This is a genomic window from Deinococcus aestuarii (genome assembly GCF_018863415.1).
In the GTDB taxonomy this organism is placed as follows: domain Bacteria; phylum Deinococcota; class Deinococci; order Deinococcales; family Deinococcaceae; genus Deinococcus; species Deinococcus aestuarii.
Genome location: NZ_JAHKSN010000019.1, coordinates 1 through 97,249, shown reverse-complemented (window position 1 = coordinate 97,249; position 97,249 = coordinate 1). Strand labels below are relative to the sequence as shown.

At 69.5% G+C, this 97,249-nt stretch carries 84 protein-coding genes; 53 read left to right on the top strand and 31 right to left on the bottom strand.

Features of this window, described 5'->3' with window-relative positions; all coding sequences use genetic code 11:
• Window positions 1–337: 337 nt before the first annotated feature.
• From IC605_RS18685 to IC605_RS18675, 3 genes are all read right to left on the bottom strand, one after another.
• On the bottom strand, window positions 338–775 hold the full coding sequence (locus IC605_RS18685) for a response regulator (protein WP_216327707.1): 438 nt from the start codon (window positions 773–775) through the stop codon (window positions 338–340).
• Between the two features lie 498 nt (window positions 776–1,273).
• A complete protein-coding gene (locus IC605_RS18680) occupies window positions 1,274–1,747 on the bottom strand; it encodes a MerR family transcriptional regulator (RefSeq protein ID WP_216327706.1) in 474 nt (157 codons plus the stop codon).
• On the bottom strand, window positions 1,747–2,721 hold the full coding sequence (locus tag IC605_RS18675; protein WP_216327705.1) for an NADPH:quinone oxidoreductase family protein: 975 nt from the start codon (window positions 2,719–2,721) through the stop codon (window positions 1,747–1,749). Before IC605_RS18675 ends, IC605_RS18680 begins: the two co-directional genes overlap by 1 nt.
• Window positions 2,722–2,878: 157 nt before the next feature.
• Here IC605_RS18675 and IC605_RS18670 point away from each other — a divergent pair, with 157 nt between their 5' ends.
• Entirely contained in the window at window positions 2,879–4,675 is a 1,797-nt protein-coding gene (locus IC605_RS18670) for an acyl-CoA dehydrogenase (protein WP_216327702.1), read from the top strand.
• The gene (locus IC605_RS18665; protein ID WP_343216671.1) at window positions 4,666–5,559 is read left to right on the top strand and encodes an alpha/beta fold hydrolase; all 894 of its coding nucleotides are present in this window, start codon (window positions 4,666–4,668) and stop codon (window positions 5,557–5,559) included. The genes IC605_RS18670 and IC605_RS18665 overlap by 10 nt, the downstream gene beginning before the upstream one ends.
• On the opposite strand, the gene IC605_RS18660 is transcribed toward IC605_RS18665, so the two are convergent.
• Window positions 5,528–6,745, bottom strand: coding sequence for a hypothetical protein (locus tag IC605_RS18660; protein ID WP_216327699.1), 1,218 nt, complete (start codon window positions 6,743–6,745; stop codon window positions 5,528–5,530). The genes IC605_RS18665 and IC605_RS18660 overlap by 32 nt on opposite strands.
• A 261-nt stretch (window positions 6,746–7,006) precedes the next feature.
• Between IC605_RS18660 and IC605_RS18655 the strand changes: the two genes are divergently transcribed.
• The 17 genes from IC605_RS18655 to IC605_RS18575 all read left to right on the top strand — a co-directional run bounded on the left by IC605_RS18655 (window position 7,007) and on the right by IC605_RS18575 (window position 18,915).
• Window positions 7,007–7,783, top strand: a complete 777-nt coding sequence (locus IC605_RS18655) for an SDR family oxidoreductase (protein WP_216327696.1) — start codon at window positions 7,007–7,009, stop codon at window positions 7,781–7,783.
• 79 nt (window positions 7,784–7,862) lie between these two features.
• A complete protein-coding gene (locus IC605_RS18650; protein WP_216327693.1) occupies window positions 7,863–8,321 on the top strand; it encodes a MaoC family dehydratase in 459 nt (152 codons plus the stop codon).
• Window positions 8,318–8,764, top strand: a complete 447-nt coding sequence (locus IC605_RS18645; RefSeq protein WP_216327690.1) for a PaaI family thioesterase — start codon at window positions 8,318–8,320, stop codon at window positions 8,762–8,764. Before IC605_RS18650 ends, IC605_RS18645 begins: the two co-directional genes overlap by 4 nt.
• A 4-nt stretch (window positions 8,765–8,768) precedes the next feature.
• Window positions 8,769–9,218 carry a PaaI family thioesterase gene (locus tag IC605_RS18640; protein WP_343216670.1) on the top strand — a complete coding sequence of 150 codons (450 nt, stop codon included), beginning with the start codon at window positions 8,769–8,771 and terminating at the stop codon, window positions 9,216–9,218.
• The gene (locus tag IC605_RS18635; protein ID WP_343216669.1) at window positions 9,215–9,550 is read left to right on the top strand and encodes a hypothetical protein; all 336 of its coding nucleotides are present in this window, start codon (window positions 9,215–9,217) and stop codon (window positions 9,548–9,550) included. The genes IC605_RS18640 and IC605_RS18635 overlap by 4 nt, the downstream gene beginning before the upstream one ends.
• Window positions 9,547–10,803: an acyl-CoA dehydrogenase family protein gene (locus tag IC605_RS18630; protein WP_216327687.1), complete on the top strand. Its 1,257-nt coding sequence runs from the start codon at window positions 9,547–9,549 to the stop codon at window positions 10,801–10,803. Before IC605_RS18635 ends, IC605_RS18630 begins: the two co-directional genes overlap by 4 nt.
• 26 nt (window positions 10,804–10,829) lie before the next feature.
• On the top strand, window positions 10,830–11,045 hold the full coding sequence (locus IC605_RS18625; protein WP_216327684.1) for an AbrB/MazE/SpoVT family DNA-binding domain-containing protein: 216 nt from the start codon (window positions 10,830–10,832) through the stop codon (window positions 11,043–11,045).
• Window positions 11,042–11,431, top strand: a complete 390-nt coding sequence (locus IC605_RS18620) for a type II toxin-antitoxin system death-on-curing family toxin (RefSeq protein WP_216327681.1) — start codon at window positions 11,042–11,044, stop codon at window positions 11,429–11,431. Before IC605_RS18625 ends, IC605_RS18620 begins: the two co-directional genes overlap by 4 nt.
• A gap of 51 nt (window positions 11,432–11,482) precedes the next feature.
• Window positions 11,483–11,812 carry an AbrB/MazE/SpoVT family DNA-binding domain-containing protein gene (locus tag IC605_RS18615; RefSeq protein WP_216327678.1) on the top strand — a complete coding sequence of 110 codons (330 nt, stop codon included), beginning with the start codon at window positions 11,483–11,485 and terminating at the stop codon, window positions 11,810–11,812.
• Window positions 11,813–11,882: 70 nt separating this feature from the next.
• Entirely contained in the window at window positions 11,883–12,299 is a 417-nt protein-coding gene (locus IC605_RS18610) for a type II toxin-antitoxin system VapC family toxin (protein ID WP_216327675.1), read from the top strand.
• 4 nt (window positions 12,300–12,303) lie between these two features.
• Window positions 12,304–13,107 (top strand): SDR family NAD(P)-dependent oxidoreductase, encoded by an 804-nt coding sequence (locus IC605_RS18605; RefSeq protein WP_216327673.1) that lies wholly within the window; start codon window positions 12,304–12,306, stop codon window positions 13,105–13,107.
• A complete protein-coding gene (locus IC605_RS18600) occupies window positions 13,104–14,180 on the top strand; it encodes a phosphotransferase family protein (RefSeq protein WP_216327671.1) in 1,077 nt (358 codons plus the stop codon). Before IC605_RS18605 ends, IC605_RS18600 begins: the two co-directional genes overlap by 4 nt.
• Window positions 14,181–14,240: 60 nt before the next feature.
• Window positions 14,241–15,779, top strand: coding sequence for an Ig-like domain-containing protein (locus tag IC605_RS18595; RefSeq protein ID WP_216327669.1), 1,539 nt, complete (start codon window positions 14,241–14,243; stop codon window positions 15,777–15,779).
• A gap of 184 nt (window positions 15,780–15,963) precedes the next feature.
• Window positions 15,964–16,668 carry a histidine phosphatase family protein gene (locus IC605_RS18590; RefSeq protein ID WP_216327668.1) on the top strand — a complete coding sequence of 235 codons (705 nt, stop codon included), beginning with the start codon at window positions 15,964–15,966 and terminating at the stop codon, window positions 16,666–16,668.
• A 23-nt stretch (window positions 16,669–16,691) separates the two neighbouring features.
• Complete coding sequence (locus tag IC605_RS18585; protein ID WP_216327666.1) at window positions 16,692–17,618, top strand: alpha/beta hydrolase; 927 nt, start codon at window positions 16,692–16,694, stop codon at window positions 17,616–17,618.
• A 4-nt stretch (window positions 17,619–17,622) separates the two neighbouring features.
• Window positions 17,623–18,153 (top strand): hypothetical protein, encoded by a 531-nt coding sequence (locus tag IC605_RS18580; RefSeq protein WP_216327664.1) that lies wholly within the window; start codon window positions 17,623–17,625, stop codon window positions 18,151–18,153.
• Between the two features lie 81 nt (window positions 18,154–18,234).
• Entirely contained in the window at window positions 18,235–18,915 is a 681-nt protein-coding gene (locus IC605_RS18575) for a helix-turn-helix domain-containing protein (protein ID WP_216327662.1), read from the top strand.
• Here the strand turns inward: IC605_RS18575 and IC605_RS18570 are convergent.
• The gene (locus tag IC605_RS18570) at window positions 18,912–19,502 is read right to left on the bottom strand and encodes a TetR/AcrR family transcriptional regulator (protein ID WP_216327659.1); all 591 of its coding nucleotides are present in this window, start codon (window positions 19,500–19,502) and stop codon (window positions 18,912–18,914) included. The two genes, IC605_RS18575 and IC605_RS18570, sit on opposite strands and share 4 nt — an antisense overlap.
• 69 nt (window positions 19,503–19,571) lie before the next feature.
• Between IC605_RS18570 and IC605_RS18565 the strand changes: the two genes are divergently transcribed.
• Window positions 19,572–22,106, top strand: coding sequence for a YhgE/Pip domain-containing protein (locus IC605_RS18565; RefSeq protein WP_216327657.1), 2,535 nt, complete (start codon window positions 19,572–19,574; stop codon window positions 22,104–22,106).
• A gap of 92 nt (window positions 22,107–22,198) precedes the next feature.
• On the opposite strand, the gene IC605_RS18560 is transcribed toward IC605_RS18565, so the two are convergent.
• Window positions 22,199–23,881 (bottom strand): long-chain-fatty-acid--CoA ligase, encoded by a 1,683-nt coding sequence (locus tag IC605_RS18560; protein ID WP_216327654.1) that lies wholly within the window; start codon window positions 23,879–23,881, stop codon window positions 22,199–22,201.
• A gap of 356 nt (window positions 23,882–24,237) precedes the next feature.
• Between IC605_RS18560 and IC605_RS18555 the strand changes: the two genes are divergently transcribed.
• Window positions 24,238–24,678, top strand: a complete 441-nt coding sequence (locus IC605_RS18555; RefSeq protein WP_425514232.1) for an HU family DNA-binding protein — start codon at window positions 24,238–24,240, stop codon at window positions 24,676–24,678.
• A gap of 59 nt (window positions 24,679–24,737) precedes the next feature.
• Here the strand turns inward: IC605_RS18555 and IC605_RS18550 are convergent, their stop codons facing one another.
• Genes IC605_RS18550 through IC605_RS18540 form a run of 3 tightly spaced genes read right to left on the bottom strand, consistent with a single transcriptional unit; the run spans window position 24,738 to window position 27,810 of the window.
• Complete coding sequence (locus IC605_RS18550) at window positions 24,738–25,739, bottom strand: serine hydrolase domain-containing protein (protein ID WP_216327649.1); 1,002 nt, start codon at window positions 25,737–25,739, stop codon at window positions 24,738–24,740.
• Window positions 25,736–26,632, bottom strand: a complete 897-nt coding sequence (gene murQ / locus IC605_RS18545; protein WP_216327644.1) for an N-acetylmuramic acid 6-phosphate etherase — start codon at window positions 26,630–26,632, stop codon at window positions 25,736–25,738. Before murQ ends, IC605_RS18550 begins: the two co-directional genes overlap by 4 nt.
• Window positions 26,629–27,810 carry an anhydro-N-acetylmuramic acid kinase gene (locus IC605_RS18540; protein ID WP_216327641.1) on the bottom strand — a complete coding sequence of 394 codons (1,182 nt, stop codon included), beginning with the start codon at window positions 27,808–27,810 and terminating at the stop codon, window positions 26,629–26,631. Before IC605_RS18540 ends, murQ begins: the two co-directional genes overlap by 4 nt.
• Window positions 27,811–27,987: 177 nt before the next feature.
• Between IC605_RS18540 and IC605_RS18535 the strand changes: the two genes are divergently transcribed.
• The 4 genes from IC605_RS18535 to IC605_RS18520 all read left to right on the top strand — a co-directional run bounded on the left by IC605_RS18535 (window position 27,988) and on the right by IC605_RS18520 (window position 33,492).
• The gene (locus tag IC605_RS18535) at window positions 27,988–29,757 is read left to right on the top strand and encodes an ABC transporter substrate-binding protein (RefSeq protein WP_216327638.1); all 1,770 of its coding nucleotides are present in this window, start codon (window positions 27,988–27,990) and stop codon (window positions 29,755–29,757) included.
• Between the two features lie 89 nt (window positions 29,758–29,846).
• On the top strand, window positions 29,847–30,818 hold the full coding sequence (locus IC605_RS18530; protein WP_216327635.1) for an ABC transporter permease: 972 nt from the start codon (window positions 29,847–29,849) through the stop codon (window positions 30,816–30,818).
• Window positions 30,815–31,915, top strand: a complete 1,101-nt coding sequence (locus IC605_RS18525; protein ID WP_216327632.1) for an ABC transporter permease — start codon at window positions 30,815–30,817, stop codon at window positions 31,913–31,915. The genes IC605_RS18530 and IC605_RS18525 overlap by 4 nt, the downstream gene beginning before the upstream one ends.
• A 62-nt stretch (window positions 31,916–31,977) precedes the next feature.
• Window positions 31,978–33,492, top strand: a complete 1,515-nt coding sequence (locus IC605_RS18520; RefSeq protein WP_216327630.1) for a family 10 glycosylhydrolase — start codon at window positions 31,978–31,980, stop codon at window positions 33,490–33,492.
• A gap of 99 nt (window positions 33,493–33,591) precedes the next feature.
• Here the strand turns inward: IC605_RS18520 and IC605_RS18515 are convergent, their stop codons facing one another.
• The 3 genes from IC605_RS18515 to IC605_RS18505 all read right to left on the bottom strand — a co-directional run bounded on the left by IC605_RS18515 (window position 33,592) and on the right by IC605_RS18505 (window position 37,091).
• Complete coding sequence (locus tag IC605_RS18515) at window positions 33,592–34,617, bottom strand: SIS domain-containing protein (protein ID WP_216327628.1); 1,026 nt, start codon at window positions 34,615–34,617, stop codon at window positions 33,592–33,594.
• Window positions 34,614–35,759 (bottom strand): N-acetylglucosamine-6-phosphate deacetylase, encoded by a 1,146-nt coding sequence (gene nagA / locus IC605_RS18510; protein ID WP_216327626.1) that lies wholly within the window; start codon window positions 35,757–35,759, stop codon window positions 34,614–34,616. The genes IC605_RS18515 and nagA overlap by 4 nt, the downstream gene beginning before the upstream one ends.
• Window positions 35,760–35,996: 237 nt before the next feature.
• Window positions 35,997–37,091 (bottom strand): HD-GYP domain-containing protein, encoded by a 1,095-nt coding sequence (locus tag IC605_RS18505; protein WP_343216668.1) that lies wholly within the window; start codon window positions 37,089–37,091, stop codon window positions 35,997–35,999.
• A gap of 144 nt (window positions 37,092–37,235) precedes the next feature.
• Here IC605_RS18505 and IC605_RS18500 point away from each other — a divergent pair, with 144 nt between their 5' ends.
• The 3 genes from IC605_RS18500 to IC605_RS18490 all read left to right on the top strand — a co-directional run bounded on the left by IC605_RS18500 (window position 37,236) and on the right by IC605_RS18490 (window position 39,856).
• A complete protein-coding gene (locus IC605_RS18500; protein ID WP_216327623.1) occupies window positions 37,236–38,093 on the top strand; it encodes a VOC family protein in 858 nt (285 codons plus the stop codon).
• Between the two features lie 175 nt (window positions 38,094–38,268).
• The gene (locus IC605_RS18495; RefSeq protein ID WP_216327622.1) at window positions 38,269–39,045 is read left to right on the top strand and encodes a transporter substrate-binding domain-containing protein; all 777 of its coding nucleotides are present in this window, start codon (window positions 38,269–38,271) and stop codon (window positions 39,043–39,045) included.
• A 121-nt stretch (window positions 39,046–39,166) separates the two neighbouring features.
• Window positions 39,167–39,856 carry an amino acid ABC transporter permease gene (locus tag IC605_RS18490; RefSeq protein WP_216327620.1) on the top strand — a complete coding sequence of 230 codons (690 nt, stop codon included), beginning with the start codon at window positions 39,167–39,169 and terminating at the stop codon, window positions 39,854–39,856.
• 289 nt (window positions 39,857–40,145) lie between these two features.
• On the opposite strand, the gene IC605_RS18485 is transcribed toward IC605_RS18490, so the two are convergent.
• The 8 genes from IC605_RS18485 to pcaDC all read right to left on the bottom strand — a co-directional run bounded on the left by IC605_RS18485 (window position 40,146) and on the right by pcaDC (window position 51,085).
• Complete coding sequence (locus IC605_RS18485; protein ID WP_216327618.1) at window positions 40,146–40,997, bottom strand: aldo/keto reductase; 852 nt, start codon at window positions 40,995–40,997, stop codon at window positions 40,146–40,148.
• 432 nt (window positions 40,998–41,429) lie between these two features.
• Window positions 41,430–44,060: a glycoside hydrolase family 9 protein gene (locus tag IC605_RS18480; protein ID WP_216327616.1), complete on the bottom strand. Its 2,631-nt coding sequence runs from the start codon at window positions 44,058–44,060 to the stop codon at window positions 41,430–41,432.
• Between the two features lie 412 nt (window positions 44,061–44,472).
• The gene (locus tag IC605_RS18475; RefSeq protein WP_216327614.1) at window positions 44,473–45,819 is read right to left on the bottom strand and encodes a 3-oxoacid CoA-transferase; all 1,347 of its coding nucleotides are present in this window, start codon (window positions 45,817–45,819) and stop codon (window positions 44,473–44,475) included.
• Window positions 45,816–47,102 (bottom strand): thiolase family protein, encoded by a 1,287-nt coding sequence (locus tag IC605_RS18470; RefSeq protein ID WP_343216667.1) that lies wholly within the window; start codon window positions 47,100–47,102, stop codon window positions 45,816–45,818. The genes IC605_RS18475 and IC605_RS18470 overlap by 4 nt, the downstream gene beginning before the upstream one ends.
• Window positions 47,099–48,448 carry a 3-carboxy-cis,cis-muconate cycloisomerase gene (pcaB, locus tag IC605_RS18465; RefSeq protein ID WP_216327612.1) on the bottom strand — a complete coding sequence of 450 codons (1,350 nt, stop codon included), beginning with the start codon at window positions 48,446–48,448 and terminating at the stop codon, window positions 47,099–47,101. The genes IC605_RS18470 and pcaB overlap by 4 nt, the downstream gene beginning before the upstream one ends.
• Before the next feature lie 140 nt (window positions 48,449–48,588).
• A complete protein-coding gene (gene pcaG, locus IC605_RS18460; RefSeq protein ID WP_216327611.1) occupies window positions 48,589–49,221 on the bottom strand; it encodes a protocatechuate 3,4-dioxygenase subunit alpha in 633 nt (210 codons plus the stop codon).
• Window positions 49,218–49,946 carry a protocatechuate 3,4-dioxygenase subunit beta gene (gene pcaH, locus IC605_RS18455; protein WP_216327609.1) on the bottom strand — a complete coding sequence of 243 codons (729 nt, stop codon included), beginning with the start codon at window positions 49,944–49,946 and terminating at the stop codon, window positions 49,218–49,220. The genes pcaG and pcaH overlap by 4 nt, the downstream gene beginning before the upstream one ends.
• Window positions 49,943–51,085 (bottom strand): bifunctional 3-oxoadipate enol-lactonase/4-carboxymuconolactone decarboxylase PcaDC, encoded by a 1,143-nt coding sequence (pcaDC, locus tag IC605_RS18450; RefSeq protein ID WP_343216666.1) that lies wholly within the window; start codon window positions 51,083–51,085, stop codon window positions 49,943–49,945. The genes pcaH and pcaDC overlap by 4 nt, the downstream gene beginning before the upstream one ends.
• Window positions 51,086–51,451: 366 nt before the next feature.
• On the opposite strand from pcaDC, the gene IC605_RS18445 reads away from it, so the two are divergent.
• Entirely contained in the window at window positions 51,452–52,375 is a 924-nt protein-coding gene (locus tag IC605_RS18445; protein ID WP_343216665.1) for a DMT family transporter, read from the top strand.
• Here IC605_RS18445 and IC605_RS18440 read toward each other — a convergent pair.
• Window positions 52,324–52,959, bottom strand: coding sequence for a TetR/AcrR family transcriptional regulator (locus IC605_RS18440; RefSeq protein WP_216327603.1), 636 nt, complete (start codon window positions 52,957–52,959; stop codon window positions 52,324–52,326). The two genes, IC605_RS18445 and IC605_RS18440, sit on opposite strands and share 52 nt — an antisense overlap.
• A gap of 187 nt (window positions 52,960–53,146) precedes the next feature.
• Here IC605_RS18440 and IC605_RS18435 point away from each other — a divergent pair, with 187 nt between their 5' ends.
• From IC605_RS18435 to IC605_RS18410, 6 genes are all read left to right on the top strand, one after another.
• Window positions 53,147–54,016, top strand: a complete 870-nt coding sequence (locus tag IC605_RS18435; protein WP_216327602.1) for an alpha/beta fold hydrolase — start codon at window positions 53,147–53,149, stop codon at window positions 54,014–54,016.
• Complete coding sequence (locus IC605_RS18430) at window positions 54,013–55,527, top strand: flavin-containing monooxygenase (RefSeq protein ID WP_343216664.1); 1,515 nt, start codon at window positions 54,013–54,015, stop codon at window positions 55,525–55,527. Before IC605_RS18435 ends, IC605_RS18430 begins: the two co-directional genes overlap by 4 nt.
• A 2-nt stretch (window positions 55,528–55,529) precedes the next feature.
• On the top strand, window positions 55,530–56,366 hold the full coding sequence (locus IC605_RS18425; protein WP_216327599.1) for an SDR family NAD(P)-dependent oxidoreductase: 837 nt from the start codon (window positions 55,530–55,532) through the stop codon (window positions 56,364–56,366).
• A gap of 67 nt (window positions 56,367–56,433) precedes the next feature.
• Complete coding sequence (locus IC605_RS18420) at window positions 56,434–57,294, top strand: helix-turn-helix domain-containing protein (protein ID WP_216327597.1); 861 nt, start codon at window positions 56,434–56,436, stop codon at window positions 57,292–57,294.
• Between the two features lie 329 nt (window positions 57,295–57,623).
• The gene (locus IC605_RS18415) at window positions 57,624–58,223 is read left to right on the top strand and encodes a YceI family protein (RefSeq protein ID WP_216327595.1); all 600 of its coding nucleotides are present in this window, start codon (window positions 57,624–57,626) and stop codon (window positions 58,221–58,223) included.
• 7 nt (window positions 58,224–58,230) lie between these two features.
• Window positions 58,231–58,653 (top strand): hypothetical protein, encoded by a 423-nt coding sequence (locus tag IC605_RS18410; RefSeq protein WP_216327593.1) that lies wholly within the window; start codon window positions 58,231–58,233, stop codon window positions 58,651–58,653.
• 75 nt (window positions 58,654–58,728) lie between these two features.
• On the opposite strand, the gene IC605_RS18405 is transcribed toward IC605_RS18410, so the two are convergent.
• The 3 genes from IC605_RS18405 to IC605_RS18395 form a co-directional block, all read right to left on the bottom strand.
• On the bottom strand, window positions 58,729–59,328 hold the full coding sequence (locus tag IC605_RS18405; protein WP_216327591.1) for a hypothetical protein: 600 nt from the start codon (window positions 59,326–59,328) through the stop codon (window positions 58,729–58,731).
• Window positions 59,329–59,463: 135 nt separating this feature from the next.
• Window positions 59,464–59,805 carry a hypothetical protein gene (locus tag IC605_RS18400; protein ID WP_216327589.1) on the bottom strand — a complete coding sequence of 114 codons (342 nt, stop codon included), beginning with the start codon at window positions 59,803–59,805 and terminating at the stop codon, window positions 59,464–59,466.
• Window positions 59,806–59,911: 106 nt separating this feature from the next.
• A complete protein-coding gene (locus IC605_RS18395) occupies window positions 59,912–60,937 on the bottom strand; it encodes a LacI family DNA-binding transcriptional regulator (protein WP_343216663.1) in 1,026 nt (341 codons plus the stop codon).
• Between the two features lie 239 nt (window positions 60,938–61,176).
• Between IC605_RS18395 and IC605_RS18390 the strand changes: the two genes are divergently transcribed.
• The 6 genes from IC605_RS18390 (at window position 61,177) to IC605_RS18365 (ending at window position 68,475) form a co-directional block, all read left to right on the top strand.
• Window positions 61,177–62,520 (top strand): ABC transporter substrate-binding protein, encoded by a 1,344-nt coding sequence (locus IC605_RS18390; RefSeq protein WP_216327582.1) that lies wholly within the window; start codon window positions 61,177–61,179, stop codon window positions 62,518–62,520.
• A 104-nt stretch (window positions 62,521–62,624) separates the two neighbouring features.
• The gene (locus IC605_RS18385) at window positions 62,625–63,557 is read left to right on the top strand and encodes a carbohydrate ABC transporter permease (protein WP_216327580.1); all 933 of its coding nucleotides are present in this window, start codon (window positions 62,625–62,627) and stop codon (window positions 63,555–63,557) included.
• A gap of 1 nt (window position 63,558) precedes the next feature.
• Window positions 63,559–64,413, top strand: a complete 855-nt coding sequence (locus IC605_RS18380; protein ID WP_216327579.1) for a carbohydrate ABC transporter permease — start codon at window positions 63,559–63,561, stop codon at window positions 64,411–64,413.
• Between the two features lie 51 nt (window positions 64,414–64,464).
• Window positions 64,465–66,000, top strand: a complete 1,536-nt coding sequence (locus tag IC605_RS18375) for a mannitol dehydrogenase family protein (protein ID WP_216327577.1) — start codon at window positions 64,465–64,467, stop codon at window positions 65,998–66,000.
• A 25-nt stretch (window positions 66,001–66,025) separates the two neighbouring features.
• Window positions 66,026–67,111, top strand: a complete 1,086-nt coding sequence (locus tag IC605_RS18370) for an NAD(P)-dependent alcohol dehydrogenase (protein ID WP_216327575.1) — start codon at window positions 66,026–66,028, stop codon at window positions 67,109–67,111.
• A gap of 302 nt (window positions 67,112–67,413) precedes the next feature.
• Window positions 67,414–68,475, top strand: a complete 1,062-nt coding sequence (locus IC605_RS18365) for a spore photoproduct lyase family protein (protein ID WP_216327573.1) — start codon at window positions 67,414–67,416, stop codon at window positions 68,473–68,475.
• Between the two features lie 308 nt (window positions 68,476–68,783).
• Here IC605_RS18365 and IC605_RS18360 read toward each other — a convergent pair whose 3' ends face one another.
• Window positions 68,784–70,580: a right-handed parallel beta-helix repeat-containing protein gene (locus tag IC605_RS18360; protein WP_216327571.1), complete on the bottom strand. Its 1,797-nt coding sequence runs from the start codon at window positions 70,578–70,580 to the stop codon at window positions 68,784–68,786.
• 708 nt (window positions 70,581–71,288) lie between these two features.
• Here IC605_RS18360 and IC605_RS25435 point away from each other — a divergent pair.
• The 3 genes from IC605_RS25435 (at window position 71,289) to IC605_RS18345 (ending at window position 76,777) form a co-directional block, all read left to right on the top strand.
• Window positions 71,289–72,716, top strand: coding sequence for a sugar transferase (locus tag IC605_RS25435; protein WP_216327568.1), 1,428 nt, complete (start codon window positions 71,289–71,291; stop codon window positions 72,714–72,716).
• Window positions 72,717–72,846: 130 nt separating this feature from the next.
• Window positions 72,847–74,718 carry an asparagine synthase (glutamine-hydrolyzing) gene (asnB, locus tag IC605_RS18350; RefSeq protein ID WP_246581023.1) on the top strand — a complete coding sequence of 624 codons (1,872 nt, stop codon included), beginning with the start codon at window positions 72,847–72,849 and terminating at the stop codon, window positions 74,716–74,718.
• 235 nt (window positions 74,719–74,953) lie between these two features.
• Complete coding sequence (locus IC605_RS18345) at window positions 74,954–76,777, top strand: heparinase II/III family protein (protein WP_216327562.1); 1,824 nt, start codon at window positions 74,954–74,956, stop codon at window positions 76,775–76,777.
• A gap of 893 nt (window positions 76,778–77,670) precedes the next feature.
• Here IC605_RS18345 and IC605_RS18340 read toward each other — a convergent pair.
• The 6 genes from IC605_RS18340 to rfbF form a co-directional block, all read right to left on the bottom strand.
• Window positions 77,671–78,924 (bottom strand): LacI family DNA-binding transcriptional regulator, encoded by a 1,254-nt coding sequence (locus IC605_RS18340; RefSeq protein WP_216327559.1) that lies wholly within the window; start codon window positions 78,922–78,924, stop codon window positions 77,671–77,673.
• A 305-nt stretch (window positions 78,925–79,229) separates the two neighbouring features.
• Complete coding sequence (locus IC605_RS18335; protein WP_216327556.1) at window positions 79,230–80,531, bottom strand: NAD(P)H-dependent oxidoreductase; 1,302 nt, start codon at window positions 80,529–80,531, stop codon at window positions 79,230–79,232.
• Entirely contained in the window at window positions 80,528–81,076 is a 549-nt protein-coding gene (gene rfbC / locus IC605_RS18330) for a dTDP-4-dehydrorhamnose 3,5-epimerase (protein WP_216327553.1), read from the bottom strand. Before rfbC ends, IC605_RS18335 begins: the two co-directional genes overlap by 4 nt.
• Complete coding sequence (locus IC605_RS18325; RefSeq protein ID WP_216327552.1) at window positions 81,073–82,137, bottom strand: NAD-dependent epimerase/dehydratase family protein; 1,065 nt, start codon at window positions 82,135–82,137, stop codon at window positions 81,073–81,075. Before IC605_RS18325 ends, rfbC begins: the two co-directional genes overlap by 4 nt.
• A complete protein-coding gene (gene lhgO, locus IC605_RS18320; protein WP_216327550.1) occupies window positions 82,134–83,378 on the bottom strand; it encodes an L-2-hydroxyglutarate oxidase in 1,245 nt (414 codons plus the stop codon). Before lhgO ends, IC605_RS18325 begins: the two co-directional genes overlap by 4 nt.
• 4 nt (window positions 83,379–83,382) lie before the next feature.
• The gene (rfbF, locus tag IC605_RS18315) at window positions 83,383–84,153 is read right to left on the bottom strand and encodes a glucose-1-phosphate cytidylyltransferase (protein ID WP_216327548.1); all 771 of its coding nucleotides are present in this window, start codon (window positions 84,151–84,153) and stop codon (window positions 83,383–83,385) included.
• A gap of 436 nt (window positions 84,154–84,589) precedes the next feature.
• On the opposite strand from rfbF, the gene IC605_RS18310 reads away from it, so the two are divergent.
• The 9 genes from IC605_RS18310 (at window position 84,590) to IC605_RS18270 (ending at window position 97,178) form a co-directional block, all read left to right on the top strand.
• Window positions 84,590–86,269, top strand: a complete 1,680-nt coding sequence (locus IC605_RS18310; RefSeq protein WP_216327546.1) for a nucleotide-binding protein — start codon at window positions 84,590–84,592, stop codon at window positions 86,267–86,269.
• A 73-nt stretch (window positions 86,270–86,342) separates the two neighbouring features.
• Window positions 86,343–87,641: an oligosaccharide flippase family protein gene (locus IC605_RS18305; protein ID WP_216327544.1), complete on the top strand. Its 1,299-nt coding sequence runs from the start codon at window positions 86,343–86,345 to the stop codon at window positions 87,639–87,641.
• Window positions 87,622–88,923, top strand: a complete 1,302-nt coding sequence (locus IC605_RS18300; protein WP_216327541.1) for a hypothetical protein — start codon at window positions 87,622–87,624, stop codon at window positions 88,921–88,923. The genes IC605_RS18305 and IC605_RS18300 overlap by 20 nt, the downstream gene beginning before the upstream one ends.
• A 31-nt stretch (window positions 88,924–88,954) precedes the next feature.
• A complete protein-coding gene (locus IC605_RS18295; protein ID WP_216327539.1) occupies window positions 88,955–89,914 on the top strand; it encodes a glycosyltransferase family 2 protein in 960 nt (319 codons plus the stop codon).
• A 441-nt stretch (window positions 89,915–90,355) separates the two neighbouring features.
• The gene (locus tag IC605_RS18290; RefSeq protein ID WP_216327536.1) at window positions 90,356–91,462 is read left to right on the top strand and encodes a hypothetical protein; all 1,107 of its coding nucleotides are present in this window, start codon (window positions 90,356–90,358) and stop codon (window positions 91,460–91,462) included.
• Window positions 91,452–92,822: an MBOAT family O-acyltransferase gene (locus tag IC605_RS18285; RefSeq protein ID WP_216327533.1), complete on the top strand. Its 1,371-nt coding sequence runs from the start codon at window positions 91,452–91,454 to the stop codon at window positions 92,820–92,822. The genes IC605_RS18290 and IC605_RS18285 overlap by 11 nt, the downstream gene beginning before the upstream one ends.
• Before the next feature lie 296 nt (window positions 92,823–93,118).
• Window positions 93,119–94,117 carry an Ig-like domain-containing protein gene (locus IC605_RS18280; protein WP_216327530.1) on the top strand — a complete coding sequence of 333 codons (999 nt, stop codon included), beginning with the start codon at window positions 93,119–93,121 and terminating at the stop codon, window positions 94,115–94,117.
• A gap of 668 nt (window positions 94,118–94,785) precedes the next feature.
• Window positions 94,786–96,411 carry a right-handed parallel beta-helix repeat-containing protein gene (locus IC605_RS18275; protein WP_216327527.1) on the top strand — a complete coding sequence of 542 codons (1,626 nt, stop codon included), beginning with the start codon at window positions 94,786–94,788 and terminating at the stop codon, window positions 96,409–96,411.
• 272 nt (window positions 96,412–96,683) lie between these two features.
• A complete protein-coding gene (locus tag IC605_RS18270; protein WP_216327523.1) occupies window positions 96,684–97,178 on the top strand; it encodes a hypothetical protein in 495 nt (164 codons plus the stop codon).
• Window positions 97,179–97,249: the final 71 nt, after the last annotated feature.

Below are 97,249 nucleotides of genomic sequence, written 5' to 3'. Positions count from 1 at the left end.
AGCAGGAAATGATACGTCTCGTCATCGACATCACTCGGGTACCCTTGTCGCACCATCCCCCATTCTGCTCACCACAGACCCTCTCCCCTCAACTTGGAACGCCTTTTACACAGCCTCTAGGACCTCGCCAGTGGGGGAGGCCAGGGCGACGTTCAATGCTCGCCCAATAGAGGGCGAGGCCTGACCCGGTAGGATGCCTCCACCGGGCACGCGTCCCTCTTCCTCACACCGTGGGGATGGCCCGAGGAGTTGTTCAAAATGAGGTTGCACATGACCTTTTCCCCACGCTTGTGGGGACGTTTCGCGGTGGGGCTTCCTGCGCCCGCCGCCCCAACCCCTACGGCTGGTGGTCGGGGGGGAGGGCCGCCGTGGCGAACCAGAAGGCACCGAAGGAGCGGATGACCTCGACGAATTCCTCCAGGGTGACGGGCTTGGGGATATAGGCGTTGGCGTGCAGGTTGTAGCTGCGCCAGATGTCCTGCTCGGCACGCGAGGTGGTCAGCACGATCACCGGGATGTTCCGCAGGTCGGCATCGACCTTGAGGACGTCGAGCACTTCCAGGCCGCCCATGCGGGGCATGTTCAGGTCGAGCAAAATCACGTCTGGACGGGGAGCGGCGGCGTGGTCGCCCTCGCGGCGCAGGAAGGCCAGGGCCTCGACCCCGTCGCGGGCGAGGTGCAGCGAGTGCGGAAAGTCGGCCTCGCTGAAGGCTTCCTCGGTCAGCAGGATGTCGGCGGCGTTGTCCTCGACGAGGAGGATGTCGAGGGACTTCATGGCCCCGGGACCTCGGCGAGCGCCAGGAGACGGGCCTGCGGAGGGCGACACGAACGTGGGCCGCTCCCGGAGGTGCCCGGCGCCACAGGGCCCGGACAGGCCAGCAGGAGAGAAAGCTTCATGGGACCACATTCTAAGGGCAACCTGTCACAGAACCCGGACAGGAGGGGGATGGACGGCAGGGACCCGGCCCTGCGCCCTCCCGTTCCGGTGTCCCGGTGGGGTCGTCCATGGGTGCCTACGCCCCCCCGGCACCAGCCTCCGTCCCTCCATGAGCGCCCTGAGAACGGTGGCGCTCGGGAGCACGCGGGATGAGGCCGCATCGTTCCGGGTGCCGGACCGCCTGCTCGACCCCGGCGGCACATTCCCCGGCTCACCGAATGTCGCGCTGGCCGCCCGGATGGGAGGGCCCTCCCCGGTCTCTTCCGTCCTCGACGCCGCTCCCGCGCGCTGTCCGGAGACGGAGGTCGAGTTTCGCCGCCGGTCCCGGCCCTCCTCCTACCCCTCCAGGTTTTCGGGCAGCGGAGGCTCGGGCAACGGGTCCACTTCGCCCCCCGTGAAGCGTTTGGTGAGCCAGCGGTCGAAGCGGGCCAGTCCCTCGGCCTGCCGGGCGTAGGCGGCGTTCAGCGCCCGCAACCGGGCGTGGACCGCCCGCAGCCGCTCGTCGCCGAGGGGGATGTCGGCCCGCGTCCAGTCGCGGCGGTAGGTGCCGCCCATGTCGTGGGTGGCGCGGCGCAAGACCACCATGTCGCGCACCTCGTCGAGCGGCACGCCCAGCACCCGCAGGTCCATCACGTCCCGCAGCAGCCGCAGCGCGTAGGGCCCGTACAGCGCCCGCCCCGAGGCCGTCACCTGATCGGGGGTCAGCAGGCCCAGCTCGGCGTAGTGCATGACTGTCCGCCGCGTCACCCCCGCCTCCCGGGCGAGTTCGGCGGTCGTGTAGAAGGTGAGGGTCTCGGGGCTTCGCGTCATCAGGGCGTGACCACCACCTTGCCCGTCACCCGGCGGTCCAGCAGAGCGCGCAGGGCCCCGGGCGTGCGGTCCAGGGAATAGCGTTCACTCACGAGGGGCCGGATCGTCCCGTCCCCCACCCACCCCGCCAGCCGCGCGAGGTTGCGGGCGTTACCGCGCGGGTCACGGCGGGCAAACTCCCCCCAGAACACGCCGACCAGCGACGCGCCCTTGAGCAGCGGGAGGTTGAGCGGCAGCCTCGGAATGTCACCCCCCGCGAAGCCCACCACCAGATAGCGCCCGCCCCAGCCGACCGAGCGGAAGGCGGGCTCGGCGAGGTCCCCGCCCACCGGGTCGAAGATCACGTCCGGCCCCTGGCCGCCCGTCAGCGTCTTGAGACCGCCCCGCAGGTCTTCCGAGACGTAGTTCAACGTCTCGTCCGCCCCGTGGTCGCGGGCCAGCGCCAACTTCTCGTCCGTGCTCGCCGCCGCGATCACCCGCGCCCCCAGCGCCTTCCCGATCATCACCGCCGCGAGGCCCACCCCGCCCGCCGCGCCGAGGACGAGCAGCGTTTCGCCCGCTTGGAGTTGGGCTCTATCAGCGAGCGCGTGCATCGACGTGCCGTAGGCGAGGGGGAGGCTGGCGGCGACGGCGGCGTCCATCCCCTCCGGCAGCGGCATCACGGCGTTCGCAGGCGCGAGCAGCTTCTCGGCGAAGGCTCCCGTGCCCGTGAAGGCCACCACGCGCTGACCGGGCTGGATGCCCTGCACGCCTTCTCCCACCGCCGAAACCACCCCGGCAGCCTCTGCCCCCGGCGTGAAGGGAAAGGGCGGCTTGACCTGATAGAGCCCCTGCACCATCAGCGCGTCGGGGTAGTTCACGCCCGCCGCCTCCACGTCGAGGACGATCTGGCCGGGGCCGGGGGTGGGGTCGGGAATCTCTCGGACGGTCAGGGCCTCGGGCTCGTCGAAATGGTCGCAGATCAGGGCACGCATGGGGAAACCTCCTGGGAAAGAGCTGGATGACGCCCAGTGTACGGGTCCCGCCACAGGGTGTGAACGCCCGCGTTCAAAATTGACGTGCGCGTACACGCGGCCTAAGCTGACGGGACCGCAGCAGGCACCACCCTCTTCCACGCAAAGGAGCGACCGCATGGCCCCCTTCCTGTCCCGCCGCGACCTGCAATTCCAGCTCTACGAGGTGCTGGATACCGCCTCCCTGCCCGGACGCCCCCGCTTCGCCGACCACTCCCGCGAGGTGTACGACGACGTGCTGGGCCTCGCCTACAACGTCGCCGACAGGTATTTCGCCAACCACGCCCGCGAGGCGGACCTCAACGAGCCGCACATCGAAGGCGGCAAGGTCAAACTCGTCCCCGCCGCCGCCCAGGCGATGAAGGCCTTCCGCGAGGCGGGCTTTTTCAGCGCCCACGCCGACGAGGAGCTGGGCGGGCTGGGGCTGCCCAACGTGGTCGCCCAGGCCATGCACGCCCACTTCAAGGCCGCGAACATCGGCACGAGCAGCTATCCCTTCCTGACCATCGGGAACGCCAACCTGCAACGCGCCTTCGCCTCGCCCGAGCAGCAGCAGAAATACATGCTCCCCCTCCTCGAAGGCCGCTGGTTCGGCACGATGGCCCTCTCCGAGCCGCACGCGGGCTCCGGGCTGGCCGACATCCGCACCACCGCCACGCCGAGGGAGGACGGCACGTACGCCATCACCGGCACGAAGATGTGGATTTCGGCGGGCGAGCACGAGCTGTCGGAGAACATCGTCCACCTCGTCCTGGCGCGTATCAGGGGCGGTCCCTCGGGGGTGAAGGGCATCTCCCTCTTCATCGTGCCCCGATACCGGGTGAACGAGGACGGCAGTCTCGGCGAGTCCAACAATGTCGTGCTGGCGGGCCTGAATCACAAGATGGGCTACCGGGGCACCACGAACACGCTGCTGAACTTCGGGGAGGGCGGCGAGACGGTCGGGGAGCTGATCGGCGAGCCCGGCCAGGGCCTGCGCTACATGTTCCACATGATGAACGGCGCCCGCATCGGCGTGGGGATGGGCGCCGTCATGCAGGGCTACGCGGGCTACCTCGCCAGCCTGGAATACGCCCGCGAGCGGCGGCAGGGGCGGCACGCGAGCAACAAGGACCCGGGGAGCGAACCCGTCGCCATCATCGAACATGCCGACGTGCGGCGCCTGTTGCTGCGGCAGAAGAGCTTCGTGGAGGGCGGCCTCGCGCTCGGCTTGTACGCCGCGCACCTGGAGGACGAGATCGAGACCGGGCCGGAGGAGGCCAGGCGGGACACCGAACTCCTCCTCGACCTCCTGACGCCCATCGTCAAGAGTTGGCCGAGCAAATACAGCCAGGAGGCGCTGAGCGACGCGATTCAGGTGATGGGCGGCGCCGGGTATACCCGCGACTACCCGGTCGAGATGTACTACCGCGACAACCGCCTCAACCCCATCCACGAGGGCACGGAGGGCATCCAGGGCAACGACCTCCTGGGGCGCAAGGTGTCGCAGGCGGGCGGGCGCGGGCTACACGTCCTGTTGGAACGGATGCGGGGAGACCTGGAGGACTCTCACGGGTTTGAAGGACTGGACGAGATTCGCTATGCCCTCGTGGAGGCGATGACCCAAAGCAGCGCGGCCCTCCAGACCATCCTCGAACGGGCGCCTGAACTCGGCCCCGACCTCTTCCTGGCGAACGCGAACAGCGCCCTGGAGATGTTCGGGCATACCGTGATCGGCTGGATGTGGCTGCGGCAGGCCATCGCCGCCGCCCGCCGACTTCCCGAGGCGCGCGGCGACGACGCCGACTTCTACCGGGGCAAGCTCCAGGCCGCCCGCTTCTTCGCCACCCACGAGCTGCCGAAGGTGCAGGCGCACGCGGACCTGCTGGCGAGCGCGGACCGGACGACGTTCGAGATGCAGGGGGCGTGGTTCTAGTGGAGCGGTCAGCCGTCAGCTCTCAGCCGTCAGCGGAACAGGATTTTCACCGGGTCGCGGTCGGTGGCAGGAACCTCGCATACCTGGAGGTTTCTCCGCCTCAGCCGCGCGCTAACGTCCTCTTCCTCGCCTGGCTAGGTGGCTCGCGGCTCGGGTGGGAGGGGATGGTGGGGGAGGTCGGGAAGGAGTACCGCGCCCTCGCCCCCGACCACCGGGACACGGGCGACTCCGACCCCTTCGAGGACGCCTTCACGCTCGCCGACCTCGCCGATGACGCCGCCGAGTTCCTGCGGTCGGTGGACGCCGCGCCCGCCTTTGTCGTCGGGCTGAGCATGGGCGGCATGGTCGCGCAGCACCTCGCGCTGCGGCACCCGGACCTCGTGCGCGGGCTGGTACTCGTCTCGACCACGCCGGGCGGGGCGGACTCGACCCCGGCCACCGAGCGGGGCCGCGCGGCCCTCTTCCTGCCCGCCGACATGGAGGCGCGGGAACGGGCGCGGGAGGCATTGACGCTGATGACGCACGACGGCTTCACGTCGGCCAATCCGGCGATGCTCGACCTCGCCGCCCGTCACGCCGAGCGCCACCCCATGAGCGAAGCGAGCTTCAAGCGGCAATTCCGGGCGATCCGCGCGCACGACACGACCCCGGACCTCGCCCGCCTCACCGTTCCTACTCTCGTGCTGCACGGCGAGCGCGACGACCTCATTCCCCTGCCGAACGCCGAGCGGCTGGCGTCGGGAATTCCCGGAGCACAGTTGCACGTCTACCCGGGCACAGGGCACATGCCGCACCTAGAGCGCCCACGGGAATTTCTGGCGGACCTGCGAGGGTTTCTGGGTGGCGAGGCCATTACTTCAGGGCCGGAAAACGGTCGCGGCTGAACGGGAGGCTTTCCACCCCCTTGCCCATGTTGACGAGCAGCCGGGCGGAGGTGGCCTGGCTGATCATGGCCCGCTCGGTGGTGGAGAGGCGGTCGGGGACGAAGGGATAGGTGCAGACGGTGGGGGTGCCATAGTTGGAGCTACAGGCCCTGTTCTTGTCCGCGAGTCTGCCGTCCACATACATGCTGATTCGTCCCAACTCGGCATGATTGGCGTCGTAAAAGGCAAGGGCCGCTGCCAGACCAGACGTGTTCCCGATGTACGTGTTGTGCTTGACGCTCACGATGAAATCCAGTTGCGGCACCGAGTCCGGCTTGACCCGTAATTTGGCCCCGGCCTCCTGACATGCGAGGAAGATGGAGTTGTACGAGGTATCCACGGTGATGGTGCCCTCGGTCGAGTTGAACTCGGCCCGGCCGGGCGGGCTGGCCGACACCCCCTTCGAGGCCGAGGCGTACCCTTCCGCGCACGCCTGCTGCCGCGTCGCCTCATCCGGGAAGAAGAAGGAGTAAACCCAGCCGGACGACGTGGTGGGAACCGCCGGGGCAGGCACGGCCGCGAGGCTCGCCCCGGGTGCGACGGTGGCCGTTCCGGCCGCCTGGACCGCTGGCGCCGCCCGCAGCCGGGCGACGTAGGTGTCGAAGGCGGGGCTGGAAAGGAACTTCTGAACCAGCTTGCCCGCGCAGTCGGCGGCGGCCTTGTCGTCGTCCGAGTTGACCTGGAGGTAGCCGGTCCACCGGATCCAGGTCGTGAAGCCGCCGCTCGTACCCTCGCAGGTGTCCTGCCAGAGCACGGCGTTGTTGGAGGCGTCCACGAACTCGGCGCTGGCCCGCACCGTCTTGCCGTTGAGACACCCGACCACGGGCAGGCACAGGCGGCCCCCGCTCGAAACCGACGTGATGCCCCCGTTGAGGTTCAGAGCGTTGGGAGACGCGCTGCGAACCGCCTGTACGGCGCCGCTGCTGACCAGGGCCTGTTCCATCGCACTCTGAAAGGTGGCGTTCACGCTGTTCCCGCAGTACCCGCCCCGGCACCAGTTCGGGCCGATGTACACCGTGGTCTGGGGGAGAGCCGGGGCCGTCTGGGCTCCCGCCCGAGCGCCCAGGGCCAACCCGGCCAGAAGTGCGAGATGACCCGCGCGGCGCATCGGAAACGGTGAATCCTGCCTGCTCTGGCCTCGGCTCATCCTGTTTCTCCCCCGTCTTGACTTGGAACGGCTGACTTCCCCCACCGGAAGGCCTCCCCACGAGCCCGGAGTGGTGTCCAGTAGTGTGACATATTTACCAATTGATTCTCTCGAGTTGGTGCCGGTCGTCTCGTCGCACCACCAGGGGAGACGAGGCCGCGAGTGTCCGCACCCGTTCAGAATTGACGCGCACGTACACTTCTCCTATGGTGGGAGGCACAGGTTCAACCCAACTCACCCAGCCCAACCGGAGGCTCACCTATGGCACTCAAGGAACTGTTCGACCTCACCGGCAAAGTCGCCCTGATCACCGGAGGCTCACGCGGCCTCGGCCTGCAAATCGCGGAGGGGCTGGGCGAGTACGGCGCCACCGTGGTGCTCACCGCCCGCAAGCAGAACGAGTTGGACGAGGCCAAGGCTCATCTGGAGGGCCTGGGCGTTACCGCGCACGTCTACCAGAACGACCTCTCCCAGTTCGAGACCATCGAGCCGCTCGTGGAGCGCATCGTGTCCGAGGTCGGCCCCATTCACATCCTCGTGAACAACGCGGGGGCCACCTGGGGCGCGCCCGCCGAGGAGCACCCCTTCGACGCGTGGCTCAAGGTCATCAACCTGAACGTCAACGGCCTGTTCCTCCTCACACAGGCGGTGGGGCGGCGCTGCATGATCCCCGCCCGCGCGGGCCGCGTGGTGAACGTCGCCTCCGTCGCCGGGCTCAAGGGCAACAGCCCGCGCATGGCCGGGACGGTCGCCTACAACACGTCGAAGGGGGCGGTCGTCAACCTCACCCGCGCCCTCGCCTCCGAGTGGGCCAAGTACGACATCACCGTCAACTCGATCTGCCCCGGCTACTTCCCCACCAAGATGACGAAGGGCACCATCGCCTACGGGGAGGAGACCATCCTCGGCGCCACGCCCCTGGGTCGTCTCGGCGGGCCCGAAGACCTCAAGGGCCTTGCCCTGCTGCTGTCCAGCGACGCCTCGGCCTACATGACCGGGCAGAACATCGCGGTGGACGGCGGGGTGACGGCGATTTGAGGGGTTAGGAGTTAGGGATTAGGAATTGGGAAAACTAACGCCTAATCCCTAACCCCTAACTCCTCTGAAAGGAGGCACCATGACCGCCATTCCCCTCCCCGACCTCCGCGCCCGTATCGGCCAGGAGATCGCCCTCTCCGACTGGGTGACCGTCACTCAGGAGATGGTGAACGAGTTCGCCGACGCGACTGGAGATCACCAGTTCATCCACGTGGACCCCGAGCGGGCGGCGCAGACTCCTTTCGGCGGCCCCATCGCGCACGGCTTCCTGACCCTCTCGCTCTTGGCAGGACACTTCTCGACCGGGGGCGGCTCTCCCCGGCTGGAGGGAGCGCGGATGGTCGTGAACTACGGCCTCAATCGCGTGCGGTTCATCTCGCCCGTGCCCGTGGGAAGTCGCCTGCGCAACCGTGGAACGCTCGTCGGCGTGGAGGATGGCAGCGGCTACGCCCAACTGACCGTCGCCAACACCATCGAGATCGAGGGGAGTGAACGGCCCGCCGCGACGGCGGAGACGGTGATGCGGGTGTATCTATGACGACGCTCGACGGAACTGACGCGATTGCCTTCGCCCAGCGTGTCCTCGACTCCCAGCCCTTCAGCGTGCTCGTGGGAGCCAGGGTCGAGGACATGTCGCCCTCGGGCGTGGTCGTGCGGGTGCCCTTCCGACAGGAGATCACGCAGCACCACGGCTTCGCGCACGGGGGCGTGCAGGCGGCGCTCGCCGACATCGCCCTCACCTTCATGGGGGCGGCGGCGCTGGGGCCGAGCGTCCTCACCTCGGAGTTCAAGATCAACTTCGTGAAGCCCGGTATCGGTGAGGCGCTGGTCGCCCGCGCGAGCGTCCTCAGCGCCGGGAGGCGGCAGGCCGTGACCCGCTGCGACATCTTCGCCGTGCAGGGGGGCGAGGAGAAGCTGGTCGCCACTGCCCTTGGCACCATTGTCACGGCGGACGTGCCTCCGGCGGGAGGAGGGACGTGACCCCGTGACCACTCCCGACCCCTCCACCCTCACCCGTGACCTGCTCGAACGCGCCATCGAGACGAGCGAGTTCACGCGGTTCATGGGCACGCGCCTCACCCACTTCGAGAACGGGCGGGTCGAGATCGAGATCGACCTCAAGCCCGTCCTGACCCAGCACCACGGCTACGCGCACGGGGCGGTGATCGGCTACCTCGCGGACACCGTGAGTGCCTGGGCCGCCGCCTCGGTCGCCGGGGACGTGGTGACTTCGGAGTACAAGCTGAACCTGCTCGCCCCCGCCAAGGGCGAGACGCTGTGGGCACGCGGCGAGGTGCTGCGCGCGGGCCGCCGCCAGGTCGTCGTGCGGGCCGACGTGTACGCCCGGAGTGGGGGAGAGGACACCCTCGTCGCGGCGGCGCTGGCGACGATCTCACCCGTCGGCGGGCGCCCGGGTCGGGAGGACACGGCGTGACCGTCTACCTGCTGGAGCGGGACGGCGTGCTGCTGGCGCGGATGCCGCTCAGCCACGTTGAGCCCTTCAGCGTCCACTGCACCTTCGAGCCGCTGCCCACCTTCGAGCCCTACCGCGCCCTGTTCGAGGAGGACGCCCGCCTCGCCGAGGAGCTGGTCACCGATCCCGACCCCGCCCTGCTGGGCCGCGCCGAGGCGCTGCTGGAGCGCATCCTGGCCCTGGGCCTCTCGGTGCGGCGCGAGGGCGGGGGCATCCACCGCGAGGTCCTTATCGGCATCGAAGACCATACCGCCCACTTTCGCCCCCTGAAGCTGGAGGAGGAACCGCTATGACGATGTTCGACGTTTCGCCCCGCACCCGCGACCTGCACGCCCGCCTCAGCAACTTCATGGAGGAGCACATCTACCCCAACGAGGCCGAGTTTGGCCGCCAGGTGAACGAGGGCAACCGCTGGGAGCATGTGCAGCTCATCGAGGACCTGAAGCCGAGGGCGCGCGCCGAGGGCCTGTGGAACCTCTTCCTGCCGCCCGCCTCCGACCCGCAGGGCAAGTTCGGGCCGGGTCTGAGCAACTTGGAGTACGCCCCACTGTGCGAGGTGATGGGCCGGGTGTGGTGGGCGCCCGAAATCTTTAACTGCAATGCGCCCGATACCGGCAACATGGAAGTGCTCGCCCGCTACGGCACCCCCAAGCAGCAGGAGCGCTGGCTGACCCCCCTCCTGAACGGCGAGATTCGCTCCGCCTTCTCCATGACCGAGCCCGAGGTGGCGTCGAGCGACGCGACGAACATCCAGGCGAGCATCGTGCGCGACGGCGACGGGTACGTCATCAACGCGCGGAAGTGGTGGACCTCCGGCGCGGGCGACCCCCGCTGCGCGGTCAGCATCTTCATGGGCAAGACGGACCCGCAGGCCGAGCGCCACCTCCAGCAGTCCATGATCCTGATTCCGATGGACGCGCCCGGCGTGACCATCAACCGCATGCTCACCGTCTTCGGCTACGACGACGCCCCGCACGGCCACGCGGAGATGACTTTCGAGAACGTGCGGGTGCCCGCGTCCAACCTCCTGCTCGGGGAGGGGCGCGGCTTCGAGATCGCGCAGGGGCGGCTGGGGCCGGGGCGCATCCACCACTGCATGAGGCTGATCGGGCAGGCGGAGCGGGCGCTGGACCTGATGGTGGAGCGGGCCGGGGCGCGCGTCGCCTTCGGCAAGCCACTCGGCGGGCACCAGCACGTCCGCGAGGCCATCGCGCACAGCCGCATGGAGATCGACCAGGCGCGGCTGCTGACCATGCAGGCCGCGCACATGATGGACACGGTGGGCAACAAAGAGGCGCGCGGGCAGATCGCGGCGATCAAGGTGGTCGCGCCCAACGTCGCCCTGCGGGTGATCGACCGCGCCATCCAGATTTTCGGTGGCGCGGGCGTCAGCCAGGACACGCCCCTCGCCAACATGTACGCCCAGGCCCGCACCCTGCGCCTCGCCGACGGCCCCGACATCGTTCACACCGAGACGGTGGCGAAGGAGGAGATGAAGCGGCAAGGGCGGGCGAAGGAGCGGCGGGCGGAGGTGGTGGGGGACTGAGGCTTTAACCGGGTTAGAATCAAGCCATGCGCAAGCGCCTCACCACCGTCGGTAAGTCACGGGCCGTCATCCTGCCCAAGGAGCTGTTGGAGCTGTACCGCTTCGAGGACGAGGTGGAGATTGAGCCCACCGAGGGCGGCCTGATCCTGCGCCCCGCCCGCAAGGGGATGACCTTTGAGGACGCCAGAGCCAAGCTGTTCCGTGAGAAGCGCGACCTGCTCCAGCGACTCAGCGACGCGTGATCGTTTACCTGACCCCCGGTCAGGTGGTGGAACTGCACGACGAGGCCATTGCCGCCTTCGGGGGAGCAGGCGGCGTTCGGGACGCGGGTGTACTGGCTTCGGCCCTCGCCCAGCCCGCGATGGAGGCGTTCGGAGTGGAGCTTTACCCGTCGCTGGTGGAGAAGGCCGCCGCTCTCCTGTTCTTCCTGGCGCGGGGGCACGCCTTCGTGGACGGCAACAAGCGGACGGCCTACGCGGCCACCTACGTCTTCTTGCTGCTGAACGGCGCGGAGCTGAGCGGCCCGGATGACGCCGTGTTCGAGCTGGTGCTGAGAACGGCGCGGGGAGAGCTGCTTGACCCTCGCGCCGTCGCGGAGGAGTTACGGCCCCTGCTCACGTTGGTGTGACCCTACTCACTTCGTTACGGCTGTTAAAGTGAGGTAAGGAGGTGAGTAAGGATGACCACCAAACCACAGGAGCGGCGCGTTCACCGGGCCACCGTGACCAGCAAGGGGCAGTTGACCCTCCCTAAAGCATTGCGGGATCGGTTTGGGCTGGAGTCGGGGAGCGTCGTGGATTTCGTGGAGGAGGGTGAGACGGTGACCATGCAACCGGCCAGGAGGCGCCGCCGCAGTTTCACGGAAGCTATCGGCACGCTGGAACCCCCGGCTGGAATGACCGCCGATGAGTACATCAGCGATATGCGGCATGACCCCGGCGACCGCGACATCCTGCAAAGCGGGCCGGGGGTCAAGAAGATTACCTACATCGAAGACTTGCCGAGGTGACCTGTTTCTGCCTCGGCTCTGTGAACTCACCCCGCGGGGTGATGCCCCTCCGCCCAGCCAGCCTCCAGACATGACCCAGCCTGCCGCCATCTGCCTCGATTCCAACGTGATTCTCGCCCTGCGGTTTCGGGAGCCGAAAGCAGAAGCCATCGCACGGCGGCTCGATGCTGCCGCTCACCTCATCGTCTGCGGCCCCGTCGTCGCGGAACTCACGCCCCGTGATCCCCGTGCCGAGGAGTGGTTGCAGGAGTTCGGTGTCGAGGTCGACTGGACGCTAGGCCGCAGGGTGTGGCGCCGGGTAGGCGAGTTGCACGCCGGGTATGTGGAGAGGCGGCGGCTGTCCGGAGGTGGACTGCCACGGCGCCCCGTCACGGACTACCTGATCGGCGCCCACGCCGAGGTGAGCGGCCTGCCTCTCCTCACCCTCAACCCAGCGGATTACGCGTCCTTCGCCGAACTCGAAGTTCTGACCGTCAAGGGAGAATGAATTCATGGAATTCCAGAACAAAGTCATCGTCGTCACCGGCTCCGCCTCCGGCATCGGTCTCGCGCTGGCGACCCGTTTCGCGCGGGAGGGCGCGACCGTCATCGCCTCCGACCTCAACGCCGAGGTGGGCGCACAGAAGGCGTCGGAGATCGGCGCCCGCTTCGTGCCCGCGAACGTCGCTAAGGAAGAGGACATCCAGGCCCTCATCGACGACGTGCTCTCGCAGGAGGGGCGCATCGACCTCTTCTGCTCGAACGCCGGAATCGCCATCGGCGCGGGGCCGGAGACGCCCGACAGGCAGTGGGACCTCATCCACAAGGTCAACGTGATGAGCCACGTCTGGGCCGCCCGCCACGTCCTGCCGCACATGCTCAAACGCGGCGAGGGCCACCTGCTGAACACGGCGTCGGCGGCGGGACTCCTGACCGAACTGCACTCCGCCCCCTACGCGGTGACCAAGCACGCCGCACTCGCCTTTGCCGAGTGGCTGGCGATCACCTACGGGGACCGGGGCATCAAGGTCAGTTGCCTGTGCCCGGAGGGCGTCTGGACCCCCATGATCCAGAATGCACCCATCCTCCAGCAGACGGCGATCACGACAGACGAACTCGTCGAGAAGACGCTGGAAGTGCTGCGCCGGGACGGCTTCCTGATCACGACGCATCCCACGACCCTCCAGTCCTTCCAGAACAAGGCCGCCGATTACGACGGCTGGATCGGCAAGATGCGAAGGTTGCGCGAGAAGGCGATGGCGCTGCTGGCCGCGCACGGCGGTTCGGCGTTCGGGGCGGGGGAGAGGCCGCAGTGACCCGCCCCGACACCGCCCCCGTCCGCCCCGGCGAGGAGTTGCCTGAAGGCCCGCTGCGGGAGGCCCTGCGCGGCCAGGTGGAAGGGGATCTGGACGCTCTCGCCGTCGAGCAGTTCCCCGGCGGCTTTTCCAACCTGACCTACCTCGTCCGGCTGGGTGATCAGGAGTACGTGCTGCGCCGCGCGCCCCTCGGCCCGGTGGCGGCGAAGGCCCACGACATGCCGCGCGAGTTCCGGCTGCTGGAACGCGTTCACCCGGTCCTGCCCGTCGCGCCGAAGCCCATCCTGCTCGTCGAGGACGCGGGCGTGCTCGGTGCCCCCTTCTACCTGATGGAGCGGCGGCGCGGGACGGTGGTGAGGACGCGGCTGCCCTCTGAATACGCCTCTGTGCCCGACGCCCCCCGGAAGCTCTCGCAGGCGCTGGCGGACACCCTCGCCGACCTGCACGCGGTGGACATCGACGCGGCGGGGTTGCGGGGGCTGGGCAAGCCGGAGGGCTTCAACGGGCGGCAGGTCGAGGGCTGGGCGGGAAGGTGGCGCCGCGCCCGCACCGACGACATGCCCCCGGTGGACGAACTGCACGACGAGGACGTGATCGCGTGGCTGACCGCGCACACGCCCCCCGAGACGGCCCACACCCTCGTCCACAACGACTTCAAGCTCGACAACCTGATGCTCGACCCAGGCGACCCCTCGCGGGTGGTCGCCCTCCTCGACTGGGAGATGACGACCGTGGGTGACCCGCTGGTGGACCTGGGCCTGACCCTCACCTACTGGACGATGCCGGAGATGCCCGGCCGCGAGCCCAACCGGGTGGGGGCGGTGGCGAGCGCGCAAGGGTACTTCACCCGCGAGGAGTTCCTGGGCCGCTACGCCGGGCAGAGTGGGCGGGACGTGGGACGCGTCGCGTGGTACGAGGTGCTGGGGCATTTCAAGCTCGCCGTGATCGTGGGGCAGATTTACGCCCGTTACCGCACGGGGCAGACGCGGGACGCCCGCTTCGCGCCGCTGGGTGGGCAGGCCCAGTGGCTGATCGGGGAGGCGTGGCGGCGGATCGAGGGGACGCGGGAGTAGGGGCGGTGCCTCTCTTCCGTGTCCCAGCCAGACTATGAACTCCCTCTCATCTTCTGTAGGATGAGCACGTTTGGCGCGGAGAACCCGGTCGGGAGGCGTCCGGTCCAGAGCCGGGCCGCACAGAACGATGGGGGAGCCAGGGGTGGGGTGGCCGGGAAGTCCCCGGACCATGTGGGGGCCCCGGGGTCCCTGCCGACCTTTGAAAGCAACCACCACGTGACCCTGGAGGCCGACGCCTCGGACCCGGACGGCCGGGTGAGCCGGGTGGAGTTCTTCATCAACGGGACCAAGATTGGGGAGGACGACACGGCCCCCTACCGCTTCGTGGACACCCAGGAGCGCGACTCCTCGATCCAGGGCGAGGAGGTGGACGCCTCCTTCGCCCGCGCCGTCGACGACCGGGGGGCCGCCACGACCTCGGCGCCCGAGCGGGCCGCGCTGCGCTCGCGCGACTACAGCGGCGGGAGCCTGCTGCCCCTGCGGGCGATCAACCTCGGCGGCCCGGCCACGGCGCAGGACAACTTCGTCTGCTCCTCCTGCCCGAACGCGGTCTTCTATGAGGCGGGCGGGGCGGGGGACGTCAGGACCAACGGCACGCCGCTCCCCCTCGCCCCGGGGGTGGCCCCAGTGCCCCGCGTCCTGAGCCCGGAGCGCGAGGACCTGATCCGCAGCGCCCTCTCGCGCCCGGGGGGGCTGGAGGTGAGCGTGCCCGTCCCGAGCGCCCCCTACGACGTGTACCTGTGGGTCCGGGCCGAGGACGCGGCGCCCTACGACATCGAGATGGAGGGCCGCCGCGTCGCGCGCTTCGACCCCGGCGAGGCAGGCCGCTGGGACCGGCTGGGGCCCTTCCGCCTCACCGTGGAGGACGGTGCGCTGGACGTGGCGAGCCTCGGCGCCGCCACGGCGAGCTTTTCCGGCCTCGAACTCTGGCGGGTGGCCCGGCCCGGCGAGACCCCGCCGACCGTGACGTTCGACCCCCGGCCCGGTCCAGGGGCGACCGCCGGTCAGGCCTTGCCGCTCTCCGTGACGGCCTCGGCGCCGACCGAACGCGTCGCGCTCCTACCCGTCGAGTCGGGCCTTCAAGATCGGGGAGGCCACGGGGGCCCCCTTCCGGATCGAGTGGCAAAACCCGCCCGTCGGCCAGTACACCGTCACCGCCGTGGCGCAGGGCAGCACCGGCCTCTCCGTGTGGCCGTCCTCGTTCGCCTCCACGACCGTCGTGGTCGCGCCCGCTCCCTGAAGCTTGTCTCCCCACCTCGGCCCGGCTCAGGCCAGCCGGATACCCTGCACGGCTGGGAGGACCCGCCACAGCCATGCCAGCCACAGCAGCCCCCCGGTGCCCAGCAACAGGACGTAGAGGGCCACCCGCAGCCGCCCGAGGGTACGGCGGCCCGGCTCGGCCCGCCGCAGGGCCCCCGCCGGGACGTAGGGGCGCCCGTGGCTCCCCAGGTTGACGCCCAGGATCATGCCCAGCGTCAGCACGGCGAGGAGGAGGGTCAGCAGGGCGGCGGTGAGGAGGGCGGGGTGCATCATCGGGGGCTCCGTTTCCCCGGGCGGGGCCGGGAGGGGTGGGCGAGGGCGCGGCTTCCCCCAGGGTAAGCCCTGCCGTGGGTCACGGTGGCCGTCCAGCGCGGCGGGCCCCGTCCCCCTCGCCCCCGCAAGGCGGCCCCGTCCTTTTCTCAAGGACCGCTCGATTCTGCGGGCCTCCCCGCTGCGCTAGCCTGCCGGACGTGCCCCACCCCACAACCCGGTCCATGCCTTCTCGCCCACCCGGTGCCGCCGCTTGAGCACCCTCATCCTCGTCCGGCACGGGCAGGCCACCCCCTTCGAGGCCGACACCGACCGCCTCTCCCGCTTGGGGGAGGAGCAGGCCCGCGCGGTGGGCACCTTCCTCGCCGAGTCGGGGGTGGAGCCCAGCGACGTGTTCTGCGGCTCCCTCGTCCGGCAGCGGGAGAGCGCCCGGCTGGCGGCCGAGGGGGCGGGGGGAGACTGGCCCGAGCCCGTGGTGGACCCCCGTCTCGCCGAGTACGACGGCGACGGCCTGATTCGCACCCTCGCCCCGCTGCTCGCTGCCCGTGACCCGAAGTTCGACGCCCTGCTGCGCGCCTCGGAGGAGGGTCGCCTGGGGCCGGAGCGTAACCGCCACTTCCAGCGGATGCTCGAACCGCTCGCCGAGGCGTACCTGCGAGGCGAGGTGGCGCACGGGGACGTGGAGACCTGGGCCGCCTTCCGCGCCCGCGTGCACGCTTTCCTGCGCGAGCGGCTCGCCGGGCCCTCCGGGCGCACCGTCCTCGCCTTCTCCTCGGGCGGCGTGATCGGCGTCACCGTCGCCGCCGTCCTGCGCGCCCCCGACGACTCGGCCCTGACGCTGAACTGGCGGGTCCGGAACGGCAGCCTGACCCGCGTCACCTACGGCGGCGGGCGCGCCAGCCTCGACGCCTTCAACGAGACCGCGCACCTCGGCCCCGACCTCACCTCCTGGCGCTGAGCCGCGCCGCGAAAGGAAGCCCCATGCCCCTCGATCCCCACCTGCAAGAAGTCCTGCTCCAGCTCGCCGCCGCCCCCCAGCCGAACGGCCTGGAGGAGATGCGCGCCGCCGTGATCGCCAACGCGGCCCGCTCGCCCAAACGGGACGTGACCATCGCCGGGACGCGCGACCTGACCCTCCCCGGCCCGGCCTCCGAACTGCCCGCCCGGCTGTACACGCCGCTGGGGCAGGGGCCGCACCCGCTGACCGTGTTCTTCCACGGGGGCGGCTTCGTCGCGTACTCCATCGAGACGCACGACCACGTGTGCCGCGAGCTGTGCGCGGAGGGGGACACCGCCGTCCTGAGCGTCGAGTACCGCCTCGCGCCCGAGCACCGCTTCCCCGCCGGGGTGGACGACGCCTACGCCGCCCTGGTGTGGGCTGCCGAACACGGGCAGGAACTTGGGACCGACTCCACCCGGCTCGCGGTGGCGGGGGACAGCGCGGGCGCGAGCCTGTGTATCGCCTGCACCCAGCGGGCGCGGGACGAGGACGGACCCGCCGTCCGAGCGCAACTCCTGATCTACCCGGCCGCCGATTTCGTCAACGTGGACCGTTACCCCAGCCGCCGCGAGAACGCCGAGGGCTACTTCCTGACCGAGGAGCGCATGGCCTTCTTCGGCCAGATGTACCTCGCCGACCCCGCGCACGCCGCGCACCCGCACGTCAGCCCCCTGCACGCCGCCCAGCTCCACGACCTGCCGCCTGCCCTCGTCCTGACCGCCGAGTTCGACCCCCTGCGCGACGAGGGGATCGCCTACGTCGGGGCGCTGCGGGAGGCGGGCGTGCGCGCCGAACACCAGCCCGGCCCCGGCATGATCCACGGCTTCGCCAACATGACGGCCTTCTCGCCCGCCGCCGCCGAGCTGATCGACCGGGCGGCGGGGTGGCTGAAGGCGGAGCTGTCGTAAAGAAATGCGAGTACAGGTCGGGGAGTGGACGCTGGAGGTGAGACAGGGAGACCAGCCCTTCGCCCATCTTCTGCTCCTCGCCGGTGGTGTGCTGGAAGCGTTCGGGGACTTGGAAGCTCCAACCTACCAAGACGACCAATTGCTATGCGTCGGTGTTGGCAAGAGCAAGCCGGCTGAGCTTGTTGTCGTGCAACGCTTTGAGTCGCACGGGGGTATCTTCGGGCCGGGCGTGCTGATTGTTCCCGAGACGGGCCTACTGTTCCTCGGTGCCGGGACACGTCTTCTCGCCTATGACCTGAACGAACCGACGCGACTGTGGGAGGACTTCACAGAGCACGGCTTCCTCGCGTGGGATCGGATCGGTGGCGTCGTTCTCATGTCTGCCGAGCTCGAACTCGCTGCGTGGACGACGGCTGGGCGCAAGCTCTGGACAACTTTCGTGGAACCGCCGTGGAGTTACAGCCGCGACGGCGACGACCTCGAACTCGACGTGATGGGCAACGTCTCCCATTTTTCCATTCTGACCGGACCATAGGGAAGGAGCTAAATGGGTAAAAAAGTTTTCCTTTCAGCCTCCACCCTCGCCGACTGAAACCCGTCCCGTCATCCTGCGGGCATGACAGGCGAACAACAGGACCTGCTGCGCGTCTCCGACCCCGCCCAGGCCCGCGCGCTCAGGGAAGATATAGAACTGCTGGGCCGCTTCCTCTCGCCCGCCTCGCCGAGCGATGTGGCGGTGTCGCTGGGACAGCCCGCGAACCTCGTCCACCACCACACGCGGCGGCTGATGGAGCTGGGTCTGCTGCGAGAGGTGCGGCGTGAGAGCGGCAAGGTCTTCTTGCAGCTCGCGGCGCGGGAGTTCCGTTTCCCTATGAAGTTGTTGCCCCCGCTGGAGGGGGAAGGCCGAGCAGGGGACGTGCAGGCGTTCGCCGATACTTTCCTGAGGGCATACGAGCAGTCATGGAGCCGGGTGCGGGAGGACGAGGAGGAAACCGTGGGGTTCGTCGATCCACAGCGGCCCGCCTCGCCCCTCCCACACCCCTCCGGGCCCGCCGAGGAAGATTACCCGCCCCACCTCGAAGCCCTGACCCTGCGCCTGACGCCGGAGCGGTATCGGCGGCTGGTTCGAGCGATGAGCGCCCTGCTCGAAGAACTGGCGATGGAGGAGATCAAGGAGGGGGGCGAGGTCTGCACCATCACCCTGCTCGCCTCACGTGGGGCGTCCCACCATGATCCCGCGCGTTTTCGGGGAATCAGCCACACGACCAGCTCCTTCCTCGGCGCCGACCCGGCCTAATTCCCCTCGCCATTCCCCTCGCCGCGCCCCAGCACGCGGTCCATCCCCCCGCGCACGAAGGCCCCGAGGGTCTCCGGCAGCTCGCCCTCTCCCGGCAGGTCGCCGTGCAGGGCGGCCAGGGCGGTCGCCTCCAGCGTCAGGATCACGAGGCGCAGGAGGTGGGGGTGTCTCTCCGGCGGGGCGGGGCGGTGGGCCTCCAGCCGCGTCTCCAGCCCGTAGAGGAAGGCGCGGCGGTGGGCCTGGAAGGTCGGGCCGCCGCCGCTGTGCAGCAGCAGCAGCAGTTCGCGCTCGCGCAGCAGCTCGCGGGTCAGGAGCGAGAACTGCTCGGCCCCGCCCGTGGCGAGCTGCGGCAGCAGCGGCGCGATGTGCTCCCACAGGGCCCCCAGCCGCCGTTCGAGGACGGCCGCGAGCATCGCCTCCGTCGAGGTGAAGTAGGTGTAGATCGTGGGCCGCGACGTGCCCAGCCGCCCGGCGAGGTCGGGCATGGTCACGCCCTCGAAGCCCCGCTCGATGAACAGGGCCTCGGCGGCGTCCAGAATCTGTGCCCGGCGATCCGGGGACGCGAGACGCTTGGGAGGACCGATCATACCCTCAGCATACACGTTTCCGACGTTCTGTCACTTGACAACTTGTCAGAAGGGGCGGAGACTGGGCCCATGACCGAAGAGTCCTCCGTTCCCGAACGTCGGCCGCAGGGGGCCGGACCGCGCCGCTCGCTGCGGGGTGACCTGCGCGCGCTCACGCCCGCCGAGCGGGGCCTGTGGCGACACCCGCTGATGTGGCTGGGGACGCTGGTGGTCACCGCCGTGCCGCTGCTGTACTCGACCGTGTACCTGAGCAGCGTGTGGGACCCGTACGGGCACCTGGGGGACCTGCCCGTCGGCGTCGTGAACCTCGACCGGGGAACGACGCGGGAGGGCCGCCCGGTCAACGTGGGGGCGCAGACACTCGCCGGGCTGCGGGAGGACCCGCCCGTGAGGCTCGTCTCCTACCGCACCGAGGCGCAGGCGCAGGCCGCCGTGCGGGCGGGGCAGGTGTATTTCGCGCTGACCTTCCCCGCCGACTTCAGCCGCCGCGCGGTGGGGGGCCGCAGCGGCGAACACGGCCTCCTGCACCTCTACACCGCCGAGGGCACGAGCTCCTTCGCCAGCCGGGTGGGCCGGAGCGTCGCCGAGCGCCTGGCCGGGGACATCAACGCCCGTCTGGGCACCAGCCGCTGGGAGGTCGTGCAGACCCGCCTGGGAGAGCTGGACCGGGGCTTGGCGGACCTGAAGGCGGCGACCGGCCGATTGCGCGACGGGGCCGCGAGCCTGGACGCGGGCGCGACCCGGCTGGCCGAGGGGGCGCAGACCCTGGCGGAGGGCACGGCGCGACTGGGCGGTGGGGCGCAGGCCCTTGCCACGGGCGCGCGGGACCTCTCGGGCGGCGTGACCCGCCTCACGGGGGGCAACGCCGAACTCGGGGCGGCCCTGCGGAAGGTCGAGGCCGCCGCTCCCGGTGAGGCGCAACTCGCCCCCCTGCGGGCGGGGGCCGGGGGGCTCGTGGCGGGGAGTGCCCGCCTCGCGGACGGGGTGACGGCGCTCGGCGCGGGAGCGGCGCGACTCGGGACGGGCGCGCGGGACCTCGCGGCGGGCGCAGGGCGGGTGAATGCGGGGGCGGGCCAGCTCGCCGCCCGGTCGCCGCGCCTGGCGGACGGGCTCGGGCAGCTCCGTCAGGGCGCGGCCGGGCTCGCCGGGGGGGCCACGGACCTCGCGGACGGCGCGGCGCGGGTGAACGCGGGGGCGGGCCAGCTTGCCGCGCGGACGCCCGCCCTCGCCCGGGGTGCCCGTGACCTCGCGGCCGGGGCGGAGCGGCTCGCGGCGGGAGCGCGGGCCGTGGCCCCCGGCACCCCCCTCGCCCAGGGGGCACGCGACCTCCAGACCGGAGCGGCGACGCTGGCGGAGGGGGCCGATCAGGCCGCGCGCGGGGCAGGCGACCTCGCCGAGGGGGCCGGGACCCTCGCCGCCGCCACCTCCTCACTTCGGGAGGGAGCGGCCACGCTCGCGGCCCGGACCGGGGAGGCGGCCACGGGAGCGCAGGGGCTCGCCGAGGGGAGCCGGGCGCTCGCCGCCGGAACCGCCCGGCTCCGGGCGGGCGCGCAGGACCTCGGGACCGGGGCGCAGACCCTCGCCGCCCGCGCGGATGAGGCGGGCCGGGGTGCCCGGCAGCTTCGGCAGGGCGCGAGGGACCTCCAGGCGGGCGTGGGCCTCCTCGCCGACGGCAACGTGCGGCTGAAGTCGGCCCTCGGGCAGCTCACCGCCCGGCTCCCCACGCAGGCCGACCTCGACGGGTTGGAGGGGGGGGCCGCCACCCTCGCGCGCGGGAGCGGTGACCTCGCCGGCGGCGCGGCCCGGGTCGAGGGTGGGGCGCGCGACCTGGCGGGCGGCGCGAGGGACCTCCAGGCCGGAACCGCCCGTCTGCGGGCGGGACTCGGTGAGCTGCACGCGAAGGTTCCCCCGGGCGTGGTCCCCCTCGTCGGGGACCCGGAGGGCCTCGCGCAGAGTGTGCGGGTGCAGGAGGTGGGAACCGCCGCCGTCCCGAACAACGGCACCGCCTTCGCCCCGTACTTCATGGCGCTGGCCCTGTGGGTGGGCGTGACCCTGACGACCTTCGTGTTCCCGTACACCACCCTGCCGGAGAGCGGGCGCGGCACGGGCCGGCTGGCCCGCGTGCTGCGCAAGGCCGCCGTGCCCGCCCTGGTGGTGACGGCGCAGGCCCTCCTCGTCGTGCTGGGCGTTCACCTCCTGGGCGTCGAGTACGGCCACCTCGGCGGGGTGCTCCTGACGACCGTGGCGAGCAGCCTGACCTTCCTCGCCGTCGTGCTCGCCCTCGTCACCCTGCTGGGCAGCGCCGGTCGGCTCCTCGCCCTGATCCTCCTGATCGTGCAGCTCGCGGCGAGCGGCGGCACCTACCCGGTAGAACTCTCGGGCCCGCTCTTCCAGGCCCTGCACCGCGTCATGCCCATCACGGACACGGTGAGGGCCCTGCGCGCCACCCTCTTCGGCTCGTATGACGGCGTGTATGCCCCCGCGCTGGGCCACCTCGCCCTCACCGGACTCGTCGCCGCCGCGCTCTCCCTGCTCGGGCGCCGCTGGCTCTTCGTGCCCGACGGCCAGGTCCGGCCCGCCCTCCTGAGTGAGGGGCAGAGGTAGGCGAGAAGAGCGCGTCCATCTGGAGGGGAGCGGAGGAAAAAGAGGAGGGAGGGGCCAGGTTGTGCGGCCCCTCCCTCTGCTTCCCTGCGTGCCTATCCCTGCATCTGCGCCCGCGCCTGCTCCTGAAGCTGACGCCACGCCACCTTGCCGGTCGCGCCGCGCGGCAGGGACCCGACGAACTGGTAGTCGCGCGGCACCTTGTAGGTCGCCATCACGTCGCGCGCCCAGGCCTCGATGTCCTTGCCGCTGACCTCCTGGCCGGGCTTGAGGACGATCAAGGCGCGGGCCCGCTCGCCGGTGCGCTCGTCGGGCACGGCGATCACACAAGCCTCCTGCACGGCGGGGTGGCCGTGCAGCAGATTCTCGACCTCGGCGGGCCAGACCTTCATGCCCGAAACGTTCACCATGCGCTTGAGGCGGTCGGTGAAGAAGAAGTAGCCCTCCTCGTCCATGTAGCCCAGGTCGCCCGAGCGGAAAAACCGCTTGCCGTCCAGCTCGGTAAAGGCCTCGGCGGTCGCCTCGGGGCGGTTCCAGTAGCCCTGCATGACCTGCGGGCCGTGGATCACGATCTCGCCGACGCCGCCGGGCGCAAGCTCCCGGTCCGTGTCGAGGTCCACCACCCGCGCGTCCACCCCGAAGATCGGGATGCCCAGGCATTGCAGCTTGGGGCGGTCCTTGGGGTTGGTGTGCGTCTGCGCCATCGTCTCGCTGAGGCCGTAGCCTTCCGCGAAGGTGATCCCGGTGAGGTCGAACAGCCGCTGCCCGACCGCGGCGGGAAGGGACGCGCCGCCCCCCGTCACGCTGCGCAGGGTCCCCAGGTGCGAGGGATCGAAGTTCGGGCTGCCCATCAGGTCGATCACCATCGTGGCGGTGTTCGTCCAGACGGTCACGCCCTGCTCGCGGATGAGCGTGCGGGCCACGTCGCGGTCCCAGCGGGCCATCACCACGACCCGGCCCCCGCCCATCAGCGGCGCGAGGAGGCTGTTGACAAACCCCGTCACGTGGAAGAAGGGCAGGGTCGCGAGGTACACGTCCTCCACGCTGCCGTCCACCCACACCCCGGCCCCGAAGACGTTCGCCTGCACGCTGCGGTGGGTGTGCATACAGCCCTTCGGGAGGCCCGTCGTGCCGCTGGTGTACGGCATCACGCACAGGTCGTCCGGACCTACCTCGGCGGCGGGGGCGGGGTGGGCCTCCAGGGCCTCCTCCAGCGTCACGTCCCCCCCTTGAAGGGTGGGCGTCATGTCCAGCCCGTCGGGCAGAGGCACTCCGGCCCTCCCCGCGTCGGTGCCGTGCATGACGTTCGCCACGACCGCGTGCGCGAGGCCCCCCTGTTTGGCCTTCTCGTACAGCTCGGCGCCCACCACCCCGACGCGGATCCCGGCGTCCTGAAGAAAGAAGCCGAACTCGCGCGCCTGGAGCATGGGCGCGAGCGGCACCACGACCGCCCCGAGCTGCCACGCGGCGTGCGCGGCGAGCGCCCAGGCGGGGCTGTTCTGCATCCACACGGCCACGCGGTCGCCCTTCCCGACGCCCTGCGCCTTCAGGTGCCCGGCGAGGCGCTCGGCCCCCTCGCGCAGCTCCCGGTAGCTCACCTCGCGCCCGTAAAACCACAGGGCCGTCTTGTCGGGGTAGCGCTCGGCACTGACGCGCAGGTTGTGCATCAGGCCCACCTGCGGCAGGGTCAGGGTGCGCGGCTTGCCCGCGGGCCAGTAGCGGGTCGCGCTTCCCTGGGCGCTTTCGGTGGGGGCGGACATCAGGCCGTCTTGGGTCATCGGGAAACCTCCGGGAGAAGGACCCGGCCGCCGCGCTGGGGCGGCTTCCGGGCGGGAACATGGGGGCGTGGCCCAGAGTGTAGGGCAAATCTGCGCCCCTGCACATGTCGGCCTGAGGCTCCCCCCCTGCTCGTCACGTGACGAGCGCCAGATCCCGGCCGGGAGACGAGGGCGGAATGAACCCGTCTGGGCCGGGCTCGGAGGGTCGTCCCGGCCTCCCCCAAAGAGTGAACTCCGTCAAAAATGCGTGCCAGGGGGCGAAAACGTATCCTCTTCCTTAAGGAATGCGTGCCAGAGGGGCTCATTTCGCTTCTCCCCCCTTCACGAGCGCGGCAACATATGTCATGCTGCTCACCATGACGAAAAAGTCAACGAAGGCCCCCGCCAAGAAGCCTGCCGCCGCCAAGGGCTCCACGCGGGGCGCGGCCAAAGCCCAGCGCGACGACGTGAACGAGGCGAGCGCGGGCGGGAACGGTGGCGACGCCCGGGGCGGCAGCGGCAAGGTCGCCAAGACGCAGCTTGTGGAGCAGGTCGCCGACAAGACCGGCCTGACCAAGAAGCAGAGCGAGGAGGCCGTGAGCGCGATGCTGGGCGTGGTTGTGGACGCGATCCGCAGCGGCAAGAGCGTGGGCCTGCCCGGCCTGGGTACCCTGAGCGTCAAGGCCACCGCCGCGCGCACCGGGGTCAGGCCCGGCACGAGCGAGAAGATCCAGATTCCCGCGGGCAAGAAAGTCGCCTTCAAGGTCGCCTCCACCCTCAAGGGCTCGCTGGGCGGCGACGCGGCGGGCGCCGACTGAGCGCGAACCCTCCGGCCAGAGCGCCCCGCGTGGGGCGCTTTTTCGTGTTCCGGGGGCCCCTAGCCGTGCGCGGCGAGCAGCGTGTTCCCCACCGCCCGCCGCAGCGCCTGGATGTCGAGCGTGCCGTGCCGTGAGGGGTGGACCCGGTTGCTCAGGAGCACCCACGCGAGGCCGCGCTCCGGCTCCACCCACAGCCCCGTGCCCGTGAAGCCGGTGTGCCCGAAGGCCCGCCCGCCGCAGAGGCTGCCCCCGCTCCAGCCCGGCTGAGCGGACACGAAGGCGAGGGAGCGGCCCGCGGCCTGGGGACGGGTGGCGGCGGCCTGCGCGGCGGGGGAGAGCCAGCCCCCCCGCAGGAGCCCTTCGGCCTGCGTCAGCACCCCGGCGAGCGTGCCGAACAGGCCCGCGTGCCCCGCCACCCCGCCGAGCGCCCAGGCGTTCTCGTCGTGCGTCTCGCCGCGCAGCACCCGCCCGCGCCAGGGGCAACGTTCGGTGGCGGCGGTGTGCTCCGGGTCGGGGGCAAAGGTCAGGCCCTCCTCCAGCTTGAACGCCCGCAGGGAGAGGCCGCGTGTCCGCTCCAGCACGGTGCCCAGCAGCAGATAGCCCAGGTCGCTGTAGACGATCTCTCCCGGCTCGGCCAGCGGCCAGGGCTCCTGAAGCAGCCGGGCGCGGATCGTCGCTGCGTCGCCCCAGGTATAGAGCGGCGTCCAGGCGGGAAGGCCCGCCGTGTGGGTCAGGAGTTGACGCAGGGTGCGGGCCCTCAGCGGTGTGTCCTGCATCCACGCGAGGTCGGGGAGGTGGGCTTCGATTGGGTCGTCGAGGTCGAGCAGGCCCTCTTCGACCGCCCGCAGGAGTTCCCGCGCGGTGAAGAGGGGCTTGGTGAGGCTGGCGAGGTCCCACCACGTCCCCTCGTCCAAGGGCAGAGGTTCGGGTTCGCGGGCTGCCCAGCCCAGCCCGTAGGTCTCCCCTCGCCCGTCCGTATCCACCACGCCAAGGGCCGCTCCACACAGGCCCTGCTTCTCGACAGCTTGGTCGAGCAGGTCCCGCGTGCGCTGCGGAATCACCCTTCCCCCAGGGCGATCCGCGCGTGTCCGCCCGCCGCCGCGAGCCGCGCCTCGGCCTCGCCCGCGTCCACCCCGAGCCGCAGCATCACGACGGCGGTTTTGACGCGCCCGCTCGCCGCCGTCAGGGCCTCCCGTGCCTGCGCCTCCCCCGCGCCGGTCGCGTGGCGGGTCAGGCGCACGGCACGGGCCTCCAGCTTGGCGTTGGTCGCCCGCACGTCCACCATCAGGTTGCCGTACACCTTGCCCAGCCGCACCATCAGGGCGCTCGACAGGGTGTTCAGGGCGATTTTCTGCGCGGTCCCGGCCTTCAGCCGCGTGCTGCCGCTGATGACCTCCGGCCCGGTGTCGAGGAGGACGGCGTGCTCGGCGGCGGCGAGGAGAGGCGTGTTCGGATTGTTCGCCATCCCGACCGTCAGCGCCCCGAGGTCGCGGGCCGCCGCCACCGCGCCCAGAACGTAGGGGGTCGTGCCGCTCGCCGCGACCGCGATGAGAACGTCGTCCGGCCCGGCGCCCGCCGCCCGCACGTCCCCCGCCCCCGCCCCCGCGCGGTCCTCTGCCCCCTCGACCGCCTGCCGGACCGCGCGCTCACCCCCGGCGATCAGCGGCACGGCCCGCTCGGGCGGCCAGGAGAAGGTCGGGGTGAGTTCGGTCGCGTCGAGCACGCCCAGCCGCCCACTCGTGCCCGCCCCCACGTACACGAGCCGACCGCCGCGTTCCAGGCGGGGCAGGGCCGCCGCCACCACCCGGGCCAGGGCCGGGGCCGCCGCGCGCACCGCCTCCACCGCCCACCGCTGGTCGTCGGCGAAGGCCTGCACGAGGCGCAAAGGGTCCAGCCGGTCAAGGTCGGGGTGGTCGGGGTGCAGGCCCTCGGTCGGGCGCGGGTCGGTCGTCATCGTGGCTCCTCCGGGGGCGGCCGCAGAACCTTCCCGGCGCTCACGGCCACCCGCGCTCCCGTGACGTGCGGCAAAACGTTCGCCCACCCCTGCGCCCGCGCGTAGCCCAGGAAGGCGAAGGCCGCCGCCTCGCGCGTGGCGTCGGTGAAGCCGTGCGCCGCCCAGCCCACCTCCTCAAAGGTCAATACGGGAATGGGGGAGAGGGCCGCGCGCAGGGCCGCCATCAGGACCGGGTTACGCGCCCCGCCCCCCGCCACCACGATCTCGTCCAGGCCGTGCGGAACGACCCAGCGGCGGTAGGCGCCCGCGACCGTGCGCGCGGTGAAGACCGTCGCCGTCGCCGCGAGGTCGGGGAGGCTCAGGTCGGCGGGGGAGGGGAGGCGGGCGAGCGTCCAGACCTCGCGCCCGGTCGCCTTGGGGGGAGGAAGCTGCAACTCGGGGTGCGTGAGCCAGGCGGCCAGCGTCTCCTCGTGAACCTGCCCCGCCGCCGCGAGCCGCCCGCCCTCGTCGTGGGTCTGCCCGTTCAGGCCCGCCACCTCGTCGATGAGGCAGTTGCCGGGGCCGGTGTCGAAGGCAAGGACGCCCGGTTGATAGGCGCCCGGCAGATACGTCAGGTTGCTGATCCCGCCGAGGTTGTGGACGGCTCGCCGAATCACCGGCTGCCCGAACAGCGCCCAGTCGGCGAAGGGGACCAGAGGGGCACCCAACCCTCCCACCGCCACGTCTGCCGGGCGGAAGTCGGCGACGACGGGCTTTCCCGTCCGCGCCGCGATGACCGCCGCCTCCCCGAGTTGGAGGGTGGCGGGCCGGGCCCAGCCGCGCGCCGGGTCGGGCCGTGGGTGGTGCTGGATGGTCTGCCCGTGCGAGGCGATCAGGTCGGCGGATGGACAGAGCGGGAGGGCCGCCTCCGCCAGCGCCTCGCCCAGCCACCAGTGGAGTTGGGTCAGCTCCGCCGCGCTGGCCTCGTCCCGCATTGCTGCGATGACCGCCGCACGAAGCTCAGGAGGAAAGGGGGTGAAGACGTGCTCCACGACGTGCCCGCGCGGCACGCCTTCCGGCAGACCGGGCCACCTCCCCCCGCTTCCCAGGGCGGGCCACTCCGGCAATTCCAGCAGCGCCGCGTCGATCCCGTCCGCGCTCGTGCCGCTCATCAGGCCGAGGATGCGGGGCGCGGTCATGGGTTCACCCGGCCCACCCGGGGGAAAGCGCAGCAAGGCGGCATCCGGGAGACCATACCACCCGGGCGCCCGTCTGCCCGCGAGGCTTGCGGTGGAGGGGGGGCAGACCTATCCTGAGGCCCAACCTTAACCACAATTGAGGTCTTTCCCATCTCGCGCCGACCTCCGGAGGTCTTCATGCTCAACCGACGCACCCTCGCCCCCCGTCTGCTCAGCCTTGTCACGCTCGCCCTCGTGGGGGGTGCCCTGGCCGCGCCCAAGAAGGTCACGGGCTACGGCTCCCTGGGCGTCACCGACGGCAAGCCCGGCGGCACGTACACCCTCATCCTCGGGGACAGCCCGCAGAGCCTGAACTACTACGGCGTGATCGACAACAACCTGGGACTCATCGCCCAGCAGCTCTTCGACGGGCTGGTGGAATTCAACTACGCCACCTACCGGGTCGAGCCCGCCCTCGCCGAGTCGTGGACGGTGAGCCCCGACGGGCGGACATACACCTTCCGGCTGCGCCAGGGCGTGCGGTGGAGCGACGGCCAGCCCTTCACTGCCGACGACGTGGTGTTCACGTACAGCCAGATCATCATGAATCCGGAAGCCCGCGCCGGGGACGCCGCCTCCTTCAAGCTCGACGGCAAGCAGGTCGAGGTGCGCAAGGTCAACGCGAACACCGTGCAGTTCGTGCTGCCGCGTCCCAGCCCGGCCTTCCTCCTCCAGATGCGCTCGTTCGTCATGCCGAAGCACAAGCTGGTGAAGTTCTCGCAGGAGGGCGGGGCCAAGGCCGCCGACATCAACAACGCCTGGCCGGGCAACGTGGCCGAGTCCGAGGTCGTCGGCACCGGCCCCTTCCGGCTGGGCAACTACACGGCGGGCCAGAAGGTCACGCTCGTCAAGAACCCGAACTACTGGAAGGTGGACGCCCGGGGCACCCAGCTTCCGTACCTGGGCCAGCTCGAATTCCTGATCATCCGCGACCCGCAGGCCCAGGTCGCGCAGTTCCTGGCGGGAAACGTGGATCAACTGAACATCACGGGCGCGCAGTTCCCCGACCTCAAGGGCCGCGAGGTGGCGGGCGCCCCCTTCAAGGTGACGCGCTCGACCGCCCTCTTCGGGAGCCCACCCTTCGTGGCGTACAACTTCGACGCGAAGGACCCCGCGCTCGCCCGGGTCTTCGGCGACGTGCGCTTTCGCCGCGCGATGCAGAGTGCGCTGAACCGCGAGCGCATCATCGACACGGTGTACAACGGCCTGGCGAGCCTGCCGGGGCACGGGGTCGCGCCGGTCAACCGCGACTGGTACGCCAACACCACCCGGCAGCTCGGCGCCTTCGACCTGCGGGCGGCGGGGGCGGCCCTCGACGCGCTGGGGCTGCGGGACACGAACGGCGACGGCATCCGCGAGGTCGCCCGGGGCAAGAATCTGGAGTTCGACCTCACCTACGGCACCGACTCCTCCGTCTACCCCGCCATCGCCACGATCATCCAGAGCGACTTCGCCAAGGCGGGCGTGAAGGTGAACCTGAAGGGCATCCTCTCCCGCAACCTGCTCTCGACCGGGCAGAGCGGCGACTGGGAGATGATCCTCCACGCCTTCGGCGACCAGCCCGACCCCGAACTGCGCAAGCCGATCTGGCAACCCGGCGGCGCCCTGTACTACTGGCACCGCAGCCTCCAGCCCGCGCAGGACGGCGCCGCGCCCAACCTGACCCGGATGCAGCCCTGGGAGCGCCAGATCTACACCATCTTCAACGACGCGGCGACCACCACCGACCGCAGCCAGCGCAAGGCGCTCTACACCCGCTGGCAGCTCCTCTTCGCCCAGAACCTGCCGGTGACGCCGCTCGCCAAGCCCGAGAACATCGGCGCGATCAGCAACAAGTACGGCAACTACATCTACAACCTCGGGGTGATCCCGGGGTACAACCCGGTGCCGCTCATCTATCAGAAGTGAGGAGTTAGGGGTTAGGTGTTAGGGAAAAGCGCGGTTGAAACGTCAGGCCGAAGCTCCCCTAACACCTCATCCCTAATCCCTAACCCCCTATGCTGACCTACACCCTGCGCCGACTCCTCGGCATGATTCCCACCCTGCTCGTGATCAGCGCCGTGTGCTTCACGGTGATCAAGCTCCAGCCGGGCAGCTTCACCGACCAGTACCTCGAAGACCCGCGCTTCACCCGTGAGACGGCGGCGGCGATCAGCCGTCAGCTCGGGCTCGACCAGCCCGCTCTCGTGCAGTACGGGCGCTGGCTGTGGGGCGTGGTGACGCGACTGGACTTCGGGTACTCCTTCCTGCAAAACCGGCCTGTGGTGAGCGTGATCGGCGACCTGCTGGGCTGGACGGTCTTCATCAGCCTGATCACGCTGCTCTTCACGTGGATCATCGCCGTGCCGCTGGGGCTGTACACGGCCTTCAATCGGCACGGCTTCGCGGCGAGCGTGGCGAACTTCCTGGGCTACGTGGGGCTCGCCATCCCCGACTTCCTGGCCGCCCTCCTCCTCGTCGCGCTCGTGCTGCAACTCGGGGGGACGAACGTGGGCGGCTTGTTCAGTCCCGATTACATCGACGCGCCGTGGTCGTGGGCCAGGGTGCTCGACCTGCTCAACCACCTCTGGATTCCCGTGCTCGCCATCGGGCTGGAGGGTGTGGCGGGGCTGATGCGGCAGATGCGGGCCTCGACGCTCGACGTGCTGAGCCAGGACTACATCCGCACGGCGCGGGCGAAGGGGCTGCCGCAGAACCGGGTGATCTGGCGCCACGCCGTCCGCAACGCGATCAATCCCCTGATCACCCTCGCGGGCCTGAGCCTGCCGACCCTGATCAGCGGCACGATCATCATCTCCATCGTCCTCAACCTGCCCACCATCGGGCCGCTGCTGTACGACAGCCTCGTCAACAAGGACCAGTACACGGCGCTGACCCTGCTGATGCTGAGCGCTTTCCTGCTCCTGGTCGGCAACCTGCTCGCCGATCTCGCGCTGGCGTGGGCGGACCCGCGCGTGAGGTACGGGTGACGACCGTTCCCGCTCCTTCCACTCCGACGGCTCCCTCTCCCTGGGCGATGGCGTGGCGGCGTTATCGCAAGTCCCGGCTGGGCGTGATCGGCGGCTGGCTGCTGATCCTCCTCTACGCCCTGGCGCTGTTCTCGCCCTTCCTCGCCCCCTACGCGATCACCACCCAGCACGAGGAGGCGAGCTACCAGCCGCCGCAGCGGGTCCACCTGGTGCACGAGGGGCAACTGCGCGCGCCCTTCGTGTACGGCTTCAAGCAGGAGCGCGATCCCGTCACCTTCGCCCGCAGGAACGTGGAGGACCGCGAGAATCCGGTGCCCATCCGCCTCTTCGTGCGGGGGGACGAGTACCGCTTCCTGGGCGTCCGGTCCACCCTCCACCTCTTCGGGGTGCCGGAGGGGAACACCTTCTTCCCGCTCGGCACCGACCAACTGGGGCGCGACCTCCTTTCGCGCACGCTCGTCGGCGGGCAGGTCAGCCTGACGGTGGGCGTGATCGGGGTGCTGATTTCGTTCGCCATCGGCATCGTGCTGGGCGGGATCAGCGGGTATTACGGCGGCTGGACCGACAACCTGATCCAGCGGACGGTGGAGGTGCTGCTCTCCTTTCCGCGCCTGCCCATCCTGCTCGCGCTCTCGACGCTGATTCCCGCACGTTGGCCGAGCACCTGGGTGTATCTGGGGATCGTGGCGGTCCTTGCCCTGATCGGCTGGGCGGGGCTCGCGCGGGTGGTGCGCGGGCAGGTGCTCGCCGCGCGGAACGTGGAGTACGTGACGGCCGCGCAGGCCATCGGCGCCCGCGATCTGCGGGTGATCCTGCGGCACATCACGCCGAACCTGAGTTCCTTCCTCGTCGTGACGGCCACGCTCGCGCTGCCGGGTTACATCCTGGGCGAGAGTGCGCTGAGCTTCCTGGGGCTGGGGATCAAGGAGCCGATGACCTCGTGGGGCCTCCTGCTCAAGGACGCGCAGAACTTCCAGACTTTGCGGCTCTACCCGTGGCTGCTGATCCCCGGCCTCTTCATCTTCCTGGCGGTGCTCGCCTTCAACTTCTTCGGGGACGCGCTGCGCGACGCGGCGGATACCCAGAGCCGGGGCTAGCCGGGAAGCCCGCCAGCTCGACCCCGACCATTCTCCATTCGTCCTCCTGAGGGGAAAAGCCCATGAACACCGTCCTGCTGTCCGCCGTGCTGAGCCTGTCCGTCGTCGCGTCCGCTCAGACGCCGCCCGCACCCACGCCCATCCCGCAAGGCGCCCCCGTCGAGTTGCGCGGCCTGTGGGTGGACGCCTTCGGGCCCGGGATCAAGACGCCCGCCGAGGTGGATCAGCTCGTCGCCGACGCCCGCGCGATGAACGTGAACGTCATCTTCGCGCAGGTGGGGCGCCGGGGCGACTGCTACTGCCTGAAGGCCGCCATGCCGCCGACGGACGACCCCGCCGTTCCCGCCGGGTTCGACCCGCTGGCAGACCTGATCGAGAAGGCGCACCCGCTGGGCCTCCAGGTCCACGCCTGGATCATCACGACGGCGATCTGGAACTCGCCCACGCCGCCGAAGAGCCCCGCGCACGCCTTCAACGCGCACGGGCCGGACAGGGCGGGGCAGGGCAACTGGATTCTGGGTAAGTTCGACGGCACGGTGAAGGCCGGAAGCGACTGGCTGCTCGACCCCGGGCACCCCGACGCCGCCGAGTACATCAGGAACATGTACGTCTCGGTCGTGCGGAATTACGATGTGGACGGCATCCAGTTCGACCGGGTGCGCTACCCCGACTTCAACCCGGTGGGCGGCCCGAACGGCTGGGGCTACAACGAGACGGCCCTCGCCCGCTTCCGCGCGGAGACGGGGGCCAGCGGCACGCCCGCCCCCGAGGACCCGGCCTGGGCCGCGTGGCGCCGCGCCCAGGTCACCAACCTCGTGCGGGACACGGCGCTGGCGGTGAAGGCGGTGAGGCCCGACGTGAGCGTCAACGCCGCCACGATCACCTACGGGGCGGGGCCGACGACGGACGAGGGCTTCACGGGGACGCGCACCTACAACGAGGTCTTGCAGGACTGGCTGACCTGGGTGCGGGAGGGGTACCTCGACCTGAACGTGATGATGAACTACAAGCGCGACTTCGTGCCCGAGCAGGCGGGGTGGTTCAACACCTGGGCGGCGTACGCGGCGGGGCTGCGGGTGCGCTCGCCGGAGGTCACGCAGGTGAGCGGGGCGTCGATCTACCTCAACGACCAGGCCAGCACGCTCAATCAGGTGCGCAAGACGCGCGGGCTGGGCCTGGGCTGGGCCGGGTACTCCTACCGCACGCCCGACGCCGACGTGAACGCCGGAAAGCGCACCCCCGCCGAGGTGCTGCCCGAACTCACCGCGCGGCTCACCGGACCGGGCGGCCCCTTCGCGTCCCCCGCCCGCTGGGTGAGGCCCGACGCGGCGGCGCTGCGGGCCCTGCGCGGCACGGTGACGACGGCGGGCACGGCGCCCCTCGGCGGCCGAACGGTGCGCCTCCTGGCCGAGTCGGGCGAGGAGCTGGCCCACACGACCACGAACGGCCTCGGCGGCTACGGCTTCCTGCGTGTCCCCGACCGGGCGGTGCGGGTGGAGGTGGGCGGCGTGACGGGCGAGCCGGTCACGGCCCCGGCGGGCCGGGTCACCGATCTCCCCGTCCTGACGCTGCCCTGAGGCCGCTGGCCCGAGCAGAGCGAGCACCCGTGAGGAGAGCGGCTCTGCGTGGCGTTGAAGAGACGCAGGTTGTCCCTTCAACGCCACGCAGGACCGCGATCAGCGCGTTTTCGTCACCTTGTTGAGCAGCGGCGGGGCGTCGGGGTTCAGGCCGCGGTGCCGGGCGAGGTGGGCGGCGAAGAGGTAGAAGGTCAGGGCGCTGGGCACCGGGTCGGTGAGCGCGTGGCCGGTGCCCGGCGTCGTCAGGGTGCTGCCCGCCGCCGGGCCCAGGGTCCGCAGGTCCGCCCCCCCCTCCAGCAGGTCGGCGTAGGCCCGCGAGGTCGCCTCTCCCGCCGCGTCCGCCGACGTGAAGCCCAGCAGCCCCACCCCCTCCGCGAGCAGCCGTTTGGGCCCGTGGCTGAACTCGGCCGCCGAGTACGCCTCGGCGTGGATGCCGCACGTCTCCTTGAGCTTCAGCGCGGCCTCCTGCGCCACCCCGAAGTGCAGCCCCCGTGCGAGGACGAGCAGGTTGTCTGCGAAACGGTACCGCTCGGCGAGGTCGCGGGCCTGCTCCTCCAGTGCAAGGGTGCGTTCCAGGGCGTCCGGCAGCGCCTCCAGCGCGCGGGTCAGCCCCCCGTCCCCGGCGAGGTCGGCGATCACGGGGAGTAGCGCCGTGAGGCTGGCGAGGTAACTCTTGGTGGCGGCCACCGCCCGTTCCTCCCCGCAGCGCAGCGGGAGCACGTACGAGGCCTCGCGGGCGAGGTCGCTGTCCTCGACATTGACGAGGGCGACCGTGGTGGCGCCCGCCTCACGGGCCATGCGGAGGGTCTCGACGACATCGGGGCTGGCCCCGGACTGCGAGACGGCGAGGACCAGGGCGCCGCGCAGGTCGAGGCGGGCGCCGTAGAGGGTGTGGACGCTCGGGCCCAGGCTGGCGACGGGAAGCGCGAGGTGCGTTTCCAGGGCGTACTTGAGCACCGTGCAGGCGTGGTCGCTGCTGCCCCGGGCGACCGTGACGGCATAGGGGGGGCGGCGCCCACGCAGGGCGGCGGCGAGGGACCGGCACGCCGCCGCGTTCTCGCCGAGTTGACGGCGCACGACCTGGGGGGCCTCGCGGGCTTCTTGCAGCATCAGGGGGTCGGTCATGGGTGCTCCAGCACGGGGATGCCCGCGACGTACACCTGCAAGACGTTCAGGTCGCGGCCCAGGACGGTGAGGTCGGCGCGCAGGCCGGGTTCCAGGCGGCCCCGGTCGCTTAGACCCAAGGAGCGGGCGGGTGTGTCACTCAGCATCGCGCTCGCCTCGGGCAGGGGGACGCCCGCCCGCACGGCGTTCCGTAGGGCCGTGTCCAGCGTGAGCAGGCTTCCGGCGATGGTGCCGTCCGCGAGCGTCGCCTTCCCATCCCGCACCGTGACGGGCTGCCCGCCGAGGTCGCTCTTCCCGTCCCCCAGCCCCGCCGCGCGCATGGCGTCCGTGATCAGCAGCACGCGGCCCGGGGCGGCGGCGCGGGCGAGGCGAAAGCTCGTCTCGTGGACGTGGATGCCGTCGAGAATGACCTCGATGAAGGCGTGCGGGTCGGCGAGCAGGGCGCCCGCCGGGCCCGGGGCGCGGCCCTCGACCCCGCCCATCGCGTTGAAGAGGTGGGTCGCGCAGGTGCGAGCGTCCGTCTCGGAGAGCGTGGTCAGGAAGGCGGTCACGGTCTCCGCGTCCGCTCGTGTGTGGCCCACCCCGACCCGCACGCCCGCCCCGGCAAAGGCCAGCCCCGCCTCCACCGCTCCCGGCAGCTCGGGCGCGAGAGTCACGGCGCGGATGACCCCGCTGTCCAGCACCTGCGCCACGAGGTCCGGCGTGGGGTCCACCGCGTGCGGGGGTTGGGCGCCCAGCCGCCGGGGGCTGATGAAGGGGCCCTCCAGGTGGGCGCCGATCACGTCCGCGCCGCCCGGCACCCCCCCGGATGCCATCACCTCCCGCACGCCCGCCAGCGCCGCGAGCACGTTCTCCCAGGGATTCGTGATCGTGGTGGGCAGCAGCGTGGTCGTGCCGTGCCGGGCGTGGAAGCGGGCGAGGGTCCGCACGCCCTCCGGGCCGTCCATCGTGTCCGCACCCCCGCCGCCGTGGACGTGCGTGTCGATGAAGCCGGGGAGGATGAGGCGGTCGTCGGGCTCGGAGTCGGCCTCCAGCGTGACCGCCCCGATGTGCGTGCCGAAGGAGAGGGCGCCGGGCCGAACGCCCCCCGGCAGAACGAGGCGCCCGCGCAGGGTCCGGGAGGGGTGGGGGCTGGCCGCCATGCCCCCAGGGTAGGGGGTGGGCGGCGCCTGTGCGCAAGAGGCCGCCCGGTCGGGGGAAAGATCGTGATCGGCCCTTGGAAGGCCGTTGGCGCCGGGAGGCGAAGCACACCCCGCCTCTTCGCGGCGGGGTGGGGGAGGACGGGACGCCGGGGCGCCGCCACCAGGGGCTTCGTCGCACCGCCGCCCGCCCCCCTCAGGCATTCCGGTCGTCGTGAGGGCGCGGGGACGGGGGCTGACCTACTGGCCGCCGCGCCCGGTCGGCGACTCGCCCACGACCTCGATCAGGAGGCGGACGAGCTCGGGGTCGAAGTCCTTTCCGGCCCGGGTCCGGAGTTCGGCCAGGGCCTCCTCGGGGTCCCAGGGCAGCTCGTGGAGGCGGGGGTGGGTCAGCCCGTCGTAGGCGTCGCACAGGGCGAAGAGCCGCGCCTCCAGGCTGATCTGGGCGCCCGCCTTGCCCGCCGGGTAACCGCCGCCGTTCCAGCGCTCATGGCGGTCGGTGATCACCGAGAGGGCCGCCGGGGGCAGGCCGCCCAGCATCTGCGCGAAGCCGTCGCTCTCGGCGGCCGGGTTCACCCGCGGCAGCAGGGCCCCGAGCAGGGTGACCTTGCCGATGTCGTGCAGGTACGCCCCCCAGCGCAGCGCCCGACACTGCTCCGGGGAGAGGTCCAGCCGCCCGGCGAGCCGCATCGCCAGGGCCGTCACCCGGTCGGTGTGCCCGAGCGAGTCGCCGTCCCAGGTTTCGAGCATCTGCCCCAGCGCCCGCAGCGCCGCCTCGCGCGCCCGGCCGGCCTGCTCCTCGGCGGCGAGGCGCCCGGCCAGGGCCGCCACCGTGCCCGACACCATGCTGAAGAGGGCCGCCTCCTCCGCGTCCCAGACGTGCGGCTGGGCGGTGTACATCACAAAAGCGCCCAGCAGGGGGCCGCCCTCCACCCGGACGGGGGCCGCCGCGAGGCTCGCCAGGCCCGTGCCCACCCCTTCCCGCAGGTCGGCGGCCGCGCTGTCGAAGTAGAGCGGCCGGGCGCTTTCCTCCAGGGCGCCCAGCAGGGGCAGGTCGGCGGGCAGGCCCCCGGGCAGGGTCAGCGCGGGGGGCAGCTCGCCCGACGCGGCCCTCACCCCGTAGCGTGGCAGGGGCCCGCCGTCGCGCCCGAGGTACACCGCCCCCACCGCCGCCGTCGCGCCGACGAGGTGCTCGAGCGTCGGCGTCACGCCTGAGGCGAGGTCCGGCGCGGCCAGGGCGACCCGCGTCAGGGTCACCACCGACTGCGCCGCCGAGGTCCGGGCGTCGTGCCCGGGGGTCAGGTCTGAAATCCGGGGAGTGGAGGGCGCGGTCACCCCCGCAGGATAGGCCGCCGCCTCTTACATTCCTCGGACGCCCTGTCAAGGTGCCCCGGGTGAGCCCGTCTTAATGTCCGCGCCCCGGTCCAGCCTCAATCCTCGCCCAAGGCGGGACATGGGGGCGGCCCCTTACCCTGCCCTATGCCTTCCCCCATCGTCGATCTCGCGGGCCTCACGCTGGAGGTCAACCACCTGCCCCGGGGCGTCCGCTTCTACACCCAGGTCCTCGGCCTGAGCCTGCTGGAGCACGACGAGGAGCGCGGCGTCGCGCAGTTCGGGGTCAACCCGGCCCAGACCCTCACCCTCTGGAAGCCGGTCACGCGCCGGGCGAACGACCCCCGCCTCGCCTCCCTGCGCGCACGCGGCGCCTCGCACCTGCACTACGCGTGGCAGATTCGGCCCGAGGACCTGGGCGCCAGCAAGGCGATCCTCGACGAGCATGGCCTGGGCTGGACCGAGATCGACCTCGGCACCCCCGAGCGCCCCGATCCCACCGTCTATTTCTTCGACCCCTTCGGACACGGGCTGGAGCTGCGCGGCGTCGACCTCGCGGACGAGCGGCGCCTCGCCTTCCCCCCGGCCCCGGTCGCGCGCCCGCCCCACGCCCTGCCCGTCATGGGCCTGCGCGAGGTGGCCCTGGCCTTCGGCGACTATGCGGGCATGTTGGAACGCCTTCCCCGCGCGTACGGCCTGGCCCTCGCCAAGGAGCAGCCGGACCGTGATTTCGCCCAGTTCACCCTCGGCCCGGCGCCCGAGCCCGACGGCAACGGGACGCCCCGCCGCTGGCTGTACGCCTGGGACCCGCAGGTGGGCCTCGCCGACATGTTCGGGGGGGATCACGCCCACGTGCGCTTCTACGCCGACGTGGACGCGGTGTTCGCCCTCGTCCGGGCCGAGGGTCTGCCCCACGTCCGGACGGGAGAGGGGCTGGCCGTGCGCGACCCGGAGGGGCACGTCTTCGAGTTTGTGCCCTCCCCGCCCGCCGGGACGCGTGCGTGATTGTTCACAACTGTACGGGGTCCTGCTGAGTCCGCCGGGGGACGACCCTACCGTGCGGCACGGCCCTGTGGACGCCGACCCTCCTTTTAGACGGACCTCAAGGAAACCTCTGGGCCGAACCGGGCGCGGACACGTTAAGGTCGACTCAATTCCTCGCCGCAATCAGGAGATTTCCATGACCAAAGTTCTGAAGTACGCCTCCCTGCTCTCCGCCCTCGCCCTCGGGGCCGCCTCCGTGGCGCACGCCGAGCTCGCCGACGTCAAGAGGCGCGGCGAACTGCGCGTCGTGATGAGCGGTGAGTACCCGCCCTTCTCGCAGCCCGCCACCAGCGGGGGCCTGGAGGGCTTCGACGTGGACGTGGCCAACGAGATCGGCAAGAGGTTGGGCGTCAAGACGACCGTGATCAAGGCCGACTTCTCCTCCATCATCGCGGGCATCCAGAGCGGACAGTTCGACCTCGGCGTGGCCTCGCAGAGCAAGACGCCCGAGCGCGAAAAGGCCATCGACTTCCTGAGCCGCCCGTACTACTACGACGGCTTCCAACTGTTCGTGCCGAAGAGCTCGACGGCCACCAGCCTGGGCACCCTGGGCGGCAAGCCGGTCGCCGTGGCGCTGGGCACTGTGTTCGAGAAGTTCTTGCGCGACCGCAAGTACAGCAACGTGGTGACGTACTCGGGCGAGCAGGAGATTTTCCAGGCGCTGGGCACCGGCCGCGCGGCGGGCATGATCACCACCCGCACGGTGGGCAGTGTGGCGGCCAAGAACGGCCAGCCGATCAAATCCGCCGGGGCCGTGCTTCAGCAGGACAACCCCTACATCACCCTGGGCAAGAATCAGCCCCAGCTCAAGGCCGCCGTCGAGCGGGCCCTGAACGCCATGCGGGTGGACGGCACCCTCACGCGCATCTCCGAGAAGTGGCTCGGCGCCGACGTGACGAAGCCCGGCCGCTGAGAGGCGAATCCCGGCACAGAGGGCGAACTGGGGCGCGTGGACCACGGTGTCCGCGCGCCCCCCCTCATGGGACCTCGTGTCCCCGTGCCAAAGACATCCACACCACCGAGGAGGTCCGTCCATGCTCCAAGACGTGTTCACGCCGGATGTGCTCCGGGCGCTGTGGCGGGGCACCCAGCTCACGCTGATCCTCACGGCGCTGGCGGCGGCGTTCGGCCTCGCGCTGGGCTTCGTGGCGGCGCTGGGCCGCATGTCGCGGGTCGCCCCCCTGCGCTGGCTGACCGGGGCCTACATCGAGGTCTTTCGCGGCACCCCCCTGCTCGTTCAGCTCTACTTCCTGTACTTCGCCGTGCCGCAACTGATCCGCCTGCGCTTCCCCAACTTCGAGCCGTTGCCCGCCCTTCAGACAGGGATTCTGGGCCTGAGCCTGTTCGCGGGAGCCTACGCCGCCGAGATCATCCGCGGCAGCCTGAATGCCGTGCCGCGCGGTCAGGTGGAGGCGGCCCGCGCCCTCGGCCTGCGGCCCGCCCAGACCCTCTCCCAGGTGCTGGTGCCGCAGGCCGCGCGCATCGCCGTGCCCGCGCTCGGCAACCAGTTTATCGGCCTGCTCAAGGATTCCAGCCTGGTCTCGGTCATCACGGTGACCGAACTCCTCCTCACGGCCCGGCAGATCACCTCCGTCAACTACCAGTTCGCGCCCATGTACGCGGCGGTGGGATTGATCTACTTCGTGCTCTCGAACCTCGCGGCCCGCGTGTTCAGGCAGGTGGAGGTCCGGCTGAACCGTCCCTACGGGGCGGCGGGGCATTGAACTTTCCCCTGAAATGAGAGGCGCCCCGATCCGGTGTCCCTCCCCCGTCAGCCCATCCCGGAAGGACCTGAGACTGGCGTGACCGAACCTTGCGCCCGACCCCCATGTGCCGACCCGCCCACGGTGCCGAACACCGGAGGTTCAGGCCCGGGGAGGGCAGGGTGCGCGCGGGGCTTCCCCCCCGAGTGGCTGCTCCCCTCACCCCGAACCCCGCCGCTCGACCTGGACACCGACGGGAAATCCCCTGCGGGAGCGGCCGGTGGGCGACTCGCGCCGAACGCATCTCCACCTACAGCACTTCGAGCGGGGTGGCCCGGGACGGCGCCGGGAACGCGCGGTCGAGGGCGGCGAGGTCCGCTTCGGTCAGCCGCACGCCGAGCGCGGCCCGGTTCTCCCGGACGTGCGCCGCCGTCCCCGCCTTGGGGATGACGATGATCCCCTCCCGCCGCAGCACCCACGCGAGGGCGACCCCGGCGGGCGTGGCCCCGTGCTCGCGGGCGATCCCCGCCAGGACGCGGTGGCCGAGCAGGTGGCCCTGTTCGACCGGGGAGTAGGCCATCACGGGCACGCCGCGCTCCCGGCACCACGGCAGCAGGTCGTACTCGATGCCCCGGCGGGTGAGGTTGTAGAGCACCTGATTGGTGGCCGCGGCCCCGCCTCCGCGCAGGGCGGCGAGGTCTTGCATGTCCGCCGTGTCGAAGTTGCTCACGCCCCAGGAGCGGATCAGGCCCGCGCGCTGCAACTCTTCGAAGGCGCCCAGCGTCTCCTCCAGCGGCGTCCGCCCGCGCCAGTGGAGCAGATAGAGGTCGAGGCGGTCGGTCCGCAACCTCTTCAGGCTGCGCTCGCACGCCCGCCGGACCCCCGCGCGGGAAGCGTTGCCGGGCAGCACCTTGCTCACCAAAAACACCTCGTCGCGCCGCCCCTCGGTAGCCTCCGCGACCAGTTCCTCGGCTCTTCCGTCGGCATACATCTCGGCGGTGTCGATGAGCCGAAGGCCGAGGTCGAGCCCCTCGCGCAGGGCCGCGATCTCGTCCGCGCGGCGCCGGGGGTCTTCCGCCATGCGCCAGGTGCCCTGGCCGAGCACCGGGACAGACTCACCGGAGGGGAGGGACGTGGTGGGAAGGGGGGTCGTGCTGGACATAGGATCCTCCTCTGCCCCCATCAGGCCCCGCAGGACCCCTACGGGGATGGGAACGGTTTGCCGGGCCGTTCATGAAGCCAGCGGAAGGGATGAGAAGCCCCCGACCTGAGCGACAGGAAGGTCGCCTTCAGGGAGGTTGAGATGCGGCGGGCACACACGAGAGACCAAGGCTCAATGGAGGCGTTGGATGACCTCAACCGGAACGTTGACCATGCCCAGGACGGCTGTGATGAGCGGCACCCCTCCCATGATCCGCTTCGGTTGTGGTCGCTTCCCTCCTCGGCCCTGCTTCTTGTCCCTCAAGGAGCACCACCTTTCCGGCCCCCCTTGTCCTGCAACCCGCCCGCAGGCCGGGGGAGCGTGGTCCACTCCCCCGGCGCTCCTGCGCGGCGTTGGTGTTCGCTGGGTTGCCCTGGAGGCTCAGCGCCTGTTTTATTGGGCGGTCGCGTCGAGGTAGGTGGTGACCCAGGCGAGGGGAGCATTCCAGTTGATGGCGACCTCGTTGAGCGAGGAGGTGCCAATGTCGTCGAGATAGCAGGTCTGCGGCGCGCAGCGGCCCTTGAGAAGGTTGCCGGTGGGGTCGGCGGGGGAGGAATTGGGGCCCCCGGCGAGCGCGCCGGGCGGGGGGGCAGGGAAGCGGGGGTCCCGGCTGTGGGCCCAGAACCGGTGGTGGGGGTTGACGAGCGGCCGCGCGCCGTAGCCGGAGACGTACGACTTGTCGAGCGGGTTGCGGCCCAGGACGTAATTCATCCCTTCCAGGGCGGCGTCGCGGTAGCGGACGTTCCCGGTGAAGTGGGAAGCGAGGCTCAAAACCAGCCCCCGGTTCAAGACGTTGCTGTTCGAACCCCAGGGGTAGTTCTCCGAGCGGAAAGGCACACCGTACCCGGTCCAGGCTACCTGGGAAACGTAGGTGTTCGCCAGCGCGACTATGTTGGCGCGGGCTGTCCTCACGGCGGCGGCGGGCAACTTGCTCGGCACGAGCGCCAGCGTGATCGTGCCCGCCGCCGTCACCTCGGGCCAGGCGAGGTCGTTTTCCGGACCATGTTTGGTGGCCTTGAGGTAGAGCGGGCTCGCCTTCAGCGCGGAGAGGTAGGAGCCTTCTCCCGTCGTGGTGTACAGCTCGGCGGCGGCCCAGTAGAACTCGTCGCGCACGTCGGTGTCGTCGTATGCTCCGCCGCCCGAGAAGTTGTCGTAGGCGTAGACCTGTGGGTTGCGCTCGGCCGCCTGCCAGGCCCGGCGGGCGGCCTGGAGGCACCGGCGCGCGTAGGCGTCGTCCACCCCCCGGAAGACCCGGGCACACTGCGCGGCGCTCGCCGCCAGGTTGAGGGTGGCCGCCGTCGAGGGCGGGTAGAGGAAGCGCCGCTGGCGATCCTGGTCGGGTCGGGAGGGAATGTCCGTCCACTGCTCGCTGTGGACCTTGTGGTGCGCCATCCCCGAGGCGTCCACCTCGCTCAGGTTCAGGCTGCCGGAGTGCGCGCTCTGGTCGCCGACCGGCAGGGCGAGCCGCGAGCCCTGCGGCACCTGCATCCCGAGCAGGAAGTTCATCTCCCAGCGGGCCTCGTCGAGCAGGTCGCTGACGCCGTTGGCGTTCTCGGGCAGGCGCAGGCTGCCGTCCGGGAAGAAGCCGGGTTTCGAGACGCGTCTCCCCGTCTCGTACAGGTTCATCAGGGTCCAGACCGAGAGGCCGCCGTTGACCACGTACTTGCCGTGGTCACCCGCGTCGTACCAGCCCTGGCCCGCGTTCAGCGTGTAGCGACAGCCCGGCCAGAGGTTGCCCCGGGCGTCTTTGCCCCCGAAGCAGGTCGCACGGTCACCGCCCCGGTCGGACGAGGGATTCGCGTGCCCGGCGGCCCTGGCCCACTTGGGGCCGCCGACGAACCGCGCCTCGATGGGGATGCCGCTGCGGTTGTGGTAGAAGTACGCCAGCGCGTCGCGCTTCAGGGGTGCATAGAGGTCCCGGGCGATACGAAAAGGGTGACTGCGCAGCCCGCCCACCTCAAGCACGTACCCCTTCCCGGACCTGCGGAACGTCGAGAAATCGGCCCGGTGTACGAAGTCGCCCGAGGCCGCGTCCTTCCCAAACACCCGGGTGCGGCCCGTGGCGAGGGGATGGCCGTCCCTGTCCAGCAGCGTCCAGCCCAGGGGCACCGCCGAGTCGTGCGCGACAGCCGCCACCTTGGGGGCACCCGGCAGGTAGCCCGTCTGATTGACGCGCACCGCAGCCCGGTCGTCCACGGGGGCCGCGACCGGGCCGGGCCCGAACCTCGGACCCCGGACCACCACGTTCCCCAGACACAGCCGTGTGGCCTTCTGTGCGCCGAGCTTGAACTGCAAGGACGCCTGTGCGTCGTTGGCCCCGGTCATGTCGAAGGTGAAGTGGTGGGTCCGCCGCTCCTTGGTCACCCGGCCCACCTGCTCGTTGAAGTAGGTCGGGTAGGGCGTCTCGTTCTTTTGCAGCATGACCTTGAAGGCGGTGGGTGCGTCGGCGCGTGCGGTAAAGGAGACCGTGTACCGCGCGTCCCGCATCAGTCCCAGGCCGCTTTGGCCGAGAATCACGTCCCACTCGTTCGCGCCGGGCCTGCCGATGTTCAAGCACGCCTCGCCATCCTGTACGCTCACGCCGGGACCCCCCGCCACCCACCAAGAGGTCCGCCCGTTGCGAAAGCCGCCATTGTCCAGCAGGTTGTCCACGCCGATCTCGACCGGGACCGGGCCTGACAGGCCGGAGCGTCCCGCCCGGTCGAACGCCTGCGCCGTGTAGGTGTGCTCGCCGCTCAGCACGGGGGTCGCCCGGACAGTGAGGCTATAGGGCGCCGTCCGGTCCTCGCCGAGCTTCCGGCCACGGTCGTAGAACACCACCCGTGTAACGGCCCGCGCCGTCGCCGTCAAGGTGAAGCTTCCCCCGACGGAAACGTTCGGGGCGCTCGACTTGAGGGAAACGACGGGAGCTCCGGGAGAAGAGGTCATCTCCCCCGAACGGCCCTGCTGGGTCACTGCCCGGCAGGACGTGAAGGCGAGGGCGGCGAGCAGCAGGGCGAGATGGCGGGGAACCTGATCGGACATGCTTTCTCCTCGGGTAAAATGCGACTGTAATTTGTATATTTTTACACATCGTATGAGCGTTCTCTGATCTCCGGCAAGACGAGAGGCCACCCTCGGCGGGGGAGTCGGGCCGGAGGTGCGAGGTTGGCGCCTCCCTACAGCCAGAAAGTGATTCCTGCTCCGAGTCTTCTGGTTCCTCGTCCCGCCGGGTGCACCCGCCGGGGTCTTCTCGACGTTGACCCTCACCGTGTCGGCCCAACTGTGGCTGTCCGTGAACGCCTCCTTCTCCCACAAGGGCAGGGGGTGAGGTGGAGTTCGTGTCCAACCGGCGGACGCCCGTCGGCTTCTTCCAGCGAGCGTTCGGGATGGCGCGGTAGGTCCGACAACACGAGAGACCGCCGGGGTGGAAGTCCGGCGGGGACCTCTTCTTGCTTCAGCCCAGCCGTTCCGCGAACCGCGCGCCTGTCCCCGCCCGCACTTCCTCCAGCGTCGCCCCCGGCATCAGCTCGGTCAGGGTGATCCGCCCGTCCACGAACTCGAAAACCGCCTTGTCGGTGATCACCATGTCCACGCTGCCGCGCGACGTGAGGGGCAGCGTGCACTCGGGGACGATCTTCGGCGTGCCGTCCGGGTCGGTGTGCGTCATGGTGACGATCAGGCGCCGCGCTCCGCTTGCCAGGTCCATCGCGCCGCCGACGCCGAGGAGGGGCTTGCCGGGCACCGCCCAGTTCGCCAGATTCCCGGCCTCGTCCACTTGAAGGCCTCCCATCACCGCCACGTCCACGTGCCCGCCCCGGATCATCCCGAAGGAGTCGGCGGAGTCGAAATAGCTCGCGCCGGGCAGGGCCGTCACCGGAATCTTGCCCGCGTTCACCGGGTACTCCATCGCGCCGCCGTCCTCGGGGGCAGGTCCGACGCCCAGCATTCCGTTCTCGGTGTGCAGGTTGACCCCGTGCCCCGGCGTGATCAGGTCGGCGACGAGGGTGGGGATGCCGATGCCGAGGTTCACCACGTCGCCAGGGTGGAGTTCGCGGAGGGCGCGGCGGGCCATGTGCATCCGCGCCTCGTCCACCTTCTTCGCGCCGCCCTTCACGTCCGCGCTGCTGCCGAGGTCGTCCAGGCTGAGCCGCGCCTCCACCAGATAGTCCACGTACAGGCCCGGCGTGTGGACGTGCTCGGGGTCCAGGGCCCCGACCTCCACGATCTCCTCGACCTCGGCGATCACGACCTTCGCGGCGGTCGCCATCGCCCGGTTGAAGTTCTGCTCGGTGAGGCGGTACTGGAGGTTGCCCGCCGTGTCCGCCCGCCACGCCCGGATGAAGGCCACGTCGCCCCGGATGCCGGGCACGAAGACCATCTCCCGCCCGTTCAGCACCCGTACGTCCGCCCCCTCGGCAATCACCGTCCCGGCAGCGGTCGGGGTGTAGAAGCCGCCCAGCCCCGCCCCGCCCGCCCGCACGGCCTCGGCGAGCGTCCCCTGCGGCAGCAGCTCGACTTCCAGCTTCCCGGCCTGGTACGCCTTGACCGCCTCCGGGTTGGAGGTGAAGTAAGAGCCGATAGCCTTCCTGAGCTGCCCGTTCCTGAGCAGCCGCCCGCCCCCCAGCCCCGGCTCGGAGACGTTGTTGGCGACGTAGGTGAGGTCGTTCGTGGGAAGTTCGGCGAGCGCGTGGGTGAGGTGGACGGGGTTGCCCGTCATGCCGAAGCCGCCCACGAGGAGGGTCTGCCCGCTCCTCACCATCGCGGCGGCCTCCTGGGCCGTGATGACGGGGACGCGCTTCACGCCTCCACCCGCTCGACCAACGCCGCCTCCCCCTGCCCGACCCCGACGCAGAGGGTGGCGAGGCCGGTCCTGGCCCCCCGCCGCGCGAGTTCGTGGGTCAGCGCCACGACGAGCCGCGCCCCGCTCATTCCCAGCGGGTGACCGAGGGCGACCGCCCCGCCGTTGACATTGACCTTGCCCTGGTCCAGCCCCAGCTCACGGATGCAGGCGATGGACTGGGCGGCGAACGCCTCGTTCAGCTCCACGAGGTCCACCTCCGCCACGTCCATGCCCAGCCGCTCCATCAGCTTGCGGGTGGCGGGGATCGGGCCCAGCCCCATCACGCGCGGGTCCACCCCCGCCGACGCCGCGCCGACCCAGCGGGCGAGGGGCGTCACGCCGAGTTCGCGGGCCTTCGCGGCACTCATCAGGACGAGGGCCGCCGCCCCGTCGTTGAGCCCCGAGGCGTTCCCCGCCGTCACCGTGCCCCCCTTGCGGAAGGCGGGCTTGAGCCCGGCGAGCGTCGCCTCGTCCGTCGCCAGCGTGAACGTGTCTCCCTCGCGCTTGTAGCGGGCGTGCTCGTCCGTGTCGAAGAGGGTCACGCCCTTGCGCCCCTTGATCTCGACGGGCACGATCTGATCCTTGAAGTGGCCCTCGTTCAGCGCACAGACCGTCCGCCGCTGGCTCTCCAGCGCGAAGGCGTCCTGGTCCTCGCGGGTGATCTCGCCGCCCGCGTAGGTCCCTTCCCGGCTGCGCTCGACGATGTTCTCGGCGGTCTCGCCCATCGCCTCCAGCGGGAACATCGCCTCCATCGCGGGATTCGGGTAACGCCAGCCCAGCGTCGTGTCGTACACGGTCACGTTGCCGTTGGCGAAGGGCTGGGCCCCCTTGGGCATGGTGAGGGGGGCGCGGGTCATGCTCTCGACCCCCCCGGCGATATACACGTCCCCGTCCCCGTTGCGGATGGCGCGGGCGGCGGTGTTGATCGCGCTCAGCCCGGAAGCACACAGGCGGTTGACGGTCAGCCCCGCCACCGTCTCCGGTAGCCCGGCGAGGAGGGCGGCCATGCGCGCCACGTTGCGGTTGTCCTCGCCTGCCTGGTTCGCGCAACCGAGGATGACCTCCTCGACCGACTCGGCGGGGACGCCTGCCCGAGCAACAGCCTCCCTCACCACGAGGGCCGCGAGGTCGTCCGGGCGGACGGTGGAGAGGGCACCGCGAATGGCACCCACGGGCGTCCGCACGGCGGAGACGATCACCACGTCACGGTCTTGCAGGTCTTGGGCTGGAATGGCTTGAGTCACAGAATTCTCCCGGTGGATTCGGCGGCGCTCCTCAGCACCGCGTCGATCATGTCGTTCGTCGTCCCCAGGTAATGCCGCTCGGTGAGGGCGGCCCAGTCCACGGGGGCGTCCACCCGCCCGCGCAGCACGTCCACGAGGGGGCGGCCTTCCCGGACGGCGACGGGCACGGCCTCCTTCACGAGCGCCTTCGCCTTCTGCCGTCCGAGGGGTCCGGCGAGGGCGAAGGTGATCGCCTCCGCCATCATCAGCCCGCCGGACTGACGGACATTCTCCTCCATCCGCGCCGCATCCACGGCCAGCTCAGCCGCCAGCCCCGCCGCCCGTTCCAGACTGGCCGCTGTCAACCCCACCATCTGCGGCAGGGTCAGCCATTCGAGTTGCCAGCCGTGCGTGCCCCGCTCGTGCTCCTGAATCAGCGCCTGGTGGACCCCGGAGAGCAGCGTCGCGTTCATGCGGGCGGCGGCGACGAGGAGTTCACTCCCGATGGGGTTGCTCTTCTGCGGCATCGTGCTCGACCCGCCCCTGGAGGGGTCGCCCGACTCGCGGACCTCGGCGACCTCCGACTGGGCGAGGAGGAGGATGTCCTGCCCCATCTTGCCCAGGCTGCCCGTGACGCCCGAGAGCCACCCCGCGAGCTCGGCAAGGTTGTCGCGCCCGGTGTGCCAGGGGAGAGGAGGCTCACCCAGCCGCAACTCCCGCGCGAGTTCCGCCCGCACCCGCAGCCCGTCTCCCCCCAGCGCCGCCAGCGTCCCCGCCGCCCCGCCGAACTGGACGACGAGGAGGCGGGGCCGGAGTTCCTGGAGGCGTTGAAGGTGACGAATCAGCGGCGCGAGCCACCCCGCCACCTTCAGCCCGAAGGTGATCGGGAGGGCCCGCTGGGAGTGGGTGCGTCCAGCCATCAGGGTATGGCGGTGCTCGTCGGCCCGGTGAGACAGCCGCCCGATCAGGAGCCGCAGCGACCCCTCCATCGCCTCCAGCGCGTCCCGCAGCGTGAGGACGAGCGCCGTGTCCAGGATGTCCTGCGTCGTCGCGCCCCAGTGGACGAACTCGGCGGTTTCAGGAGGGAGAGCGGCCCGCAGCCCGGCGAGCAGGGCGATGATGGGGAAGCCGTCGCGCGCCACCCCCTCCTGCAACTTGCCGAGATCAGGCTGGAACGTCCCCGCCGCCCGCATGATCGCCTCCGCCGCCTCACCCGGAATGACGCCGAGCCGTCCCTGGGCCGCCGCCAGCGCCGCCTCCACCTCGACCATGTACGCGAGCTGGCGCGTGTCCGAGAACAATTCCGCGACGGGCGGGCAGGAGAACAGGGGACCGAGGAGGGCAGAGTCGAGGGGGGTGAAGCTCACGACAAGCCTCTCAATAAGAAGTCACAGACGCACACGGCCATATCTTTTCTCCCTCTCCCCTTGCGGGAGAGGGCCGGGGTGAGGGGTACCGCCCACGGCGACCTGCCGACACCGACGCACAATTCACCATCCCCTCCCGCTCAAACATCGAAAAACACCGTCTCCCCCTCACCCTGCATCCGGAGGTCGAAGTGGTACACCGTCCCGCCCGGCGTCTCCTCCCGCCGCGCGACGAGGGTGTGCCGTCTCCCCTCCGGCAGGCTGGCGAACACCGGGTCCGCCGAGTTGTCCTCGCCCTCGAAGAAGACGCGCGTGACCGTGTGCGTCAGCAGACCCCGCATCCCCACCCAGAGCTGCAAGTGCGGGGCGAGGGTGGGCTGGCCGGGCCGAACGACGGCCCCCGGCTTGACCGTGTGGAAGACGAAGGTGTGCCCGGGGTGCTGCGTGTCCGAGCGCCCGAAGCCCCGGAAGTGCGGGTCGGCCTGCGCGTGCTCGGGGTCGGCGGGATGAGGGTAGCGCCCATGCGCGTCGGCCTGCCACACCTCCACGAGGGCGTCCGGCACGGGCTCGCCGTCCCCGTCGAGCACCCGCCCGCGCAGGGTGACGCGCTCACCCGCCGCCGGGCTGGTGGGGGAGACCATCACGTTCTCCTCCCCGTGGACGAGGCCCTGGCCGAAGACGAGCCCCTGGTGGAAGTACGGCCCGACCGTCTGGCTGGGCGAGGGCCCGAAGTCTTCAGCGGAAATGTTGGAGGTCTCGGGGCTGAGCGTCATCCGTGCGCCTCCTCCCAGGGCGTCTGCGCGTCGCCCCCCAGCACGAGGTCGAAGCGGTAGCCCAGCGCCCACTCGGGCTGCGTGAGCTCCAGGTCGAAGCGCGAGATCAGCCGCCTGCGCCCCTTCTCGTCGGGGATGCCGCCGTAGATCGGGTCGTAGGCAAGGAGGGGATCGCCGGGAAAATACATCTGCGTGACGAGGCGCTGGGTGAAGTTCTGGCCGAACACGCTGAAGTGGATGTGCGCCGGGCGCCAGGCGTTGTGGTGGTTGCGCCAGGGATACGAGCCGGGCTTGATGGAGATGAGTTCGTATTCCCCGTGCTCGTCGGTCAGCATCCGCGCCGTTCCGGTGAAGTTGGGGTCGAGGGGCGCGGCGTGCTGGTCGCGGGTGTGGACATAGCGCCCCGCCGCGTTCGCCTGCCACGTCTCGATGAGCGCCCCGCGCACCGGGCGCCCCGAGGAGTCGAGCAGCCGCCCCCGCACGATGATGCGCTCGCCCAGCGGCTCGCCGTTCACCCGCCCGTTGCGGGTGGTGTCGTGGTCGTCCGGGCGGATGCGGCCTTCGCCGAACACGGGCCCGGTGTCGTCCGCCAGGGTGTGCGGCAGCGGGATCAGCAGCTCGTGGGGCGCCCGCCTCACGCTGCTGGTGTAGGCCTCGTGGAGGTAGGCCGGATGGACGGTCGGGTCGAGGGTGCGCAGGCGCGGGCGGGTCTTCTCGGTCGTCATGGGTCGCTCCTCTCTGCAAGGGCCTGTTTGGCGAGCTGTAGGGCGCGGTTGGCGACGGGCACTCCCGCGTAGACGGCGACGTGGAGGAAGAGTTCGCGCAGGTCCGCCTCGTCCACGCCCGTGTGCGCGGTCGCCCGCAGGTGCATGGCGAGTTCGTGTTCGCGCGGCAGGGCGGCGAGCACCGCCAGGGTGATCAGGTGCCGGGTGCGCGTGTCGAAGTGCCCCCGCGACCACGGCCCGCCCCAGGCGTACTCGGTGATAAAGGTCTGGAACTCCCGGTCGAGGTCGGTGATGCCCGCCGTGGCCCGGTCCACGTGCGCGTCTCCCAGGACCGAGCGCCGCACCCGCATCCCCCGCTCGTATCGGTCGTCGGAAGAGGCGGGCAGACCATCGAGGAAGGCCAGCAGGTGCCGCGCCACCTCCGCCGGGCGCTCCAGACAGGGCAGGTGCCCGCACCCTTCGATGAGGTGGAAGGGCGCCCCCAGCAGCGTGGCGAGTTCCCGCCCCACCTCGGGCGGGGTGGAGAGGTCGGCGTCCCCGCACAGCACGGCGACGGGCACGCGGACGGTGCGGGCGGTGGCGCGCAGGTCCGCGTCGCGGATGGCCTCGCAGGTGGCGACGTAACCTTCGGGCGGGGTGCGGGTGAGCATGTTGCGCCAGCCGCGCACGTCATCCGGTCTCGCCTCGAAGAACCCCGGCGTGAACCAGCGCGAGAGGATGCCGTCCGCGATGGCCTCCAGCCCCTCCTGCCGCACACCCGCGATCCTCGCCTCCCACGTCTGGGCGGTCCCGATCCGCGCTCCCGTGTCGCACAGCAGCAGGCCCGCGACCCGCTCCGGGGCCCGCGAGGCGAGGTCCAGCGCGATCATCCCGCCGACCGACACGCCGACGAGCACGGCCCGCTCGATGCCCAGCGCGTCCAGCAGGCCCAGGAGGTCGCCGCCGTGGTCCGCGATGGAGGACGGCCCGGCGGGCACGTCGGAGAGACCGTGGCCGCGTTTGTCATAGCGCAGGACGGGGTGCCGCCCGGCCACGGCGGGCACCACGTCGTCCCAGATGCGCAGGTCGCTGCCGAGCGAGTTGAGGAAGACGACGGGCAGGCCTGCCCCGGCGCCCTCGCGCCGAACGTGGAGGGTCACGCCCCCCACTGTGACGAAACGGGGGGCCGGAAGTGGGGGTGTGCTGGAGATAGACAAGGCAGCTTCCTTTGACCGGCGGCCCGGAAGAGGGGGCCACCGGGGGCGGCGTGCGCCACGCCGGGGCGGGATGGGGAAAACAGGTTCGGCTTACGATAGAGACTTCACCCGCGAGGCGAAAGGCGGGTGTTCGTCAGGGTCGAACACCCGGTTGGCCTCCCGCCTCCCCGCTGGTAGCGTGGGCGGGTTCGGGGGCCCGCCTTCCGACCTGCCTTCCTTCCGCGAGGTCTTTGCCATGCAGACGGTTCCTGCCCGCCCCGACTCGAAGCTTCCTGGCCCGAACGGGCGGGGCCTGCGCCGTTGAGTGCGGTGACCGGCACCCCGGCGGCGGGCAAGAGTCCCCTGCGCGGCGTCGCCCTCTATGCCGTCGCCCTGCTGCTCTTCGCCTGCCTCGACACCACGACCAAATACCTGACCACGCACTATCCCGTCCCGCTCGTCGCCTGGGTGCGCTACGCGGTGCAGCTCGTCCTGATGACGGCCCTGCTCGCGCCCAGGATGGGACGGGAGATCGCCTCGCCCGTCCGCCCCGCCCCCGTCGCCCTGCGCTCGCTGTGCCTGGTGGCGACGACCCTGTTCGTGGGGCTGGCGCTGCGAAGTCTCCCGGTGGCGGAGGCCTCGGCCATCGTGTTCATCTCGCCGCTGCTCGTGGTGCTCCTTGCCGGGCCGCTCCTCGGCGAACGCCTCACGCCCACGCGGGCCGTCCTCGCCGTGCTGGGCTTCGCGGGGGTCTTGCTGATCGCGCGGCCCGGCGGCAACCTCGACGCGCTCGGCGTGGGCTTCGCGCTGCTCGGTGCCGTGGCGAACACGGGTTACCAGCTCCTGTCGCGCACCCTGAGCGCCGAGCGGCCCCTCACCCTGCTCTTCAACTCGGCGCTCGTGGGGACGGTCATCTTCGGGGGGCTCGTGCCCTTCTTCCGGGGAGGCGCGCCGCTGACGCCGACGTACGCCGGGCTCTTTCTCGCCCTCGGGCTGACGGCGGGGCTGGGGCATTTCTTCCTGACCCTGGGGTTTCGGTACGCGCCCGCCTCGCTGATCTCTCCGGTCACGTACCTGCAACTGCTGTGGGCGGGGTTGCTGGGCTGGCTGGTCTTCCACCACGTGCCCGACGCGCTGACCCTGCTCGGCATGGGGATCATCGCGGCGGCGGGCGTCGCCACGGTGGTCACGGGCGGGCGCCGTCAGTCCCCGGGCGCGCCTTCCCCCACCCCCCGCACCACGGGCCGCAGGTAGGCGAGGAGGGCGGCGCGGACCTCCTCGCGCACGGCGGGGTCGGCCCCCCCGTTGGGGCCCCCGAGCGCGTAGAGGCCATTGGTGATATGGATGCTCATGCGGGCCACCGCCGAGCGCCTCTGGGGGCTGAGGCCCGGGGCGCGCACCTCCAGAAGGCCCTCCAGCCGTCCCTGCACCTCCGCCCGCACCGTCTCCTGCTCCTGCCCCGACGTGGCCGAGGGCGTCACCAGCAGCAGCCCCAGCAGCCCCGGCGGGTCGGCGTTCAGCCGCGCATGGACGTGCAGCACGTGGTCGATCACGTCCTCCAGCGGTTGGTCCGCCGCGTCCCGCAGCACCGCGTCGAGGGCCAGCCGCAGCCGCTGGGTCCACGTCGCCTGGAGCGAGGCGAGGAGGGCCCCCTTGTCCGGGAAGAACTGGTAGAGCGACCCCACCGACACCCCCGCTCCTTCGGCGATGTGGTTCGTCGTCGTCCCCTCGTACCCCCGCTCGGCGAAGAGTCGGGCGGCGGCGCCGAGGAGCCGGGCGACCATCTGGCGGCTGCGCTCCTGCTGCGGGGCACGCCGCACCGGGGGGCGGGGAGTCATCCTGCCAGGATAGGGGAGAACGCGAGCCCGCGGGGAAAGGCACCGGGGTGATCCCCTGGCGAGGCCGTCACGGAGGACCTTCCCGCGCCCCCATGCCTCTGCCAAACGCGAGTTGAGAACACGAGCAAAGGCTCACATACTGGGGAGACTTCCCAGCCCGAGTGTCCTCTCCCCCGTGGAGGCTGTCATGACCGCGACCGTCCCAGCGCCCGCTACCCACCCCGCCCCCACCTTCACGGAGGTCGGCGGCGTCCGCACCCGCTTCGCCGTTCAGGGCGACGGCCCGCCCCTGCTGCTGCTGCACGGCATCGGGCGCAGCCTGGAGGACTGGTCGGCGAACGTGGCGCCGCTGGCCGCCCGCCACCGCGTCTACGCCCTCGACCTGATCGGCTTCGGGTACACCGACAAGCCGGACGTGCCCTACACGCTGGGCGGACTGGCCCGCTTCGCCGTGCACTTCCTGGACGCGGTGGGGGAGACGCGGCCCGTGGTCCTGATGGGCAACTCGCTCGGCGGGGCGGTGGCGCAACGCTTCGCCGTGGCCTACCCCGAGCGCACGCGGGCCCTGGTGCTGGTGAACAGCGCGGGCTTCGGCCCCGAGGTCGCCGCCGTCCTGCGCGCGCTTTCCGTGCCGCGGCTGGGTGAGCTGCTCCTCCAGCCCACCGCCCGCAACGCCCGGCAGACCGTCCGCTCGCTCTTCCACGACCGAACCTTTGCCACCGAGGAGCGCGTGGCGCAGGCCCTCGACCTCTCCCGCCAGCCGCACGCCGCCCGCGCGTTTCTGCGGGTGCTGCGCGACCTCGGCGACTGGCGTGGGGTGAAGGCCGCGTGGCGCGAGGAGTTGCAGGAACGCCTCGCCCGGCAGGGGGTGCCGACGCTCATCATCTGGGGGGACCGCGACGTGATCCTGCCCGCCCGGCTGCTGGAGGCGGCGCGGAGATACCACCCCCACGCGCGCACCCACCTCTTTCAGGCTACCGGACACGTCCCCCAACTGGAGCGGGCGGAGACCTTCAACCGCCTCGTTCTCGACTTCTTGCAGGAGGTTCCAGCGTGACGAGCACCACCGCCACCCACCATCAGGTCGCCATCGTCGGCAGCGGCTTCGCGGGCCTGGGCATGGCCGTCCACCTTCAGCGCCGGGGCATCGGGGACTACGTGATCTTCGAGCGGGCGGCGGAGGTCGGCGGCACCTGGCGCGACAACACATACCCCGGCTGCGCCTGCGACGTGAAAAGCGACCTCTACTCCTTCTCCTTCGCCCCCAACCCCGACTGGGGCCACCGTTACGCCCGCCAGCCCGAAATCCTGGGCTACCTGCGCCGGGTCGCGGACGACTTCGGCGTGCGGCCCCATATCCGTTTCGGGCACGAACTGGAGCGCGCCGAATGGGACGACGGCGAGGGGCTGTGGCGCATCAAGACGAGCGGCGGCGAGTACACCGCCCGCGTCCTGATCTCCGGGCACGGCCCCCTCGTCGAGCCGAAGTGGCCGGTCATCCCGGGGCTGGAGTCTTTTGCGGGCCCGCGCTTCCACTCCGCCCAGTGGGATCATTCCGTGGACCTCGGCGGCAAACGGGTCGCCGTGATCGGCACGGGTGCGTCGGCCATCCAGTTCATCCCCGAGCTTCAGAAGGTGGTGGGGCACCTGACCGTCTTCCAACGTTCCGCCCCCTGGGTGATGCCCCGCATGGATACGGAGACGAGCGAGCGCCGCCGCGACCTCTTCCGCCGTTACCCCGGCCTCCAGCGTCTCTCCCGGCAGTGGATTTTCGGGGTCGCCGAGGCCCGGTTCCTGACCTTCACGAACGAGCGGGTGAGGAAGATCGCGGAGGACGCCGCCCACAAGCATCTGGAGGCGCAGGTCCCCGATCCTGCCCTGCGGGCCAAACTCACCCCGAACTACCGCCTGGGCTGCAAGCGCATCCTCGTGTCCGACGACTACTACCCGGCGATGACGAAACCCAACGTCGAACTCGTGACGGAGGCGGTCACGGAGGTCAAGGGGTCCAAGATTGTCACGGCAGACGGCCAGGAGCGCGAGTTCGACGTGCTGGTCGGCGGCACGGGCTTCGAGGCGACGCAGCCCTCCATCGCCCGGCGCATCTCCGGGCGGGGCGGCAAGTCGCTCGCCGAGGTCTGGGACCCCCACATGGAGGCGCTGCACGGAACGGCGGTGGCAGGCTTTCCCAACCTGTTCCTGATCATCGGGCCGAACACCGGGCTGGGCCACAACAGCATGGTCTACATGATGGAGGCGCAGATCGACTACATCGTGGCGGCGCTGGAGCACCTGGGGCGCGAACACCTCCTCGCCATCGAGCCCCGGCCCGAGGCGCAGGCCGAGTACAGCGAGGGGTTGCAGGGCAAGCTGCGGGGCTCCGTGTGGAACGTGGGCGGCTGCACGAGCTGGTACATCGACGCCACGGGGCGCAATTCCTCCCTGTGGCCCGAGCGGGCGGCGCGCTTCCGGCAGGCGCTGCGGCGTTTCGACCCCTCGCTCTACCGCGCGTGGCTCAGCCCCCGCCCCCTGCCGCCCCTCTCCGCCCCCGTGGCCCGGAGCGCCTGAGCGTGCGGCCCTACGACTACGCGGGCGGCACGGCGGTCCTCACGGGCGCGGCGAGCGGGATCGGGCGGGCGCTCGCGCAGGACCTCGCCGCCCGCGGCAGCCACCTCGCCCTGATCGACCGCGACGGGGAGGGGCTGCGGACCCTCGTGGCCCGGCTTCGCACGGAACGTCCGAACCTCAAGATCACCGCCCATCCCTTCGACCTGAGCCATACCGGGGACATCCCCGCCCTCGCGGACGACGTGCTGCGGGAACACGGGGGCCTCACCCTCCTGATCAACAACGCGGGCGTGGCGCTCGGCGGCTCCTTCGAGCAACTGACCCTCGACGAGTTCGAGTGGGTCATGACGATCAACTTCCGGGCGGTCGTGGCGACCACGAAGGCGTTCCTGCCCGCCCTGATCGCTACGCCCGACTCGCACGTGGTCAACGTCTCCAGCCTCTTCGGCCTCATCGGCCCGGCGGGGCAGAGCGCGTACTCGTCAAGCAAGTACGCGGTGCGCGGCTTTTCCGAGGTGCTGCGGCACGAACTGCGCCCGCGCGGGGTGGGCGTGACGACCGTCCACCCGGGCGGCATCAGGACGAACATCGCCCGCAACGCCCGCGTGGGGGCCGGGGTCGGCGCCGCCGAGACGCAGGCCGGACAGCGTGAATTCGAGCGCCTGCTGCGGATGGACCCGGCCCGCGCGGCGAGGGTCATCCTGGCGGGGGTGGAGCACCGCGAGCCGCGCGTGCTCGTGGGCTCGGACGCCGCCGTGCTCGACCTTCTCGCGCGGCTCTTTCCGGGGTCGTACGGGCGGGTGCTGGGGCTGCTTCAGGCGCGGGCGGGGCGCTCCTAGGGGGAAGCGGGACCACGGCCGGGAAGACTCAGCCGCCTAATCGCTTGCTGTGGCACCTTGGGGCTGTATGTCGTCCCCGGCGAGCATCCGCTACGTGCCCCTGGCGGGGTACGGCAGGCCGCCCGTCGTGATCATGCCGATCCTCAACCGGACGACGGGCCCCGGGGAGACCTTCCGGCCCCACCGCCACGACTTCCAGGAAGTGATCTGGATCCATTCGGGCGCGGGGACGCACACCATCGACGGGCGGGAGGGCGAGCTGCGCGGGCCCTGCGTGTCCCTGATCGCGCGGGGGCAGGTCCACGCCTTCCGGGAGATGCGGGAGCTCAACGGGTACGCCGTGTCCTTCACCGAGGACCTGCTGGGCGGCACCCCCACCGGGCGGACGAACCGGCTGCTTTTCAACTACTCGCCGGGGGACCGGACCTTCCCCGTTCCCCCCGAGGTGCAGCGTGCCGCCGAGGGGCTGCTCGACCTCGCCGAGCGGGAGTACGCGCGGGCGCGGGAGACCGGGGACCTGACCCTGCTGCGGCCCCTGATGGAGGCGCTGCTCGTCCTCGTGCGCCGGTCGGTCTTCGCCGGGCTGGGGGTCGGCGAGAACGCGGAGGTCGGCCTCGTCGGGCGCTTCCTCGACCTGCTGGAGCGTGACTTCGTCCGGCACCACGACGTGGCCCACTACGCCGAGCGGCTGCACGTCTCCGCCAAGCACCTCTCGCGCGCCACGAACGCGGGCCTGGGCAAGAGCGCCAAGGGCCTGATTCAGGACCGGGTGATTCTGGAAGCCCGCAGGCTCCTGAGCTTCACCGACCTCAGCGTGAAGGAGGTCACCGCCGAGGTGGGCTTCGCCGACCCCTTCTCCTTCAGCCGGGCCTTCAAGGCGGCGGTCGGCGTATCGCCCCAGGACTTCAGAGACGCCTGGAAGAAATGACATGCCCCCGTCCGCTTCCGCCATTCCGGCCCGGAGACCCGACCTGTACGTTGACGGGGAGTGGCCGCGCCTTCGCCCCGTCTTCCCGAGGGTTCCATGCCCCACACCTCTCCCGCTCCCCGACTCCAGCCTCACCCCGGCCCGGACGCCCGGCTGGAGCGCGCCGGGGTCCACCTTCCGGACGCGGAGGCGCCGGGGGGCGGAGCCGAGCGGCGGCGTCCCCTTCACACAACCTTCGCAACGGGTCGGCACCCTGGAGCTGGACGACCCCTTCGGCACCCGGCCCGCCCCCACCGTCTGAACCGCCCCCTCGTTCCCAGGAGTCCACCATGACCGCAACTCCCCAGCGCCTCCTCGCCCTCGCCGCCCTGTCCCTGCCCCTGGCCGCCGCCGCGCCCGTCAAGTTCGAGGTGGCGACCGCCGGAAACGTCAACGTCGTGACCGTCGAGAGCGAGACGGCGGTCGAGAACTTCACGGGCCGCACGAGCAAGGTGCGGGGCACGCTGACCTTCGACCCCCAGGCGAAGGCGGGCGGCGGCACGGTCATCATCGACGGGGCGAGCATCGACACCGGCATCGCCGCGCGCAACGGGCACATGCGCGGGGCGGGGTGGCTCAACTTCGACAAAGCACCCGACGTGAAGTTCACGGCGACGCGGGTGACCTCCCTCGGCGGCGACCGGTACCGCGTCGCGGGCACCCTCACCCTGAACGGGGTCACCCGGCCCCTGACGACCGAGGCGACCGTGCGTTACACCCCCGCCAGCGACACCACCCGGGGGGCGGGCCTGAAGGGCAACGTCCTCGCGGTGAGCACCACCTTCAAGGTCAAACTCAGCGACTTCGGGGTCAAGCACGGCCAGATCGACGCGGGCCGCGTGAGCAACGACCTCACCCTCGCGGTGCGCTTCGTCGCCAGCGACGGATAGGGGGCCCATGCGTCTCGTTCGCTCCTCGCGCCTGCCCTTGCTGCGCCGCGTGGCGGGGCTCCTCGCCCTGCTCGCGCTCGTCACGCTGCTCCTGAGTTTCGCCGTGGGCGCCCTTCTCACCCGGGACGCGGCGCTCGTGCAACTGATCCAGCCGAGCAGCGCCGGGGCCCTCTTCGGGGAAGCCGATAGCCCGGGCGTCCCTATCGGTTCGCCGCAGCCTATGATCATCCGCGACCCGGCGGCCTTCCTCCCCGGCGAGGGCGAGGGCGGCGCCCGCCTCGTCAACGAGACGTACCTGCGCGAGCGCGGGCTCTACCCCCTCCAGGTCAAGACCGTGGAGCTGGTGCGCAACCTCGTCGCGCTGGGGGCGGGCCTCGCCGCCCTCGTGTTCGGGGGGCTGTGGCTGTGGGCGCGGGGCCGGACGAGGTAGGCGGCGCGTCCGACCGAAGGAGGGGGCCCGGCCACGTGAGCGGGCCTCCCCGTCTGTCTGGACCCTCTCCCCGCCTCACCTCGGCGTGAGGCTGCGGGCCACCCGGCGAAAGCGCGCCAGCACGTCGTTCCTCAGCTCCGCCGGGGCGGTGCCGACCACCCGCAGGTACGGCGTGCCGGGCGACCCGAAGCGGATCGACTGGAACACGACCACCTCCCGGCCGGAGAGGCTGCGGCCCCGCGCGACCGTCTCGTGCCACTCGGCCCCGCCCCGGCGGACGGTCCCGGCGCTCTCGGCCTCCACGTCCGTGACCAGGGCGACGAACGCCAGCGCGCGGCGGGCGAACGCGTCCCGGGCGCCCACGGCGGGCGAGGGGCTGGACGACACGGCGATGACCAGCCCCGGCTGTGAAAGGACGAGGTCGTCGGCGTCCGGGCCGTCGCCCAGCCTCAGGATGTCCAGGTCGGTGAGGCCGAGGGGACGAAAGCCCGCCCAGTCGCCGATGCGGTAGGGCTGCGCCTCGACCTGCGCTCTCAGGGCGGGGGCCGTGCCGGGGGGCGCGGAGGGCTGGTCCCCCCCACGGGCCGCAGGCACGGTGACGAGCGCGAGCGTCAGAACGAGCCCGACGACCCGCGTGAGCGCGGTGGGCGAGGGCGGGCGCAGGTTCGTCGACAAGGCTTGACCTCCGGTGGTCGGGGAAGGGTGTGGGATTCCAGGCGCCGGGATCGGCGGCGGGCCGGGCGCGTCCACGAAAGGGTGGGAGGCCGAACGCAACCGCATCCGGCTGGCCGCGCCGAGTCCAGCCCCGTCTCAGCGCACCCGGTCCAGCATCCCCCACACCTGGAAGAGGCCGCCCAGGGCGAGCATGTACGCGAGGGGCAACGCGCTCCAGGCCACGTTGCCGCGCGCCCCGCCCCGCCCGGCGAGGAAGAGGCTGCCGAGATACACCAGCGGATAGGCGAGCGAGCCCCAGCAGAAGGCCTGTTTCACCACGGAGAGGACGGCGGGCGGCGAGTTGGGGTCGGGGGTGCCCAGGGTCATCAGGCTCGCCGGGAGCACCAGAGGGTAGGCGAGCAGGGGCAGGGCGCCCAGGCCGCGCAGGACCCGGGTGAGCGTGCGCCCCGCCAAGTTCTTCGCGGCCCGGTCGTTCATGCGGTCCTCGCGCGGGGTGGGGACGGGGTTCAGGGCAGGCGGAGTGCTCTGGAAAAGGGGACGCTCCCAGTGTAAGCGGGCGGGTGGCCGCCGGACAGGGGCGAGGTCAGCGCCGCGCCGGGCGGGGGGGCGGCGCGGCGCAGCTCCGGCGCACGATGAGCCGCCCGGGCATCATCCGGTGGCCCTGGGCCATCACGCCGCCCTCCAGCGCCTGGGTCACGGCCCGCGCCGCCGCCTCGGCCATCGCCTCCACCGGCTGCTCGATCACCGTGACGGGCGGGTCCACGAGCGCCGTCCAGGGATAGTTGTCGAAGGTCAGCAGCGAGAGGTCATGGGGCAGGGTGAGCCCGCGCTCCCGGATCGCCCGGAAGGCGCCGATGGCCTGCGTGCCCGTGATCGCGATCAACGCGGTGGGCGGCTCGGGCAGGCCCAGCAGGTCGTGGGTGAAGGCGTAGGCGGTGTCCTCGCTCGGCAGGGCGACGCGCTCGTAGGCCGCGGGGACACTCAGGCCGCGCCCCCGCATCGCTTCCGGAAAGGTGCGCGACCGTTCCTCGGGGAAGACGAGGGGGTCGTGGGTGCCCAGCGCCGCGATGCGGGTGTGCCCCAGCCCGTGCAGGTAGCCCACGGCCCCGCGCATACAGGCCGCGTTGTCGAGGGTCAGGCTTGGAAAGGGCGAGCCCGGCGGCGTGTAGTCGTACTCGAAGAGGAAGACGCCCCGGTCCCGCAACCGCCCCAGGTACTCGCGGCTCTCCGGACCGTACCCCGGCCGCACCAGCATCGCCGCCACCCGCTGCCCGTAGAGCCGCTGGAGCTCGGGCAATTCCAGCCGGGCGGAGTACTCGTTCTCGCTGATGATCAACGTGTACCCCGCCGCCTGGAGCGTGCGCCCCGCCGTGCGCGCGAACTGCGCGAAAAAGGGCTCGACGATGCTCCCCACCACCAGCCCCACCGTCCGGCTCTGCCCCCCCCGCAGGCTCCCGGCCCGCACATCCGGCTCGTAGTGCAGTTCATCGATGGCCGTCCGCACCCGCGCGAGCGTCTCGGGCGTCAGCTTCCCGGGCTCACGCAGCGCGCGTTTGGCCGTCGTGGGGGAGACGCCCGCCAGCCGGGCGACATCCTGAATCGTGGACACGAGGCCATTGTAGGCCCAGAACCCCCCGCCCAAAAATGGCCCCGTGTCCATCACTGCACTCGGTCCAAGGTCGCGGTACTAGACGCGGCAGAGGGAGTGTGTTTCAATCATGGACACGAGACCATTTGCAGGGGAGGTTCGGGGAAAGAGGCCCCGCCCCACGTCCGCGAGGTTCCTGCTCACCCCAGGTCGCCCGCCCCCATGCCAGGCCGCCCCGCGCGGTCCCAGGAGGTTTTGCCATGAAAAGATTTGCTCCGCTCAGCCTCGCCCTCTGTGTCTCTTCCGTGTGGGCGACTGCGCAGGCCGCGACCACCATCACCATCGCCACGGTGAACAACCCCGACATGGTGACGATGCAGCGGCTCACCCCGGAGTTCAACAAGAAGTACCCCGACATCAACGTCAAATGGGTGGTCCTGCCGGAAAACGAGCTGCGTCAGAAGGTCACCCTCGACGTGGCGAGCAACGCGGGCTCCTTCGACATCGCCACCGTGGGCGTGTACGAGGTGCCGATCTGGGCCAAGAACGGCTGGCTCGACCCCCTGACGCCCCTCTTCCAGAAGAACGCGAGCATCGCCTCCTCCTACAAGCTCAACGACATCCTGCCCAGCGTCCGGAATGCGCTCACCGTCAACGGGCAGCTCTACGCCGTGCCCTTTTACGCCGAGAGCAGCATGACCTTTTACAACAAGGACCTGTTCAAGAAAGCCGGGCTCACCATGCCGCAAAACCCCACCTGGCAGCAGGTTCAGGGCTTTGCCAGCAAGATTCACAATCCCGCGGGGGGCGTGTACGGCATCTGCTTGCGCGGCCTGCCGGGCTGGGGCGAGAACATGGCCTTTATCACCACGATGGTCAACACCTTCGGCGGGCGCTGGTACGACCAGAACTGGCAGGCGCAGCTCAACACCCCGGCCTGGAAGAACGCGCTGACCTTCTACGTGGACACCCTCAAGAAGTACGGCCCCCCCGGTGCCACGGGCAACGGCTTTACCGAGAACCTGACCCTGATGAGCCAGGGCAAGTGCGGCATGTGGGTGGACGCGACGGTGGCGGCGGGCTTCCTCTCCGACCCCTCGTCCTCCAAGATCGTGAAGTCGGTCGGCTTTGCCAATGCGCCCGTCGGCCCCGGCACCCCGCGCGGCAGCAACTGGTTCTGGTCGTGGAACCTGGCGATCCCCAAGAGCACGAAAAATGAGGACGCCGCCTTCCGGTTCCTGACCTGGGCGACCAGCCCCGAGTACATCAACCTCGTCGCCAGGACGAAGGGCACCTGGGCCGCCGTGCCCCCCGGCACCCGCACGAGCACGTACACCAACGCGAATTACAAGAAGGCGGCGGGTGCCTTCAGCAACCTCGTGCTGAGCTCCATCAACCGCGCCGACGTGACCAAGCCCACCAAGGACCCGGTGCCCTACACCGGCATCCAGTACGTGTCGATCCCGCAGTTCCAGGCCCTCGGCACCCAGGTCGGGCAGTACATGGCGGGGGCCCTGAGCGGCCAGACCTCCATCGACCAGGCCCTCAAGCAGGGGCAGGACGCCGCCAACCGGGTCGCCAAGGAAGGCGGCTTCCAGAAGTAAGCCTTTTGAGCTCTCAGCGGTCAGCCGTCAGCCCTCAGCCTGGCTCTTCCTGCTGACCGCTGACGGCTGGGTGCCTTTCGCCCCACCCCCACAGGTGAGACCCCATGACCACGGTTCAGTCCCTGCCGACCACGGCGACGCGGGTGCCGCCCGCTCCCAAACGCGGTTTGAAACTCACGCCCGCCGCCCTGATCTGGCCCGCGATGCTGTACCTGATCCTGACGACGCAGGTGCCGTTTTTCATGACGGTGTACTACTCGTTTTTCCGCTACAACCTCGTGGACCCCAGCAGTCGCCCCTTCATCGGGCTGGCGAACTACCAGACGCTGCTCACCGATCCGCAGAACCTCCGCATCCTGCTCAACACGGTCGTGCTGGCGGGCGGCACCCTGATCCTGACGCTGATCATCGGCGCCGCGCTCGCGCTGCTGCTCAACCGGGAGTTCCTGGGGCGGACGGTCCTGCGCACCCTGCTGATCTCGTCGTTTCTGGTGATGCCCCTCGTGACGGCCGTGATCTGGAAGAACATGCTGCTGAGCCCCACCTCGGGCTTCTTCGCCTGGGTGGCGCAGAGCCTGGGCCTGGCGCCCGTGGACTGGCTGGGGCAGTTTCCCATGTTCTCGGTCATCGTGATGATCACCTGGGAGTGGACCCCCTTCGCGGCGCTGATCCTGCTCACCGGCCTGCAAAGCCTGCCCGACGACCAGATCGAGGCCGCGCGGCTCGACGGCGCCTCGCCCTGGCAGGAGTTCCAGCACATCGTCTTGCCCCACTGGACGCAGGCGATCCAGGTGGTCGTCTTGATGGAGACCGTCGCCCTGCTTCAGGTGTACGGCGAGATCTACGGCTCGACCTCGGGTGGGCCGGGCGTCGCCACGACGAACCTGCCGTACTTCATCTACCAGAAGGCCTTCGCCGAGTACAACATCGGCCTGGCGAGCGCGGCGGGCGTGCTCACCGTGATCCTGACGAATATCCTGGCGGTGTACCTGCTGCGGCTGATCAGCCGCACGGCCGCCACCAACCGGGGAGGCTGACATGACCACGGTTCCCACCTCGCGGGCAGGCCGCACCGTCAGTGACCGCCACCGGGCGCGCAATCTTGTGCTCACCGCCGTCACCTACCTGATCGTGCTGGCGTTCCTCTTCCCGCTCGTGTGGATGATCCTGAACGCCTTCAAGACCGAGGCGCAGGCCTTTGCCACACCGCCGGTCTTCTTCTTCACGCCGATTTTCGACAACTTCCAGCGGGCGCTGCCGACCTACCTGCCCGCGCTGACGAACTCGCTGGTCGCGGCGGTGGGCTCCACCCTGCTCGCCTTCCTCCTGGGGCTGCCCGCCGCCTTCGCGCTCGCCGTGTATCCCACCCGCCGGGCGCAGGGGGTCCTGACCTGGATGCTCTCGACCAAATTCATGCCCGCCGTGGGCGTGATCGTGCCCATCTTCCTGCTCTTCCGCAACCTGGGGCTGCTCGACACGCGCCTCGGCCTGATCCTGATGTATACGACGATGAATCTGCCGCTGGTCGTGTGGATGATGCATTCGTACATGTCCGAGATTCCCTTCGCCATCTACGAGGCGGCGAAGGTGGACGGGGCCTCGGTGGGGCAGGAATTCTTCCGGATCGCGCTGCCGCTCTCCATGCCGGGCATCTCCGCGACCGCGCTGCTGGCGCTGATCTTCGCGTGGAACGAGGTCTTTTTCGCGCTGAACCTGACCAGTTCGGACGCCGCGCCCCTCTCGGTGTTCATCGGGGAATTCAAGACCAGCCAGGGCCTCTTCTGGGCGCAGCTCAGCGCCGCCGCCACCCTGGTCGTGCTGCCGGTCCTGATCTTCGGCTGGATCGCCCAGCGCCAGCTCGTGCGCGGCCTGAGCTTCGGGGCCGTGAAGTAAGCCCGGGTCCCCTCCGCGGGGCACGCTCAACTCGTTTCAGGAGGACCCTCTATGGTCAAACTCTCCCTCTCCACGCTCCACGCCCTCGGTCCGGGGGTGGCCGTTCCGGCCTACGACCCACGGGCGCTGACCCCGGGCATCGTCCACTTCGGGGTGGGGGCCTTCCACCGCTCGCACGAGGCCATGTACCTCGACCGCCTGCTGGGCGCCGGGCAGGGCGAGGGCTGGGGCATCTGCGGGGTGGGCGTGCTGCCCTCCGACGCGCGGATGCGGGACGTGCTCGCCGCTCAGGACGGGCTCTACACCCTCGTCACCCGGTCGCCGGAGGGCACGTCGGAGGCCCGGGTGATCGGCGCGGTCCGCGAGTTCCTGTTTGCCCCGGACGACCCGGAGGCGGTGCTGGAGCGGCTGGCCGATCCCGCCACCCGCATCGTCTCCCTGACCGTCACCGAGGGCGGCTACAGCGTCAGCCCCGCGACGGGCGAGTTCGACCCCACGGGTGAGGACATCGCCCACGACCTCGGGACGGACGGGGCGCCCCGGACCGTCTTCGGCCTCATCACCGAGGGACTGCGGCGGCGCCGGGAGCGCGGTCTGGCGCCTTTCACGGTGATGTCGTGCGACAACCTCCAGGGCAACGGCCACGTGACGCGCCGGGCGCTGACCTCGTTCGCCCGGTTGAAGGACCCCGAGCTGGGCGAGTGGATGGACCACGCCGTCGCCTTTCCGAACTCGATGGTGGACCGCATCACGCCCGCGACGACCGACGCGGACCGCCGGGCTATTACGGCCGAGTACGGCGTCGAGGACGGCTGGCCGGTGGTGGCCGAGACCTTTACCCAGTGGGTGCTGGAAGACAGCTTCACCCTCGGGCGGCCCGCGCTGGAGACGGTCGGGGTGCAGGTCGTGGCCGACGTGGAGCCCTACGAGCTGATGAAGCTGCGGCTGCTCAACGCCTCGCACCAGGCCGCCGGGTACCTCGGCGTGCTCGCCGGGTACACGCTCGTCCACGAGGTCTGCCAGGACCCGCCCTTCGCCCGCTTCCTGCTCGACTACATGACCCGGGAGGCCACGCCGACCCTGCGCCCGGTGCCCGGCATCGACCTGGAGGCCTACCGCCACGAGCTGATCGCCCGCTTCTCGAACGCGGCGATCCGCGACACCCTCGCGCGGCTGATCGTGGACAGCTCCGAGCGCATCCCCAAGTTCCTGCTGCCCGTCGTGCGCGAGCAACTGCAACGGGGGGGCGAGGTCGAACACGCCGCCCTCGTCGTCGCGGCCTGGAGCCTCTACCTGGAGGCGGTCACGGGCGGGGACGGCGCGGCGGGGAACCTGCCCCCCCTGCACGACCAGCGTGCGGAGGCCCTGGCCGGGGCGGTGCGGCGGGAGGCGGAGGAGCCGGGGGCCTTCCTGGGTCTCCGGGAAGTCTTTGGGGACCTGGGCGAGGATGAACGCTTCCGGGGGGCGTACCTGGAGGCCCGCGAACGGCTGCGGCAGGGGGGGCCCCTCGGGGCGATGCGGGCGCTGCGAGAAAGGCCGCTGCCCGCGAACAGCGGCTCCGTCCTGACCTCCACCCCACCGCGGTGAACGGCCCCGGCACAAAGGAGCGACCATGACCGGCCCTGATTCCTCCCAGCCCCGCTCCTCCCGCACCAGCGTCCTGCACGGCCTGCGCGACCTGCGCTGGGAGACGCGCGAGGTGGCCTCTCCCGGTCCCCGCGAGGTCCGCGTGCGGGTGCGGCGCATCGGCGTGTGCGGCAGCGACATTCACTACTACACGCACGGGAAGATCGGAGGGTTCGTGGTGGAGGCTCCCCTCGTCCTCGGCCACGAGGTGATGGGCGTGGTGGACGCGGTGGGCGAGGGGGTGACCCGCGTGAGGCCGGGCGACCGGGTGGCCCTGGAGCCCGGCTCCCCCTGCCGCCGCTGCGCCTACTGCAAGCGCGGCGAGTACAACCTCTGCCCGGAGATGACCTTCATGGCGACGCCGCCCGTCCACGGGGCGCTCACCGAACACGTCCTGTGGCCGGACGACTTCGCCTTCAAGCTCCCCGACACGCTGAGCGACGACGCGGGCGCGTTGATCGAGCCGCTTGCGGTCGGGGTGTGGGCGGCGCGCAAGGGAAACGTGCAGCCGGGGCAGGCCGTCGCGGTTTTCGGGGCCGGGCCCATCGGATGTACCACGCTCCAGGCGGCAAAGGCAGCCGGGGCGACCACCCTCATCGCCGTCGATCTGGAGGACTTCCGCCTCGACCTCGCGCGGAAAGTGGGCGCGACGCACACGATCAACGCCCGAACGGATGACCCCATCGCCCGCATTCGTGAAATCACGCGGAGCGACCTCCCCCTTTCACACGCCGGGGTGGACGTGGCCTTCGAGACGGCGGGGAGCCTGCCGACCACCCGCCTGAGCCTCGCCGCGCCCCGGCCGGGTGGAACGACCGTCCTCGTGGGCCTGCCGCCCGACCCGGAGGTCAGCCTCGACCTCGTGTCGGCGGCGAGCCGGGAGGTCAGCATTCGGGGCGTGTTCCGCTACGCGAACTGCTACCCGGCGGCCATCGCCCTCGTCGAGAGCGGAGCCGTGGACCTCGACGCGCTCGTGACGCACCGCTACGCCTTCGAGCAGACGCCCGAGGCCTTCGAGTTCGCCGACCGCGAGAAACGCACGAGCATGAAGGTCATGATCGACGTGGGCTGAGCCCCCGCGCCGGGCCCCCTGGGCGGCCGCCACATGCGGGGGGCAGGGGGGCGTCTACCCGTCCGCTTGCCCCTGCCCGTCCAGTGGCCGACCGGCGCCCGGCTCTCCAGCGGCTGAGCCCCCTGCGTGGGCCGCGACCCACGGCGGCCTCGGGCTCTGGTGATCCACCTTGCACCGCGCCCGCCCGGGCCGTCAACCCTTCAAGGCCGGATAAAGGCGGCGGGGCAGACGGCCTCCCGACTCCCTTCCACTCTGGGTGATCGGGGACGGCGGCCCGTCCGTGCCCGTGGTCTCCTGAAGGCATGAACGCCCGGCTCCTCGACATCCGCCACATCTACCTGGAGCCCCGGGTCACCGAGTACGCGCGGGGCCGCGAGATTCTGGCCCGCTTCCCGGACGCGGGGCGCACCGAGGTGCCCTCCCACTGGAACATCCCCGGCCTGCACGGCAATGCGGGGCTGGTGCGCGACTGGGTGCGGCTCAAGCGGCAGGTGCTCGTCCTGGGCGTGCGCAAGACCTTCACCACCCGCGCCAACGGGCGCAGCGCCGACTGGATCGCGCCGGGGCTCGCCAACGGCTGCGCCATGAGCTGTGCGTACTGCTACGTCCCGCGCCGCAAGGGCTTTGCCAATCCCATCACGACGTTCGTGAACGTGGAGGAGACGTTGAGTGCCCTGCGCCGCCACGCCGCCAAGCTCGGGCCCAAGCCCGAACCCAACCAGGTCGATCCCGAACTCTGGGTCTACGACGTGGGCGAGAACAGCGACCTGAGTGTGGACGCCCTGCTCTCGGACAACGTGCGCGACCTCGTGGCGCTCTTCCGCGAGCTGCCGAACGCGAGGGCGTCCTTCGCCACCAAGTACGTGAACCGTGACCTGTTGACCTACGACCCCCAGGGCAAGACGCGGGTGCGTTTCTCGCTGATGCCGCGTCCCATCGCCCGCGTGCTCGACGTGCGGACCTCGCCCATCCGCGAGCGCATCGCCGCCGTCAACGACTTCGTGGAGGCGGGGTATGAGGTCCACCTCAACTTCTCGCCCGTCGTGATCTACGAGGGCTGGACCGCCGACTATGCGGAGCTGCTGCGCGAGGTGCGGGCTTCCCTCTCGGAGCGGGCCCGCGCGCAACTTGCCGCCGAGGTAATCTTCCTGACCCACAATGCGGGCCTGCACGAGGTCAACCTGGGCTGGCACCCGGGAGCCGAGCGGCTGCTGTGGCGCCCGGGCTGGCAGGAGACCAAACGCTCGGAACACGGCGGCGAGAACGTCCGCTACCGCCACGGCTTCAAGGGGAAGGCGGTCGCCCGCTTCACCGAGCTGCTGGCCCGCGAGCTGCCGGAGTGCCGGGTGCGCTACGCCTTCTGATCCGAACTCGTGAGGCGCAGACGAGGGCCGGGCGGACGGGCACGGCTCCGCAGGAGAGCAAGCCTAAGCGCGTGCCTAAAGGTCGAGCGGGACTGCTCAAACCCACGGTGGAGACGCGCTTTTTGCTTCCCTGCGCGTCCTCCCTTGTGGGGGACCGGGACAGCACGCACCGCGAGAGGCTGGGACTGGCATACCTCCGCAGGGAACGGGGAACGCCAGCGTCGTCCCAACGCGCTTCAATTCCCAGAATTGCGTCAAGACGGCGCCCCCACCGCTGGGTGAGGGCGCGCGGGTCCGTGGGGGTGAGGTCAGGGGGTGTAGGAGACGCCTGAGCCCGCCGCCACCTGCTTGCGGTAGGTCGAGGCGAAGACGTTTCCGGCGATGCGCCCCCGGTTGCCGCTGTTGGCAGCGTAGATGGCGAGGTCGTTGCCGAAAAGCGAGTTGCCGGTCATGTCGGCCTGGGCGCCGTAGTTGTACAGCACCGTGATGCCCGCCCCGCCCCGCAGTTCGGGGTTGTTGGTCAGGTTCAGCCCGACGCCTTGCAGCAAGACCGCGTACCCGTTCGCCTGGATGCGGTTGCCCGAGACAGTGATGTTGTCCGAGGTCAGTTGCACGCCCGTTTTCACGTTGCGGACCGTATTGTCCCGCACCTCGATGTCCCGCGAGCGGGTGTAGGACCCATAGGCGTTGATGCGGATGCCGTCCTCGTCGTCGGCGGTGCCGCCCGAGCCGTTGACGGTGTTGCCGCTCACGCGCCCGCCCAGGGTGGAGTGCACCAGGATGTTGCTCGAACTGTAGGGCACCCAGGCCCGGAACCCCGAGATCGTGTTGTTCTCGATCACGACGTCACGTACCTCGGTCACGCCGGAGGGCGTGTGAGGCATGACCTTGATGCCGTCCCGGCCGAACACGTCGACGGTGTTGCCCCGGTACACGACGTTATTCACGGCCTCCGTCTTGGTGCCGTCGTCGCTCATGTTGCGGATCACGTTGTTCTCGGCCGTGAAGCCGTTGCCCGCTGTGGCGAGAATGCCGATGCCGCCGACGGTGTTCGAGTTGGGCTGTCCGTTCCCGGTGATCGTGTTGCCGCTCAGCCGGGTGTTCTGGCTGCGGTACACCCAGATGCCGTGCCGGGTGCTGTCTGACACCGAGCTGTTCTCGATTACCGTGCCCGAGGAGTCGAATACGCTGATGCCGTTCGTGGGGGCACGGGTCACGCCCAGCGCCCGCAGCGTCACGTTCGTGCTGTTCGCCACCCGTACCCCCTCGATGTCCACGGACGGGGAGGTCGAGTTCGTGCGGTTGCCAATGATCTTCAGGCCCTGCACGGTTACGCCCGTGCTGTTCTTGATGAAAAGCACCGCGTTGTCCCCGTCGCGGATGAAGCTCCCGTCGGTCTGGAGGGTCGCGTTCTGGCCGCTGATGGTCTGCCCGTTGAGCCCCTTGAACGAGATCACGCGCCGCACCCGGTACGTCCCGGAAGGGAAGAAAAGACTCTTGCCCGACTCCGCTGCCCGCCGCAAAGCCTCCGTGTCGTCGGTCTGGCCGTCGCCCCGGGCCCCGAAGCTCTTCACGTCCACCGCGTTCCCCGGGATGGCGACTGGCGTCGGACTCGGGGTACTCGGAGTGGTGGGAGGGGTCGGAGCCGCCGTGGTCGTGCCTGTCGGGTCGATGATCAGGTAGTCGATAATCGCGTTGCGGTCGTTGAGGCCGCCGCCGTAGGCGTCGTTCACGAAGATCACGTCGAGGGTGTCGCCCGACTTCAGATCGAAGTTCCCCACCGTGAAAGCACTGTAGGTCGCTTGATTGAGTTCGACCCGGCCCTTCTCCGTGCCGTTCACCCGCAAGCTCACGATGGGATTGCCCTGATAGAGGTCGCCCCGGCCCTGCACCCGAACCGTGAAGCTTCCCGCCGCCAACCCTGCGGGCACCGAGAAGCGTACCGAATTGCCATTGCTGAGCAGTTCGACCGCTTGCCCCCCGCTGGCGGCAGCGTCGCTGACCACGTGCCCCCCACTCGGTGCCCCTGGATCGACCACCGTCAGCGCCTGGACCTCGCCTGCGGGCAGCGAAACGGTGGTGGCACGCTCCGCCTCCAATTGCATGGACGCTGCCCCCCCTCCCGCCGTGCTCTCCGGCCGCGAGGTTCCACAACCCACCAGCAGCGCGGCGGTAACGAGAAGAGCGAAGGATGGGTGGAAGCTTACAGAAGACTGATTTATCACGTCGTGAACCTTACTTCAATCTTAATTGGATTAACATGAAAAATTTCGCACTACACAATATCTCTAAGAGCTTCCTACAAGTACAGGAAATAACTGTCTGCTCCTACCACCCTAATGCCTGGTAGGAGCCCGATATAAATAAAAAGAGGAGTGATTACTAGATTTTGCTTTGCCTACCTCGAGTTCTAGCTGGGAGAGCTCCTTTGCCCGATTTTCATTCGTGATTTGCGATGGAAAAGTCAGCCGACATTCGACGTCCACAAGGGTACAGACGGGGCCGACTATAAACAGCAGCTATGTGAGAAAACCAAACAGAAAGTGAGAGGCCTCACCCAAGGGCTGGAGACAGAGGAGCTGGTCATCCGGCTTCGTGCTGAGGCCGTGCAGAGAGGTGCAACCTTCGGGTGTTCCAGGAAGCAGGGCGCGTGGGTGAGGTGCTTCGGGTCTTGGTGATCGCGGCGGCCTGAGCGTCCGTTGTTCATCCTGAAAAACGCCTACCTTCGGAAGTAGGCACAGGGCAGGTCCCGCACACCGATCTGGCGGGGACGCTGACAGACCAACCGGCCACAGCTTCAGGGGGAAACGCGCGTGACGCATTCGGTCATCTCGGAGGAACTCTTGCGGACGGGGGAGCCCCAAGCCCCGACCACCGCTCCGCTGCCGGGCGCCGCCCCGTCCGGCGAGTCGCCCGACGTCCGGGTGCAGGTTCCCACCACCGGGGACCTCGACCGGCGAGCGCTCATGAATGGGGTGATGCTCGCAGCGGCCGAGGCGCTGGCCGTCTGGTTCACGTCTGGGCTGGTGCTTCACTTCACGGTCACCCACATCGGCCGCTTACCCTGGCAGCTCGGTTTCACGGCGACCTGGCTTACGGTGGCGACGCTCATCCGCAGCTACCCCGGGTACGGCCTGGATGCCAGCGAGCGGCTGCGGCGCACGGTGATCCCAGCGGTGGCGGCCTTCCCGACCCTCCTGGGCGCCGCGCTCGCCGAAGGGTTGGGCGTGGGTGCGGCGTTGCTGCTTGTCCTGGGGCTGGGGTTGGGTATTCCCGCCGCCCTCCTCGCCCGCATTGGAGCGCGCTGGCTGCTGCGCCGCGTAGGGGTTTGGGGGGTGGACGTGGCCGTGATCGGGCACGGCGAGGCCGCCGCCCTGCTGACACAGACGCTGAAAAGCGACTGGAGCTTGGGTTACCACCCGGTTGCGCACGGCCAGGCGAATGTCGCCATCCTGGCGGTGCCCAATATCCCGTACGCGGTACGTGACCGGTTGCTCGATGGGCCTCTGGTACTCTTTCGCCGGGTTCTGGTGATGGTGAGCCAGCCCGCCTCGGACAGCCGCTGGGCGGGCTCTCACCACTTGGGCAATTTCAGCGTGCTGGAGGCCCGGCGGAGGCACCTGGAGCCCGGCGACCTGCGGCAGAAGAGGGTCTTCGACCTGCTGGTAGTGGCCCTGCTCTTCCCGGTGCTGACGCCGCTGCTGCTGCTCGTAGGGCTCGCGGTGGCGCTCGACTCGCGCGGCCCGGTGCTGTACGGGGCGCCGCGTCTGGGGTGGCGGGGGGGCTCCTTCCGCTGCTGGAAGTTCCGCAGTATGCACGAGAACGCCGAGGAGCGGCTCGCCGAACTGCTCGACCAGGACCCCGAGGCGCGGGCTTACTACGACACCTACCACAAGCTCCGGGACGACCCGCGCGTGACCCGGGTGGGCCGCTTCCTGCGCCGCACCAGCCTCGACGAGCTGCCGCAGCTTCTCAACGTCCTCCGGGGCGAGATGAGCCTCGTCGGCCCCAGGCCCTACCTGCCGCGCGAGCGGCCCAAGATCGGCACCCACGCCGACGTGATCCTGAGCTGCCGCCCCGGCATGACCGGGTGGTGGCAGGTCTCGGGCCGCAGCGGCACGAGCTTTCAGGGCCGGGTGCAGATAGACCTCCAGTACGTGCGGCGCTGGAGCCCCTGGCTCGACCTCACGCTCCTCGCGGCGACCGTCCGCGTGGTTCTCGCCCGCAAAGGAGCGCACTGATGGATCTCCCAAGCTAGGAGACAGACGGGCGTGTGGGAGGAGCGTGCCCGGTCGAGCAGGCGGAGGGCGCGTCGCGCCGAGGAACCGAACGAGCGAATGGGCGGCAGGCCCGGTATGGAGGGTAAGAGGTATGTGTGGAATCATCGGGAGTGTGCGCAGGAGGCCTTCGGCTACGGAGACGCTCGGGCTGGCGACCCTGTGTCACCGGGGGCCGGACGCGCAGACCAGCGCGCACGCAGGAAGCGCCCATCTGGGCCACACGCGGTTGAGCATCATCGATCTGTCGAGCGGCGGGCAGCCCATGAGTGATGTGCACGGGCTCACGACGGTCGTCTTCAACGGCGAGATCTACAATCACCTCGAGCTGCGCCGCGAACTGGAGGCGCGCGGGCACGAGTTCGCCACTCGCTCGGACACGGAGGTCATCCTCGCGACGTATCTCGCCTGGGGAGTGGCGGGCTTCGCGCGGCTGCGCGGCATGTACGCCCTCGCCCTGCACGACCGCCGCGACGGCAACACCGTCATCGCGCGTGACCCCTTCGGGATCAAGCCCCTCTTCTGGACCCGGGGCCGCGACGGCTCGGTGTTCTTCGCCTCGGAGGTCGGTGCCCTGCTCGACCTCTCGGGCGTGTCCACCGATCTCGACCTCACCTCGGTCTTGGAAACCCTCGCCTCCCGCCATCCGTCGGGCCTCAATACCCTCTATGAGCACGTCAAAAGAGTCGAGCCCGGTACCGCGCTCGTGGTGGCCCCGCAGGCGAACGCAGTGATCTACGTGCGCTTCGCCAGCGTGACCGAGGAGGTCGAGCGCTGCCGCCTGGAGGGAGAGCGGAATGTAACGCCTGAGGAAGTCCGCGAGCGGGTGATGGACTCGGTCGAGCACCACACCCTCGCCGACGTGCCGCTGGGGTGCTTCCTGAGCGGGGGGCTAGATTCCAGCGTGGTCGCCCAGGCTCTGGCGTCGCGCGGTGGCGGGCCCCTGAATGCCTATTCGGTGGGCTTTGAGGGGGCGTCTTCGGAGACGAGCGAGCTGCCGTACGCCCGGATGGTCGCCGAGCACATTGGGGCGCGGCTGCACCCCGTTACGGTAGGCCCAGCGGATTTCGTGGCGTTGGCGCCGAGGCTTTCAGGCTCGCTCAACGGGCCTTTCGCGGATCACGCGGACATCGCGTTGCTCAAGCTCTCGCTGCGCGCGGCCGAGGACGTGAAGGTGGTTCTTTCCGGCGAGGGCGGCGACGAGTCCTTCGGCGGCTACCCGAAGTACGCGGTAGACAACTTGGCGCGACCCTTGGGCCCGGCGATGCGTCTGGGGAGCCGCTGGCTGGGGCGCCGGGGCAAGCTGGGAATCGCCGCCGACGCCCTAAGCGAGCCCAGCCGCGCCGCGCGCTGGATGCGTTGGTTCGCCAACGACGACGCATCGCCCGCGCTTGTGGGGTCCCTGATCGGGGCCGGGGCGCGGCCCGACCGCGCCCTGCATTGGGTGGAAGAGCGCCTGATCGGTTACCCACAGGGCTGGTCTGATCTCCAGCGGATGCAGGTGCTCGACCTGGAGTCGTGGTTGCCCAACAACTTGCTACACCGGGGCGACTATACGACCATGCAGGCCTCTATCGAGCAGCGGGTGCCTCTCCTCGACATGCGGCTGACTCCCTGGGCGGTGGCGCTACCGCGCCAGGTCAAGATTCACCGCCTACGGGGCAAGATGCCGCTGCGCCAGGCCTTCGGCGACCGGCTGCCCAGGGCCGTGCTCGAACGGCCCAAGAGCGGCTTTCGGCTGCCGCTGGGTGAGTGGCTGGCGGGCGACCCGGGGCTCAGGAGCATGTCGCGCGACCTGCTGCTCTCACCCGGGGCACGTCTGCGAACCTGGATGTCGGGGGCCGAACTCGAAGCCCTGCTTGCGCCAGCGGCCCTGGCGCAGACGGGCAGCGCCAAGCTCGCCTGGACGGCCGTGTGCCTGGAACTGTGGTTACAGGCCGTGCACTCGCGGGCGGTGGTGGCGTGAGGACAGCCCTGGTGCTCCCGGCTCTCCCCCGGTTAGGACCGAGAAGGTGGTGCGGGGGGTGGGGGTGGGCGAGCGTCCGGGGCTTCGACATTTGGGGCGCGGGTGGGACATGACCCTGGAGGGGAGGATGTGGCAAGTGGGGAGGGGGTACGCGGAGGGGCACGGACGTCATGGGGGGCTGCGGTGGGCTGAGCGTGCCGTACTCGACCGCCCGCGCGGTCAACATTTTTACGGCTTGCCGCTCAGCCCACCGCGCCTGCGCCGGGTGGTGGACGAGGCGACCCGCGCCGCCCTGCTGCGTGAGGCAGATGAGGTCTTGCAGGGGCGCTGGCGCTTCTTCGTCTTCGCGGACGCGGCCTCCGACCCCACCGCAGGCGGTGTGACTGACTGGCACTTCTGCGAGGTCACGGGCCGCCGCACCGACCCCGACTCTCCCAAGTTTGCCCCAAACTCTCCCGAACCGGCGGCTGTGGGGGACGTGAGGACGATCTGGGAAAAGAGCCGTCACCACCACACAACGGTTCTTGCCATCGCCTATGCCCTGACCGGCGAGCACCGCTATGCGGCGGGTGCGGCGGCCCGTATCGCCGACTGGATTCTGGAAAATCCACCGGGCCGGGGCGTGAATTGGGCGAGCCGCTCGGAGGCGGGTGTGCGTCTAATGGCCTGGGCGTGGTGCTACGAACTCCTGAGGCCCCATTCGGAGTGGCCCACGTGGTTCGGGCCCGACTCGCCGCTGTGGCCGAGTGTGTACCGACATCAGGTGTTCGTCGGGGAGGGCGCCGCGCCCGCTGGGGGCGATACCCTCGCCGCGCTGGCAGGTCAGTACGTGGCGAGCGTGACCTGGCCGTTCTTCGAAGAATCTGCCCGGTGGCGGCGTGAGGCGAAAGTCGCCCTGGCGCGGGAGGCGACCCTACAATTCCTTGAGAGCGGGGTGAACCGTGAGCTGAGCTTCGGGCACCACCTGTGGGCCACCGAGCTGATCTTGCTTCCAGCTCTGCTGGGGGAACGTTGCGGCGACGCCTTCGACCCGGCCTATCTGGCCCGGGTAGCGCGGGCCGTCGCGGTGGTCGGCCGTTTGCGTGGCGAGGGAGGCAGGCTGCCCCGTTATGGTGATATAGACGACGGGCTGACCGTGCAAGTGGAGCCCCGGTCCACCTCTCGGGAGGACTGGCTCCTGCGGGTGGGCCGCGACTGGCTCGGCGTACCGGTGGAGGAGCCACCGGGCGGGCACCTGGGGGCCACGCTTTTACTCGGGGACGGGCGGGTGCCCCTGCGCTGTGGGCCTGGACTCCACGGCGGCAGCTTCGCTTACCCCGACGCGGGTCTGTACGTGCTGACATCGGGGGCGGGGACCGAGCGCCCGGTGCGCGTCTTGGCCGATGCTGGACCCCTCGGGAACCTGACGCCGGCTGAGCGGGGTCATGCCGACGCGCTGGGGTTCACCCTCTCGGTGGGCACTCAGGAGGTAGTGGTCGACCCCGGCACCGCCACATCCAGAGCCGACTCCGAGTGGCGACAGTACTTCCGCTCCACGGCGGCACACAACACCATAGAGGTCGATCTGCAAGACCAGAGAGCCCAGATGGGTCCCTGCCGATGGTCCCGCGAGGCCGCGGTTACCCCCCACCTGTGGGAGCCCCGTGAGGACGGAGGACGCCTTGTCGCCTCGCACGACGGATACGAGCGCTTGCCGGGCACCCCGGTCCACCAGCGTGAGTTCGAACTGCAAGGCCACTTACTGAGCATTACCGACCGCATCGAGGGCGAGGGACGCCACCATTTGCGCCTGCACCTGCACCTGCATCCTGACTGTGAGATAAGGTCGGAGGCCTCCCACAGCTGGTGGGTTACTTGGCGGGGTGGCGCCCTGCGGGTGCGCTTCGACGCCCGTTGGCAGGTACGCTGGGGTCAGGGCGAACACGACCTCGCCTCCAGTACTTCCACGCTCGGCTGGTATTCTCCACGCTACGGGGTCAAGCAGGCCAGCCCCTCTTTCCGCGCCACCCTGACGACCATGCTCCCAGTGACCCTGCACACCAACCTTGAAATTTTCTGAGAGTGTTTGAAAAAGCGTAAGCAGCAGGTTTAAAGCGGTGTGACATGAGACGGGTGTTGTCAAGGTAGAACCAAACATCCTGTGATCTCTGCCAATACTAATTGGCACGCGTCGGACGACGTGAACGGGTTAAACAAACCAGAGAACGTTCCACGACCCAGCGGCGTGACGATGCGACTACCTGAGCCAGCACCTGCTTAGCCAACGACACCAATGCACCCTAATCACATCCATTCGACCAGAAAAGTTTGAACCGATGGATGCGCTTGGAGCGTATGCCCAGTAGGATGGGGGCAGCCGTTCAGTCTTGGACGCGGCTTGCCGTCAGAAGACGACCAGCGCAGGTCCAGCGTGTCCACGACGAGGTGCCGTTTGCGTCCGTTGGTCTTTCTGTAAGCGTTCACCTCACGAATGCCAGCTTGTGGGGTATAGCGGACGGTTTGGGATTTCGACCCGCTTTGCGACGTGTTCGTTGCAGGAGGCAGCGGTTTACCGCTTCCCAGGTGCCGTCCCGTTGAAACTGCCGGAAGGCTTCGTTGCCCGTCTGCCAGGCTGGAACATCGTAAGGAAAGTTGCGTCAGGTGCAGCCGTTTTGGAGGATACCCAGCATGGCACAGACGACCACATACACTCCACCGTCCGGGGTCTGCCCCCCGACTTTCCAGCGGGCAAGAGGAGTTCAAACCGTCCAAATCGCTTGTAGGTCAAGTTACTGGTGTAACGCTGTCGCTTTATCAACTATAGCGGGCTAAATTCTGGCCCGCTGGCTGGTCATTCGACACTTTTTAGACACACTCTAAGTGACGTCGGCTTATAGCATCAAAACGTACAAGGGATTACGGAGATCTAAGGAAAAAACGTTCTGGGCGAGGGCCGGAGAGTTGTCACTTAAATCAGAGCGACTCGCGCAGGATCAGTTCGGTGGGCAGGCCGGTGAACCCGCCCTCGTTCTCCGGATCCATCTGGTCGATGAGTTGCCCGGCGAAGTCGCTGAAGTCGTAGGCGATGGTCGTGAGCACCGGGTTGAGGTAGCGCATGATCGGTTCGAGGTTGTCGTGCCCTGCCAGCCCGAGGTGATCGCCCAGTCGCGGCCCCGAGCCGTCCACCGCGAGCTGCCACATGAGTTGCCGGATCGTCATGTCCGAGTAACCGAGCAACGCGACGCGCTGACTGTCGCCCTTCTGAAGGCAGCGCAACTCCTCTGTCAGCTCCTGAATGATGCCTTCCAGCCCCAGCCGGGGGCGGCGCTCCAGGGCGCCCGGCGTTTGGGCCAAAACGGTGAGCAGTGTGGCGGCGGCGCACATGTCCTGGCCGTGCAGGGCTTCGACCGCCCGCGCAAGGTCGAGGTCGGGGTGCAGCCACAGCCGCAAGCGGGGCTGATGACGGCTGCTCGCCAGGGCACGGGCCATGCCCTCCAGGCGGGCACCCGCCGCCCAGCGCTGTTCACTGTAGTACCCCAGGTGCAGCACATCGTAACCCTGCTCCAGGGCGCGGTGGGTCAGACGCTCATAGGCTTCCGTCCAATCGGGAGCCACGCTGGGCAACCTCTCGTGATGCCCGATCAGCACGGCCTGCCGCCCCGCCGCACGCAGGGCCGCCGCCTGCTGATCCGTGCGGTTGCCCTCCCACAACACCACCAGGCTGGTGATGCTCGACTGCGCGATGTCGGGGAGCAGGCGGTCTTGCGGGATGGGTGTGATCACCGGGTACAGCCCCCGCTCGGTCACGACCTCCGTAAGTGCGCGGATGAGGGCCGCGTGGTAAGGGCTCGACAGGTGCGTCATCTCGGGACAGATCGCCACGATGGTGCTTTGCTGCGTGCGCCGGGCCTGCGCCACCGGATCGGGGGTGTAGCCCATCCGGGAAGCTTCCCGCTCGATGGCCTGCAAGACCTCGGGGCGGACGAGGTGCCGGGCCTCGGGGCGATACGCGCGGTTCACCGTCGCCACCGACGTTCCGGCCGCCATCGCCACCCGGTCACGCACCGTGATCGTGTAGCGCAGCTCGCTCGCACTCGCCGCCACCCGCTCCTGCACCTCCGGGAACATGTCGCCCCGCATGGCGAGCGCGGCGCGCACCTGTTCGGTCGTCAATCCGGCGTGGTGGGCGATTCGCTCCACATCCCGGTTGGAAATGGATTTCTTCAAACTCGCCCCCGCCGGTGCCCGACGCACCCCATGCGTGTAAGGTTCGGATATAGTAAGAACACGATCAGCTCTCTTCAGACGCCGCAAAACGGCGGTCGATGTCTTGTCTGCTGCCGTGTGGTGAACACACTGGCATGACGTGAGCCTACTTCATTTTCAGACAAATGTGAAATATGAAACTCTCATAACGCGTCAGGTCTGACGGGCTTAATCAGCTTTAAGCCGATCTTTATGACGCGAAGGGACGCGAAGAGCGGAGGGTGGCAAGGCTTTCGCCACCCTCCGCTCTGGACACGCTTTGGACGCTACCTCACGGCGAGCGGCGCGAACAACCGGTCCTGCTCGGCACGGAGCGCCACGGCCAGCGAGCCCTGCGGCAACTCCACATCGTCGTACGTAAGCACCTGATCGCGCGTGACAGCCCGGCGCAGGCGGCAGCCGACGGCGAGGCCCATCGGGAGCAGGCGCTGTGAGGCCACCACGTCCGCGTTCTCGCACTGCCCGTAGGTGTGGTACCCGCCCAGGGCGTCGATGACCGTTCCGGCGGGCAGATCGGTCTTCGCGGTGGCGATCACGTCCACGGTCGGGGCCCCGAGCGGTTGCAACACCGCGTCCCCGAACAGCACCACCCGCGCCGCCGAGAGAGGCACCTCGAAGTGGCAGAGGTGGTAGGGCGTGTAAAAGGAATACAGCGGCCCCTCGCCGAGCTTGTAGAGGTTGAGGTAGTGGCGCTGTTTGGGGTCGTCGTGGGTGGCGAGCACGAAGACGCCGGGGCCGGGCTTGCTGCCCACCGTGTAGTCCACCACGCCGCCCAGGCGCCGCAGCTCGTCCACGTCGTACATCTTCGTCAGCTCGTCCACGTGGCCGGGGAACTCGGTGCCGCGCATCCCACGCTTCTCGACCCGCATCCCGGTCCCGTTCGCCACGATGGCCTGCTCGAAGGAAATCTTGGTGCCGTCCGCGAAGCTCGTCACCATGTTGACGTTCTGGCCCCAGCGCTCGGCGAAGGCCTTCTGCGTCGTCGGCGTGCGGTAGGGGTCTTGCAGGCCCTTGATGTTCCCGCACACCAGCGGCGTGAGGCCGATGCTCCTCACGAAGCGGTAGAGGTTCGCCTGCACGCCCGGCTGGTCACCGTCCGCCGCCGTCAGGATCACGCCCGCCGCGTCGGCCTTCCGCTTGAGAAGCGGTCCCACCGTCGCGTCGAGTTCGGCGTTCATCGTCACCATGTGCCGCCCGTGCGCGATGGCCTCCAGCGTCACCTGTGCCCCGAACTCCACGTCGCCCGTCACGTCGATCACGCAATCGACCTGCTCGGAGCGGCACAGCAGCAGGGCGTCTTCCGTCACGGCGGGCTGGCCGCGGCGAATCGCGTCCTCAAGCCCCTCCTGCGTCTCCACCCGCACGAAGTCGGTCCGCCCCGCCTCGGTATACGCCCGCTCGGCGCTGGCGACGGTGCGGTTGGAAACGGCGACGAGCTCCATCCCCGGCACCGAGTTGACGATCTGGTTGGCGACGCCCCGTCCCATGAACCCGGCGCCGATCATCGCCACCTTGACCGGTCGCCCCTCGGCCTCGCGGCGGCGCAGGGCGGTATCCACGATGATCATGTCGTCACCCCTTCACGCTCAGAGAGCAGCGTCCAAGCTTGGTCCTTCGCCGAGATGACCGTCACCGGCATCGGCCACTGGATGCCCAACTGCGGGTCGTCGTGACGCAGCCCCCGCTCGTAGCCGGGGGTGTACGCCTCGCTGACCTGGTACACGACCTCCGCCCCGTCGGTCAGGGCCTGGTACCCGTGCGCGAACAGCTCGGGGACGTACAGCGCCCGGCGGTTCTCGGCGGTCAGCTCGACCGCGATGTGCTGGAGGTAGGTGGGTGAGTCTTCCCGCAGGTCCACGATCACGTCGAGGATCGCGCCCCGCGTGCAGCGCACCAGCTTCGTCTCGGCGGCGGGCGGGAGCTGGTAGTGCATCCCGCGCAGCGTCCCCGCCTTGTGGTTGTAACTCAGGTTCGCCTGCACCACGTCCACCTTCAGGCCGTGCGCGGCGAACTCGTCTTGCGAGAAGGTGCGCGCGAATCCCCCGCGCTCGTCCTCGCGGACCTCTAGGTCGATGATGAAGGCACCCTTCAGCTTGGTCTCGGTGAAAATCACGCGCCCCTCCCTTCGAGGACGGGCTGGGGCACCGGGGCGGCCTTCCAGTAGAAGTCGTGGTCGATCTGCTCGGTCCGCAGCAGGTATTCGAGCTGCTTGAGCCTGGTGTAGCCCCGCGACTCGAAGTCGGTGGCCTGGAGGTCGATCCGCTCGAAGAGGGCCGCGAGCTGCTGGGCCCCGCGCCGGGCGTCCCACGCGCAGCGGAAGTTCGGCAGCGCCGCGTGAATCTTGTCGAAGTTCACCCGGTAACTGCGGTTGTCGGCCCCGTTCTCGCCGAAAGACAGCTTGCAGCCCGGGAACGCCTCCGCCACGATCTCCGCGATCTCGCGCACCCGGTAGTTCTGCTGGGTGCTGCCGATGTTGAAGGCCTCGTTGTGGACGGCCTCGCGCGGGGCTTCGAGCACTTCGATGATCGCCTGCCCGATGTCGAGCGCGTGCACGAGAGGGCGCCAGGGCGTGCCGTCGGAGGTCATGCGGATTTCCCCCGTCGTGCGCGCCAGCCCGCTGAGGTTGTTCAGCACGATGTCGAAGCGCATCCGGGGCGAGGCACCGAAGGCGGTGGCGTTGCGCATGTACGTCGGCGTGAAGTGGTCGTCCGCCATCTCCCGCAGGTCGCGCTCGACAAGCACCTTGCACTCCGCGTAGGCGGTCTGGGGGTTCACGTCGGAGGTCTCGTCCACGAAGTCCGCCCCGCCCACCCCGTACACGCTGCACGAGGACATGTACACGAAGCGCGTGACGCCCGCCGCCTTGGCGAGCTTCGCCAGCCGCACCGAGCCCGCGTGGTTGATGTCGTAGGTGATGTTGGGGAGGAGCTGCCCCAGCGGATCGTTCGACAGCTCCGCCATATGGACGACGGCCTCCACGCCCTCCAGGTCCTCGGCGGTGATCTGCCGCAGGTCCTTGTTCAACGTGAGCGCGGTCGTGTCGGTCCCGTTGTACAGCCAGCCCGCCTTGTAGTAGCCGGTGTCCACGGCGACGACGGTATGGCCCCGGCGCAGGAGTTCGGGGGCGAGCAGGGAGCCGAGGTAGCCCTCGGTGCCGGTGACGAGAATTTTCATGCGAGCACTCCTTCGGCGGCCAGACCTTTGACGGGGACGGGCTTGAGGTGGGCGGGTGGGCGAACCCGGGCGGCGATGGTCTTCCCGATCTCCAGGGACGACGTGGCGGCGGGGGAGGGCGCGTTGCAGACGTGCAGGGCGGCGGGGGCGTCGATGAGGAGGAAGTCGTCCACCAATTTCCCGTCGGGGGTGAGGGCCTGGGCGCGCACACCCGCCTCGCTGGGAATGACGTCATTCTCCGTCACCTCGGGGATGAGGGCCTGGAGGCTGCGCACGAAGGCGGGCTTGGAAAACGAGCGCCACATCTCCTTGGCCCCCTCGCCCACGTTCTTGCGCGCGAGTTGCAAGAAGCCCGAGTAGCTCAGCGCGTCGCCGAGGTCACGCAGGTCGACCTTGGTCTTGTGATACCCCTCGCGCGCAAACGCCAGCACCGCGTTCGGCCCCGCGTGGACCGAGCCGTCGATCATGCGGGTGAAGTGTACCCCCAGGAAGGGGAAGTCGGGGTTGGGCACCGGGTAGATCAGGTGCTTGACGAGGTGGCGCTTCTCGGGCCGCAGCTCGTAGTACTCGCCCCGGAAGGGCACGATCCGGCAGCCGGGGTCCGAGCCCGCCATCCGCGCGATCCGGTCGCTGTGCAACCCCGCGCAGTTCACGAGGTAGTGGGCGGCGAAGGGGCCCGCGTTCGTCTCGATGCGGTAGCCGCGCTCGTCGCGGTGCAGGGCCTCCACCCGGGTGCCCAGGCGAATCTTGCCGCCGCGCCCCTCCACCTCCCGCGCGAGGGCGAGGCAGACCTCGGTGTAATCGACGATGCCGGTACTGGCGACGTGCAGGCCCGCTAGAGCGTCGACATGCGGCTCGATCTCCCGCACCTCCTCGGCGTTCAGGGACCGGACGGGCAGGCCGTGTTCCCCGGCGCGCAGCCGCAACTTCTCCAGGCCGGGCAGCTCCTCGGGCCGGGTGGCGACGATCACCTTGCCGCAGCGGTCGTAGGGGATGCCGTGCTCGTCGCAGAACTCGGGAATGCTGACGTTCCCGGCCTGACACAGCCGCGCTTTCAAGCTGCCCGGCGCGTAGTAGATGCCGCTGTGGATCACGCCCGAGTTGCGGCCCGTCTGGTGCTGCGCCAGGGCCTCCTCCTTCTCCAGCACCAGGATCAGGGCGTCGGGGTAGCGTTGGCCCAGCGCATAGGCGGTGGCGAGGCCCACAATGCCCCCGCCGATAACCGCGAAGTCGTATCTCACGCTCTCACCACGTCTTCCAGGGGGCCTTGCCCGCCTTCCAGAGGTCTTCGAGGTAGTGCTTGTCGCGCAGGGTGTCCATCGGCTGCCAGAAGCCGGGGTGGCGGTAGGCGGCGAGCTGTCCGTCGTGCGCGAGGCCCTTGAGCGGCTCGGCCTCCCAGGTGGTCTGGTCGCCGTCGATGTAATCGATCACCGAGGGCTCCAGCACGAAGAATCCGCCGTTGATCCAGCCGCCGTCGCCGTCGGGCTTCTCGTGGAAGGCGGTCACGGCCCCGCCGTCCTCGATGTTCACGGCCCCGAAGCGCCCCGGGGGCTGCATCACCGTCATGGTGGCGAGTTTGCCGTGGCCGCGGTGGAACTCGATGGTCTTGGCGATGTCCACGTCGCCCACGCCGTCGCCGTAGGTGAAGCAGAAGGGCTCGTCGCCGAGGTAGTGGCGCACCCGCTTGAGGCGCCCGCCCGTGAGGGTGTCCTCGCCGGTGTCGACCAGGGTGACTCGCCAGGGCTCGGCCTGGTTGCACAGGTAGGTGGCGTTTTGGGTGCGCATGTCGAAGGTCACGTCGGACATGTGCAGGAAGTAGTTGGCGAAGTACTCCTTGATCATGTGCTGTTTGTAGCCGCACAGGATGATGAAGTCATTGACCCCGTGGGCGGAGTAGATTTTCATGATGTGCCACAGCACCGGGCGACCCCCGATCTCGACCATCGGCTTGGGGCGGACGGTGCTCTCTTCGCTGATGCGGGTGCCCAGGCCCCCGGCAAGGATGACGGCTTTCACGAGGGGCCCCCGGACAGGCGGGCGGGTCTGGTGTGGGTCATGAACAGGCTCTCCTTTGAAGTCTCGTCGTGGCGGCAGAATGTGAGGGGGCTGTGACAGCGGCTGACGCACAGTCGGGCTGGAGGTGCCAGTCTCCGGCAAAGGCGTGCGGGTGCCGGTCACCCATCTCTCATGGCCGCATCTTGCCGCACCCTGTTTCTGAGCAACGGCTGATCACTTGGCGGGCCTGAGCATGATGGGGCACACCCCACCGGGGGAAGGAGTCTTCATGTCGAGAGGTCGGAGAACAGGGGGTCTTGCCAGCAGGCTCCGCCTTGGCCGGACCAACCCGCCTCCTCCCGCCGCTCTACCCCGCTTCCGAGGCTCGTGACCCCACCGCGCTCCCCTTCCCGCCCGCCCCAGCCCCCACCCCCGCCGCCCAGGAGGACCGACCCCCATGCCCCCGATGAATGACGATCTTGACCTCTCGCGCCCGCTGCGCGCCCTGAAGCGCTTCGCGTGGCTGGTGCTCCTGCTCTCCCTGGCCGCCGGGGTGGTCACCTACCTGCTCTCCAGCCGCCAGACGCCGATCTACGAGGCCAAGACCCTGATCCTCTCCTCGGGCGGGCAGAGCAACAACCCGGCGCTGGGCCCCACGACCGTCAGCCCCCCGCCCCTTCCCTCCGGGGCCATCGAGGGAGCGCTGCAAAGCGAGAACGTGCTCGGCGTGGTGCGCCGCCGCCTGGCGGAGGTCCCCGAGCTGACCCGGGCCCAGCGCATCGTGCTCGCCGACCGCCTCGCCCAGGACATCGCCAGCGGCCGGGGGCGGGTCTTCGACGTGACGGGTCAGCCGGACATCTACGGCAACGGCACCTACACCCTCAGCGCGGCACACCGTGATCCGGTGGTGGCCGCGCGGCTGGCGAATCTCGCCGCCGACGCGCTGGTGGACTGGGACACCGAGCGCGGCCTCGTGAAGGTCAACGCCGCCATCACCGGGCTGCGCACCCGGCTGGCCGACGTCGAACGCCGTCTGGCGGCGGCGGGGCCGGTGGTGGGCACGCCGACCAGCCTGCAACAAACGCTGCTGGCGCAGCGGGCCAACCGCCTCGACTCCCTGAATCAGCTCACCGCCCTGCGTGAGACGGTCGTGGGCTCGCTGAGCATCGTCGCCCCCGCCGCCGTGCCCCTCCAGCCGGTCGCGCCCAAGCCGCTGCGCAACGCCGTGCTCGTCGGGGCTTTTGTCCTGCTGCTGCTGAGCGCCCTGCTCGTCGTGTGGTCGTCGGTCAACCGGATGGTGGCCTCCGACGCCGATCTCAAGTTTCTCAACCTGCGCCTGCTGGGCGAGGTGCCGCGCGTGCGGATGCTGCGCCGCGGCCAGTCGCTCCTCGTGGCGCTGCGGCAGGGCCGCTGGTCTGACAGCGTGGCCTTTCTGGCCGCCGGAATCAAGAGCGTCTTGCCCCGGGGCGACCGCAAGCCGCCCGTGTTGCTCGTGACCTCGCTCTTCAGCGGGGACGGCAAGTCGAACATCAGCGCCGCCATCGCCGACGCCCGCGCGGCGAGCGGTGACCGGGTGCTCTTGATCGACGCGGACCTGCGCCGTCCCACCCAGGCGAGCATCTGGCAGGCGGGCGCCCAGACGGCCGAGTGGGTGGACCTGCCCGGCGCCGTGCCCTTCCCCGGCGAGGAGAGCCGCGACTTGCAAGGAGCCCTGACGCGGCCCGTGACCGCCCAGGCTCGCCGCCTGCGGGACAACCTGCACCTGCTCGCCCCCGCGCCCGGCGTGCCTGCCCAGACCCAGGCCCACCTCCCGGCGGAGGCTTTCCGCGAGGCCATGAGCCAGTGGGGTGCCGGGTACGACCTGATCGTGGTGGACGGCCCGCCCGCGCTCGCCGTGGCGGACCCCCTGGTGCTCGCGCCCCACGCGGCGGGCGTGCTGCTCGTGCTGGAGGCGGGCCGCGCGTCGGTCGCCAGCGTGCAGCGGGTGCTCGACGCCCTGCTGCTGGTGAACGCGAACGTGCTGGGTGTGGCGCTCAACAAGGTCAACCCGCGCGGTCAAGTGGCCCGCTACGGCTACGGGTACGCCCGCCGCTCCACCCCGGCCGCCGCCCCCAAGCCCGAGTCGAGGGTCTTGTGAGCGACCGCTCAACCAGGGCCGCTTCGCCCGCCCCCTCACCGCGCGCCCTTTCCGGCGCGGGGGTGTAGGGCTCATGGAAGAGCGTGGGGCGGGGGCAGACCGCCGCAGCTTCCTGGGGAACCTCGCGGCCCTGTTCGGGGTCCAGGCGGCGACGTACGTGCTGCCGCTCCTCACCACGCCCTTCCTGGCCCGCATGCTCGGCCCGACCGCGCTGGGGCTGCTGGTGTTTGCGCAGGCGTTCGGTGGGCTGCTGGGGTTGCTGCTTCAGTACGGCTTCGACCTCTCCGCGAACCGTGAGGTGGCGCGGGCACGCGGCGACTCCGCCCGGCTCGCGGACCTGCTGTCGGGGGTGATGAGCGCCAAGCTGTTGCTGGTGCTGCCGGCCCTCGCCCTCGCCCTGCTCGCCTCGGTGACTGTGCCGTCCCTGCGGGCCCACCCCGAGCTCCTGTGGGCGAGCGTCTTTGCGGCCCTCGCCCAGGCCTCGAACCTGATGTGGTACTTCGTGGGCCTGGAGCGCGCGGGAGTGGCGTCCACCCTCGACGTGATCGCCAAGGTGATCGCCACGGCGGGGCTGTTCGTCTTCGTGCGAGGGCCGCAAGACGCGTGGTGGGTCCCCATCTTGCAGGGGACGGCGGCGGTGGTGTCGGGCGTCCTCGCCCTCATCCTCGCGCACCGCGAGGTGCCGCTGCTGCGCCCTTCTTTGAGCCGTGCGTTCGCCGCCTTGCGGATGGGCTGGAGCATGTTCTTGTTCTCGGGGGCGGCGGTGTTGTCCACCACGGGGAGCGCCTTCTTGCTGGGGCTGTTCGTCGAGCCCAGATTGCTGGGGTACTACAACGGCGCCGACCGGATCGCCCGTGCGGCCCAGGGTCTGCTGCAACCGCTCACCCGCGCGCTTTACCCCCGCTTCAGCCGGATCGCGCACGGCAGCGTGGCGGAGGCCCGCGCCCTCCTGCCCGTGAGTGTCCGCCTGGTGGGCGGAGCCGGGCTGGTCCTGTGTCTGGCGGTCGCGCTGGGGGCCCCCCTGTGGGTGAGGGTGCTGCTGGGCCCCGAGTTCGCTCCCTCGGTTCCCGTGCTGCGCATTCTCGCGCTGCTCCCGCTGATGGTCGGGCTCAACCTGTCGCTGGGCATCCTGTGGCTGTTGCCGCTGGGGCTCGACCGCCTCTTTAACACGGCCGTCATCGGCGGAACGGTGCTGGGGGCCTTCCTAATCGTGTTGCTGGCCCCGACGTACGGACTGCTGGGCACGGCGGCGGCGGTCGTCCTGGGCGAGGTCGTGGTGCTGGCGGGCCTGACCCTGGTGTGCCGCCACACCCTGCGCACCCGCCTGAAGCCCGAGAACGTGGAGGTCGAACGTGCATCTGTCGCGCCGTAAAGTGGATTTCTGGCTGCACGCGGCCCTGTTCAGCCTGTACCTGGGCACCCTGTCGGTCTTCGGGTTCGCCGAGCGACTCAATGAGACGCTGGGCAACCTCGCCCTGATGGGCCTCCTGGGACTGACCCTGGGGCTGTTGACCTTCACGGTCTTGCGCACCCGCCGCGTTCCGCTCTTCGGGCTGGTGCTGCTGGGGCTGCTGCCATACGCGCACTTCGCCTCTTTCTGGGCCACGGGCGCACCGACCACAGGCGCCTTCGTCTACCTGTACAAGTTCGCGGGCTTTCTCCTGGTGCCCTTCGTGTGGTGGTGGGTCCGCCGTCACGACGACGATCAGGTGGAACGCGTCATCATGCTGCTGGCTCTCGTCGGCGCCGTGCGGGCCCTGCTCGCCTTCGCCCTGCCGGGGCTGCATCCCGGGGCAGCGGGCGGGGGAGGACCCTCCTTTGCCGATGACTTCGGCATCTACGAGCGGGTGTCGGGCCTCGCCCGGGTGTTCTACCCGGGGATGGCCCTGATGTTTCTCGGGCTGCTGATGTCGGTCGAGAACATGCTGGCCGGCCGGGCGAGGCGGCTGTGGCCGGAGCTGTTCAAGGCGGGGCTTTTCCTCACTGCCCTGCTCGTGACGTTCTCGCGCGGCACCATCATCTTCGCCGTGGCGCTGACCCTGCTGTATGTCCTCGTGCGGCTCGTACAACGGCCTGCCGCGCACCTGCGCGTCGCCCGGGTGACGCTTGGCGGCCTCATGGCGCTGAGCGCCCTCGCCGTGGTGCTGTCCTTCTCGTCACTCGGCGCGTCGCTGGGCCCCGCCCTCTCGGGTCTGGAGCGCTCGGACCGTCTCAGCCTCGACCGCACCAACATTGACTGGCGCGAGCGGCAGGCGGACCTTGCCTTCACCCTGGTCAACGACGACCAGGAACGCGTGCTGGGCGTGGGTACGAACACCCTGATTCCGAGCAACCTCGACCTGCGCACCGGCACCACCAACGACCTCCACTACTCGTATCACTCGATTCTGTGGACTTTCGGTTACGTCGGGCTGGGGCTCCTGGTGATCTTCGGCATCGTGCAGCCGCTCGCGCGCGCCGTGTGGGCCCGTGGGCGCTGGGTGCTGCCCTTCGCCTTCACGACCCTGTTTATCGCCCTCGTGGGCAGCTACACCATCGTGTTCACCTCCCCCGACTGGAATTTCATGCTGGGCCTGTGTGCAGCGTATCTCAATGCCCGCGCCTACCGATTCCAACGTGTCTCCTCTGAGCACCGTGAGCTTCAACCGGCATGAACCGCCCACACCCGCTCCAGAAAGGAGCCTCATGAGCAACCCCTCTCATCCCGCCGTGACCATCGTTCTCATCAACTACAATGGCTGGCGCTTTACGGATGCGTGCCTGACTTCACTGCGTGATCTCAAGTATCCCTCTTTCCGGGTCCTGGTGGTAGAAAACGGGTCCACTGACGACTCGCTGGCCCAGTTGCGGGAGCGCTGGCCCGACATCGAATTCGTAGAGATCGCGCGGAACGTGGGTTTCACGGCCGCAAACAACGTCGGCGCCCGACGGGCCCTGGAGCACGGCGCCGAGTACGTCTGGTTTCTGAACAACGACACCGTGGTAGATTTCTTCGCCCTGAGCGAACTCGTGACCACTCTGGAGGCCGAGCCACGCACGGGAGCCGTCGCCTCGGTGCTGTACGACATGCGTGTGCCCGAGCGGGTGCAGGCCTGGGGCGGCGGCTTCGTGCGGTTGTGGCGGGGGGATGCCGACATGTACTTTGGGCCGGTATCCCGTGAGCGGCTCCACTTTCTAGGCGGCACGAGCTGGCTGGTACGCCGCGCCGCCCTGGAGGAAATCGGTCTGTTCGACGAACGCTTTTTCATGTACTGGGAGGATGCCGACTTCAGCTTCCGGCTGCGGGCGGCAGATTGGAAACTCGCGGTGGCGGACAGCTCGCGGGTGTGGCATGTGGGCAGCGCGAGCATGGGGGAGGGCAATACCCGGTCGACCAAGAGCGAGACCTTCGAGCTGAACTTTACCCGCAGCGCCGTGCGCTTTTTCCGCAAGCACGCCCCCTTGCCCCTCGTGCCGCTGCTCGCTGGCCCGGGTTTCCACCTCGCCAAGCGAGTGCTGCGCGGCCAGTGGGGGCGCGCGCGCGCCGTGGCCCGAGGCGCTCTGGAGGGTTTTCAGCGGCCCGACGTCAAAACGGTGGCCTCCACCACGCCCGGCGACCGCGGCCCCACCGCACGGCAAGGCTCCCCCCGGGTCCCGGGGGGCTGAGGTCTGGGAGACGAGGACAGAATTTTCTGGAAGCATCGCGAAGAAAGCTCCCAGCCAGAGTGAGGACACGGGCGACGTGAGCACCCGGCAAGAACGGGTGCCCACACGTCTTTGCTTTTCTGGAACAGGAAAACGCGGACGTGGATAGGTCCCAGTACCCCCCACAGCTTGAGCAACCGTGGCTCAGGCGATAGGAAATCGATACTGACGAAGCCGTGGGTGCGGCGTTTTCAGCGAAGCGACCCGACCCCCCCGAACCTTCACCCCCCAAGCCTGCCCCGCCCATTCCTGGGGCCCGGTGTGCGGTCGGGCGGTCCGGGGGATCACGGCATCACCCGAGGTGAACATGAAGTCGCAGCATGGCCGACACAGACAGACCTTAGGTTCTTCCCACGTCCACCGTACGGGGTGGTCCGCGCCCCGGAGACAGGAGGACTATCCATGCACTTCCTGAAGGTGGTGCTCGGTTGGGTCATCGCTTTCGCGGTCCTGCTGGGGGGGCTGTTGTGGTACGTGGACCCGCGAGGCCAGTTCGGGGGAGGCCGCTTTCCGACGGTTACGCTTGACGCCCGCCGCCAGAAGATGGACCTCTTTCGCGCCTTCGAGGAACAAGCGCCGGTCCAGGGCCTGATCCTCGGCTCCAGCCGCAGCATGAAGCTCGATCCGGCGGTGTTCAGCGAGCGGACCGGGCTGCGCTTTTTCAACTTCACGGTGGACGCGGCCAAGGCCGAGGACTATCTGGCGATCTACCGCTGGGCGAAGGCGCAAGGGGCACCTATCCGCCGAGTGATGCTGGGCCTGGACGTGGAGGCGCTGCACAACGACAACGCACTCTTCACCAACTTCCGCCACAATCCCGACCTGCGCCGGATGCTGAGTGCCGAGCAGGGGGGGGCCGCACTCGTGGGTGTGGAGGCTAATGTCAGCCGCTTCAAGGACATGTTCACCGTCGAGTACCTGAGAGACACCTTCAAGGTGGTGGCGGCGCGGGCACGTTCCGAGCAAAAAGTGCCCTTCATGCAGTTTACGGCCAACGGCTACCTCCACTACCCGGGCCGTGAACGGCAGCGGGCTGCCGGAACCTTCGACCTAACCCAGGAGGTCAGTGCGTGCTTGCCGAGTTACCTCAACATCTACGGGGGGATGCAGTCCCTGTCCCCCCAGCGCTGGGGCTACCTGGAGACGCTGGTGCGCGAGGTGCAAGCCGACGGCGGGCAGGTAGAAATCTGGATCTCGCCACTGCACCCGGCTACCACCGAACTGCTCGCCAATCAGACTCGGTACACGCAGTTGCTTGGGCAAACCCGCGCCGCCCTGGCGAGCCTCGGCCGCCGCACAGGCGTCACGGTACGCGACTACGCCTCGCCCGAACGGTTCGGCAGCAACGCGCAGGACTGGTACGACTGCGCCCACATCGATAACCGGGGTGCGGAACTGCTGAGCCGCCGCCTGCTGAGTGAGGGTAAAGGGGATGCGCCCAGGTCTGACCGTTCCCCCTCCTCTGCAAGCGGGCCGTTGACCGTCAAGGGGAACCCCAATGGTCTTTAACTCCGACATCTTCCTCTTCGCCTTCTTGCCTGTTGTCTTCGCGCTCTTCTGGCTGCTGCGGGAAAAGCAAGCCCGCTATATCCTGCTCACGGTCAGCGGCTACATCTTCTACGGATACTGGGACTGGCGTTTTTGCTTCCTGATGCTGTTTTCCAGCCTGGTGAGCTTCGGCTCGGGCCTGATGATCCAGCGGGCCCAGGACCAGAAGACCAAGCGCGCCTGGATGATCGGCACGATCTGCGTTGACCTCGCGCTGCTGGGCTTTTTCAAGTATTACAACTTCTTCGCCGAGAGCCTGCACGCGGTCGCGCCCGCCTTCGCGCCGCCCCTGCTGAACATCATCTTGCCCATCGGCATCAGCTTCTACACCTTCCACACGATCTCCTACGTGGTGGACGTGGCGGCGGGCCGGGTGCGCGCCACAAGCAACATCTTCGAGTACCTGACTTACGTCAGCCTCTTCTCGCAACTCGTTGCCGGACCTATCGTGCGCTTTCGGCAGATCGAGGCCGACCTGGAGCGTATCGACAAGCCGCCCCAGACCGACCAGATGGCGCTCGGCGTCGGCTTCTTCGCCGTCGGCCTGATCAAGAAGGTGGTGATTGCCGACACCATCGCGCGGATGGTCGATCCCATGCTCGCCAACCACGAAAACCTCTCCATGCTGGGGGCGTGGATGGCGGCGCTGGGATACACCTTCCAGCTCTACTTCGACTTCAGCGGATACTCGGACATGGCGGTGGGGCTGGGCTACCTCTTCGGCATTCGCATTCCGCAAAACTTCAACGCGCCCTATAAAGCGCTCGGCATCGGCGACTTCTGGCGGCGCTGGCACATCAGCCTGAGTTCGTGGCTGCGCGACTACCTCTACATCAGCCTGGGCGGCAACCGCAAGGGCCCCACCCGCACGAACATCAACCTCATCATCGTGATGCTGCTCGGGGGGCTGTGGCACGGCGCGAACTGGACCTTCGTGATCTGGGGGGCGTATCACGGCGTGCTGCTTGTCATCGACCGTGCGCTCCAGCCCTGGCTGACGCGCTGGCCGCCCCTGCTCTACCGCTGGTCCACCTTCCTCCTCGTCATCGTCGGCTGGGTGTTTTTCCGCTCCGAAAGCCTCCCGATGGCCCTCGACTGGCTCGGCAAGATGGTAGGCGTGGGCACCGGTACCGGCGACATCCCCCAGACCCTGATGGTGATGTGCGTGCTGTGTTTCGTGGCCGTGAACACCCTGCCCGAGACCTGGGACATCCGGTTCCCGAAGACCGTGCGTTGGGCCCCGGTATATGCCCTCGGCCTGTTCCTCGCCTACCTCTTCATGAACGGCGCGAACAGTACCTTCCTGTACTACCAGTTCTGAGCCTCCCTCTCCTCCCCGTCCCGATGCGTCCTAGCGGGGAGGCTGCTCTTTGCAAACCAAGCGGGAGGAACGCTGCCCCGCGAGGATTTACCCACCAGGGCTGAGTTACCGTCGCTCATTTCGGCCCCGACTTACACTCCGGGAACGTGAAGGAGGATTGAAAACGAGGAGGGTGGTCTCCACGACTCTCTTCGCGTGCCATCACGTCCCTGGAAGAGGCCCTCCTCACCCCCCAACGTTTAGCGGTGCACAATGTTCCCGCTTCCCCGAGCGTGTTCCGCGAAAGAAGGTTGACTGTGAAAAGATATCGTGCCCTTGCCCTCCTCACGAGCGTTTCTCTTCTGTTGGCCGCGTGTAACGGCACCCGGACGCCCTCGGCGGTGGCGACCGTTGAGGTCACAGCCCCGAGCGACCTCAACGTGAAGTTAAACGACACCGCGACGACCACCCGGTTCACGGCTATCGCCAGGGGTTCAGACGGTACCGCCCTGACGAGCAAGACTGTGGTCTGGAAATCCAGCAATGAGAACGTGGCAACCATTGATGTCAACGGTGTCGTGACCGCAAAGCATTTTGGTGAGACCACCATCAGCGCGACGGTAGATGGGGTGGCGGGAAACAGGACCACTACTCTCAGAACCTATGGCCTGGAGGCTTTCGCGGGAATCCGGGATGGAGGTTCGGACACCGCTATGTTCTTTCGCTACCGTACGAAAACGGGGAAGGACCCCGTGAACCAGACACTCAGCTTTACCGTCACTGGGCCTACGGACTGGAACGGCGGTCAGCCCGTATCGTTCCAGCCATATAAGTCGACGTACTTTCCTTATGAGGACGGCTCCGGGCGCCACTGGTTCCAACTTGGTTGGACCAAAACCGGGGCGATTGCGGCTGTGACAGGGGACTACACTGTTAAATTCAATGTCGACGGCGAGGAGTGGGCGGCGAATGCCAAGATAACCTCGTTGAGTAACTCTTCTCAGGCCCCCACCAGTATAAAAGTGACGGCGTACAACAGCACGTCCGTGACCTCGACCTGGGATGACGTGGTTCCGAATGGGAGCTATCGTGCAGAGGTGTTCTCCTACCCCCCAACTGTGCGTGTCTCGAAGGGTGAGGACGTCAACAAGGATGTAGGAATATCTACGGCGACTATACAAACGAGTACTCTATCCACTGGTCAGAACTATTACATTGGTGTACATGCAATGAGCCTGGACGTCGCGGCTCCCGTTACGACTGCCCTAAGTGGACAATTCGACGTGCGGTACAGCACAGAGCTGTTCAATCCCTAATCTGGAGCCCCCAAGTTACAAATTCAAAGCCGCCTCTGCTGGTTGGAGAGGCGGCTTGATGATTGGAGACCCAGGGTTTCCGGTCTACAGCCAGCTATGGGTGGCAGCGCCTTGTCCCGGACGTTGGCGAGCTTGGCGTCCCCACAGCGTTGGGGTGAGCCCTCTCGGTGAGGTCGGCGAGGGTCAGCGCCAAGCGCGGGCCAGTCCTCTCGCGGCCAGGTCCCCCGGGCAAAGTGCGCGGCTAAGCGATGGTTGCACACGCGGACCACTTTCTCTTCATGTTGAAACGTATAAAACTTCTCAGGAGTGCTGTTGTATCTGGTGCTTGTCGGTTTCGCCCGCACACGGCGCCCTGTGTGCCGCATCCAACTCCGGAGGTTTCCAACGCTATGTTGCACCCCAAAAAACGTCGTCCCCCTCCCCATCGTTCGGTTCCGTCCCGCTCCCTCCAGCTTCTGCTCGGAAGTGTCGTGGCGGGAAGCGCCTTGTTTGCGCTGGCTGCCCAGCCCGCCCCCGACCCGGCGGGCTGGCAACTTGAGGCTGAGAAGGGGCAGGGCCAAGACGACCGGCCGCTTTCCTCACAGCCGGGGGATGCACTTGCCTGGGTCTTCCCCGACGGTCCCGCGAGCGAGGGGCGGGCCGTAATGCTCGCCGCGAACGGAGGAGGGGTGCGGTACCTTCTTCCCGAGGCCCTGATCCCGGGGCCCTATACCGTGCAGCTTCGCGCACGCGGGGAGGCGTACCAGGGCTGGCCCAGCGTGGAACTGCGCCTCGACGGGCGCCGAGTGGCCGCCGCCGCCGTACAGGGTGACGCTTATACAACGCAGCTCCTCGCGCAGGTCGACTTGCGTCCCGGCCAACGCCTCGAGATCGTGTTCGTGAACGACGCTTACGGGGGGGCGCGGGATAAGGACCGCAACGTCGTCGTGGACCGCCTCGACCTCAACCCGGTTGTAGCCGCGACTCCCCCGTCCCCCTCCGCCGAGAACACCCTGAACGTGAAGACATTTGGGGCCAAGGGGGACGGCGTGACCGACGACTCGGCGGTTCTCGCGCGCATCGGCAACGCGGGTGGCAAAGACATCTATTTCCCGCCCGGCACCTACCTTTTGCGCCGTCCGGTTCAACTCGACGGGTTGAAAAACCAGGTCGTTTACGGTTCGAATGCCACGTTGCGGGCGAGCGGCGATTTTTCTCCCACCGGCGACCTCGGCCTGCTCACGCTCACAAACGCGAACGGCTTGACGGTCCGTAACCTCACCTTCGTCGGCAAACCCAACTACGACATCGACCCGCTCGCCAGCCGGGTGGACGGCCTCCAGGTCGGGAGGAGCCAGGGCGTCCATTTGCACGACCTGAATGTCCAACGCACCCACTCCGTCGGTATCTACGTGGAGGACAGCAGCAACGTCACCATCGAGCGCAACACCGTCAATGAGGCCTACGCGGTGGGCATCCAAACGACCCTCAGCAACAACGTCAAGGTGCTGAAAAACACGGTCACGGGTCTCGGCGACCCGGCAAAATTCCGGTATTCCCCCGGGATCGGCATCTTCGGCCACGGCGGCGACACCTTCTTGGCGGAGGGCAATGTCTTGCGCAATCTCTCCAACACGGCCACGAAGACGGAGGGCATCGATCACACGACCTACCGGGGCAATACCATTGACGTCTTCGGCAAGGACGGCATCAAGGTCATGCCCCGGCCGGGTCATACCAAATCTGTGGCAGACGCGGTTGTCGAGAACAACACCATCCGCAACCGTCATCCCTGGGCGCCCGACGGGAGTTCGTACATCCTGTTCCACTCGGTGCAGGGTGGCCGGATCACGGGCAACCGCATCGAGAGCACCTACCGCCCGGGTGCGTTTTTCGAGGAGGACGGCATCCGGGTGAATATTTTTGAGAACGGCCAGCCCGCGCGCGATATCCTGATCGAGGGCAATGAGGTTCTCGACACCCGCCGCGGGGTGCGGCTGGAGGCGGAGGGCACCGTCTTTCGCGGCAATACGGTGCAGGGCAATGACGTTTGGTCACGCAGCGGCTTGATCGTGTCCGCCAACGGGGTTACGGTAGCGAACAACACTTTCGACGGCCCCGCCATCGGCGTGCTGCTCAACCGCAGTGTGGCCCGCACCCGTGTCGAGAATAACCGCTTCGCGCACAACTCAGGGTCCGGTGTGTACGCGGACAACGACAACCCCGGCACGACGGTGAACGGCAATTCCTTTGGGGTGGGCGTGACGCAACACGTCGTGGGGCAGGTCAACGGCTGCCGCTCGGGCGAGTGCTGAAGGGCCGCGGCTTCCCCAGGCAATTCGCGAGGCGGGGCGAACCCATCTGAGTCCGGCTGCCCCTTGCCGCCGGGTGGGGAGGGCCGGAGACGGAAGGCCTGCGCTCCCCGCCTTCCCGGTCGTGCGGTACAGTCTGCCCAAATGCGTTCTCTTCCAGGTTCCGCAATGAGACCTCTGTCACCCAAGGGCGAGACGGCCACTGTCATTCAGGAGTTCGTTCGTCCCGAGGAGCCGTGGTTGCTCTGCATCTCCCTTCTCACCGGTCCCGGCCCATGCTGAACGAACGCGTGGCCGACTCTGAGGCGGGGCGGGAGTTGCGCCTGCTGGGTCTCGACCTCGAATTCATCACGGATCACAAGAAGGAGTTCTCACGCAACGCGGCCCTCTACCGCGCGCTCGACGAGCGGGTCCAGGTCGTGGGGAGGATATCCCCCACCCTCACGCCTGCTGCCGACCTCGTCAACAAGCTCAGACAGTTTCGGCCCAATCTCTCCCATTGGCGCCGCAACATGCACTTCAACCCCCACCTCTTCCGGCAGAGGACGGCAGTGGTGCAGCGCTACCTCGATTCTATGGGGGGGGAGTACGACGTTATCCTCCAAACCTATCTGCAATTCGCCCCGGGGTCAGGGCCGGGGCGCGCGCCGTACGGCGTGTACCTGGACGCCACCTTCGAAATGTCGCGCAGGTATTACCCCGTCGATCACCCCCTCTCTAAGAGCGTGTTTGAAAAGGGTGTCAGCAGGGATCAAGACGGCGAAGCATGAGGCGAATATTGGCGAGATAGCACCAGGCTTCGGTGGTCTGAGGTCGTCCCTCGAAGTCTCTGCTCAGCCGA

Coding starts and splice junctions, on each gene's coding strand:
- IC605_RS18520 (WP_216327630.1), top strand. CDS start 31,978: ATGAACACCGTCCTGCTGTCCGCCGTGCTGAGCCTGTCCGTCGTCGCG.
- IC605_RS18670 (WP_216327702.1), top strand. CDS start 2,879: ATGGCCCCCTTCCTGTCCCGCCGCGACCTGCAATTCCAGCTCTACGAG.
- IC605_RS18480 (WP_216327616.1), bottom strand. CDS start 44,060: ATGTCCGATCAGGTTCCCCGCCATCTCGCCCTGCTGCTCGCCGCCCTC.
- IC605_RS18685 (WP_216327707.1), bottom strand. CDS start 775: ATGAAGTCCCTCGACATCCTCCTCGTCGAGGACAACGCCGCCGACATC.
- asnB (WP_246581023.1), top strand. CDS start 72,847: ATGTGTGGAATCATCGGGAGTGTGCGCAGGAGGCCTTCGGCTACGGAG.
- IC605_RS18595 (WP_216327669.1), top strand. CDS start 14,241: ATGAGCACGTTTGGCGCGGAGAACCCGGTCGGGAGGCGTCCGGTCCAG.
- IC605_RS18675 (WP_216327705.1), bottom strand. CDS start 2,721: ATGCGTGCCCTGATCTGCGACCATTTCGACGAGCCCGAGGCCCTGACC.
- pcaH (WP_216327609.1), bottom strand. CDS start 49,946: ATGACGACCGAGAAGACCCGCCCGCGCCTGCGCACCCTCGACCCGACC.
- IC605_RS18575 (WP_216327662.1), top strand. CDS start 18,235: ATGACAGGCGAACAACAGGACCTGCTGCGCGTCTCCGACCCCGCCCAG.
- IC605_RS18565 (WP_216327657.1), top strand. CDS start 19,572: ATGACCGAAGAGTCCTCCGTTCCCGAACGTCGGCCGCAGGGGGCCGGA.
- IC605_RS18485 (WP_216327618.1), bottom strand. CDS start 40,997: ATGTCCAGCACGACCCCCCTTCCCACCACGTCCCTCCCCTCCGGTGAG.
- IC605_RS18500 (WP_216327623.1), top strand. CDS start 37,236: ATGCCTTCCCCCATCGTCGATCTCGCGGGCCTCACGCTGGAGGTCAAC.
- IC605_RS18605 (WP_216327673.1), top strand. CDS start 12,304: ATGGAATTCCAGAACAAAGTCATCGTCGTCACCGGCTCCGCCTCCGGC.
- IC605_RS18495 (WP_216327622.1), top strand. CDS start 38,269: ATGACCAAAGTTCTGAAGTACGCCTCCCTGCTCTCCGCCCTCGCCCTC.
- IC605_RS18290 (WP_216327536.1), top strand. CDS start 90,356: ATGCACTTCCTGAAGGTGGTGCTCGGTTGGGTCATCGCTTTCGCGGTC.
- IC605_RS18370 (WP_216327575.1), top strand. CDS start 66,026: ATGACCGGCCCTGATTCCTCCCAGCCCCGCTCCTCCCGCACCAGCGTC.
- IC605_RS18515 (WP_216327628.1), bottom strand. CDS start 34,617: ATGACCGACCCCCTGATGCTGCAAGAAGCCCGCGAGGCCCCCCAGGTC.
- IC605_RS18415 (WP_216327595.1), top strand. CDS start 57,624: ATGACCGCAACTCCCCAGCGCCTCCTCGCCCTCGCCGCCCTGTCCCTG.
- IC605_RS18535 (WP_216327638.1), top strand. CDS start 27,988: ATGCTCAACCGACGCACCCTCGCCCCCCGTCTGCTCAGCCTTGTCACG.
- IC605_RS18440 (WP_216327603.1), bottom strand. CDS start 52,959: ATGACTCCCCGCCCCCCGGTGCGGCGTGCCCCGCAGCAGGAGCGCAGC.
- IC605_RS18610 (WP_216327675.1), top strand. CDS start 11,883: ATGACCCAGCCTGCCGCCATCTGCCTCGATTCCAACGTGATTCTCGCC.
- murQ (WP_216327644.1), bottom strand. CDS start 26,632: ATGACGACCGACCCGCGCCCGACCGAGGGCCTGCACCCCGACCACCCC.
- IC605_RS18645 (WP_216327690.1), top strand. CDS start 8,318: ATGACGACGCTCGACGGAACTGACGCGATTGCCTTCGCCCAGCGTGTC.
- IC605_RS18380 (WP_216327579.1), top strand. CDS start 63,559: ATGACCACGGTTCCCACCTCGCGGGCAGGCCGCACCGTCAGTGACCGC.
- IC605_RS18660 (WP_216327699.1), bottom strand. CDS start 6,745: ATGAGCCGAGGCCAGAGCAGGCAGGATTCACCGTTTCCGATGCGCCGC.
- IC605_RS18360 (WP_216327571.1), bottom strand. CDS start 70,580: ATGCAATTGGAGGCGGAGCGTGCCACCACCGTTTCGCTGCCCGCAGGC.
- IC605_RS18325 (WP_216327552.1), bottom strand. CDS start 82,137: ATGAAAATTCTCGTCACCGGCACCGAGGGCTACCTCGGCTCCCTGCTC.
- IC605_RS18630 (WP_216327687.1), top strand. CDS start 9,547: ATGACGATGTTCGACGTTTCGCCCCGCACCCGCGACCTGCACGCCCGC.
- IC605_RS18435 (WP_216327602.1), top strand. CDS start 53,147: ATGACCGCGACCGTCCCAGCGCCCGCTACCCACCCCGCCCCCACCTTC.
- IC605_RS18615 (WP_216327678.1), top strand. CDS start 11,483: ATGACCACCAAACCACAGGAGCGGCGCGTTCACCGGGCCACCGTGACC.
- IC605_RS18655 (WP_216327696.1), top strand. CDS start 7,007: ATGGCACTCAAGGAACTGTTCGACCTCACCGGCAAAGTCGCCCTGATC.
- IC605_RS18305 (WP_216327544.1), top strand. CDS start 86,343: ATGGAAGAGCGTGGGGCGGGGGCAGACCGCCGCAGCTTCCTGGGGAAC.
- IC605_RS18540 (WP_216327641.1), bottom strand. CDS start 27,810: ATGACCGCGCCCCGCATCCTCGGCCTGATGAGCGGCACGAGCGCGGAC.
- IC605_RS18410 (WP_216327593.1), top strand. CDS start 58,231: ATGCGTCTCGTTCGCTCCTCGCGCCTGCCCTTGCTGCGCCGCGTGGCG.
- IC605_RS18680 (WP_216327706.1), bottom strand. CDS start 1,747: ATGACGCGAAGCCCCGAGACCCTCACCTTCTACACGACCGCCGAACTC.
- IC605_RS18570 (WP_216327659.1), bottom strand. CDS start 19,502: ATGATCGGTCCTCCCAAGCGTCTCGCGTCCCCGGATCGCCGGGCACAG.
- IC605_RS18285 (WP_216327533.1), top strand. CDS start 91,452: ATGGTCTTTAACTCCGACATCTTCCTCTTCGCCTTCTTGCCTGTTGTC.
- IC605_RS18375 (WP_216327577.1), top strand. CDS start 64,465: ATGGTCAAACTCTCCCTCTCCACGCTCCACGCCCTCGGTCCGGGGGTG.
- IC605_RS18270 (WP_216327523.1), top strand. CDS start 96,684: ATGCTGAACGAACGCGTGGCCGACTCTGAGGCGGGGCGGGAGTTGCGC.
- IC605_RS18365 (WP_216327573.1), top strand. CDS start 67,414: ATGAACGCCCGGCTCCTCGACATCCGCCACATCTACCTGGAGCCCCGG.
- IC605_RS18650 (WP_216327693.1), top strand. CDS start 7,863: ATGACCGCCATTCCCCTCCCCGACCTCCGCGCCCGTATCGGCCAGGAG.
- IC605_RS18530 (WP_216327635.1), top strand. CDS start 29,847: ATGCTGACCTACACCCTGCGCCGACTCCTCGGCATGATTCCCACCCTG.
- IC605_RS18555 (WP_425514232.1), top strand. CDS start 24,238: ATGACGAAAAAGTCAACGAAGGCCCCCGCCAAGAAGCCTGCCGCCGCC.
- IC605_RS18490 (WP_216327620.1), top strand. CDS start 39,167: ATGCTCCAAGACGTGTTCACGCCGGATGTGCTCCGGGCGCTGTGGCGG.
- IC605_RS18560 (WP_216327654.1), bottom strand. CDS start 23,881: ATGACCCAAGACGGCCTGATGTCCGCCCCCACCGAAAGCGCCCAGGGA.
- IC605_RS18585 (WP_216327666.1), top strand. CDS start 16,692: ATGCCCCTCGATCCCCACCTGCAAGAAGTCCTGCTCCAGCTCGCCGCC.
- IC605_RS18335 (WP_216327556.1), bottom strand. CDS start 80,531: ATGATCATCGTGGATACCGCCCTGCGCCGCCGCGAGGCCGAGGGGCGA.
- IC605_RS18385 (WP_216327580.1), top strand. CDS start 62,625: ATGACCACGGTTCAGTCCCTGCCGACCACGGCGACGCGGGTGCCGCCC.
- nagA (WP_216327626.1), bottom strand. CDS start 35,759: ATGGCGGCCAGCCCCCACCCCTCCCGGACCCTGCGCGGGCGCCTCGTT.
- IC605_RS18295 (WP_216327539.1), top strand. CDS start 88,955: ATGAGCAACCCCTCTCATCCCGCCGTGACCATCGTTCTCATCAACTAC.
- IC605_RS18310 (WP_216327546.1), top strand. CDS start 84,590: ATGCCCCCGATGAATGACGATCTTGACCTCTCGCGCCCGCTGCGCGCC.
- IC605_RS18625 (WP_216327684.1), top strand. CDS start 10,830: ATGCGCAAGCGCCTCACCACCGTCGGTAAGTCACGGGCCGTCATCCTG.
- pcaG (WP_216327611.1), bottom strand. CDS start 49,221: ATGACGCTCAGCCCCGAGACCTCCAACATTTCCGCTGAAGACTTCGGG.
- IC605_RS18400 (WP_216327589.1), bottom strand. CDS start 59,805: ATGAACGACCGGGCCGCGAAGAACTTGGCGGGGCGCACGCTCACCCGG.
- IC605_RS18420 (WP_216327597.1), top strand. CDS start 56,434: ATGTCGTCCCCGGCGAGCATCCGCTACGTGCCCCTGGCGGGGTACGGC.
- IC605_RS18580 (WP_216327664.1), top strand. CDS start 17,623: ATGCGAGTACAGGTCGGGGAGTGGACGCTGGAGGTGAGACAGGGAGAC.
- IC605_RS18390 (WP_216327582.1), top strand. CDS start 61,177: ATGAAAAGATTTGCTCCGCTCAGCCTCGCCCTCTGTGTCTCTTCCGTG.